Genomic DNA, 83,948 nt, shown 5'->3' with positions numbered 1-83,948 from the left:
TCCCAGCAGTACAGAAATAAGGCTGGTTAAGATAAACGCCCAAAAAATGAAATACTGAGGGGCGATCGATTTAATTCCCCAATATACCAGAACCGGAACTGTCCCCGCCGCCATCCAGACAGCCATTACAGCCCCAATTAAAAGTAAAATAGCGATTACTGAAAAAGACTTTTGACTGCCAGCAACAGCCATTTTGATTAAGCTGTTTAGTTGAAATCCCCTGTTTAACAAAATAACAATCAGAATAGCCATCGAAGCCAGAAGTGGCGCAACTATAAAATAACCTTTGATGGCACTGGTTAAAAGTAGAACAAATGAGATAATTACAAAAAATAGCAAATCCATTATTGATGGGCTTTTCAGGCGTAATTTCAGGGCAATCAAAGAAATCAATATCTTCATCAGTCATGGCATCTAGGCGTTGCCAGTCAGTTTGAGATTTGCTCGAAGTAAATTCGTTGTTCATTGATTGTTACTAAATATTAGACTTCTGGCATAATTATTGTGGAACAGGCATCCTGCCTGTTCTTGACTGTCTTTTTGCCAGATGTCTATGGTAACTACAATTTGTCGTTACAGCCACCGACTTTAACAGATTTTTGAAGGGTTTAGGTAGAACCGATCGCCCCCTTCACCTCTCCCCATCCCAGAAGCCACCGCACCCCTGTCAGCCCTACACCGCAGTCCATTAAAACAAAACGCTAAAATAATAGATCCTACAAGTTGGGAGTTAATATTTGACACTTGCACTCGATCGCGAAAAAGTCCTAGCTTGGCTCACACAGCGCGTTCCTGCCGCCCGCATCACACACATCCTCGGAGTCGAACAGACAGCAGGAGACTTGGCTCGCCATTACGGCCTCGACGAAGCAAAAGCCCGATCGGCAGGACTGCTGCACGACTTGGCAAAATACTTCAAACCCCAAATGCTGCTGCAAATGGCTCAGAAGGAAGGTTTAGAGTTAGACTCAGTGTTGGAAGCACACCCGCATTTGCTGCACGCAGACGCGAGCGCGATCGTCGCTAGAGACGAATTCGGGGTGGTCGATCGAGAAATTTTGGACGCAATCGCCAATCATACCCTCGGCCGACCAAACATGAGCCAGCTCAGTTGTACCGTATTTATAGCAGACACTATAGAACCCAGCCGCGGCAACACAGCCGAACTAGAAGCACTGCGCGAGACAAGCGTCCAAAATCTTTATGCAGCCGTGTGGCAAACTAGCGATCATTCTCTCAAATATTTGCTAGAAACTCGCTGCTACATCCACCCGCGCACCGTACTTACGCGGAATTGGGCGCTGCAAATGGCCCGCGCCCAATCGCCCGAAATAGGAAATTCGACATCCAAGTCGATCGAACAAATCACAAGTTAAACGTAAAATTTACCAGCAATCCTGTACTTACTTTTGGCTTGAATTTAACTCCTATTTCCAGTCTCAAACTGCCAACAACCGAAAGCCAATAGCGCACCAATTCCCCCTTACCGTATCAATTAGGAACTTAAACACTTAATGTCAGATCTAACCCAACTCGAATACTCCCGGGCCCAGTCCACAGTAACCGACGCCACCATCCCAGACGAAGCCCGCGGCCTGATATTGACCGCTGCACAAGCTGCCGATGACCGCAAAGCAGTTGATATTGTATTGCTGGGCGTCGCAGAAGTATGCTATCTCGCTGACTACTTTGCGATCGTCACCGGATTCTCCAACGTCCAGGTACGAGCCATCTCCCAAGCCATCGCCGACCAAGTAGAAGAAGAATGGGGACGCTTGCCGCTGCGTACACAAGGGCTATCAGACGCCAGTTGGGTCGTCATGGACTACGGCGACGTGATTATCCACATCTTGAAACCTCAAGAGCGCGAATTTTACAATTTAGAAGCGTTCTGGGGACACGCCGAACGCATTGAATTTTCCACCGCGCCGAGAGGATCGCTAATGTGAAAGACACTTCTGTTTCTATTTGTCCTGTTCCCCAGGAACAACGCCCGGTTAATGAATATCAAGAACTTACAGAATCCTGGTTTTTTAGCTGGGTAACTCTCGATTTGCCCGCATATCTGGCAAAACTTGCTTGGGTATGGGGTTGGAGTTGCTTGGTATCCGGGCCCTTAGCAGCAGCCAGCTTTGCTCCGCTGAAGTATCCAGTTCAGTTTGCCCTGTGCGCTGCCGCTGGTGCCGGTTTTATTCTAGGATTAGCTTTGCTGCGGCTTTACTTGGGTTGGTTCTACGTGCGATCGCGACTTTCCAATCCCACAGTCGTCTACGAAGAGTCTGGCTGGTACGATTGTCAATCTTGGCCTAAAACTCCCGAAGTTTTAGCTCAAGACCAATTGATAGTCAACTACGAACTAGAACCAATTCTCAGGCGTCTGCGGCAGACATTTTATGGTTTGACAGTATTGCTGGTTGGCGGGGGACTAATTTGGAGTTTTGTGTAATCGGAAGTTGTAACAGGGAAGTTTTGAGTCGTAGGGGCGGTGCCCCGTGCCCGCCCCGTTGTGACAAGGGGATCAAAACTTCCACGGGCCCCAATCTAAAATCTAAAATCTAAAATCTAAAATTGATATGACAAGGGGAAAACGAACCCAAGCTCCCGAACTCGAAGTCACACTGCTGCGCGAAGGTATTCCAGAATCTAGGCATCGCGCCCAAGCCGCTGTCTGCGACAAGCGCGGCCGCGTTCTTTCCGTTGCCGGTAACTCGGAAACGGCGACATTTGTCCGTTCTTCACTCAAACCTTTTCAAGCTTTGGCTGTGACGGCGACGGGATCTTTAGAGCGCTACGAATTGACCGATCGAGATTTAGCGATTATTTGCAGTTCCCATCAAGGTACGATCGAGCAATCGCGACAGGTGTTTAACGTCCTGTGGCGCTGCGACATTGACCCCTCTAAACTTCAATGCCCCATTCCTGAAGGCAAAAAGAGCGCCCTGCAATACAACTGTTCTGGCAAACACGCCGGAATGCTGGCTGTCTGTCAGCAACTGCACTGGCCTCTAGAAACTTATTTGCGGCGCAAACATCCCGTCCAGCAGCTTATTTTGGGCAAAGTGGCTGACTTGCTGGCCATGCCTGCCGAAGAGTTTATCAGCGCTCGCGACGACTGCGGCGCTCCTACCTATCTGTTGCAGTTGGGGCAAATGGCGTCTTTGTACGCTAAATTAGCCTCCGGCGACAATGTGGATATGGAGCGGATTGTCCGCGCTATGACTCACCACCCGATGATGGTTGCTGGTGAGGGGAGATTTGACACGGAACTGATGCGCTTGACTCAAGGCGAATTGGTGAGCAAATCCGGTGCTGAAGGGGTTCAGTGTATTGGCCGGGTTGGCGAAGGTATGGGTTTGGCAATTAAGGTAACTGATGGAGGAAAGCGCGCTAAATTTGCTGTGGCGATTCACTTGCTCAAGCAGTTGGGCTGGATTACTGCGACGATCGCCGAAACTCTTTCGGACACTTACCTGACTCTCAGCGATTTTAAACGATTGGAGGTGGTCGGCGAAGTTTCGATGCTTTAGTTCGATCGACACTTCTTCGCCAATTTCAGCAACCCCTACCACAACCTCAAAAGTTTTTTTGATTGAGGGGTTGCAATTTCCAGAAAGATGTGTTTATATTAGAGAGTAGACAAAGCGACGCGGGATAGAGCAGCCTGGTAGCTCGTCGGGCTCATAACCCGAAGGTCAGTGGTTCAAATCCACTTCCCGCCACCAACTTGAAACAAGCCCTGCAATCTTTGAGGATGCAGGGTTTGATTTTTGAGAATAGATAGATATAAAGCGACGCGGGATAGAGCAGCCTGGTAGCTCGTCGGGCTCATAACCCGAAGGTCAGTGGTTCAAATCCACTTCCCGCCACCAAATTCAATCGAAATAAGCCCCGGCACACCTAAAAGTTGCTGGGGCTTGTTTTATAAAAAATAGTCGGGAAGCGAAAAACGAGCGAGTCTTTAGACCTTCCATGAAAGCGACACGGGCGGTTTTAACCGCCGTGAGTCTTTCTTAATTCTTAACATTTTTGGCAGTGTAAAAAGGGCAAAAGCTCTTACACTAAGCATGATGGGATGGATACACAGGTGCAAACCTGAGAAGCAAATGCCTACCATACATTAAAGGTACGCGGGGACTCTACGAAACCAAGGGCTAAAAACCCTTAAACGCTTGAGGAGCTTGCCCAAAGGCAAGGATAGCAGCCCACCATTCTTTGGCAAAAGGATTGCGCCCAGGAACCCTAGCAATAGGGATATTAAGAACGAAATTTCTTAAGAATCTCAGTGTCTTTAGACCTGAGAGTGTCAACGCGTCTGGAGCCATAACAATAGGGACACAGCAGTGCTGTGTCCCTATCGCATATTTAGATCTTACCCAAAGGTAAAAAATCAACCTCAACCTCAACCTCAACACTCAACCCTATACTTTTATTTAGACGCCCGTTTGTTTGACACTCCCCGGCTTGAACGCGCAGGGATTCTTGGTTCAACCAGTCGGCTTGCCCGTTGATGTCACCACCAATGGGTAGAGGTCGGTCTGTCCCCAAGCGTTAATTCCGGTGTGCCCCACCGTATTTGAACTAATTCCTGCACGGGCTTTCAATCCTTTAGCCAAAATATTCAAAGCTGCATTGGGGTCGCGGTCTAACACCGCACCGCACAGGCAAATATGAGTTCTGACCGATAGGGATTTCTGAACGCGATTGCCACAACTTGAGCAATCTTGGGAAGTGTACCCAGGTGCTACAGCAACTACTGTTTTACCGTACACTTTCCCAAAATATTGCAACCATTGGGCAAACTGTGACCACGCTGCATCGCTAATTGATTTGGCAAGCTTATGGTTCTTCACCATATTTTTCACCTGAAGGTCTTCGTAGGCTACGAAATCGTTAGATTTCACTACGCACAACGCCGTCTTGATGGCGAAGTCTTTACGCTGCCTACTGACTTTTAAGTGCTTTCTGCCTAACTTATTTATCGCTTTCTTGCGATTACTCGAACCTTTCTTTTTCCGAGAAACTCGTTTCTGCAACCGCTTTAAAGCTTTTTCACTTTTACGCAAATGCCGAGGATTTGGAACTGTTTCTCCTGTACTATCGGTGTAGAAATGGTTCAATCCCACATCTATGCCAATCGTTTTCCCCGTAGGAACTATTTCTTCTGTTCGCTCTACATTGATACAGAACTGAGCGTAGTAGCCGTCAGCACGACGAATTACTCTGACTCGTTTAATCTCAGTAGGTGCATAGAAGTGCAAGTCTCGACTACCGAGTAACCTAAAGGTACCCGCCGCAAAACCGTCCGTGAATGTTAGACATTTTTTGTCGGTGGAAATCGCCCATCCGGAAGTTTTGTATTCTACGGAGTGAGTGTTTTTTTTGAATTGTGGGTATCCTTTTTTTCCTGGTTTCTTAGCTTGGCAATTAGAAAAGAAACGTTGAATAGCAAAAATGGCACGCTCAGCCGAAGCTTGACGCGCCATTGAGTTAAGTTTTCCGGCCCATTCAAACTCTTTCGCCATGATGGCGCATTGTTTGTATAAATCCGATAGTTTAACTCTGGAATTGTCGATCCAATATCTGAGAGCTTTGTTTCGGACAAACTGAGCTGTGCGGATCATTTCGTCTACGATCCGGTATTGCTGTGGCTTGCCTTTTAACTTGAACTCTAGTACAATCATGGAATTATTCTATGACGCTTATGGGCAATTGTAGCTATAAACTTGATTGGAAAGTAATCTTTAGACTTTGAATTCAAGCCGTCCTATAATGACGGGGTTCTAGACCCAATCTTTTGGTAAGCTTTATTTCTCAAAAATCTGGAATCAGATATCCATATTTTAAAATTCGGAATTTTAAATTATTAAGCCGACTGAGTTTCCAGCCAATCAAAAATCAGGTCTAACTGTTCCAAGGTAACTAACCCGTACTGCCACAGAACCATCGGCAGTTGGCCGGCATCTTGTTCATCGTGTCTCAGAGCAACGGCGATCGCAGAATTCGATATCGCCAACTCTCCCCGCAAATAATCGATTAGTTGAGCCTTTCCCATGACCTTCACCGCCAGTTTTATGCGCTATTGTAAAGATACGTATCTAATTGGGATGCGTCTGATGTTTAATAGCCCCAATTCTAGATTGAGAATAAAGACTCTCCTGTGATACAAGCCGCACAAAACTTGTGATAAAATTCAGAGAAACGAGCGATCGCAGTCACAAGAACTCCCAGCCTCAAAAATCGGGCTGTGCGATCGCTCGTTTGCTTGACATCAATTCATTCAAAATTGCTAAAGTCCTAGCTGAAGCTGAACTCCAGCTCCTGTACCACTGTCGTTGGGTTGGAGAGGAACGGGATTTCCTTGGCGCTGGGCGTCGGAAGGAGTAGTGATAAATTCCAATTCGGGGCCGATTTTGAGGCGAAATGTATCCCCCAAGCTGCGCTGCCGAATAGCAGCATTAGCCGCCGTTTCTCGTTCACCAATCAAGTTTTGGTAGTCCGAGTCTACGGTTCTGTCCTCCACAGTTCTGAGGGAATCCCCTGATAAAGTCGTTTCTGAATTTTGGGGCGCTGGTTGCAGCCTTTGTTGGGCGATAACCGCCGGGGTCAAACCGATCAAAATTGAGCTCAGTCCGAGAGCAGTGCCAAGAGTAGCAATAACTGCGTTCATCATCCATGCCTCCGCTAGTTGCATCCTACTATACTTATTCTACCCAGCCGGAATTAAGTTGCGCTCTATCAAAAGTAGCTTGTTGTGGAGATATCAAGTGAATTTATTGTAAATATTTATAACTTGCGATCGCGCTCCGACTCTCAGAAACCTGCTTGTTTAGTGCATCTGGCGGATGCAATGAAGTAGACGCGAGAAAAAAAACAGTTTCTGATGCTGGGAGTGCGATCGCAAACTACCCAATTTCAAATGTAAAATCTCAAATAGTATCAGCGCCTACATTCATTCCAGGAGTGATAAGTAAATCCACCTAATTAAACATAAAATATGAATCAAGCTCAAGCTTGCTGTGTCTGTCTTCTTCCTTCTTCCTTCTTCCTTCTTCCTTCTTCCTTATACTTACTGCATTAATCTCGATCGCCCTGACCAAGCACGCGATCGCGCTAAGATGACGGTGGCAGTCGTTAAAAATTAAGTTACTAGCGGCAGATTCAGAGTTTTTAACAGCACTTTGCCATATAAAACGATCTCAACGTTAAAATCTGCGCTCATCAGGTTGTACTTTACCGAAACTTTGTGGGTTCGTAATATTTCTGCTTCAATATGCCAATCAGACATCTGAGCGACCATATTTTAAAAATGTCGCGCCAAGTGCCAATTCGCCTCGTCCTTGTAGTGCCTTTTGCCATCCAGACTTTCGCTGCGGTGGGGCTGACGGGGTGGCTGTCCCTGCGCCACGGGCGCATAGCTGTCAACGATGTTGCCGCGCAACTGCGGGCCGAAGTCACATCGCGCATCCAGCAACACATTTATAGTTATATCGAAAGGCCGCACCAAATCAATCAACTCAATCTCGATGCCATCCGTCTGGGTATTTTGAACGTGCAGGATGAAGCCAGTTTACTCAGCTACTTCTCCAAACAACTCGAAACCTTTAATACAATTAGCTACATTCAATTCGGCTCCGAACAAAAAATTTTTACGGGAGTTGAAAGGCTTGACGATGGCAATTTGCAAATTCGGATTTCTAATAAGTCTAGTGGCTATAATTTGCACAGCTACACGCCGTCTAAGTTCGGCGAAGCAACTAAGCTTTTAAAAACTACTCCTAACTACGACCCTCGCACCCGACCTTGGTATGTAGCTCCGGTGCGGGCTGGCAAGCCGACATGGACTAAAATTTATACTTATTTTGACACTCCCAAACTAGCAATTACTGCTGCTCAACCCGTTTACGGAAAGAATAATAAACTGATTGGAATTCTTGGTTCTGATTTGACACTCTCTGATATTCATCAATTTTTGGAAAAACTGAAGATTGGTAAATCAGGACAAACTTTTATTGTCGAAAGGTCTGGAGAATTGGTTGCAAATTCAACTCCAGAAGCGCCATTTATTGTGAGCAAAGGCGTTCCACAACGGATTGGGGCAGCGAATAGCAAAAATGTTCTAATTCGATCGACAGCCCGCTATTTGACACAACGGTTCGGGCATTTGAGCAAGATTGACAGCTCTCAGCAGTTAGATTTTACCATCGACGGTCAACGGCAATTTCTACAGGTAACGCCCTTCTCAGACAGGAGGGGCCTCGATTGGTTGATTGTAGTGGCGGTTCCCGAAGCCGATTTTATGGAAGCGATTAACGCCAATACTCGCTACACAATTTTGCTCTGTTTCGGTGCTTTGGTGCTGGCGACGGCTCTAGGATGTGTGACTTCGAGGTGGATTGTCATGCCAATTCATCGTCTGAGCAAGGCTGCGGAGGCTTTGTCGCGGGGAGAATGGGACTCAATGGCGGTAGATCCCCGCTTGATGGCGTCTGTAGAGCGGGAGGATGAGGTGGGTGTCCTGGCTCGCTCTTTTAATACGATGGCAGATCAATTGGAAGAGTCGTTTACTACTCTCGAAGAGCGGGTGGAAGCTGCGATTGCTGATAAAACTCAATTAATTCGCTCTCTGAAACTATCTCAGGAAAAACTCGCTTTTCACCTCTATCAAACTCCTTTGGGGGCGATCGAATGGAATCTCAATTTTGAAGTTGCGGACTGGAATTTGTCAGCAGAAAGAATTTTTGGATTCAATCGCTTGGAAGCAATGGGACGCCACGGAGTAGATCTCATAGTTCCTGAAAATGCTAAGGAGTATGTCAGGCAACTATCTATAACTTTGCTCACTAATCAAGGAGGAATTAGTAGCATTAACGAGAACATTAGAAAGGACGGCAAAATTATTCTTTGCGAGTGGTACAATACGACTTTGGTTGATGCTGAGGGCTGTATAATTGGGGTGGCATCGCTGGTTCAAGACGTGACAGAGTTTCACCGTGCTGTGGATCAGTTGCGCGCCAGCGAGGAACGGTTTCGCCAGTTGGCAGAAAATATTCATGAGGTATTTTGGATTAGAGAACCGAATCAAAAGCACATAATTTATGTGAGCCCTGCTTGCGAGAAAATATGGAATTTAAGCTATCGGAGTTTGCTGTCACATCCGGAGGCTTTTTGGGATGCTATTCACCGAGACGATCGCGATCGCGTTAAGGCTGCCTTTGAAAAACAGGTGCAGGGGGATTATGATGAGGAGTATCGGGTAGTGCGATCCGACGGTTCAGTTTGCTGGGTGCGCGATCGGGCTTTTCCAGTCCGCAACGAAACAGGAGAAATTTACCGTATAGTCGGCATTGCCGAAGACATTACCCAACGCAAACTAGCAGAAGAATTCCAACAAGTCGCTCAAACCGCTCAAGCAGCCAGCCAAGCCAAAAGCTCATTCTTAGCCAATATGAGCCACGAATTGCGAACTCCCCTCAACGCCATTATCGGTTACAGCGAGATGCTCAAAGAAGACGCCGAGGATTTGGGCTGCGAAGATTTTATCCCAGACTTGCACAAAATTCAAACTGCCGGCAAACACTTGCTATCTTTAATTAGCGACATTCTCGATATTTCTAAAATTGAAGCGGGGCGGATGGAACTTTATTTAGAAACTTTCAACCCGGTTAATTTAATTGACGAGGTAGTTTCTACTGCCGAACCCTTGGTAGAGAAAAAATTTAATAAATTTGAAGTTAATTGTGCTAATGACTTGGGAGTGATGTATGCTGACATTACCAAAACTCGTCAAATATTGCTCAACCTGCTGAGCAATGCAGCAAAATTTACCGAAGGCGGGACTATTACCCTGTCCATTGAAAGAGTTAAACATGACAGCTTAACAACTCAAGAAATAGCAGAACCTTCCGATTTAATAATTTTCCGCGTAGCTGATACTGGTATTGGGATTCCCCCCGAACAAATGCAGCATTTATTTCAAGCTTTTATGCAGGGTGACGCCTCAACTACGCGCAAGTACGGCGGCACGGGTTTGGGATTGACTATTAGCCGTCACTTTTGTTTGATGATGGGCGGTGATATGCAAGTTCAAAGCCAGTTAGGTGGCGGTTCGGTTTTTACTGTGTGCTTGCCGGCGCAAGTAGAATTATTAGTAAGCAGTTAGTCTTACTTTTCGGGATGCAATTGTAAGGTACGTAGTTGCGCTTCAGCGCTCTTTTCTATAGCAATGAGCGCTGAAGCGCAACAACGTACCTAAGGTCATAATACGATGCAGCATAAGTCTTATCCTAGTTGATTTGCCGTTTCTGCCGCCCCAAAAGTTGAGCTGCTAATACGCCGCCGACAAAGCCAAAGAAATGCGCTTGCCAGGAAACTCCAGGCTGCGAGGGCAAAACTCCCCAGATTAAACCGCCGTAGAAGAAACCGACAATTAAAGATACCATAATAGACGTAAAACTGCGTTCAAAAAAGCCCCGCAATAGCAAAAATCCGAAGTAACCAAAGATTAATCCGCTGGCACCAATGTGCACGGAATTGGGCGCGCCTGTCAGCCAAACTCCCAATCCGCTGATGAGTACAGTAACGGCACTGACAACAAAAAAGTCGCTAATTTCTTGCAGCATGATCAGCCAACCAAATGTCAGAAACGGGAGGGTATTGGCGGCTAAGTGAGCAAAACTGCCGTGCAGAAAAGGCATGAATAGGATGCCTTCAAGTCCGTCGATGCTGCGGGGGCGGACTCCGTAGGAATTCAGCGCGCCTCGAAATATGAATACATCGAGAATCTCAATAATCCAGAGGAGGGAGACGAAGCCGCCGAGAATGGCGACGTGGCTTTGCAATTCGCGGGTGATAGATTTGGTTTCTGGGTTGCTCATGGGTGGTGAGGGCGGTAATGCCGATTATTTATAATTGTAGGAGTTTCTGGCCGATTCACGCTCGGGATAGCTACGATTCACGCACGCAGCGACAGTGGGCGCTGGGTTTCAGGGTTTTTTGCAGCGCCGTGCTTATTTGAAACTATTATAACTTTGATTGAAAATTCCGCATTTTCACGCAGGGAATTATTGACCTCGATGCGTCATTATCGTAGAGGAAGTACAAAAGGAGAGTTAACTGAAGGTTGAAGGTTTAAGGTTTAAGGCAGAGTTTTTACCCCATAGATAAATCCTTGGGCTGGCAATGAGGACACTTTTGCGATCGCACACCGTCTCTCAAAAATAATCAGGAACTACTTTTCTCGGATCAAGTCATTAATTCAAGAAGTTTCATCCGGTAAAGCAAAACGAGCTGCTGTAGGTACTTATTGTAGACAAAATCTCGTACAAGCTCTACAAAGAGTTCTTGGCACCTCGTTGTAAAAGAGGAACAGAGAAATATGAACGTATTTGAGAATACACAGTCCGATCGAATTCTGCCAATTTGGGTATGGCATGGCAAAGAAGAAACCCCTGTTAGTGTCGCTACAAATCCTCAACCTTACGGCCACAAGCCGCGCTTTGACTTGTTGAATCCGCTGAAACAGTGGCTTGACAATAGTGCAATTAAAAGTCAAAAGTTAGCTCGGTTTCTGTGCAAGTTTATTCCCAGCCAGTGTCCGTTTGAGCGGGAAGTCAAAATTTGCGATCGCACTTTATTTTACATTCCGCCGCTGTGCAAGTTAAATCCGCTTTACGAGCAAGTGGTGGGGCTGCGCTTTCGTGCTTTGTGTTATTTGGCCGATGAGTGCGGCGAGGATGTGACTCATTATTGTTAATTCGGAAAAAACTTAAATTTCTAACTCTCTTTTTCACCCTCCCTTCTCCTTGTTGGGGAGGGTTTCTTGTTTGGTGCGGGCGAATCTGGGTTCGGAAGTGCCGCGTAGCTATCCCGATCGTGAATCGCCCTTCTTTACCTAATCTAGAGCCTTCACCTTAATATCAGTTGGTGCGTGCTGAGAATCTCCCCAAATTTCAGGTAGCGGTGTCACCCAAGAAATCGGTACAGAAATCACATCTAAAGTTTCACCATTTTTAAAGACTTCTAAAGTATATCCAGATTCGGGCTGCTTGTTCGTGGGTGGCAGATAATCTAAAACAACTCCTGTGTCCCCTTTCTTTACTGGACTATTAGGAATATCTTGCTTGAGTCTTACCCACTGAAATAATGTTGCTGTTGTCATTGTTGAGCCTCCCTATGACTTGTCAGGATAAAGGGTGATAAATTTAACCATCTCGGATGCCTCATCTTGTTGCCAGATAGTAACAACTTTAACTAATCGATTGTTAGGGCCATACCACTGAATTTTGACTTTAAAGCGAGTACCCCAACCTGTAGAGGTAACTTCTGCCACTTCAGCACCCTCTACAGCTTCCATTATATCTCTCTTGAGAATTTGCCAATTTTCTTGGTTGTAACCCGCTAGAGCTAAATACTCCGATTTATCATCTTTAGGCTGGTAAACAAGTAAGTAGTTTGCGCTCTTCTGGTCTTGAATGAGTAAGTTTGAAGGTATTCACATTAATTGCGCCCTAATCCCTAGCTCAAGCATATCATTGATGAGAAGTGCGATCGCCCTTTCGGAAGCTAATACAGCAGATTTCACATTTGTAGAGGCGGTTCTCAGAGTTCCCGCCCGCGATGATATGAAATGGGTGCATCTGGGTTTTGAAGAGGACTCTGATTTTAGAGGCGACCCCACGGATAAATTCGGGGGAAGAGAGGATTTTAGATTTTCGATTTGGGATTGATTCCACGGATAAATCACGTGGCGGGTACCATCAAGAAATTCTTGGTCATGCTTCGCCCCTACGCACATATTTGTCAAACCAAAATGCACCCCATGAAATTTGCTGCGACGATCCAACGGAGGACTAAAGTCCTTACTACGAACCTATTTGGAGTGACTATCCCTGTCTTCTTCGTCTTCTTCTCTAATATCCTGGAAAATATGCCAAACCAAGCAAACCATACCAATCCCCAATCCTGAAACTGGATCTAACCAGGAGATTAAATTGACGATGCCAAACTCGGTCAATTGTCCAACAATGCAGGTGAATTTGTGATTTTTTACAATAGGTTTGAACTTCATGTCGGTGCTAACAGCGACAGCCCTAAAAGTAAGGGGAAACGCCTTGCTGTCATCGGCGAACCGAGTGCGGGAAACACTACTTCGCTGATACGATGTGGCTGTATTTTAATATCATTTTTACATAATTTTAGTACAAAATTTGTGTTGGTTTGTTTATCTTGGATCGCATATAGCCTTTCTCAGAAAGGTGAGAACGGGGAATAGGGAATAGGGAATAGGGAATAGGGCATAGGGCATAGGGCATACCTCACTTTTTTGAGAACCGCTATAGGTGCGTCGCTATCAGATTGTCGATATGCAAGTCAGAGATTTTGGGTGGCGACGCACCCTACTAACTGCTATCCGATTTCGTAAGGAAAAATTAGATCCTGCTGATTCGTGAAGTTGTACAGGAAGCTATTGCCGCTGGCTATCTAAGTTTGGAAGCGGAAAATCAAATGCAGCATCTTTTTGCCTCAGCCAAGTGGGATTTGGAAGATTTGAATGCTTTTATGAGTTTGCAGTTAGCATCTATGGCTTGTCGCGTCAAACAAGAGTCTTTGGAATTGAGTAATTTGCGCGATTTATCGGAAAAAAATCTTACTCAAACAATAGGGGAACACTAATGCGCTTCAATTGAAAAACGCATTAGTGAATATTTTTTCTGCTTAAATTGTGGCGAGACGATCGCCCTCGGGCGGATATTTGATGTTTGTCACACTTTGAGTGTGCGAGTTGGGGGTTGCACCGCCGTAATAGTCTAAATACCACTCTACAAATTGATGGATGCCTTGTTCTATCGGGGTACTAGGCTTAAACCCTACATCCGCCATCAAATCATCTACATCTGCATAGGTAGAAGGTACATCACCAGGCTGCATTGGTAACAAATTTTTAACCGCTTTTTTGCCCATTGCCGTTTCAACTACTTCAATAAATGCCAGCAATTCCACTGGGGAATTATTGCCAATATTGTAAATTTTATAGGGAACGGTGCTTGATGTTTCTGAATTGGATTGAGGAGGCTTTTCCATGACTCGCACAACTCCTTCAATGACATCATCAATATAAGTGAAGTCGCGCTGCATTTTGCCGAAATTGTAAACATCAATGGGTTTGTTTTCCGCGATCGCCTTTACGAACTTAAAATATGCCATATCCGGTCGTCCCCAAGCCCCATACACTGTAAAAAAGCGTAATCCCGTCATTGGCAAGTTGTACAAGTGGCTGTAGGAATGAGCCATCAATTCGTTAGCTTTTTTTGTGGCGGCGTAAAGCGATATGGGATGATCCACATTATCGCTAACAGCAAAGGGAATCTTGGTATTATTGCCATAAACGGAACTGGAAGAAGCAAAGACTAAATGTTTGATTTTGCTGTGACGACAACCTTCTAAGATATTCAAAAATCCCATTAGGTTGCTGTCTGCATAAGCATGGGGATTTTCCAGGGAATAGCGCACACCAGCTTGGGCTGCGAGGTGGACAACTCGGTCAAATGTTTGATTTTGGAAGAGTTGGGATACTAAAGTGCGATCGCTCAAATCTAACTGCTGAAAAGTAAATTCTGAATGCGGCTGGAGTTGAGCCAAACGCGCTTTTTTGAGATTGACATCATAATAGTCATTTAAGTTGTCTATACCGTAAACCTGTTCACCTTGGGACAATAATCTTTGGGCTAAATGGTACCCTATAAAGCCTGCTGCGCCTGTGACTAAAATTTTCATTGTGGGTAATTGGTGATGGAAATAATTTCAAGGGATCTCTAACTAATTTGACCGGAGAGATTCATCGCTTGCAATACAGGATATTTCGCGGAAGCAGGATAGTGTAAAATGTTGATAGTTCCGGGTTGAACCTTGAGAGATTCCTGTTGAATTGGCAAGCCTAAAACTTGATTTAATGCTCCCTGAATTTCGCCAATTTCGGCAACAACTAATCCGGTACAAAGAGAGGAAGTTTCGCGCGATCGCCCAGAAATTGTCTGATGCCAAGTCTGCATGAATTTTTCGGTTGAGATGGATAACTGCACTGTGGGCTGGGAACACGATCGAATTAGTTTTTCTGCCATTTGTGCGGAATTGGCTCCCTCACTGTTAAGGCAAAAATTGAGAGGGCTTTTCTCGATAATTCTGGCAATACTGTCGATATAAACGTCTTTTTCACTGTCTGCGGGTACTAGCAACAAACGCAGTCCTTGTTTGCCTTCTTTCAGTTTAGGTAAAATTTCTCCTAAATGATTTGTCAAATTCATCGCTTCTAATTCAGCCTGATATTCTGCACCAACAAAACTCAGAATGCTAATCCCACAATTAGACTGCTGTAGGGTATGAAAGTCTTGACATTTCATCCCGATCGCGGTACTGATTAATGCTTTGATTGTCCCGCCGTGAGTGACAATTAAGATTGTTTTACCAGCATATTTTGGCAGAATATCAGCCCAAAAATTTTGAGCTTGGCGGTAGAGATTTTGGACTGGAAAATTTTGTGGTTTGACTAAAGTGGTAACTGAATTGCTACCGGAGGAATTATCCTCAGTTTCAGCAGACATCTGAAATTCGTGAGGGCGTTCTCTCCAACAGCGGTAATCTTCAGCAAGGTGTTCTCGAACGTATTTGAATGATAAACCATTCCAAGCGGGTAAGTCAATTTCTTTTAAGTTTTCATGGATGTGCAATTCTGGGTGACTGTCGGCTATAGTTGCGATCGCACTTAAAATCTCGCTAGTTGTCTCTCTAGCGCGCTGAAGTGGGCTGCTGTAAACAAAATCTATGGGAATGGTGCTTAAAGAAAGTCCTGTTTGATAGGCGGTTAAACGACCTTTTTCAGTTAGGAAAGAATCGTCGCAGCAGCCTTGATAAAGTCCTTGCTGATTATAAATACTTTGACCGTGACGGACGAGGATAACGCGAGTTGTATTGTTCATGATTGTAATGAAGGAAGAAGGAAGAAGGAATAAGGAAGTTTTTTACTTTTTTATTGGTTATTCTCAAAAACTAAAAGTTGTGCGTAAAGTACCGATGTAAATTGGATCATTATTGCTGTTATGTTCTGGATTAGTTATCGCCAACAAACCCAAAGTTACTGCTAGATTATCTGTTAATTGCCTCCGATAAAATGCTTCTAAATGCAGTGATGTGTCCGAGTCGATATATTCTCGATCGTCTTCGATAAAATCGCTGTTTATTACTTTAGGTTGTTGGCCTATAACTATGCCTCCTACACTGTCTTCTGAACCCAAATTGGGGAAGGCTAAAGTTACCGCCCAGTTAAACATACTAGCTTGAGGTCGATCGCGCAAATCAAGGGCCTGGGCGCGGGTATATCCCACCCAACCTCCGGCTGTGACTTGGCGACTGAGTTTGACAGTGGATTGAATGCCGAAGGAATTGGCTGCAATTGCATCGCTTTCGCCGTCAAAAGGATCATTTGCCCGATCGCTCCCTGTTCCCGTATCCAGGCTATTATAAGAACGGACGTAGGTTAAACCAACTCCGATATTATTAGTTGGACGGAGAGTTAATTGGGCGATCGCACCATAAGCTGCTTTCCCGAAACCAATTGCCGGATCATTTACTTTATCAGCCACAAATCCGACATCTAAACTAACATTTTTACTAACAGCATAACTCACTCCAACACCGCTACCTTCGCCGTGACGATAGATCGGATTTCGCTGTCCAAAACGGGATACCGCACCCCGACTGCTGCCGCTTAAATTAGGATTAAGAGTATCAGTATAGTCGTTGAGACTGCCGCCGACAGCTTCCACATAAACTACGGCTTGATTGTTGATGGGAAACCGATATTCTAATCGACTGAGTTCAAATTGATTTTTGCTTTCGCCTTGAAAACTCAAATTAGCCATGTCTGTTCCCGCAGCGTCGCTAACTTTAGGAATGTTGTTAGCTTGCAGTCTCGTTCTGAGTCGATCTTTCCCCGTAAAACTCGTGTCAAAATTCAATCTGACTCGATAGCCAAAAGTAAGATTACTATCAACATCACCTTCACCATCTGCCTTTTCATTTCCCTCAACTCCAATAACTCCTAACAGCGCCTCTCCTTCCAATTTGGTAGTAGTTGAAAATTGCTGCACGGCATCTAAACGTTGTGACAAAGTTTCGATTCTACCCCGCAAACTTGCCAACTCTCCCTGGAATTCTGTTTGCAGTTTACTCAGAATTTCCAAGTCTTCGCGGGTGATTAAATTAGCAGTATTAGTCCCAATTTGCTGATTTAGGCGATCGAGGGCTGCATTCAAAGCTGCGGCAAATTCGTAGCGGGTTAAAGCACGATTGCCACGAAAAGTGCGATCGGGATATCCGACAATTAACCCGTAACGTTCTACCAAAGATTGAAGGGCTTGAAATGCCCAATCCGTAGGTTTAACATCGGATAATTCGGAGACGGAGGTAATGTTTGCTAAAGATTCATCCTTTCGTGTTTCCTTCATTTCTGAGTCCACGAAGGTGGACTTTGTTTGTGTAGATGCGGTTTCAACCGCCGATTCTATTTGTGCGGTTTCAACCGCCGATTCTATTTGTGTAGATGGGTTTTCAACCGATGATTCTATTGGTGTAGATGGGTTTTCAACCGATGATTCTATTTGTGCAGTTTCAACCGATGATTCTATTTGTGCAGTTTCAACCACCGACTCCGATCTAACTTGATTGAGAGAAATTTGACTATTAGTGATAGAAGATAAATCGCCATCTATCTCAGCCAACTCGCTGGCATAAACCGGAGTAGCTGTCGTCAAAGCAATTAGAATAACTACGGAAAATTGAGAAACCATGAGTAAAATAAAAACGGCAATAATTCAAGATAGAAAATTCACATTTACCGAAAATAATTGGTTGAAAGCCTCTCCCTTTGAGGGAGACATAAAAACCAGACTATTCATTACTCCAATCCTCTTCCTTTTAGGTAGAAGTTGCTCTCAAACTGTCAACTGTCAACTGTCAACTGTCAACTGTTGAACGCATTAACGGGAAATAGCAAAGGAATCCGCTTCATCCGGCAAATTATTGCCGGCAGATTGTACAGCATACATTGCTGCGTATTTGTCGCCCAAACGTAGCAGTTCAGAATGAGCACCCTGTTCCAAAACTTTGCCACCTTCAATATACAGAATTGTGTCAGCTTGTTCGGCTGCTTTCAAATTGTGAGTAATCCAAAAAGTCGTGCAATTCTGAGTCAATCTTTCCAAGGCTTCGCTAACCTCACGTTCGTTTTCTTGGTCTAAACCAGTTGTCGGTTCGTCTAAAATGACGATCGGAGATTGACGCACAGCCGCACGAGCGATCGCAATTCGCTGCCTTTGTCCCCCCGAAAGCGTCGATCCTCGTTCTCCTAAAATAGTATCGTAGCCGAGAGGTAATGCTTCGATAAAATCGTGAGCATTAGCCAAACGGGAGGCCGCTTCAATTTCAGCATCAGTTGCATTCAAACATCCGTAAGCAATATTATCCTTGACGCTGACAGCAAACAAAACACTCTCTTGTAACACGATACTAATCTGTTGTCGCAACGAATCAACTTTGTATTCGCGCAAGTCATGTCCATCAATTAAAATGCCTCCTTCCACAGGATCGTAAAGCCGAAGTAACAGACTGACTAAACTCGATTTGCCACCGCCAGAAGGCCCGACTAAAGCAACTTGCTGACCTGCTTTTATTTGAAAACTCATGTTTTGCAAAATCACTTTTTCCGCATCATAAGCAAACATTACATTTTTAAATTCAACTCCACCTCGGAAACGTGGTGCTGTCACTGTACCCCGCAAATCGCGAATTTCGGGTACCGTATCAAGGAGGTCGATAATCCGTTCTCCCGAAGCCGTGGCTTTAGAAATTTGGGCGGTATATTTTGCCAACTGCCGCATCGGTTTAAATGCTGTTTTGAGGTAATTAATGAATACCAATAATTCCCCAGGTGAAACCATTTTATCCAGCACTAATTGCACGCCACGCCATAAAATTATAGCTGTTGCAACTGCAACCAACATCTCTACAGTTCGCTCCAATCCCGCTGCTAGTTTTTGCGATTCTGCTCCTTCATGTAAGCTTTTTTGGTTGTCTTTATTAAAGGAACTTTCTAACATTCCTTGGAGCGAAAGAGCTTGCACTACTTTAATGGCACTCATTGCTTCGGCGGCGGTGGCGGCCATCGCTCCTTCGCGCTTGCGCTGCTTGCGAGCTACTTTTTGAATCTGCTTGGAAAGGTGAGCGGAAACGAGGATAAATAGCGGAAAAACTGCGATCGCAATTATCGCCAATTCCCAATTCATCCACAGCATCACCCCCAGCATTCCCGTGAGTGTAAAAATATTGGTAAATAGTGGCAGTGCTGCGGTGACAGTAGCTTCACGAATGCGCTCTACATCGTAGGTAACGCGGGTAATTAAATCCCCACTTTTAGCTTTACTATGAAATGACAAAGAAAGCCGTTGCAAGTGACTGTAAAGAGTCCCCCGAATTTCGGTCATGATGTGAGTAGCAGCTAAAGCCATGCCGATCGTACTAATATAAGCGCAAGCGGCCCGCAAAGCTGCGATCGCCACAATTGCCACAGCGATGACTGTTAACAACTCAATGGTGCTGAGATTTCTAATAATTGGAAATGTTTGAGAAGCGGTTTCAAATCCCGACAGTAGAATGTAGTCAAAGATTATTTTCAGAGGCCAAGGTTCTAGCAAACGAAAGGCCGTTTCAGCGATTAGTGCTAAAAATGAAATTAAAAGCAAAACCTTTTGATGGCGAATCTGTGGCCAGAACTTTTGGATAATTCGTCCCAGTCCGGGTATAGTTTCTTTAACACTTTTAGTTTCCGGCATTTTAGAGTCCTTGAAATGATGAATTGTGCAATTTTATCTCCCTTTTGATAGATGCTGAAAAAACTAGATTGGTTGGGTAGTTCGCTTATCCGACAGTCCGCCAGGGAATGAATTCCCTGGCTCATAGCTAAAGTCCTCTGAAGAGGACTAATGAGTTGAAAATTATTCTTCTCAGTCCTCTTTAGAGGACTTTCGCTTTGAGGCAGGGGTTTAAACCCCTGGCGGACTACTGGAGAGCAAATTTGACTATTCTTACAAAACAGAAGATGCTGCTTCCAAAACCTGCGATCGCTCCGGTTGTAATACCTTAACTTCCACTTTACGATCGCCCGTTCGATCGAACCGAGAAGTAATATAACGGTTGATTGTGCGATCGACTGAAATAAACATTTTTTCCAACAGCGGATTGCGATTTCCGAAGGCAATTTTGCGTACAAAAGGTCGAACAATCGCCTGATGGCGGCGCTGTCCCAATCTGCTGTAGCGCTTTTTGAAATACTTGTCTTCAGTCAGATTCCATTTAGTGCGGAAATGTTCCAAACTTGCCACTTCCCAAGCATCGCTCCAGCGTAGCATGAAAAAGGAAAAATCAGACCATTGCAGCGGACCAGGAACGTAAGTAACTACCGAGTCAGTTTCGCAATAAATAGTGCCGCCCGCATTCGTCACACTCATGCAGAAATCAATGTGTTCGCGCGTGCTCAGCAACGCTTCATCTAGTTTGCCGATGCGAGTAAATATTTCGGTGCGGACTAACATACAGTGAAATTCGGCAAATTCGCACTGGCTTCTGTGGAGTTGTTCGCGCACTTCAGCCACCGGACGATTGACGAAATGATGTTTTTCATGTACCTTCCGCTTGACTTTAGTTTTGCCCGGTTTTTGTTCCAAGACAATCCGCGCTTCTCCTCCCGCTAAATGGATGGTTTCATGCAGTGGATTGCCGATGCAGGTGAGGGGACAAACGACAGAGGCTTTGGTTTCGGTGGCACATTCCAAAAGGCGATCGAGCCAGCCGGGAGTGACAACAACGTCGTTGTCAATGAACAGCACGTATTCAGTTTCAACTCGATCTAAAGCGAGATTTCTAGCTTCATTGGGCGCTAAATAAGTTTCTGTCCGCAATAGTTGAAAGCCTTTTTCTTTTGCCTGTAATTCCAAATATTGCTGTATCATTGATGGTGAGTTGCCATCAACATATATTAGGGAAAACGGCGTTTCTGTATGTTCGTACAGACTTTCTAAAGACTCGCGAGAGTAACTAAAACGTTCGCGGGGTGAGACAACGATCGTAACTTTTGGTGATATCACAGTGGTAACTCCTATTCTTCAGTCCGCGCAGGCGGACTTCGTTTGTGTAGTAGCGATTTCAATCGCCGAGTAATCAAAGCAAAAACAAACTCAGATTTGCCATTAAATGCTGTTAGTAAGAGCAAACTTTTGGCTGATACTATTAGTGGCGATAATTGGCTTGGATGACTCTAAAACTTCCTGATAAACGGTTTGCCAATTAGCTTGTTCGACAGCGGGATTTAGGTGTTCGATCGCCTTTTTTCTAGCAACTAAGCCGAGTTTTTGTCGCAGTTCGGGTTTGAGGGCAAGTTGTCGCAAAGCAACTGCTAATTCTGCTGCTGAACCTGGATTGACTAACAGTGCATCCACCTCGTTTTCCAGAATGTCGCCGATCGCATCTACCTTTGTACCCACGATCGCCTTTCCTGCTAACATTGCCTCTAACATGGCGTTGGGACAGCCATCGTGCAGGGAAGGAATGGCAAAAATATCGATAATTGGCAGGTAAGCAAGGGCCGTTTCTCGGCTGACAAGTCCAGTGATAATCAGCCGATCGCCCAATCCGCTGTTTTGCACTTCTTGCTGCCAGTAATCCCGTTCGCGATCGGCAAAATCCCCGATTAAAAGCAGCGTTAAATCAACGTCGGCGCTGATTTTGCCGCAAGCTTCCATCAAATATTCGATGCCCTTCTTGTCGCGAAAACGACCAACTGAGCCGATGACAGTGCCCCGCAATTCACCGGGCACAACAGGAGCCGACAGTTGGGTAAAGTCGATCGCACCGATCGAATTCCAAAACGCCGAAGATTTGTGCTGAATGCTGGGGGCTAAAATGCGGCCTCTCGTTTGCAAATCGCGGCTAACAAACGTTACCCAATCCGAATTTTCTAAGATCCAAACAGTTTGGCCATGCTGTTTGGCATTGAAAATATGTTTGTGCAAATCGCTACCCCGAATGCTGTTGATAACCGGCACATTTTGTTCGCGGGCTAGCAAAGTAGTAATAAAACCAGTTTCATTGATAAAAAAAGCATGAAACAGATTGTAATTGTATTTTTGATGCAAGTTTTTTAATTGAGAATAAATCTCGCTCAAAAAATCCTGCATAATCGGCTCACTCGATCGCACAGGCGGATACAAACGGTGTACCAAAACACCATCTCGATCGACAGTTTCGATCCTCGCCCGCTGGGGTTCACCGGCCACAAACTTCCGCTGTTTGGAATGAAAAACAGCAACGTGAACTTCGTATCCCGCATCCAACATCATGTGAGCAATTCGGTGTACCGACTCTCCCACTCCACCCACTTCTGGCGGATATTCCAAACTTGCAATACAAACTTTAACTGTCATTAAATTCACTCCTCAATTTGATAATTTTTGTGCTTATGCAGGGCTTCGATCCCCCCTAGCCCCCCTTAAGAAGGGGGGGGCCGGAAGCAGTCAAAGTCCCCCTTCTTAAGGGGGATTTAGGGGGATCTAGACTTAGGTAAAAGCGAGATTTCCCAAGGATTTTATGCGGCAACAGCCGGTACTTTCAGTAAAGCTTTCAAGAAAACAGCAGTTTTATCTACTCCCTGCAAGTCAAACCTCACCGGATTTGGCGTTTCCATCAAACATTTCACAATCTTGAGAGCCAACTTTTTTGGTTCTAAATCGGCTGGATGAATCACGTTTAAAATTCCCAATTTTTCCAGCTTTTGGCTTCTGATAGTTTGTTCGAGATCGCCATTTCCAACAAATGGCAACATCATGGCTCGCACCCCAGTTGTCAAAATATTCATGGTAGTGTTGTAGCCTCCCATACTAATAGACATATCCGCTTTTTCCATGTATGTCAGCAGATTTGGTGTATATCGCTGAATGTTAATGTTGGGTTGAGTGGATACCAAAAGCTGCATTTGAGCAAACTTTGCTTCAGGAAAAAACGGCCCCGTAAATATCTGGATTTGATGGGGAACAATCTGCTGCAAAATCGGAGCTGCTTCTACTAAAGACTCTAGCAGTTCGTGTCCGAATCTACCGCCGCCGATACTCGCCAAGATTAGCGGTTTGTCGGAGTCGATCGCAGCTTTGTCCTCATCATTAAGGACTGGATTTTCCGGCGAAGACTGAACCACGTATCCCGTGTAATGGACTGGACAGTTTAAGTCGCTAATTCGGGAGAAGCTTTCCTCCAAGGGTTGAAATTGCCGATCGCCGTGAATCAATAATAGATCGAAGTATTGATTCATTAGTTTACAAATCTTTTCTTCATGCCTTTCTTGGTCTTGTTTGGTGACAACAATATCCCGCAAACTGCAAACTACTTTTGTCACTCTTCCTTTGGCTTTTACTTGTTCTAAAAGTGGAATCAGCTCAAAAGAAAACCGCCTCCTACCAAAGGGAAATAACTCGATCATCAAAATATCCGGTTGAAAAAAGTTGAAAATCTCTAAAAGTCGCTCCTTCCTAAAGTCTTGAACTTCTTCAAGACTGCGATTGTCGTCAACAACCGCAAGATTTTGAAATTCTGGATCGGTTTCGATCGCAGGCAAATTCACAACTTCAACTCCAGCAGGAATTTCAAATCCGGCAATCGCTTTTCCACCGTTGACAAAACAAATCTCGAAGTCTGCAACTAAACCGCGCACAATTTCCATACTGCGGACTAGGTGTCCGATACCTAAGATGTGCTGACAGTAAAACATGAGCTTTTTCATCAGACTTTTACCTCTACTTTTGCTGTAAATTCTATTGTTGGCTGCGGGTTTTCTACTTGAGTTGAGTTCAAGAGTCCATCGAACAATTCGCGAATTTCACCCACGTTTCGTTCCAGGGAAAACTGTTGCAAAACCCGCTGTCTTCCGGCTTTGCCAAACTGCGCCATCAATTCAGGCTGAGTTAGCAATTTTGCTAAAGCCTCGGCTAAAGCTGGCGGATTTTTTTCTGGAACCAAAAAGCCATTTTCCCCGCTTTCTACCAGTTCGCTAATGCCAGAAATATCGGTAGAAACAACCGGAATTTTCATTGCCATTGCTTCTAATAAAACATTGGGAATTCCATCGCGATCGCCATTTTCCATGACTTGACAAGGTAGCACAAATATGCTTGCTCTCTGATATACTTTGACTAGCTCATCTTGAGTCATTTTCCCGGCTAGAGAGACAACATCCGCTACATCCAAATCGGCGATTAATTGTTCGAGTTCTGCTTGCAGAGGCCCGTAACCAACGATGTCGCACTGAAATTTATAACCTTGCTGTTTCAACTGCTGGCAAGCTTGGATCAAGTAAGGAAATCCTTTTTTTTCGCAATACCTACCGACGCTCAAAATCAAGGAAATTTCAGTTTTGTGTTTGGCAAATGCTGAGGTGAAGCGGGTTAAATCGATGCCATGATAGGACAAGTAAATCGGCGTGTTGCTTTGGGAAACAGAGCGCAAATAGCGGTGATTGAATCCAGTACAGGTAAGTACAAATTCTGCACTGCTAATTCTGCGATCGAGCACTTCCGGTTCTGTCAAGTAAATATCCTTAGCGTGAGCAAAGATATTGTAAGAGAAATTGCCAAAAATCTTAGCGATTTCCGTCGTTGCTGTCGGAATGTTGGCAAAGTGTGCTTGCAGGTGAGAAAGTCCCAATTCCTGCATTTTTGCTGCCAAATATCCCGCTTGCAAAAATTCATTCCAGCGCTTCTTTTCCGGCCGCTGCAAGTGAAATTGCAGCGCTTGCCAATATTGCCTCGGACTTTGAGACAAAAGTCGCCCGTGAACTTTTAGCAAACTAATTAAATCTTGAAAGCTGAAATTCGGCAGCAGTGTCGGAATGTAAGTAACGCTAGCTTTGACTTTATCCACATCGGGATGATTTTTTTCATCCGTCGGTTTGCGGAGAGAAAACAAGTGCAAGGATACTCCTTGACGTTCTAATTCCAGAATTTCATTCAAGATGAAAGTTTCCGAAAGTTTCGGGTAAGTTTTGAGCAGGTAGCCTGCGGTTTTGCGATTTTTAGACATATATAGCAGTTGACAGTTGACAGTTGACAGTTGACAGTTGACAGTTGACAGTTGACAGTTGACAGTTGACAGTTGACAGTTGACAGTTGACAGTTACATTGTTTCCTGTAGGGGCGGGTTCGCCAATATTTCCCGTACAAATCCGAGATCTAATAAACCCGCCCCGGCTGGATATTATGGTCGATTGCCTTATTGAACAGTGACAATTGGCTTTGGCTTGAGTGCTGAAAAATCGAACTCAATGGAAGTTACCGGGTTAGATAACAGGTGAGAAATATAATGAGAAATTCGCGGCAGTCCACCCAAATCTAAACCGGGAGCCACAGCGCAATAAAGAGTTTTCTCTAATTTAGTTAAAAGCAAATCCATCAAATTTTCTGGAGTCACTTCGCAGGGATGAATCATTTTCAGCAAACCGAGTTTAGACATTTTTTCAGCTCGCATCAATTGCTCGCTAGCGGGTTTTATTCTGGGAATTGCGATCGTCCTTTTTCCCAAAGAAAGCACTTCCGTAATTGTGTTGTACCCGCTCATACAAACGACGACATCCGCTGCATCTATATAACTCATCAAATCGTCGGTAAAATCCAACATTTCAACTTGAGGATTTAACGCAGCTTTTTGATAAAGTTGCTCTCGATGTTCGGCGGGCATTTCCGAACCGCAAATAATTACGCTGCGAATTTTTTTTGTTGTTTGTTGCGCCACTCCTGTTAAGTAAGTGTCAACGACATGATAGCCATCTTCGCCGCCGCCCGGTGTCACCAAAACTAACTGTTCGTACTCTTGTACTTGCAATTCTTGCCGTCTGGCTTCTCGACTTTTCAACCCCGGTTCTTTGCGGATATAGCCGCAATAGCGCACCTTTTGAGCAACTGCCGGCGGAAATTGATACTCGCGACAAATATCAAATACTTCCGGCATACCGACTACCAAAATCTGGTCGTAAAACTTCTCGACTGCTTGGTAAAAACCGTGTTCTTGCCACTCACTAATTGTCTTTTCTGGTGCATCCAAAATGTCGCGCAGCAGCAGTAAAAGTTTGGTTTGCGGCAACTGTTTTTTCAAGAATTTAAGTGTTGTCACCAACTCATTTTTGATGCCGTAAGGCTTTTTATCGACTAAAATAGCATCGGGTTTAAAGTTGATTGCTGCCATCAAAATCAAGTCCGATCGCATTTTGATAGTTTCAGAAATGTCAGTCTTCAAATATTTGACTGATATTTCCCCACTTTCGCCCCGATTCAAACAGGAAATTTTGATGTAGTCAAGTCTCGGCGGCAGTCTAAAACTTTGCAGCATCGGCGAACCGGATACTACCAAAATGGAAAGTTCGGGAATAGAACTTAGTAAATGTTCGCAAATGGTCAGCATTCTACGGATGTTGCCGAGACCAAATGCGTCGTGGGAGTAAACCATCAGTCTCATAGTCAATGTGCCTCAATTTAGTCAGCAGTCATTGGTCATCAGTCATTAGTTGAAAAAGAGCGCAACTAACAGTCAACTGTTTGCTAAGCTCAAGCAAGAACAGTGCAAGAATTTTCTGAGACTGAATAATTAATTTTGGCATTAATTTTTTCTTTGGCAATTGGCACGCTGCCCGTACCAGAACGACCGATGCCAAGGTAATAAAAACCAGCTTTTTCTAGAAGGTCTGGGTCGAGAAAATTGCGACCGTCGATGACGATCGGATTGGCCATGTGGCGGGCAATTTTGCTGTAGTTTAACTTGCGAAACTCTTGCCAATCTGTCACCAATACTAAGGCATCGCAACCATCGGCAAGTTGTTCGGCATCAGCAGTTAGGGTAACTTGCGACAGGTTGGAATGCGTGCTGTCGGGGGAAATAATCGGGTCGTAGGCTTTGACTTTGGCACCCAAACGATTGAGTTGCAAAATCAAATCTAAAGCTGGTGCATCGCGCATATCGTCGGTGTCTGGTTTGAATGTTAAACCTAATAATCCGATGGTTTTGCCTTTGAGGATTTTCAGAACTTGCTGGAGTTTTTCGATCGCAATTAATCTCTGATATTCGTTAGTTCTGACGGCAGCATTGAGTAATTGAGCTTCGTAACCGTAGTCTCTGGCGGTGTGAATTAAAGCAGAAACATCTTTGGGAAAACAGGAACCTCCCCAACCGATGCCGGCTTGCAGAAATTTGTTGCCGATGCGGGAGTCGAGTCCGATTCCTTTCGCTACTTGAGTAACATCTGCACCAACTCGATCGCAAATATTTGCTACTTCATTAATGAAACTAATTTTAGTTGCCAAAAACGCATTAGCCGCGTATTTGATCGTTTCTGCCGAACTCAAATCGGTAACGACGACGGGAACGGGAGGCAAAGAAGGAGCGGCAGCAAATTTGCGTTCTATAATTGGAGTGTAGAGTTGTTGCATCAACTCGATCGCCCGTTCGCTGTTGCTACCTAAAACAATGCGATCGGGATTGAAAGTATCGGCAACTGCTGAACCTTCCCGTAAAAATTCCGGGTTGCTGACGACATCAAAACCTGCAATTGTCTGCTGGCTTTCGGCAACACCATCGAGCACGATCCCGCGCACCCAATCTCCCGAACCAATGGGAACAGTGGATTTATTTACTATTACTTTGTAGCCGCCGTTGAGATGAGTTCCGATGCCGCGGGCCACTGCTTCAACATAGCGAGTATCGCTTTCACCGGTTGGCAAAGCCGGAGTACCCACAGCAATGAACAAAATGTCGCCGTGTTCCACGCCAGCAGCTAAGTCTGTCGTGAATTCCAGCAGTCCGCTTTCCATCGCAGAGTGCATGATTTCTGTCAATCCGGGTTCAAAAATTGGAGATTTTCCCGACTGCATCAGGGCTACTTTTTCAGCATTATTGTCTATACAGATTACGTGATGTCCTATTTCTGCCAAGCAAGCTCCTGTTACCAGACCAACATATCCTGTACCGATGACACAAACGCGCATGAGGGCAATTCTCCTATGGGGTTAAGTTGAGGACAGCCTCTCGGGTAAGTTGCGATCGCCCTTGGGTGTCTTTAAGTTTTATGACGACTTTCTAAATATAATTTCCCAATTCTTTATGAAGTCTTCATGAAGCTTTGATGAGAAAACTCTCACGAAACTCCGGTGATTTACTGACAAATTGGGAATTTGGGCAGCTAATTTGGTAGCATATGTAACATAGGTACGGCCGATCGACAATGAGAAACCGCCCGATGCTTGCGAAAAAAATATTCGCACATTCGAGAAAGACAAAAAGATTAGTTCGCAGTAAGGACTCTAGTTCTTTTTTTGAGGACTGAAGTCCTCACTACAAACCCGATCGCGGGCGCGTTCGGGAATCGATCGGACATGACACAACAAAAATCTCACAAAAATCCCCCTCAGTGAGGGGGATTATGTCAAAGTTGTCTCAGTAATTACACTGAGAATTGCCTAACAAAAATTACATTGGTTAGGTTGAAAAAATTTATGAACTTTACCGAAATTTATTAATTAGGTCAGGGACAGACAAGAATTTGTTTCTTTTAAGTGCGATCGCACCCGCAAGAGCAAGTCATTGAAACTAAAAGGCTTAGTAACGCATTCGCTAGCGCCAGATTCCAATGCCGAAACCAATTCTTGTCGGTCAGTACGGGCTGTTACCACAATAATCGGCCGCTGTTCTCCTCGGTTGCGCAGTTCCCGGAGTACCGTCATACCGTCGATCGCAGGCAACCCCAAATCCAGCAATAATAGGTCAAATTCGCTCTCTGTTGCCATTGACAGAGCTTGCGGGCCATTTTCCGCTACCGCAGTAGCAAATCCTTGTTTTTTGAAGCCTTTCTCCATAAAAGCAGCGATTTTAACTTCATCTTCCGCAATCAAAATTCGGTACATAATTTTTGTATTAAATGACAAGCCACCTATAACCTTTAAATTATGACAAATTCCCATGAATAAATTGTGAAATTATTATGAGATTTTTTTCACGATCGCAGCCGATACCCCATGCCGCGAACAGTTTCAATTAGACTAGAGCCTAATTTCTTCCGCAAATAACCAACATAAACATCGACAATATTGGAACCGGGATCGTAATCGTAACCCCAAACTCGATCCAACAACTGTTCCCGACTCATCACCTGTCCGGGATGGCGAAAGAAGGTTTCTGCGAGGGTAAATTCTCGGGCGGGCAAGTCAATAGTGCGATCGTCCACTTTCACTTTTCGAGTTCGCAAATCGAGTGTTATGTTGCCAATTTTAAGTAGCATTTCCTCTGAAATGCTGCGATCTTCCCGACCGCGCAAGCGCGCGCGCAACCGCACCAACAACTCTTCAAAACGGAAAGGTTTAGTTAAATAATCGTCAGCACCGCCCTCAAATCCGGCTACTTTAGTTTGAATATCATCGCGCCCGCTCAAGATAATAATCGGCAATTCTTCTCCCTGTCCGCGCAATTCCTCAAGAATTTGCAATCCATCCTTGCCGGGGAGTCCTAAATCGAGAATCATTAAATCGAATTCGCCTTCTATAACCATTATTAAGGCATCGCGAGCATCAGCAGCAACGGCAGTCATAAAACCGTGCGATCGCAGACCTTTTTCGATAAAAGTAGCGATTCTGGGTTCGTCTTCAGCAATTAGAATTCTACTCATGAGTTGAGAGTTAAGAGTTGAGAGTTAAGAGTTGAGAGTTAAGAGTTGAGAGTTGATAGCAGTATAATTAGATGCTACTTTCTAGATTCAGATGGTTCATCGATCGGCAAAACGACAGCGAAAGTCGAGCCAGTACCTAATTGACTGTTAACATATACTTTGCCACCGTGAGCTTCTGCGATCGCCCTGACAATAGACAAACCCAAGCCAGCCCCTTCAGAACGGCGGCGGCTGTTTGCAGCCCTCGCAAACCTATCAAAAATTCGCTGTTGGTCGATCGGGGCAATACCTTCTCCAGTATCGCGCACCCAAAATCGCACGTTACTGCCGCTAACAACAGATCCGATCGCGATCGAATCCTCCGATTGAGTGTGTTGCGCCGCATTTTGAGCCAAATTCATTATAGCTTGAGTAATGCGCTGGCGATCGGCAACAATCCGACATAAGGCTATACCATCTAATTCCCAATTCCGATTTCCTAGAACCGTTGATTTAGCAAAAAGTTCCTCAGTTAGCGTGCCGATATCCACAGTTTCTAGCTGTAAAAAATCTGGATGTTCCGCCTTAGCCAGCAGCACTAAATCCTCCACAAATCGACTCATGCGATCGAGTTCGTCCATCACCAACGCTATCGTTTCTTGCTGTTCCTGGGGATCGTCGCCCATCAATTCCAAATGCCCCCGAATTATCGTAATCGGAGTGCGCAGTTCGTGTCCCGCATCGTTAATAAAATTGCGCTGGGTAGCAAAAGATTCCTCAATCCGATCCATCATTTGATTAAAAGTAGTTGCCAGTTCCGCAATTTCCCCTTTTCCTTCCACTGCAATCCGCTGAGTCAAATCCGACTCTTCGATCGTGCGAGCAGTTGCTGTTAGCACGCGCAGAGGAGCCAGCAGTTTTCCAGCAGCTATCCAAGCGAGCAAAGCAACTAAGATCATGGCAACCAAAATTACCTCAATCATAACTTGGAAAGCTTCCAGTGCTTCTTGGCGTTCCCCCGCAGTCAGGTGAGCCACAACGAATACTCCCACAGTTTTGCCTTGAATATTAATAGGTTTGGCAACGTAGAGAATGCTCCCAACCCTACTGTCTGAGACCTTGTATTCGCCGCGAATTGACTGGCTAAATTTTCCCCAACTTTTTACCAATTCCGAATCCGGCTGAAGCAGTTTTGGCAGTGCCTTGGAACTGGCTCTATAAAATTTTCCTTCTATGATAGCGATGAGAAATGTATCATCTTCAGTGATTTGCCGGGAAAGGTGAATATCCAAGAGTGCCGACAATTTTTGAGAATTCGAGTAAGTTTTAAGAGATCTGTATTTTTCTTTTAATTGTTTTTCTACGTCTCCGTTTTTAGAGTCAAATTCAGCAGCCAGCACTTCATCAAATATGATAATTTCTTCAACTAACTCCGCATTGACGCGCCCATCTACCAGCAAAAACAAGCGATGGCGAATTGCAGGAATAGAAAGGGACAGGAAGAATGCCATTAACAAAACGTACCAGAGCAGAATCCGGGTACGCGCTTCGCCAAAAAATCTGTGCCAATTGAGGTGCAAGTAGTTTTCCTGTTTCTGTGAATTGCGTTCGTTATTCATATCGGATCCGATCGATTGCCGATCGCGAACAAAGCTAACTTTTTTCAGCAGTTTTGTGATAAGTAAGCTGTTGCACATTTAAATTGTGTGTCAAGAATCAATCAAATTCTTGTGGCGTCGGCTTTGAGCAGCGCGCCGAATATGCAATTTAAAAGCAGAAAAGCTTATAGTATGGTTTCCCTCACATAGGTAAGCGCTCGGCGAATGCTCGCCAATTACCAAGGGTAGCTCATATCAAACAGAACTGCTATGTTAAGTTATCACTTCTTGCAGACCGAGTTTTCGCATTTTTTTGTCAGATCCGCAGCGCTAACCTCACAGATGGCAGCGCAAATTAGTCATACCATGTCCGGGTTGTTTACCCATTTGAGGAATCCTCAATTATTGCCAAAGTCTTTGCGATTGCTTTCACGTAGCGCTCAGAACAATAAACTGGAGTTGAGACTAAGCAAGCTTTTAAGGTCGAGCAATATGCTAAAACCGAGCACAAAAGATGGTTGTATTCCGAGTATGATGAGGAAGATACCGGATTAGTGTTTAATTCGTTTCAGCTAGAAGTTCCTCTATCTGCTATTTATAAGAAAGTGAATTTTGAGGAAGTTGAAAAAGACAATAATCAGAATGAGGTGTGAGGGCGATTACCTACGGGATAGCTTCGCTTCACGCTCCTAGTTCGTGTTAAACTGAATCTGGCGGTCGTGTTAAGCAAGGAAAAAATAGCCGTGATACCTATCCAAGCAAAAATTGTTGAAAAACTGAAAAATTTCTCGGAAATCGAACTGCAAGAAATCCTCAACTTTGCAGATTTCCTGTTATGGCAGCGGAGAAACCAGGAAGTAGTTTCGCCGCCCGATGAAACTGGCAACAGCGAACCGGCTAATATGGATGAAGAGTGCGAGGTTTATTATGTTGGTGGAGTCTTAGTCGTCAAAGCATCATCAATAAAAAATCAAGAACTGATTAATTGGGATACAATTATTCCCCATATGCGCGAAGAAAGAATCGGGAAATTTATCTAAAATGAACGTTTTATTTGATACATCCGTTCTGATAGCAGCGTTGATAGAATGTCATCCCAGTCACTCTCAAAGCTTATCTTGGATTGAAAAGACATGACTCAAAATAATTTACTGTCTCGGATCTCAATCGACTCGAATATCTGCTTTGGCAAACCCTGCATTCGCGGCCATCGCATCTGGGTTTCTCTGATTCTTGATTTTCTCGCTAGTGGCATGACTGTGGAAGAATTGCTTGAGGAATATCCGGGAATTGAACGAGAAGACGTTTTGGCTTGCATTGCTTATGGGGCTGAGTTGGCAAGAGATTGTTATGTCGAAATTCCTGTGGGTAAAAAAAAGGTAGTTTTAAAGTGAAGTTAAAACTTGATGAAAATTTGGGTAGCATCCGCGTTGTTTCGATGTTACGTTTGGCTGGCCACGATGTTGCGACTGTACGAGAACAAAATTTGAGTTCAACACCGGATGAATTATTAATTGATATCTGTCGAAGGGAAGATAGATGTTTGGTGACTTTGGATAGGGGGTTTGGCAATCGCCTCCGCTACAATCCTTCTGATTATTGTGGGATTGTGTTACTGCGTCTGCCTTCTCAAGCGAAACCGCAAGATTTGCAAGCGGCAGTAGAAATATTAATTAGCGGATTGGATGCCGCAGAAGTTGCGGGTAAATTGTGGATTATCCGAGGGGAACAGCTTTTGGAGTATCAAGCAATGTGAGGACTTGAGTCCTATCTTTGGCGTTTCCAATCCCGATACAGAATTGCTAACAGCACTACATCTTCAAACACTTCCCACTTTCGGACTCGCTGACACAGCACGCCTTCTTGAATAAACCCGTTTTTTTTCAATACATTACTTGATGCTGGGTTCCTCAACATATGGTAGGCATAAAGCCGATTGAGGTGCAGGTTTTCAAACCCGAAACAAAGTATCGAAGGGAGGATTTCGCTCATGTATCCCTGTCCCCATGACTCAACACCCAACCAAAAACTCAATTCAGCGATTGAATGTTCCCGATCGATATCTCGGATTTCGATCGCGCCCCTCACCAACTTTTCCTGCTTGCACTCGATCGCAAACGCCACAGAATGGTCATCTCGAAACTCAGCAATTTTATTAGAGATATGGTTCTCAGCTTCGCCTTCTGGATAAGGATGAGGAATCGAAATCATCGTATCAGCAACTGCGCGATCGCTGGCAAGTTTTTGAATGGCTGGCGCATCAGTTAAAGCGAGCGGGCGTAAAACCAACCGGGCGGTTTCAAGCGATATCTGAGGGAGCATCAGGGCTGTTTACCTTATCATCATCAAGAGTCATTTATAGTGCGAGCGTCCCCGCTCGCGATCGCATCATCGAGAGTGCCAGCGTCTCCACTATAGGGTGCGTGGTGACGCTCGACAGTCTCGCAATACCGAATTTTATCTGAAATTTCATAAATAAGCAAGGGCATCTACAACAGATGCCCTTATCACAATCGAAACTACGCGCCGACAGATTCCTTAGCCGCGTACAGCACCTCAACGGTAATCTTCTCAATTCCCCGATCGCGCGCAAACTTCTCAGTATTTCGCTTCACTTTACCCCGCACAAAACCAGGGATTTTATTCAATTCTGCCTGTCCATCCTTCGTCCAACCCATGTCAGAATCAGCCGAAATTCCCTTAGTAATCACTTCCTTCGTATCGTGGCCGCCGAAGATTTCCAGCAAGTGGTCTTCCATGCCCAAAGTAAAGGAATTGTAGACCAAATCTACGCATTGATTCGTGCCTTCATAACCCAAAAATGGCTTGTAGCCGATCGGGAAATTTTGCACGTGAATCGGCGCAGCAATCACACCGCACGGAATATCAAGCCTTTTACCCACGTGGCGTTCCATCTGCGTGCCGAAAATCGCCGAAGGTTCTGCTTTGGCGATCGCATCCCCGATCGCACCATGATCCTCCGTCACCAGCACTTCATCACAATACCCTTTTACCTCTTCCCGGAACCAATCAGCATCGTGTTTGCAGTAGGTTCCTGCCCACACAACGTGGATTCCCATCTCGCGAGACAAAATCTTCGTCATCGCCGCTGCGTGGGTATTATCGCCAAATACGACCGCTTTTTTGCCGGTTAAGTTTTGGCAGTCGATCGACCTTGAGAACCAAGCAGCCTGAGACACAAACCGCGTTTGTTGGTCAATAAACTCTTCATAATTAACATCCGCACCTTGAGCATTCAGAACTTCCTGAATCTTCCGAATGCAGCGCGCAGTTTCCACCACACCCATCGGCGTAATATCCACCATCGGCGTGCCGAATTCTTTTTGCAAATACTCCCCGGCTGCCATCCCCAATTCCCGATAAGGAACAAGGTTAAACCAAGCGCGCGGCAGTCTTTTTAAGTTGTGAACCGAAGCACCTTCGGGAATAACTTCGTTGACTTCGATTCCCAAATCTGCCATCAAACGCTTCAACTCGGTGCAGTCGTGCTGGTTGTGGAAACCCAGCGTAGACATACCGATAATATTCACCGATGGTTTTTCGCTTTTACCTTCCAAATCGCCTTTTTTGCGAGCTTTGTTAATGTAAAGTTGGACGATTTGATCCAAAGTCCGATCGGCAGCTTGGAGTTCGTTAAACCGATAATGGTTAACATCCGCCAGCATCACATCGCCTTTGGCATCCAATTGAGCTCGGTTAACAAAGTTTTCCAAGTCTTCTTGCAGAATGCTGGAGGTGCAAGTCGGGGTAAGTACAATTAAATCGGGGTGCTCTTCTCTGTCTTTGCGGGTGATATTGTCCACCACCCGTTCCTGCGAGCCCCGCGCCAGTACGTGTCTGTCAACCACGCTGGTAGTTACCGGAGTGAAGTCCCGTTCCCTCTCCAGCATCGATCGCATCACGTTAAAATAGTCGTCTCCAATCGGTGCGTGCATGATCGCGTGGACGTTTTTGAAGGAAGTCGCAACGCGCAGAGTGCCGATGTGGGCTGGGCCTGCGTACATCCAATAAGCCAATTTCATAGGTATTTTCCCTTATGCTGGTTGAGATTTGCCCGATCGGGCGATTACTGCTAAATTTTAAGGTTGTTTGAGATTTTCTCACCAGATGAATCCTTTAGAAATAGTAACTTTCTGAAGATTTACAGATGGGAAAAATCCTCAAACGCTTTTGCTGGTTGGGCTTTGACTCGCCATTGCCACAACTTTACCTTTGTTTTATGGCAATAATTCTTAATTTATTGTCAAGTTTCGTTAAGAAGCTGACACATCTTATCAAACTCGGGTGCTTATGGCGAACCTTGCTCAATACAGCTCTTGCATAAGTCTGCGATCGACACACAAACCGCAGATTTCAGGCAGATAAATACATATAAACGCAGATAATTTTAGGGTAGGAAAGCTTAGGAGTGGAAGAGGTCTAATTTCCTTAAGCAACAGACAAATCATACCAAATTAGGATGCTAAATGCACACTTTACACATAAAAGATACGTTAATTGACTTTTTAGGCAATACAGGCTAAACTATTAATTAATCCACTATTTCCTCGACACAGAAACTTGCAAAGATCGGGAAATATTGACGTAAAACAAATCCTTGTTGACAAAACCCATGAAACTATCCAAAATAGACTTGAGCAATGTCTTAGCAGTCGGTCACTCTAACGGCCAGCTAGGACTGTTGATCGATCGCGGGGAATGCCTCGAATTTATCGAAATTGCCGCACCCGAAGCTGCAATGCACGGCCTGCACATGGTTGATTTCATAGCCAATACAGATTCTACCGAACTCAGTGGCGGTATTGAATTAACAGAAATTGCCCCAGCCGACGAACCCATTGCTATGATGCCGGTTGATTCGGCAATGGCTAGCGCGATCGGATACAATGAAGAGGATCAAGTTTTGCAAATAGAATTTAGCAGCGGGTCAGTCTATCAATACAGCGACGTAGAATCGGAAATTTGGGAATCTCTGCAAGAAGCTGATTCTACAGGCCGATTTTTTAACTCCGAGATTAAAGGTTATTATTCCAGCCGGTGCGTAGATGACTCGCTCTAAAACGGATACAAGCCCTCGACTCCTATCCTGGAGAGATTAAAATTTTACACTTAAGTTCGGAATCGGGTGATTCACAGCGCTGCAATTAAATCTCAAATCGAAAAATGGAAAATCGACTGACGGGCGTGTAGTTAGCAGTCGCACAGTGAAGCGGTTTGATTGAAGTGTGAATACTTGCGTAATTTGACCGAAAACATAGATGCGAGGCTAAATTCAAGCAATCTCCTAAAAGCTGAGATTGTTTTTTTGTCAGCCGTGCGATCGATCGCCACACCAAATCATTGCACAAATCCTGTATCTGTGCTTTTGTTTACCTAACTGCTGAGGTGAAAAAGCCCCAGGCCCATGCAAGTCAGCAACAGCTCTTTGCTGGATACGGCGTGTCTTCCCACACATCCCAAAACATAGCTCTTGAGTGATAATGAAGAATAACATAGGATTTACGGAAAAAACCCGGTTCATAGGAAAAAATCTTGAGATTGTCAGCAACTACCAACAAAGAAACCGGGTTTCTAGCCCGCCGCGCGTAAGTCCTGTAATATTGACCAACAAGCACACCTAATTTGAGAGAACCAACTATGATGGCAATTCCCGGCGTTGCAGTTCTCGCTCTCATTTATGAAAGCAGCACTTCCCTGGTTTACCGCGGCCGCAACGAGCAAGACAACCAACCTGTTATTATCAAAATTCTCAAAGAAGACTATCCGACTCCCGAAGAACTGAATAGATACAAACGGGAATATGACATCACTGCCAACTTAAACCAGCTCGACGGAGTTGTTAAAATGCACAGGTTGCAGCAGGTTAGAAATAGTCTGGCAATGATTTTAGAAGATTTTGGTGGCGAATCTTTAAAAATATTTATGGCTACCCAAAAATTTACCTCTTTGGGATTTTTGACCACAGCCATCAAAGTTGCTGAAACTTTGGGAGAGATTCACGCAAAAAATGTAATTCATAAAGATATAAACCCCTCTAATATAGTTTTTAATCCCGCGACTGGACAAGTTAAAGTCATAGATTTTAGCATCTCAAGTGACTCAAATCAGGAAAACGTTGCCAATAAAAATCCCAACTTTTTAGAAGGGACTTTAGCCTATATGTCGCCGGAACAAACCGGCAGAATGAACCGGGTAATCGATTACCGCACGGACTTTTATTCCCTTGGCGTCACCTTCTATGAAGTCCTGGCAGGACAGCTCCCTTTTACCACTACCGATCCCATGGAGTTAGTTCACTGTCACATCGCCAAACAGCCAGTACCTCTCGCTGAACTTTCACCAGAAATTCCTCAAGCTATTTCAGACATTGTGATGAAATTGCTAGCAAAAGCGGCTGAGGATCGCTATCAAAGTGCTTGGGGACTGAAAGCGGATTTGGAATCCTGTCTGTTTCAGTTGCAAACATCTGGGGTTATTTCCGAGTTTGCTCTCGGCAGCCAAGATATTTCTGACAAATTTCAAATTCCTCAAAAACTTTACGGCAGACAGCGAGAAGTTGAAACTCTTTTAGCGGCATTTGAACGGGTAGCAGCAACAAATAATCGAGCCTACCGCATCGAACAGTCCCAAATTTCTGTCATCAAGAAAGAGAGCAAATCGCGCAAAGAAAGTTCCCTGTCAGTGCTCGCGAGAGGACAGCATAAATCCCGCAGCGAGATGATGCTGATTGCTGGTTATTCCGGCATTGGCAAATCTGCAATGGTGAAGATTTTAGACAAACCTATTACCCGCAGGCGCGGCTATTTTATTTGGGGAAAATTTGACCAGTACAAGCGGACTATTCCTTACTCAGCAGTTGTTAGCGCCTTTTCGGAATTGGTGCGACAACTCTTAACTGAAAGCGAAGCTCAATTGGCAGTTTGGCGCGAAAAACTCCGTACTGCTTTCGGGCAAAACGGGCAAATTATTATTGATGTAATTCCCGAAGTAGAACTAATTGTCGGAGCTCAGTCTCCTGTAGCTGAATTGGGGCCGACGGAATCTCTCAACCGCTTTAATTTAGTCTTTCAAAATTTCATTCGCGTATTTTGCCAGCCCGAACATCCGCTGGTAATTTTTCTCGACGATTTGCAGTGGGCTGATTCTGCCACACTCAAATTGATTGAGTTGATGATGACAGATGAAGCTACTCAATATCTGTTTTTAATTGGCGCTTATCGGGATAATGAAGTCAGTCCCACTCATCCTTTAATGATGACTGTGGAGACGCTGCGAAATCAGGAAGCCATCATTAATGAGATTGCTCTGTCGCCGCTGGGGGTGGACAACATCACTCATTTGATTGCCGAGACTTTGCACAGCGATCGCAAATCGGTCAAACCCTTAGCTGAACTGGTTGTCAGTAAAACAGACGGCAATCCTTTTTTTGTTAATCAATTCCTACAAACATTGTATCAAGAAAATCTGCTAGTTTTTCATCCGCCACAGTTGGGGAGCAAGGGCGGCTGGCATTGGGATATGACTCAAATTGAGCAGTGCGCTATCACTGACAATGTAGTAGATTTGATGGTGCAGAAGTTGAGAAAACTGCCAAGTTCAACGCAGCAGGTTTTGCGTTTAGTGGCTTGTTTGGGCAACGAATTTGACTTAAATACTCTTTCTTTAATTAATGAGAAAGAAGCGTCGGAAACTTTTTCTCACCTGTTGCCGGCGATTAAGTCGGGGCTGATTCTGCCGACTTCGGAATTGGAAAGCAAGTCATTAGATTACGTGCTGTTTCCGCTGTTAATTCTCAATTATAAATTTTTGCACGATCGCGTACAACAAGCAGCTTATGCTTTAATTGATGATTCGCAAAAAAAAGACGTTCACCTGAAAATCGGCAGGCAGATCCTCGAAAATACTCCTGCTGAATATCGCGCTGACAGAATCTTTGAGTTAGTCGATCACTTGAATGTAGCGCGATCGCTAATTCGAGACGAGCGAGAACTAATTGAACTGGCAACCCTGAATTTAGACGCCGCCCGCAGAGCCAAAGATGCCACTGCTTATGTTGCTGCGTTGCAGTATTTAACCGCAGGTATGGACGGTTTAACCGCCGATATCTGGGATTCCCACTACGATTTAGCCTTTGCTCTGCACATGGAGCGCGCTAACGTTGAGTATCTGAACGGCTATTTCGAGCATTCAGAAGAATTTATCAACATAACTTTGCAAAAAGCGCGATCGCCTTTAGAAAAAGTAGAAATTTACAACCTCCTGATCGTGCAGTACACCCTGCGAGCCAAATACGAGGAAGCAGTTAAAGCTGGAATCAAAGCCTTGAACTTGCTGGGCATTGACTTGCCGCTAGACGGGCTGCAAAAAGTCATAGCCGAAGAATTTGCAGCAGCCACAAACTTTTTAGCAGGTAGAGAAATAGCTTCCCTGATTGACGCTCCCGAAATGACAGTACCCGACAAAAAAGTCGCAGTCAAATTAATCACCAACTTCTTAACATCAGCTTACCTCAGCAATCCCGACTTGTGGAAAGTCAGCGTTTTAAAAGGAGTCAATCTTTCTCTCACCTACGGTTTAGTACCCGAAGCATCTCTCTGCTACGCAGGCTACGGTATGTTCTTAAACGCTGTTTCGGGAGATTACAAAGCCGCGTATCAATTTGCCATGCTATCGCTGAATTTGAGTGAAAAATCTGGCAATATCGGCTTGAAGTGCAGAGCTTGTTCTTCGCTGGTTAGTATTTTTCATTACTGGTTCAACCATATTAAAGAGGCACACGCAATCAGTAATGAAGGATATCAAGCAGCTTTAGAATCAGGAGATTTAGAATATGCCGGTTATATCCTATCCAACCGCATAGCCAATTACTTTTTTCAAGGCAAAGAAATATCGCAAATTCTGGCAGACACGAGCAGGTATTTGCAGTTCAGCCAAAAAACCAAAAATCAGCTTGTTACCGATACATTATTAGGAGTGGAGCTGATACTGCGTAACTTGAGCCAACTCACTGTTGACAAGTTTGTCTTTGAAAGCGACGATATGAGCGAAGCTGAATACGTACAAAACTGTCAAGCTCATCAAAATTTGTACTCGCTTTGCCTTTACCAGATTCGCAAATGCCAGGTAATGTACTGGTATGGCAACTTCAATGAAGCACTACAACTAGCATTGGAAGTAGAAAAGCAACTATCTTTTATTACCGGAGCGATACCCGCTACCGAGTGGAATTTTTTCTTTTCTCTAGTTTTAGCTGCCGTTTTTCCCAATGTTTCAAAAAGCAAGCAAAAACAATATCTGGAAAAGTTAGAAGCCAATCAAAAACAGATGAAAATCTGGGCTGATAACTGTCGTGAAAACTTTCTGCACAAGTATCTTTTAGTACAAGCAGAAATAGCCAGAATTACTAAGAAAGATTCAGAAGCTGTAGAGCTTTACGATTTCTCGATCAATTTAGCTCAAGACAATGAGTTTGTCCAAAATGAAGCCCTCGCTAACGAACTAGCCGCCAAGTTTTGGTTGAGTAAAGGCAAATATCAATATGCCAAAATCCACTTGCGCGAAGCTCACTCGTGCTACTTGCGCTGGGGTGCAGTCCGCAAAGTTGAAGATTTAGAACAGAAGTATCCCCAGTTGCGGGAAATGACGCCGCTCAACGGCAGTTTTCACAACAATCAAACTACCACAACTATTCATACTTCTACTGGAAGCGATGCGAGAGTGCTGGATTTAGCAACTGTAATGAAAGCATCTCTGGCAATTTCCAGCGAAATTGTCCTAGACAAATTGCTGGCTTCTTTGATGAGGATATCCCTCGAAAACGCAGGCGCACAATCCGGGTTTTTAATTTTGGTGAGAGATGAAAAACTGTTGATTTCTGCCAAAGCGTCAGTAATTGCTGAAGATGTAGCAGTGCTGCAATTTACGCCTGTGGAAGAATGTCAGGATTTGCCTGTTACGGTGATTAATTATGTGGAAAGGACTCGCTCGGACTTGGTGTTGAGCAATGCTGTGGCTGAGGGGCGATTTACTGCCGATCCTTACATCGCCAAACACCAGCTCAAATCTCTTTTGTGTACGCCGATTGTCAATCAAGGCAAACTAATTGGGATTCTTTATTTAGAAAACAATTTAACACTCGGGGCTTTTACGGCGCATAGATTGGAAGTTTTAAGGCTGCTTTCTTCGCAAGTTGCTATTTCTTTGGAAAATGCTCTGCTTTACAATTCTGTGGAGCAGAAAGTGCAAGAGCGGACGTATGAGTTAAATGACAAGAATGAGCGTTTAGAACAAACTTTGCTGGAGCTGAAACTAACTCAAGCTCAATTAATTCAAACTGAAAAAATGTCGAGTTTGGGGCAAATGGTGGCTGGTGTTGCTCACGAAATTAATAACCCTGTAAGTTTTATCTACGGCAATCTCAATCCAGCTAGCGACTACGTGAAAGACTTGCTGAAGTTGATTGAGCTTTACCAGCACCACTATCCCGAACCTGCTGATGAAATCATCGAGGAAATAGAAACAATTGAACTGGAATTTTTGAGCGAAGATTTGCAAAAGCTGCTGGATTCTATGAAAGTCGGAGCGGAAAGAATCCGGGATATTGTGTTGAGTTTGCGGAATTTCTCGCGCCTGGATGAAGCGCAAATGAAGTCGGTTAATATCGATGAAGGCATAGACAGTACAGTGATGTTGCTGCAACCCCGCCTGAGAAAAGAAGGTGGCCGTTTGGGAATTGAGGTGATTAAAAATTACAGCAAGCTACCGTTAATTACTTGTTATGCGTCGCAGTTGAATCAGGTATTTATGAATATTTTGACAAATGCGATCGATGCGCTGCTGTTGGCAAGAGATTGCCCGGAAAGCTCTCATAAACAGCCTACTATTACAATTTCTACGGAGGTGACCGATCGCAATTCTGCTATTATTAGAATGGCTGATAGTGGGCCAGGGATGAGCAGTGAGGTGCTGCACAAGATATTCGATCCGTTTTTTACAACTAAGCCGGTGGGTTCGGGAACTGGTTTGGGATTATCGATTTCGCACTCGATTGTTGTGAGTTCTCATGGCGGAAAGTTGAGTTGTGTTTCTGCACCTGGAGAGGGGACTGAGTTTATTATTGAAATTCCGATCGCCCCCAAGCAAGTTTTGTAAGGAAGAAAGGGGGAATATCTGGTGAATATTGGGTGAATATTGGGTGAATATTGGGTGAATTTCCGTTGGATACCCGGCGAATGGAATTCGCGGCTACACAAACAATGTCCGCCTCCGCGGACTAAGAAAGAAAGAAAGAAAGAAAGAGAGAAAGGACGAATGGAATTCGTGGCTACACAAACAATGTCCGCGCAACGCGAGACTAAGAAAATTGTATTTGGCGGTACAATTGGTCGATCGCAATTTCGACATCCACTGATTCCAGTCGCAAAGTATCGCCCAAACCATACTCCGACAGCACCCATAGCCCTTGTTCGTTGCGCCGAAACATTTCTACTCTGGGCTGTTCGACTTGCACCAAGACGTACTCTTGCAGCGTTGAAAATTGGCGATATTTAGCAAATTTTGCGCCGCGATCCAAAGCTTCTGTTGAAGGTGACAAAACTTCGACAATCAAGGAAGGAAATTGCACCAATTGCGGATCGTTATCGCGATCGTCGCAAGTTACCACAACATCAGGATAAAAATACTTTTGTCCTGGTTCCACTTGGACTTTGACATCGGCCATGTACATCTCGCAAGGGCGATCGACAAGGGCATCATCTAGAACCTTGGAGAAGTTGAAGGTAATCCGATTGTGATTGCGGGTTCCGCCACTCATAGCGACGACTTCGCCATCCCAATACTCGTAGCGCTCTTCTTGGGTGGGTTCCCAAGTCAGGTATTCTTCTGCGCTCATCAATAGGCGATCGGGTAAAGCAACCATAATGCGATGCCAACTAGATACCAGTTTTTTTCTGATGCCATTGTATCACCTCAGCGCACAATTAATTGACCGAATAAACCGCTTTTTCCCGATCGTTCTTTTTCCAGCAGACACGCTTCTAATTCAAACAAGCGGCGGTAGGTGAGGGAATCATTTGTGACTGGATGCTTCCTGGTTTCTTGTTTGCGGGATTCGTACAAAGCGATCGATTTGCCACAACCGGAGGAGATCGATCGCACTCGATCGCCCCGAAGGTCGAAATCTGCTTGCACTTCGCACTGCTTGCGGTTGATGGAGGCGATCGCACTCATGTAAACGATCGCCACTCGGAAGATTTCGATCGAATCTAGGGTTGTCTTTCATTCAAGGTAATCGTGGTAATCTCACTCCGCGGTAACGGCCAAACCAGAAACCACAGGCGCGATCGCATTTAACCTCAAAACAGGATGCTCACCTTCCACCTGACGGCAATTCCAGTCATTCCTAAATAACAAAACCGGCCTTCCCCAACAATCCTTCACCGTCACAGTATTAAACAGCCGTCCCACCTTGGCCAGCGCATCCCAACCGCCATCTACCCAACGAGCTACACTGTAAGGCAACATATCGATCGTAGTTTCGACATTATATTCCGACTGCATTCGGAACTGCACCACTTCAAATTGCAACTGTCCCACAGCCGCCAAAATCGGTTCGCGTTTCGACTCATCAACCGAATACATAATTTGCACAGCGCCCTCTTCCTGCAACTCCGAAACACCTTTGCGGAACTGCTTAAACTTAGAAGGATTCGGATTTCTCAAAAAGGCAAAAAGTTCCGGCGAAAAACAGGGAATCCCTTCATATTCGACTTTTTGACCGGTGAAAATAGTATCGCCGATCGCAAAAACCCCCGGATTGTTCAAACCGATAACATCGCCCGGATACGCAACCTCGATCGACTCCCGATCCTGAGCAAATAACTTTTGAGGTCTTGACAAACGCACCGTTTTACCAGTCCGAGCGTGAGTGACGTTCATGTCCTTTTCAAACTTGCCGGTACAAACGCGAATAAACGCCACGCGATCGCGATGTCTCGGATCCATATTGGCTTGCAACTTAAACACAAACCCGGTAAAATCTTCATAAGTTGGGGGCAGTTCGCCGGCGCTGCTGTTGCGGGCGATCGGCTTCATGGCGTAATCTAAAAACGCATCCAAAAACAGCTCGACCCCAAAATTGCTCATCGCACTACCAAAGAAAACCGGAGTCATTTTCCCAGCCCGAACGGAGTCTAAATCGAGTTCAGTTCCCAACTCATCCAGCAGTTCCAACTCTTCTTTGAGCTGATAGTAAAGGTCTTGTTCCAACAAATCCTCAATGCGCGGATCGCCCAATTCGATCACCGTATCAACAGCAGCGCGAGAACCGTGTTTAGTCCGCTCGAACAAGTGAATTTTGCGCCCTCTGCGATCGAAAACACCTTTAAAGCGATCGCCCGTACCGATCGGCCAATTCACCGGATAAGTCTGCAACCCCAATTCCTTCTCAATTTCGTCCAACAAATCCAAAGGATCTCTGCTAGGGCGATCGAGCTTATTAAAGAAAGTAAAAATAGGCAAACGTCGCAACTTACAAACTTCAAATAACTTGCGAGTTTGCGGTTCCAAACCCTTAGCAGCATCCTCAAGCATCACCGCATTATCAGCAGCCGCCAGAGTACGATAAGTATCTTCACTAAAATCTTGGTGTCCGGGAGTATCGAGCAGATTAATGTGATAATTTTGATATTCAAACTGCAAAACAGTAGAAGTAATCGAAATTCCCCGCTGCTGTTCCATCGCCATCCAGTCAGAAGTAGCGTGTCGCTGAGCCCGCCGTGCTTTCACAGAACCTGCTTCGTGAATTGCACCTCCGTAAAGCAGCAGCTTTTCTGTCAAAGTAGTTTTTCCCGCGTCAGGGTGGGAGATAATAGCAAAGTTGCGCCGGCGCCGGGCAGCAGTTAGCAGTTCAGTTTCGAGTTCTGTTGTCATCACAAAATAGGTAGGGGAATCATCACCCGATCGCCATTATAGCCTGTGCTAGAGTTGCTATTAAAGGTAAAATTATCACTAAAGTCAAGGAATCAAAGTAATATGTACGACTCCGACAAGCGAAAGCTGCTATCACTGGTGTGTCACGGGGCGATTTTTTTCAGCACGTTAGTTTTATCGATCGGAGCGCCGATCGCTGTATTGTTAGTATCTGATGACCCCGTTGTCAAAGAAAACGCCACAGAAGCCATCAATTTTCATTTGAATGTATGGGTGTACAGCGCTGTGATTGTGGCCTTAACGGTGGTGACTTTTGGGCTTGCCGGGTTTATCCTAGTGCCACTAGGTTATCTCCTACATTGGGGACTGACAGTCATGGCTATTATCCACGTGTTGCAAACTCCTAACGAAGCTTACCGCTACCCTTTTATTTTCCGAATAGTTTAGACAGCAAATTGCGCTTCACCATCGAAAATTTTGGGACGGGCTAGAAGCCCATCCCACAAGAAAAAAGATTTTTGTGGGATGGGCTTCTAGCCCGTCCTAACTATTTTTGCAAGAGGTCTAATAAGAAACCGGGTTTTTAATTGTTTGATAGCAGAAGGAAGAAGGAAGAAGGAAGAAGGAAGAAGGAAGAGGAAAGAAGGAAGAAGGAATAAACTATCCGCAATTCCCAATTCCCAATTCCCAATTCCCAATTCCCAATTCCCGATTCCCAATATTCATCGCATTTCAGGAACTCTCACAGGATCTGTCGGTGGCATAACCGCCTCTTTAGCATTCAACTTGATATTCAACTCGCGAATCCGGCGCGACAGCAAGCGAATAATATTAACAGCAATTCCCGGCGTTTCATCGATCGCATCATAAAGCTGCATTTGAGTCAGCATCAAACACTCCGATTGTTCCAGAGTCGAAATAGAAGCCGATCGAGGTTCCGCATCAAATAGCGACATTTCCCCGAAACAAGCCCCCGCCTTCAACTGTGCCAAATCCCGATCGCCTATATGCACCCGCACCGTACCCGATACCAAGATATAGAGCGATCGACCTTCTTGTCCTTCCGTAAAAATCCTGTGCTTAGAAGGAAACGAAAGTTCGTCCATTACCGATGCTAGACGGACAAGAAAATCATCCCGCAGTTCCTTAAAAATCGGAACTTCCCTGACAAACAATAGGCGTTCGACGCTAGTTAACATAATGCGATGCAGTGATTAATTTAAACTTTAACAAAGGAAGGGGAATTGGGCATTGGGCATTGGGCATTGGGCATTGGGCATTAGGTATTGGGAATTAGGTATTGAAGATAGTTTCTTTTTGTTCCTTCTTCCTTCTTCCTTCTTCCTTCTTCCTTCTTCCTTCTTCCTTCTTCCTTCTTCCCTCTTCCTTCTTTACCTTTTCCCCCCAGCACCCAACTCTGCCATCATCTCTTCAACTTGAGCTGATACCAAATTATCGGGGTCATTTTGCAGCCTCGGCAACAATTCGAGCAAAGCCCGCGGTGAAGCTATTTTCAAATAGGCTAACACTGCTTCGCGGACAAAACCCGTCGGGTGTTGCAGACAGACAAGAGTTTGTTGGGCGGTAAGGCTCCAACGCGCTTCCCTCGCCAAGTGAAAACAGCAAGCTAAAGTCCAATCCGAAAGGAAATGGCGCAATTCCAGTAAGCGGCGCAAACGATCGCTCGGGGATAGAGGTTTGTACACCATTAATTCCGAGAGATTGCTCAATTTCTCTCTTTCCGAGTGCTGATCCAACAAATTGATCAGCGATCGCTTCTTAGCGATATCCACAGTATTGTCGAGAATTTCCAATCCCCTAGCCACCAAAGAAGGTTGGCCAGAAGCAATGTTGAAAGCAGCAGCTTGTACGGTGTCCAACGGATAAAGAAACTTCATCAGCAAAAAACATCGTTCCTTAGCATCAGCTTCCAACCCCGCCAGAGCGCGCTGCAACAATTGAGCCGTATCGTTCTCGGGTGCACCCCTGCTGGCATCTCGATCGGCAAAATTGCCATAGGTTGTTACACCAGACAAATCCACCATAGCTGCATAAATTTGACCGATAAACATCAACTCCTGTTCGATAAGAGTTTCCAATCCGCTGCGGCCGATGCGGTCTAGAATCCCTTCTATACCCGCTTCCGATGGCATTTTCAACAGGATGCGGAGGATGTTGCGCCTGGTAGTTCCCCAAGCCGTCATCAAATTGCTGACCAAAATGTCGATCGCCTCCACAGTCCCTATTTGACCGAGAGCCGTCCAAGCTTGCAATCTGACCAAATCCGACTTATGGATGTCCTCAGCCAAATAGACGAGCAAAGGAATCGCATCATTGTGAAGTTTGACGATCGCCTGCAAAGCCGCTTCCCTAGTCGATTTGTAACCGAGTCCGCGCAGCAGCGAAGGATAATATTCTTCAGAATGAGTAGAAGAAATCACGTCTAACAGAGCGCAGCGAACTCGCAGAGATTCATCTTGCAACAGATTCGGGATATAAAGCCGCAGTCCTTGCAAATAATCAGCCTCTCCCAGAGCCCGCGTTCCCATCACCCGTTCTCGTTCCATCTTGTGGGTAAGCATTTGGCGCAGCGTATTAGTAGCCTCTGCCTTTTGCTGGCGATCGCCCCTTCTCATAATTAAAGCAGCCGCCGTACCCCGTACTACCGGATCGACATTCGGCTGCAAATAAGGCCGCAAGTTGTCAATATTCGGTTCAGCCTCCGTCAGCCAGATGTAGCGCAAAGCCAAGGCCAGCACCTCCGGCGGCAAGGATTGCTGCGATAGAGCCCGTACAGCTTCTAAATATTCCGGGTTTGGGTGTTGCAGCATTGTTTCCAAGCTCTGGCGCTGCAAAGCCGAAGGTAACACTTCCAGGATCGGCGCCAAAACTTCTCCGACATTTTTCGGGTCAATTTGCGTCAGCAGTTCTATACAAGAGCGCTTTTCATCTTCGCCCCCCGGCTTTTCCAGAGTTTCCACCACTGCGCGTTTGAGAGCTTTCAGGTCAACGTCAGTGACGCCCAAGCGCCCCCGTTCAGCACTTTTGACCAACAAACCCACGTATTGAGAGCGGATCAGCCAGACTACAAACAGCCACACCAGGGCCAAAAGTACGATCGCGCCGATGAATACCAAGCTTTGGTTGTCATGAAATAGTGTGTCTTTTTCGTCTTGGTGGGGAAGTACCTTGTCTGTCACCCACAGCATAATTAGGATGCCAACTCCTGTCACTCCGCAGGAAATAGGTTCGCCCACACCGTTGACTAGAGTTTGAATTCCCGATCGAATATTGTCAGGGATGGGTTGGAACAAAACCGGGCTAATAGTTTCCAACAGCGTGTAGTGCAGCAGTTCGTCCAGAAATCTCAGCAAAATCAGTCCGATGAACACAGACACTAGCTGGCCCAGGGATGCTCCTATCGTCAGCACGCCCAGAATAGCGATTCCCGCCGGCAAAATCATCGCCGTCACAAACACACCAATTCGTTCTACCAAGCGGCTCGATGCGAACCACTGAGTCGCCACTTGAAACAAGCCTTGTATGCCCTCGTAAATCCCCAGAAAGCTCGCTATCCAGCTAGCTCCACTAGCGCCGTCCGAAGGGTTTTGGTATTCTAGCTGGCTGTAGAATTGAAAATCTACCAACACATAGAGGACTTCTGCAAGGACGAAAAAACTAACTAGAGGTATGGCGTATTTTTGGAGAGGGCCTGTTATTTTTCGGGCGGTAAATTCTTGTTGGTCGTCTTCGTCCTCGTCATCTGTCCAGTGAGCCGTTTCCGGGAAAGCTTGACGGTATTTTTCCGTCAGATAGTACAGCAACAGCGAGCCTGTCGCCACCATTAACCCCGATACCAGAGTAACGTTTTTGAGTCCGACTACGTAGAGCAAAACCGGCAGAGAAAACCCGCTGACTACTCCAGCCACTAGATAACCACTACTAACTAGCGGATAGGTGCGCTTGATTTCTCTAATATTAAACAGTTGGTTGGAAGTGATGGAAGTATTGAGGTCATTGAGGACATAGCAAGCTTCCACCCACAGCCACATCAAAAAAATAGTAATAAAAGCGATGCTGATGCCAGCTATCTTAGTATTTTCGTAGCCGATGCCGAATCTAAACAAAAATAGCGGTACCGACATCATTCCCAGAACCGCTACAACGGTGCGTCTCAGCGGCAGGATTTTTTGCATCCACGAGTAGACAAATCCCAAACCAGAACCAATAAAGGCGCTGGCTATATAGATAAAGGGCATTTTGTCCGCACCGAATTCGTCTAAAAACAGACCTACCGTGCTGAGTTCCAGCCAGATCAGCCCGACGGAGGTTAGAGTGTAGACGAGGAACATCAGTATGGTTCGCTCTACTTCTTCCGATCGCAGGTTGAGCGATCGCAGCACTCCTTTTCCTGCTCCCGCCCAAGCGCTGATTTGAAAATTTTCCATGCTTAAGAGTGCGTAGATATCCCGATTTTAGATTTTAGATTTTAGATTTTAGACTTCGGCTAGCGCGAGCATCGAACGATTTTAGATTTGCTCCACAGATGGAATCTAGGAGCTGGAACTTTGGTCTAAAATTTTTGTTTTGACCCTCGACGACTAGAGTCGGAAACCTATATCTTTTTTGGGGCGTGGCAATTAGTCTACCGTCACCAGTCTATTACTATTGACTGATGACTGATGACTGATGACTAATCGCTCATAACTATTTTTTCGGCGACAGCAGCATCATCATACTGCGGCCTTCTTTTTTCGGCGCTTGCTGCACCTCTGCGATTTCCTGCAAATCTGTGGCCATGCGCTTGAGCAAGTCCTCTGCTAGGTTACTGTGTTGGATTTCCCGACCTCTGAACATGATCGTGGCTTTTACTTTGTCCCCAGATTTGATAAAGCGGTCTGCTAGTTTGAGGCGCACTTGGTAGTCGTGTTCTTCAATTTTATAGCGCATCTTCACTTCCTTCACGTCAGCAGTGTGTTGCTTCCGTTTAGCTTCTCGCGCTTTCTTTTCCTGCTCGAATTTGTACTTCCCGTAGTCCATGACGCGACATACAGGCGGGTCAGCTTTGTCGCTGACAAGTACGAGGTCGAGTTCTTTTTCTTCTGCCAGACGCAGCGCTTCTGCGGGTGTCAATATCCCTAGTTGCGCGCCGTCGGTATCGATCACCCGGATTTTGGGGTATCGAATATTTTCGTTAATCTGGGGTAGGTTGCGATTTTGTCTTCTTTCAATCACAGGCATGAATGGTTTTACAATCAGTAGTTTAATATTGAAGCTTCTTGATAATTACAGGTTCGATCGACCAATCTTTCATTTTGTCCGATCGAGCTATTTTGTAAGGTGTTACCCTTACCGGACGTACTACCGCGCCCTCTCTCCCCTCAGCTAAAGCCTTAGGGAATATTTGGACTATCGTAAATGAATTCTTACAATACCTGTTATTCTACTCAGTCTGGCTAAGTTTCTGCTTAGTTTTATTTTAACTTCACACACGATCGCCCGCCCCCGTGCCAGATTGATGGTAAAAAGGTCGCAAATTCCCGGTAAATCGTTAAAAATCAGCTAAAACGGCTTTTATTAGCTAATCTAGCCAGTCCGCTCCGTTCCCCAAGTCCCCTGATTTGCCTTGTAGAATGGGTATAAGCAAATGTAAATTTATGTTGCGAGCTGAGGCAAAATTGACAAATTATCTGCACTGGCACCAACGGGTAGGAACTCAACGAGACTGGGTGTGGCGCGGTTGGCAAACTCGCTACAGCTATTTGCGGCCGGCTTTGGGGAACAATCAAGGCGCGATCGATCTTCCAGATGCTGCTACCAAACCAATAGCCTCCGCCACATCAAGCACCCCAATTATTTTACTGCACGGGTTTGGAGCTTCGATCGGTCATTGGCGTCAAAATCTCGGCCCCCTCGCTGAAAAACATACAGTTTACGCCTTGGATTTGTTGGGTTTTGGCGCTTCCCAAAAAGCTCCCGTTAACTACTCTGTGTCTTTGTGGGTCGATCAAGTGTATGATTTTTGGCTGACTTTTATCAGAGAGCCGGTAGTATTGGCAGGAAATTCGATCGGTTCCCTGATTTGTCTGGCCGCCGCCGCCGCTCACCCGGAGATGGTAGCCGGCACGGTGATGATTAGCCTCCCAGACCCGTCTGTGCGAGCCGAGGCGGTACCCGGATGGCTGTTACCGGCGATCGAAGCTGTGGAAAGCTGGTTTGTTTCTCCGCTCATCCTCAGACCTCTGTTTGCTTTCGTCCGCAAACCTTCAGTTGTCCGCCGCTGGGTCGGCTTTGCCTACGCCAACCCGGAATCTGTTACCGACGAATTAGTGGACATTCTATCAGGGCCTGCGGGCGATCGGGGAGCCGCCCGTACCTTCTGCGCTGTATTTAAAGCTGTAGGCAGTTCACAATTCAGCCCCGGTGTCAAGACTGTACTGCGAAATTCCACAATCCCGATGCTGTTAATTTGGGGCAAACAAGACCGGATGATTCCCCCTCGGTTCGCCCGGCCCCACCAATTTGTCGAATGCAATCCCCAGTATGTAGAGCTAGTTGAATTAGACAATGCCGGCCACTGTCCCCAGGATGAATGCCCGGAACAAGTAAATGAAGCAATTTTGAACTGGATCGATCGAAATTTTGCAGCTAAGGTGAGTTGATTTATTTAATTTTATGGTCGCTTTTTTCAGCAATTTAGAGATTGACAGAATCGCCAAGATACTGTATCTTCTCTAACTGGTAGTATACGTGGGAGTTATGCAGTTAGTCGAAAGGCAGGTCATCAAACCAAATCACAGGTTTTTGCCAGAAGCCGATCGATTGTTTCTGGTGTCGCAAAAACTTGACAACTGCGATAACAATATCTCCGGTCAAAACTTTTCCCCCGTCAAGCAACCAATCCTTTGGCTGTCGATCGTATACGCTCAAAGACTGTTGGTGACAAAGCATTAGGCACCAAACAAAGTGAGACAAAACATTCTCCATTTACAGTTAACAGCATTGACTGGCTATCATCGTTTAAGATTAGCGATGCCGGAAACCTAACTAACAACTAAGTTTCCATTACTACCCAAAATGTCCGACTGTAACAATGCCATAAAAAAAGACGGAAGAGGCGCTATGTAGTTGTATGTCAATGTCAAGCTGTGAGAGACAATGATTTTATAAAAGGATATGCCAGTTGGTCTGGAACTAATATTTAGCTGCATTCAAAAGTCATTTCAATCTGGGAAATCCTGATCATGCTGAAAGTAGGTTGTTAAGTTATCAAGGTAGCCTATGAAAAGTTAGAAGACAATGCAACTGTCAAACGGATTATTACCCTTACTGTAACTATCTCTATCCATTAAAGACCCGTCGTACAGATTCCTTGAAGAGCGTTCAACAGTTGACAGTTGACAGTTGACAGTTGACAGTTGACCGAAGGAGAGCGACCTCTACCTAGAAGGATGAGGATTGGAGTAATGAATAGTCTGATTTTAAATTCTCCCGATCGGGGTTCCGGCTTTCAACCAATTCTTTCTGGTAAAATTTCAACTTCTAACTTCAAGAAATAAGGGTTAATTGCTCCTATAAATAGTAGCAGCACCAGATCGTCCGGATATTATGAATTGCTGAAACCATTGACTTTATTGCTTCTGAGTTCTCTGGCGACGATAGATAATTAAAGTTTTCTAACCGATCGCATTTTAAAAATCCCGATCGCGTGCTCGTTGCCGAACTTCCTTCTTCCTTTTGCTATAAATACCTTCCCTTGTGCCAACAATTTCTCAGTCAGCTTATAACCGATCGCCCCCAAGTATGCAGGAAAGTTCCAAAATGTCATAATTGGGGATTTGGCGGCCAGTTAACGCATAAAAAAGTCATTTAGCCAACAACTGACGGCCCCTGGCCCCCGGTCTGCTGGCGGCGAACTGCTGAAAGCCACTCGGGCAAGCAGCACCCTTCCAGCTTTTAGCAGTAACGCAAACGAGGAAAAAACTGTCGTGAAATTCCACTGGCTACTACCAAGTTTCTTAAGTGTATTTTTGCTCGCCGGAGCCGCCGAAGCAGCTAGACTGCAATCTTGGCGGTTTGATGCTTCAGAGAACCGGCTCTACATTAGAACAGAGGGGGGAGTCCAACCCAAGGCTCAACTGATTTTCAACCCCACGCGATTGGTAATCGACTTACCGGGGACGAGTCTGGGCAGTCCCTCGGTCAACAAACCGCTGTCAGGGGCGATCGAATCTGTGCGAGTAGGACAGTTTGACGACGATACCACCAGAATAGTCGTCGAACTCAAAGACGGGTTTACTCTAGACCCCCAGCAAGTAAAATTTCGGGGCATTTCTGCCAGCGAGTGGACAGTAGATTTGCCCGCACCAGTACGCGGAGGAACTCAAAATTCGATCTCAGAACCTGGGGGAGAAAGATTATCGGTTGAACCTTCAGCAAGGGAAACCCAATCTGCTGAAGCGACTGTAGTTCAGAACGTTCAGGTGACGGCGGACGGTTTTTTGATCCGTACTGCCGGTGGCAACCCCCAAATTAATTTTCAACAAAGTCGAGCCGGGGACATCGCCACCCTCGATATTGAAGGAGCTACTTTAGCTGCGGGCGCGGGCGGCCAACAGCCTCAAACTAACGGCAAGCACGGAGTTGACAAGATTGAAGTCCGGCAATTGCCAACAGATCCGCCCGTTACCCGCGTAACTTTGCGGATGAAGAGTTCTAATACTCAGTGGCGCGCTTCTGTCGGCAATTCTGGCTCGGTTGTGCTATCGCCAGGAGGCACGAGTCCGCCAATCCTGACGCGCTCCCAACCCCTAACTGTTGGGAGACCAGCTCAAGGAAGTTTAGCGAGAGTTCAGTCCATTGATTTAGCGAGTAACGGCACGCAATTCGTGGTGAGAACTGACCGCCAAGTCTCCTATACCAGCGGGTGGGATCAATCATCGAAAGCTTACTGGATTCGGCTTGCTTCTAGTTCTCTGGCGGGGCAAATTCCTCAGCTCGATGGCAACAGTCCTGTATCGTTTACCGCCAGCCAGGAAGACGCGGAGACTGTGGTGATTTGGGTGCAACCGCGATCGGGGGTACAGGTAGGCAGGGTGACGAGACCTAACCCGCAGATGCTGTCTTTGCAGTTGCGATCGAGTGCTAGCGCGCAGTCACCTTTGACTCGCGATCCAAATCCGCAGCCGTTGCCGCCGAGAAGCAGTATAGGAGCGGGTGATTTGCCCCAAGGTTCTAACCGTCGTTTCGTAGTGGCGATCGATCCTGGCCACGGCGGCCGCGATCCGGGTGCCGTCGGGATTGGGGGCATTCAGGAGAAGGAAATTGTTTTAGATATCTCATATCAGGTGGCAAGGCTGCTAGAACAGCAGGGCGTGCAAGCCGTAATGACTCGGACTGACGACAGCGAAATTGACCTAGAACCGAGAGTTTCTTTAGCATCACGGGTGAATGCTACTTTGTTTGTCAGCATTCACGCCAACGCGATTAATATGAGTCGCCCGGATATTAGCGGGATTGAGACTTATTATTTCGATAGCGGGGAAGATTTAGCTCGGGTGATTCACGCCAGTATTTTGGATGGGACGGGGGCGAAAGACCGCCGGGTGCGGCAGGCGAGATTTTATGTTTTGAGGAAGAGTGCTATGCCTTCTGTGTTGCTGGAAGTCGGTTTTGTCACAGGTGCTGAGGATGCTGCTAAACTTTCCGATCCAGCTTACCGGAGTCAAATGGACAGTTGACAGTTGACAGTTGACAGTTGACAGTTGACAGTTGACAGTTGACAGTTGACAGTTGACAGTTGACAGTTGACAGTTGACAGTTGATTAATGTTATTGGTTATTTGTTATTAGCCAGAGAAAACGATTAACAAATGACAACAGACAACTGCTTTCCTGTCAACTGCTTTCCTGCCAACAGTTAACAGTTAACAGTCAACAGTCAACAGACAACAGACAACTAACAACTAACAATTAACAATTAACAAATGACAACAGACTCCAGACAACAAAGAATCGGTATATTTGACAGTGGCGTGGGCGGTTTGACTGTTTTGACGCAGTTATACAAACAATTGCCCAACGAATCAATACTTTATTTTGGAGATACGGCAAGGCTGCCTTACGGCACTCGGGCTGCGTCGGAAATTGTGCATTTTGTCCGCGAAATTATGGCCTGGCTGGTGGAACAGGATGTGAAAATGGTCATTATGGCCTGCAACACCAGTTCTGCTTTGGCGATGGAGATGGTGCAGGCTGAGTTTGATATTCCGGTGCTGGGAGTAATTCTGCCGGGGGCCCAGGCTGCGGTGCAGCAAGGCAAGCGGATCGGGGTGATCGCAACTCCTGCTACGGCTGCTAGCAATGCCTATCGAAATGCGATTTTGGAAATGGATGATTCTTGTCGGGTATGGCAGGTTAGCTGTCCGGCTTTTGTGCCTCTGGTGGAGCAAAACCGGATTCACGATCCTTATACTTCTGAGGTGGCTCGGGAATATTTGGCTCCTTTGATTCAGCAGCGAATTGATACGCTGATTTACGGTTGCACTCATTATCCGCTGTTGGCTCCCGTGTTGCGATCGCTCTTGCCTGCTGGGGTGAATTTAATCGATCCTGCGGTGCGCGTGGTGGCTGCTGCTGCCCGAGAATTGGAGGTTTTAGGGCTGCGAAATTCGGGTGCTGCGCTGCCGACTCGTTTTTGCGTGAGTGGCGCCCCGCAGCAGTTTGCGGACTTGTCGGTGCAGTGGCTGGGCTGTACTCCTGCGGTGGAGAAAATATCTCTGCCGACGGTTGTCCGTAGCGAAGCGGGGCGTAAGCCATCGCCCGTATCCGTGGAATCTGTCGAGTAAGCGGAAAAATTTATCGATCGCGCGCTAGCAAAGCTTGCAGAAGACGATCGCACAAATCCCACACCAATTTCCCACAGGAATGCAACTGTAAGCAAACTCCAAACCCTTATGTGACAAGTCATTCCCGATTCTTTAATCAAAAATCGAAAATCAAAAATCGAAAATCGTATCACCCCCCACATCCCAAGCTTTTCGGGATTTGGGGGGTTTAATTATTGCGATCGGAGGTAGCAATCAATCATCAATCTGTAATAAGATTTAACAAAAGCTTTGATGAACAATGCAAATAACGTCCTCTATCTGCTGGAGCTCTTCAGCCTTGAACCATGTCACCCTATATATCGCAAGCAGTGTTACTTGTAGACGGCTATAACATGATTGGACTTTGGCCTCGACTCCGAGAGAAGCGCGATCGCGACGAACTCGAAACAGCCCGCCGCGAGTTGATTGAGGTTTTAGTTAACTACAGCGCCGTTCAAGATTTTGAGGCCAGACTCGTGTTTGACGCTCACTATCGAGATACTCCGAGCGTTAAAGAAATTATTACTAAAAATTTATCAGTGCACTACACTGACTTCGGTCAGACGGCAGATACTTATATTGAAAAGTCTTGTGCTAGTTTGCGCTACGAGTTGCGATCGGTCAAAGGCAAAGGGCGGATGATTGTCGCCACCTCAGACCGAGCGCAGCAATTGACCGTAGTCGGCTACGGTGCCGAATGGATGTCCGCCGAACAACTAGCCGCTGACGTAGAATCCACCGCCCGCCGCAGCGAGCGCCAGCACAAATCCCGCAAACACAACTCCAGTCGTTTTCTGTCGAATTCCCTCGATCCTGAATCGCAGCAGCGTCTCGCCAGAATGAGAATGGGGCTGCATTAGCTGCTGGAACCCGCTTTCTGTACGATCGAAAAAAAGTTTGTCAAAGGCCTTGCCAAATCCTCTAAGTTCAGCTACTATTAGTAAATGTGGGTGACAAAAACCACGCAATCCTCGGTAGCTCAGTGGCAGAGCGATCGGCTGTTAACCGATTGGTCGTAGGTTCAAATCCTACCCGGGGAGTTAGTAAAAGTCTGAAGTTGGAAGTTTCCAGCTTCAGATTTTTTTGTTTTTATTTTCCGATATATTTTTCTATAATGTAGATGCAAACACTTTACCTGTATCGTCAGGAACCCAACTCTAAAGAGATTGGGCTTGCAAGAGAAATCAAGTAAGCCATTCTGACCAGCCTAAGACCTCACGCAGGTCTACGTTATTTGGGTCACGACACCCTGTGGATGCGACGCTAGTCCCCTGCCCTGTCGCTAGTAGTTAAACTGTTTCAAGGTCACTGAAACAGAACATTACCCGAAAGGGATTCGGAGACAACCATATCTCCACAGAGGGGCAACCATACCCCTCTAACCCCGAAAGGGGATTCAAGGCGGTTGAAACCGCCGAGTCGTTTTCCTCTCAGGTCTAAAGACTCGCTCGTTTCCCACTTACCAAATATTTTTTATGAGCTATCGCGATATCATCACCATAGAGCCAGATAAGCGTGGTGGCAAGCCCTGCATTCGTCGGATGCGAATTACGGTTTACGATGTTCTTGGCTGGCTGGCTTCTGGAATGTCTATTACTGAGATTATTGACGACTTCCCAGAACTGACAGAAACAGATATTAGAGCCTGTTTAGAGTTTGTCGCCGATCGCGATCGTCGTTTAGTTGCTTCGGTGAGTGTCGCTTGAAACTACTATTCGATCAAAATCTGAGCCGAAAATTAGTTACTCGCTTGGCTGATATTTTCCCTAACGCTAGCCATGTTGAATTTCACGGGCTAGCAGAGAAAACAGATACAGAAATCTGGGATTTCGCTAAGTTGAACGATTTCTGTATTGTGACAAGTATGATTGCAACGAAGTAAAAAGACTTTGTGCATCCGCTGCAATGATTTTTTACTGTCACCGCTACTCCTCAAATGAAATTAAAAGCTTCCGCAGCAGTTGAGCTAGAACTTTACGTTCGGCTTCGTCTAAAGCGCTAAGGAGTCGATGCTCATTGGCAACATGAGCCTCAACAGCTTTCTCGATCGCGTTGAAACCTTTATCGGTTAACTGAATTAGCGTCCCTCGGCGATCGCTCGGATCGTCCATGCGCTTCACAAGATCGGCCCGTTCTAAGCGATCTATACGATGCGTCATCGTACCCGATGAAACCATCAATGTATTGAATAGCTCGGTCGGCGTAAGCTGGTACGGTTGGCCAGAACGGCGCAATGTCGCCAACACATCAAATTCTCCAACGTTCAAGCCAAAGTTGGAAAATGTCTGTTGAAGCGATCGTTCTAAGTATTTGGTCAGTCGCCCCATCCTACCAATAATGCCCATTGGCGACACATCTAAGTCAGGGCGCTCTCTTTGCCATTGAGCCAAAATCGCATCGACTGGATCGGCATTCATTGAAATGCTACTCACCTAAAAATTTTGATGCCAACCATCTTAACATCAAGATAAATGCTAGAATCTTGGCATCAAGTATCTTGACGTTAAGATAAAATTGTGAAGACAGCTACTGTTCGCCTCTCTGATATTCTGCTGACTGCTCTGGCGCCGATGATCTGGGGAACAACTTATGTTGTAGCGACTGAACTCCTGCCCCCTAACCATCCGCTATTAGTGGCTGCTTTGCGATCGCTCCCCATCGGTATTCTGCTAGCAGCCTGGTTTAGACAACTGCCCAAAGGTATTTGGTGGTGGCGTATTCTGCTCTTGGGTAGCCTCAATATCGGAATTTTTCAAGCACTATTATTTGTCGCTGCTTATCGCCTTCCGGGTGGCGTTGCTGCAACGGCAGGCGCAATCCAACCTTTATTAGTCGTATTATTTTCTTCGTTAATATTGAATGAAAAACCGTCTAAGCTGTCTATTGTGGTGGCGATCGCAGGCTTTATTGGTGTCGGGTTGCTGGTTCTGGGCCCTAATGCGCGTCTTGATAGCATTGGCATTGTTGCTGCGATCGCTGGAGCTGCAACAATGGGTCTGGGAACGGTGCTAGTCAAACGTTGGAAACGCCCAGTTTCTCTACTTGTTTTTACAGCATGGCAGTTAACAGTTGGTGGAATCGTTCTGCTGCCGATCGCCCTAGCGATCGAAGGGCCAATAACTCATATCTCAACAACTAACCTATTGGGCTTCGTTTACCTGGGCTTAGTCGGCACTGGAGTTGCTTATGCACTTTGGTTTCGGGGGATTGATAAACTCAAAACATCGGCTGTGGCATCGCTAGGGTTGATGAGTCCTGTAGTAGCAACACTACTGGGATTCGTCTTACTACACCAAACACTTACGCCAATTCAACTGATTGGGATGGGAATTGTTTTGATGAGTGTTTTGATAGGGCAACAAACGGATCGGCTACGTCAACGCTTATCTAATACTTTCAAATCTCGGATCAAAAAATAACTTACAGTCGTCATCCTAAGGTGCGTCAGGAACAAGAGTTTCGAGTTGCATCAACTATTTGGCTGACGCACCCTACGGAATATTACCGAATACTAAACATCGCGTTCCGTGCGTACCCATTTGGTTTGCCGCTTCAGGATAAAACCCAGATATAAAGGGATTTTCCACAGGATGTAAAAAGGAACAGATAATAGAGTTGCGCCGGAAATGTCGGCACGCCCAAATTTTGCCCAAGCGCTGACAATTGAAACTAAAATTAGCAGTCCTTGTACTCCTAATAATATGGCGGGAATCGCGGATGCTCCGATAATTGCTGCTAGTATTGAGGCGACAAAAGCGGCTAGCCAGATAGCAACTAAAAGGGATAGGGGAGGGACGGCTAAGTCGAGGGCGATCGCCATTAAGTCAAAACGCTGTTGCTCGATCGAAGCTGTCGCCAGCCTGGGAGTTTGAGTTAGCAAGGTTTGTAAGTGTCCGTGTTCCCATCTGGTTCTTTGAGTTTTAGCTACTTGTTCCTGCTGCGGCAAACATCCGGTGACTCGGGCTTCGGGGCAGAATACCGTTGGATGTCCGGCGATCGCCAAATCCAAGCTCATTTGCATATCTTCGACGATATTGCTGCTGGCTAAGGGAACATCTCGAATGATTAACCACGGAAAAGCCATGCCCGTACCTGTTAGCAATGACGGGAATCCTAACTGTTTTAATCCGCTCGGCCGGACTAGGTTTTTCACTAGAAATGCTAAGGCAGAAATCGAATCTTTTGGGGTAGGATTGGGCGGCTGTTCCATTAAATATGTTGCTTGGACTGGCCTTTGTTCTGCCATTGCCACCCGGGCTAATTTGTCGATCGCGTCCGGCTGACAAATGCAGTCGGCGTCAACCATGATGATCACTTCTGGGGGGTCTGAGGCGATCGCAGTCAAGCCGAAATCTAGGGCGTATCCCTTCCCCTTGCGTTCTGTGTCGTGGCGCTCGATCGCACTTGCACCGCTGTTGCGGGCGATTTCTGCTGTGGCGTCGGTGCAGTTGTCAGCAATCACTAACAGCCGGTCTTGAGGTGTTAGCTGTGGCAATATAGTGGAGATGGTGGCGGCTATTCCTGCTGCTTCGTTGTAGGCGGGAATTAAAACTGCTACTTTGGGGCGGGGTTCTTCAGTTTCCGCTGTAGTGCCAAAGCTGGACAGGAAAGCTGCACAGCATTCTAGGAATAGAACTGCAACCGGAATTAGAACGATCAGGGCGATCGCCGAGAGTACAACATCAACAAATAGGAACCCTAGCTGATTTATTTGCACAATTCTAGTACCTTAATTTAATTTAATTTGCTGCGGTCATTGAGTTGATTTAATCAATTTGCACCCTAGTCTACTCAGCGAGCAAACCTATTATCTAAGCTATCATAATATCATGTCCTGAAAAATCACCATTATTAGGTGCGAGCCTTCGAGAAGACGGGATATTATGCAGCGATTCATCTGCGTTCATCTGCGTTCATCTGCGGTTAAAATTCTAGAATTAATTCAAATGTCGATCGATCGTCACAATCGAAATTGGATTCAACGCATCAAAACGAGTCAAACTGCCCCCAGACACAGAACGCGATAACTGCACCTGCACGATGCGGTAACTCCAGTGCGGTTCCCGGCGCACCCGATCGCCAATCCAGCTTAAAACAGTAGCAATATCCTCAAAAACATCCAAAGCTAGGACGATCGACCCTCCAGCGAGCAGCCGCAGAGCGCAAACGCCCAAAATTTTAGTCAACCCTCCACCGCTACCACCGATAAAAATCCGGTGCGGCGGACGCAAGCGGTGCAAGATTTCCGGGGCGGTTCCGTGAATCGAAAACACATTTTGCAACTCAAAACGGCGACAATTGAGTTCGATCGCAGAAGTGCCAGAAACCGTTTGTTCGATCGCGTATACTTCGGACTGCGGGAATAAACGAGCAATCTCGATCGAGACAGAACCGTTACCAGCACCCACATCCCAGACAACTTGTTCGGGTTGCAAAGCCAATTGTGCCAGTACCAACACCCGCACTTCCCGTTCAACCGTCAAACCAGGCCTGTCGCCACAACCGATAAAAGCTGCATCGGGAATGCCCAACAAAGGCAACTTTCCCAAATCCAAAGCTTCTGTCGGCGGGGAGTACCGCAGCATCACCACCACGCTCAGAAGTGCAAAATCCTCTCCCAGCAAAGCTTCCAGAGACTTGTAACCCACGCGCTCTTCGGCGGAACCCAAATTTTCGCCAACCCAAAACTGGTAGCGTGTGGGCAAATCCAGAGCTTTCACCAAACTTGCGATCGCCGCCGGAGTGCGAGTTTCGTCTGCGAGTACCGCAATTTTCTCAACACCCAGCTTGAGTTTTGCCGTCAGTTCCTCAAAAAAACGTCCCTGGGAACCCACAAAATGAGCATCCTGCCAAGGGATGTGCAAGCGGTTAAAGGCCAACTGCACGCAGCTTGCATGGGGGTGAAAAGTCAATTTATCCGGCGGCAGTTGGGAAATGAGCAACTTTCCCCAGCCGTGGAACAGCGGGTCTCCGGCTACTAAAATTACAATCAGTTGATGCGAGGGGGTGGAGGGGGGCGAAAAAGTCCCTGCATCTGGCTCTAAATTCGCATCTGCGGCCAACCAACGCCTAATTTCCAGAATTGCTTCGGTTAAATCTTCCAACGCCCAGCGCTCGCAGGATTGCTGGGGAAAATAGCTCAAATGCCGATCGCTCCCGATGAGCAGAGCGGCCATTTCTACAACCTGCCGCGCCGATTCGCTCAGCCCAGCAGCTCCATCTAAACCAATACCAACAACGTGTACAGTCACTTTTGCATTAAAAATTAAAAAACCAGAATTACTGATTTTTCCTGGTTTCTCATGAATTTTTTGCTTGATTTTGTTGTCAAGTCAGAATAATTAAAGCATTTTATAAGCAGTATTTTGAAGGTTGGGACAGAGGAGAGGGGGAGAGGGGGAGAGGGGGGAGAGGAGGAGAGGGGGAGAGGGGGAAGAATTGGGAGAGGGGGAGAGGGAAGAGGGGGAAGAATTGGGAAAATCTTCCTTGATTCCTCATAATTCTGGCTTGTATCGGTTAAATTCCGTACTTTGCTCGTTGCCGAACTTCGCTCGAACCTCTTTCTTCCTTCTTCCCTCTTCCTTCCTTCTTCCCTCTTCCTTCCTTCTTCCCTCTTCCCTCTTCCTTCTTCCTTCTTCCTTCGTGGTCAAAACTCAAAAACAGGCCAATCCGGTTGCCGCACGTAGCTAGTCATATCGTCAAACTTCCGCAGTTCGGCTTTGTGCACCCACAGATCCTGGGGCGTGTCGAGCCATTGGTCGTTTAACTCAGCCATCAGGGCAGAAAAATGAGCGCGGTCTAGGTTCGGCCCGGTATCCCCAAAATAAGCCAGAGTAATGTGTGCCGTAAAATGATATTGCTGTTCAATTCCCAAGGCAATTAAATCGGGATTTTGATAGATCGATCGACGAAACTCCAGAATTTGCTTGTAAGAGTTTTCGTCCGTCGGTGCCAAACAGACACCTACAGCCCTAGTCATCACCATCAACCCCAGCACCGTCCAGCGTATGGGAGAGCCGCCCGCCAAGGGTTTGCAGGCCGCAAAACCATCTTTCATGCGCCCGCGCAGTTGACCCTCAAATTCTGGATTTTTCTCAGAGGCATCTCGAAAAGCGCTGCTCCAAATCAGATCGGCGACGGTTAAATGGAAGCTATCAGGAGGCAGTGCTACGATCGCACCGTCCGCGATTTCCTGCAATAGCCGTTGTTGGACTGAGTGTAAATTAGTATAAAGTGCAGTATTGTCTGCATCTTCCCCCGCAGGTGGCGTAATCACCGAATAACCCGGAAAAGGTACAGGAGTTCTGTGACCGGCTTCATCAGGCTTAAATTTTGGAGATTCCTGAATGTGTTCCACCTGGGACTTGTAGGAGTCCAGCAGCGTCATTCGCGCCACCCGATTTACGTAAGCTTGATAAGTATCATCCAATCTTGATTTCCTCGCGGTGAAATACTGCCACACCAAATTTTATATTATGGTGCGGGCTTTCAACAGATACATTTAACCCGGCAAATCCAGGACTAAGCCTGATACTACCGTGTATGGCAATACAGAAAAAGCTGCCAGCTCTCCTGTCAAGGAGGTATCTCTCAAAGCTTTCAACAGGATATTGAAAGCGCCATTTGAATTTATGTCCACACTTTGAACAGGTTTTTGATGTGTATTCTTCCGTTATGCCTACTACAAAACTGCCATTTAACAGCAGCTTGATGCTTCAACATTTGCTGGAAATGATAATGACTCAAAGTGACCATGGTCTTAGCTGTTTTAGTCGCTAAAGCATTTTTTTCTCAATCTACACTACCAGCTTTTACCTAATTATTCAAGAAGTTTCTAGAAAATCATTTACTTTGTATCAACAGTCTGATTCAGGATATGTTGGACTTCGGGATCGTGCAAATCTGATTTTTTGGGCTGCTGAACTTGAAATATGCCAATTTACCTGTTTTGGGGGGAAGACGACTTTGCGATCGCGCAAGCAGTCACAAGTTTGCGCTCCTCAGTCCTCGACCCCAACTGGGCTAGTTTTAACTATGACAAGATTGTTGCCGATCGACCCGACGCTGTGGTTGAAGGACTCGATCGAGCTTTAACGCCACCCTTCGGCACCGGCAGCCGTTTTGTCTGGCTGGCAAATACGACTGTAACGCAGCAGTGCTCTGCGGAACTTTTAGCCCAATTGGAACGGACGCTGCCAGTAATTTCCCCTAGTACCGTATTGCTGCTGACATCTGTCAAAAAACCCGACAGCCGGCTCAAATCTACCAAGTTAATCGCCAAGTCCGCCGAATTCCGAGAATTTTCACCGATTCCGCCTTGGAATGAAAAAGAGTTAGCCCAGCGGGTGCGCCAAGTCGCCGGCGAAATGAATGTCAAATTGACCGCCACGGCGATCGAACTTTTAGCCGAATCCATCGGTAGCGATACGCGCGGGCTATACAGCGAACTCGAAAAATTGCTGCTGTTTGCCGGCAATCGCAGTCAACCTCTCAACCCCGAGGAAGTCGCCGCACTGGTGCACTGTAACGCCCAGAATACCTTCCAGCTAGCCGATGCGATTCGCGAGGGCAAGACTTCCGCTGCTTTAGAGTTATTGGCGGGCTTAACGGCTCAGAGCGAACCTGGTTTGAGGATTGTGGCGGGCTTGACTGGTAAGTTTCGGATTTGGCTGTGGGTGAAGGCAATGATCCAAGCGGGCGATCGCGATGATAAAATTGCTCAAGCTCTAGACCTCGGCAATCCGAAACGAGTATACTATTTTCGCCAAGAAGTCAAGAACGCCAGCTTAGAAAAACTACAAAAAAGTTTGCCTTTGCTGCTAGAGTTAGAAGCTTCTTTAAAGCGGGGCCGGGAAGAAGTCTCAACCCTGCAAACCAAAGTAATAGAACTTTCTAGCTTGTTTCGGTGAGGAGAGACAGCCCAGCAGGAGCGGGCCGTGACTTTCAGTCAGTTGACAGTTGACAGTTGACAGTTGACAGTTTGAGGGCGACCTCTACCTGGAAGGAAAAGGATTGGAGTAATGAATAGGCTTCTTTTAATTTCTCCCGATCGGGCGGGCGGGCTTTAAACCAATTCTTTCTGGTAAATTTTTACAACAAATTGCGCGATCGGATATATGCTGGATATCCGATCGCGCGCAAAAATCTCAATAGCTACGAGAAATAATCTCAGAATGCCACAGTAGAAGTTAATGTGGTAAATAAATATTGTCCGCCGCCGAACGCCGATCGATTAATATTATTTGCCGGCTCTCCACCCCCCCCAAAAAAAAGAGCGCTACCCATGACACAACAGAACCTGCGGGAACTTCTGAAGCAGGGCGATCCAAAAGCGATCGCATCTAGCATCAACCGTACACTCAAACCCAAAGGCATCAACGCCGATGTGACGCGGGACAACGGCTGCCTCCACATAACTCTGGAGTCAGGCAAAGTACCGAGTCAAATGGCATTGGTGGATTTCATCCGCAGCGGGATGACGAATTTGGGAGTCGAATCAATTCACACTGTCAAAGTTTACGGGCGTCGCACAGGTGACGGCTCCCCTGCGTGGGAAGATGAAATAGATCTGATGCCAGCAGATCCAATGCTTTATGCCTCGGATACTGGAATGCCTGACGACTCTGTAGGTTTAGATGATGTCGAACCCGATGGCGAAGACTATTATCAAGAGGGACAATTCGATCCAGATGACGACGAGGAAGACGACGAGGAAGACGAAGACGAAGATGTAGCCCCCCCTCCGAAAAAACAATTCCCAAAATGGGCAATACCTGTGGGTATCTTAGTGCCTTTGGGGGCGATCGCAGCGCTTTACTTGACTGGAAATTTCCCCTTCGGTGGCGGCTCGAACCCTGAACCGAGCGCCCCCGAAGCAGCTTCGCCCTCCCCCAAAAAAGCCACATCTCCTGCGTCTAAAGCCACATCTCCATCTCCCAGCGCATCTGGCGAGGCCCCACAGGCAGCATCTCCTACTGCACCAAAAGCCGCTCCCACTAATGCTGCTACGCCCGCGAGCCCTGTTCCCAAACCTCCTGCGCCCAAGGCAGCATCTCCTGCGCCAAAAGCAGCATCTCCTGCACCAAAAGCCGCCGCGCCTAAGCCTGACTCTTGGAGGGAAGGCGTTAACAACGCTCAGAAGGCGGCAGTTTTGGCACAGACGGCTCAATCTCAAGCAGAGTGGATTGCGGTAGCAAGCGAATGGCAGAAAGCGGTTCAGCTTATGAGAGCCGTGCCGTCAACTAGCCCCAACCATTCAAAGGCTCAGCAAAAAGCGGCAGAGTACCAGGCAAATCTGATTGTTGCCAACCGCAGGGCGGCGGCAGCACCTTAAGAGTTTTGAGTTTTGAGTTTGATACTCGATGTGCTAAAAAGTCAAAAGTCAAAAGTCAAAAGTAAAAAATCTTGTTTTTACTGAAAGCTTTATTACTTTTGACTTTTTTGAATTTTACTCATATCAAGTCCGGTCGCACCGTCCTGGCTATAATGGCGGTGTGGTGAAGAGCGTGCGATCGTACAATTATGGTCAAGCGTCTGGTTGTTGAACCACATCTTTCAGTAGAAGAAGTTGAAGGCAACTACGGTTAGGAATCCGACCCGATCGATCTCACTTGGTACCATACTATCTGGCTGGAACGCTATAAGATTGGTAGCCAAAAAGGTACTATTTCATCGCTGTCAAGACTTAATTCCTGGTTTAACTTTCTTTAATTGGTGGCATTGTTCTATTGCTAATTGCGATCGAAGCCTACCATACAAGTTTGGTAGCAGCGGACTTGATATTAAACTTTAATCTATACTGGGAGCATTCTCGGTCAAACAAGTGATAAAGTCAGTAAAATTGTCAGAAAAAACTGATTGTATTTGAGACTTTTTCTTGCCAAAGCTGGTTCCAAAATGCTAGAATAAAAATGTCTCCGGTGTTGAAGTTATAGCGGTAAAAAAAAGAATGTAACTGTAGGCAAGCTCGAAAGCCTGATAGTGATAAGTCATTCTAAAATATTTAATTTAAAATATTTAATCTAAAATATTTAATGGTATTAGTGCCGGATTCGGGTCAGTGTCTATTCCGAATTCACAAATATTGGCAGAAGTCAAGCGCTTGTGGGTGAGGGGAAATTAGTATTGGGTAGGGAAAAGTCAACCGGGCGCACGGGAGGGGCTGTGCCGTTGGTTTTGGCTGTGGGAGGGTCTGGTTGGTAAACTTGGATGCGATCGCGCCCGAGATCTTTGGCTTGGTACAGCGCTGCGTCGGCTGCGTCAATCAATATCGAGGCTAGGGATTTAGATGCAGGAACCGTACTCGCTGCTGCGTCGGCTGCGTCAATCACCATAGAGGCTTCGGATTCAGAGATAGGAACCATAGTCGCTATCCCCAGACTGACAGTGACGTAGTTGCTCACCTGAGAACCAGCGTGAGGAATCTGTAAAGCTGCGATTTTGAGCTGTATGTGTTCGGCTACCAGCTCGGCCCCTTCACTCGCCGTATTCGGCAAAATAACGGCAAATTCTTCGCCTCCGTAGCGAGCTACTAAATCGGCAGGGCGATTAATTGCTTTGCCGATCGCCTGGGCGACTTGCCGCAAACACTCGTCTCCCTTTGGATGTCCGTAGGTATCGTTATAAGTTTTAAAAGAATCAATATCGCACAAAATTAGGGACAGAGGTGTTTGTTCCCGCGCTTGTCGGCGCCACTCCCTGTCTAAATACTGATCGAACCGACGGCGGTTTGCTAGCTGCGTGAGTTCGTCTAAAGTTGCTAAACGCTCTAACTTGAGGTTGGCTGCTTGCAACTGCTGGTAGAGTTCTGCTTGTTTGATCGCGATCGCCAACTGAGTGGCCAGAGAAGACAATAACTCGACTTCCAACTGCATCCACTGTCGGGGACTGCACTGGTGAGCCATCAGCAGTCCCCACAATTCCTCCCCTTGCACTAGCGGTACTACCAAATAAGCTCTGACTTCAAATTGTGCGAGCAAGTCAATTTGAGCGTGCGGCAAATCGGCGGCGGAGACATCCGCGATCGGTCGGATCGCCCGATGTTGGTAGGCTTCAAGATAGAACTCGTCAAAACAGAAATTTTCCAGGGTTTCTCCCAGCATCGGCCGACAGTTGAGTGCTACAGATTCCACTGTCACCGCCCCCGTCGGGGGTGTGGCGCAGTGACTGCCCGTACAGGGGTTAAAGCGGACGATCATCACTCGATCGGCCTGAAGGAACTGGCGCACTTCTGTCACTGTCGTGCTGAGCACTTCGCCCAAATCTAGAGACTGGCGGATGTGCTGAGTAATCGTCGCCATCAGCAGTTCCCGTTCGTTTTGTTGTCGCAGCGCCTCTTCTGCCTGCTTGTACTCGGTAATATCTTGAGCAGTGCCGAAAATTTGTTTGGGCTTCCCCTCTGCTGTGCGGGCGAACACTTGATCGCGGCAGCGAAAGTGGCGCCATTCGCCCGATCGGTGTTGGAGCCGATAGTCCAACTCCAAAATATGCCCGTCTGCGACTGAGGGAAATTTTTGCAGGTGGGCGGATAGCCTCGGCAAATCTTCTGGGTACACCAAACTGGAATACAAAGCTGTTTGCATCTGTAAAATTTCTTGGGGAGTGTAGCCTAGCAGCTTAGAAGCTTGACCGTTGACATAGACGTTGCGCTGTTCGGTCAAGTCGTAAATGTAGAGTAAGTAAGGCGCCACATCGGCAATCTGCTGGATGAAATGCTGGCTCTCGCGCAATTCTGCTTCCACCCGCTGGCGCACTTCCACTTCTTCCAAAGCTTGATCTCGCATCGTGCGGTAAGCTTGGATGCGGTGGGTGAGGTCGGTTACGTCTTGTATTACCAACAGGGCGTAAAACGATTGGCAGTTTGGTGGGATAAAGCCGTAAGGCGAAATTGAATCCCGAAAGTTTGACGGCAATGCGACACCAACAGAATCTCCTTGTCGCACCATACTATCTGGTTCCAACTCCACAGTCGATCGAATCAAGTTGGGAATATTCAGTTCTGCAACGCCCGGTGAAAGTGCAGGGACAGCCGTCACAGTAGTTTGCTGGATGCGCTGCTGGCCCTCTTGCCAAGTTGCCGGAATCAGGTGCTTGTGAATTTGAGAAGAAAAAATTGTTGGCGGGCCTCCTGCAAAGATTTGCTGGAAGCGATTTGCGTACTTGAGCTGGCTCAGGTGAGGAAAATGAGTTGTGATCTTGGTTCCCAACATTTGCTCGCGCCCAATTTTCGTCCAGTCTTCCAGACAGGCATTCCAAAACAGCACCACAAAATCATCTCGCAGCAGGCAGGCGCCGACTGGTACACTGTCGAGAACTCCAAACTTTTCCTCAATAGTTTTGCTCTCCTCGATCATAGACCCCCGGCAAGTTGATTGATCGCAGCCAACAAGGCGTCAAAGGAACTGACATTGAAAATGAGGATGATATCTCCTTCAATGTGAAGCCTTTCAATAATGAAACGGGTTTGGGCTAATAAAACCACTGTATCAGCAGCCAAACCGCCAGATGTGAGCAAAGTCGCGATCGTCCCTTCCGTGTAATTGGGAATTGAGTAGTTCAGGCGCTGCTGAAGTACGTTGCTGATTGCACCCATGACCCCGTTGATTACAATATTTCCTACTTCACTCAGCGTACCAATTTTGACCGAATCCAGGTCGTGAGTTCCAGCTTCTTCCCCAGTCAGCATGGTCACGAGCGTGGCCGCACTGTTGGTGGGAAAGACTAGCTGGGCAATGCCTCCAAAGGAACCAGTAAATTTGAGCTGGACGGCGGAAATTTGTTCGCCGTTGAGGTGCTGCTCTAATTCTGTTTGCACGTCGGCTGGAGACAGGATTTGGAGGTAGGGAATTTGCAAGCGAATGGGAGATTCGATCATGTCGTTCAAAATCCCTGCTGCTTGACCGATCCCGATGTTGACGAGTTCCTGCAAAGCATCGAGCTGTCGAGCGCTTAATTTCATGGGGCGCTCTCCTCGCTGGCACTGAGAGCTTTTTTGATCCACCCGATTAGTTCGTCTGAGTTGGGCATTTTGTGAATTACTGCCAGGGCTCCGAGTTCCATGCATTCGGATTTGGTGGTTGCTTGAATATCTGCGGTAATGACGATGACTGGAATGTTATATCCTCGATCGCGCATGGCTTGCAGGACTTCGCGACCTTCCATTTCTGGCATCAGCAAATCTAAGAGCATACAGTTTGGGGTCTTAGCGGCCAGAAGTTCCAGAGCTTCCGGGCCGCTCGATGCTTCCCAAGTCTCGTATCCTTCTGCTCGCAGGATTTTGCAGATCACCCTGCGAGTCAACCACGAATCTTCGACAACGAGAATTGATGTCACTACGTTCTCCTCCTTCAATTGTTTAGGACTGACCGATGTTGCAGGCACTGCTTCGATCTTGACAGTAGTTTAAACTGTTGGGATCGCCTGCGATCGCTCGCATTAGGTGAATTCCTGTTCTTAAAAACTAACGCATTAAGGTGTTCGATAGTCTAGTCTCTTTGATTATGGGAAGAAAAAACCCGGTTTCTGAATGAAACCAGGTTTGCGGGATCTGTATTGCTCGTAACACCGGCCCTCAATTATAGATTACCAAACGCTTCCTGAGGGACTCTACTCGCTTTTTAGCAGTGGCATTTTCTGGATCGCAGGTGAGAGCTTGTTCGTACATTTCCAAGGCTTGAGCTGTTAATTTCTTGCGCTCATAGGCGTGACCGAGATTGTTGAGAGATGTAACGTAGTCGGGCTGCAACTTCAGGGCTTCTTTGTACTGACGGATCGCGATGTCGTACTGTTCTTGGCCGAAGTGGGCAAAACCTAGGGCGTTGTAAAGAAATGCTAGATCTTCTTCGCCTGCTAATTCTTGGCTTTTCAGAGCTTTTTGAAATAGTACGATCGCCTGGGAGTAAAGTTTCTTATCTACATAGATACTGCCTAACTCGTAGTATTCCTGTGCTGTTCCTTTTTCTATGGTCAGCTTATTTTCTAAGCGTTCCAAGGACATTTCCAGCTTCCGAGTTTTGAAAATCTGGCGCACAACAAACCAGGAAGTGCTACCGAGTATAGCCAGCAAAACTGACAGGTAAACAATCAGCAAATTACTATCCATGTTTTTTTATGTTAGTTGGTTTGTGGAAGGTTTTATTTATTTTAATCCGCTAGCAATCTGTGAGATTTGCCTTGGCAACTATATAAAAACACGAAAATGGCGATCGACTAGCCCGATCGCGATTTCTGAAAAATCAAGAATCCAGAAGTAAGAACAAAGAAGGAAAATGAGTCTCAACCTCCTAGATTTATCAGGAGTTTTCCTTCTCTGGCAGATAGCTAAATCTTTCCTACTTCTGCTTTCTTCTGTCTGAAAACTATTCAAGCTTTCACGATCCGGCTCGATTTGCCATTTCCACGACTTTACCGAATGTTGCGGGGTCAATGATTGCCATTTGTGCCAGCATTTTGCGGTTGATTTCGATATTGGCTTTCTTCATGTTGCCGATCAGTCTGCTGTAGCTCGTGCCGTGTTGGCGCGATGCAGCATTGATCCGAGCAATCCACAGGCGGCGGAAATCGCGTTTGCGTTTTTTGCGATCGCGATAACCATTTCGCAGGGCTTGCATCACCCGTTGGTTAGCTGTGCGGAACTGTTTGGACTGTGCCCCGCGGAAACCCTTGGCTAATTTGAGAATTTTTTTGCGGCGCGCTCTGGCGACATTACCGCGTTTTACCCGTGTCATCTTTGAATTTCCGTTAAACTTTACAAGTATGGAAGCATTAACCGCACGTTACCATCATTGGTCTCATCGATGACGACCAGCTTAGAGAGACGGCTTTTGCGAGCTGAACTTTTGTGTGAAAGCAAGTGGCTTTTGTAAGCTTTGCGGCGCACAATTTTTCCGCTGCCGGTCGCTCTAAAGCGCTTTGCGGCTGCTTTGCGAGTTTTGAGTTTTGGCATGGAGTGGTGTTATTTGGACACAAGCTTCAACTGTATCACGTTTCTGCTACTTTCTGCAAGCTGGATTTGCGACGATCGGGATGGGATGACTGAACTCGGCGCTGATCGCGATACAAGCGGAGGGCGTAAACTCCGGCGGCAGTTGACTGCAATTCTTTAATTACTGCTGCCATTTCGATCGGCAATTCTTCAATTTTCGCTACCGAAACCGGATGTTCCGACGGCAGCAAAACCGGAGCCGCCAGCGCTGCAAAAGTTATGTCGGCTGCGGATATTGTATCGCCTACTAAATAGGTTTTGCCACCTGCTAATCTTCGATCGACAATCTCAAAAATTTCTTTGATTCCTTGCAGCGAACTGGCGGCGGAATCTGCTGTTATGTTGTAGACTTGCCGCACTTTGGCGCTAATCAACGGAAAGGCTATTTCAAACCCTATTCGCTCAAGTACGGGGGTACTGTTGCACCAAGCTCTTCGCATTGTTTTGCGATCGCCCGATCGATAAAAATATCCCCAATTTCGAGTATCTGCTCCCAGTTTAGCATCAAATAACTCTTCAAGTTCTTCGACTTCTTGGCGCATTTCTACATTTGTCGGATACAAATACTGACCTGATGAACTGATTGTATCGAGGTAATGCAAAATATCTGTTGAATCTGTAAAATTGCCAGATTTGGTAACTAAAACAGGAACGCTGCTACCTCCGTTTTTGCTGGTGGCCGATCGGTGAAAAGGTGGTACGTGTCTTTCTTCAATGTAGGGAATTTTTAGCAAGTCAAGGGTCCACCGCACTTTTTCGCAGTAGTGACTGATGGGGATGGTGATGAGGCGGATAACTTCGGTATTGGCAATTGTTGAATGATTCATAAAGTAATTGAGATTTGTAAATATTTGCAGTTTGGTATTGGTATTATTTCGGACGATCGGCGTAAAATTTAAGGACTAAACTCCTGACTACAAAAAGTATTTTGTGTGAAAATTTATCGATTTACTGTTGAGCCAAATATGCTTGAGAAAACTCAGATGGAATCGGCACTGGTTTGCGAGTTGATAGTTCAATAAAACAACCAGATTGTTGGGCGATAGCAGCGACTTTCCCAGCTACAATTATTTCAGCATCCATCATCCACTTCAGCGATTTCATTTTACTCATCCAAATTTTCCCAGTTGGTTTATCGAAAATATTAATCGGCTGCTTGTATTCAATTGCTGTTTTCACCAGCATTGGAGCCACACCGTTTTCCAGCATTTTCTGTACTGGAAAATAAGCATCAGCAAGTGCGATCCGCAAGTCTTCCAACCAGCGGATATAAACAATATTGCTAACGATTCCCGCAAAGTCGATATCGTAAGTTTGTACGGGAAAGCTTAATTCTATTTCCAAAGGTCTTTTCTGTTCGCTGGATGCTTGCATTTTGGGTACTCTCAGTCTATTTTTAATAATTGAAAAACTGCCTCGATTGGGGAGGAAAATTGGAGGCAGAGCCTAGTAACGAGGAGAAATTGCTCTCTTGAGACCGAAAGGTCTGTTTGATAACAAAAAAATTATTCGGTTCTAAAGTTGACTGTCGAGATATCCGTGCAAATGCTCAATTGCTCTTTTGACATGAATTGCATCCCCATAAAGTTTACTCATCATCACGGCTCCTTCCAGGGTTGAAATCACAATAGTTGCGACTACATCGGCTTCGACATTTTCTCGAACTTCGCCTTTAGCAATTCCTTTGTTAATAATTTTGCAAATCAAAGCCCGCCAACCATCCATTGCTATTTGCACCCGCTGACGCAAAGCTGGATGAGCATCATCGCTTTCAACTGCTGTATTTAACAGGGGACAGCCGCCTGGAATTGGAGGATTTTCGGCAAACGTCCTAAATAAAGATATAACAGCTTTTAGCCGATCGACCGCATGACGTTTTCCTTTCAAAGCCCCGAGATATTGTCGGCGCATACATTCAGCCGCAAAGTCAAAAGCTTGCAGGGCTAACTCATCTTTGCTCTTGAAATGGTTGTAAATTCCTCCTTTTTGCAAGCCTGTAACGCGCATGATGTCAGACATAGAAGAACCTGAGTAGCCGTACTGATTGAACAGTGCTGCGGCTTCCCTGAGAATTTTTTCTCTGGTTTCTTGAGCTTTTGACATTTTGAGCGGTGCTGACAGACCTATCGGTCTTTTTTAGAGAATAGCAGAGCGAGCTGTGAATGGCAAGGGGCGATCGCAATTAATTTAAAATTCAACTTAAAGCCGATCGCCCTAACCATCGCGAACCATCCAAACCAACATCCCCAGCAACGGTTCCACAGGCGGCACAGGATAGTCATTGAGGTCAATTGTCAGAGTTTTTGCCTCCAACTTCAAAAATCTCCAAGCAGTGCCGCTGCTGACACTTCCGTAAATTGTGCCGATCGCAATATTGTTGATTTCATTAAACTTTTGAGCTGCTACCATCTCGGCCGCGCACTGTCCCAATCCCATTTTTAAATCGGCTTTTTTCGCTTCAACAATCACAATTGCTGGTGCTTCGATTAATATTTGTTCGGGAGAACGACTAATTAAAAAATCGCAGATACCACTCAATCCCAACTCCGGCTCTACAGTAAAATCTTCTCCCGAAAATAGACTCACTTGCCGCTGTAAAATCTTGCGGACTTCGACTAAAATAGGACTAATAATCAGTTCTGATCGCGCTTTTTCAGAACCCGTCGCTGTAGCAAGCGGCAATCCTTCAATGAGGGATTCAGTTAAATATACACTAGGCTCGATGGGTTCGGTTGGTGGCAAAAATCTGCCTGCTTCTACGGTAGTTAAGCCGAAATCGCGTTTAGCTTTTCTGAGTGTGAATTCACTGTAGGGCATTGAAAGCACCATTTTTATTGATGTTAATATAGCATCTGATTAAATTTGAAATCAAAATCATGGCATACAGCGATTTTACACTGCGAAAGGTTAAGCAAAGCTTCGGATTGACCGCAGTTGAAGGCGGGCGTTTTTTGCCGGAAGTTGAGCCGATCGCACCCAGTGCTATTTTAGCAGGTTTGTTGGCAGATACAGTGCCTTGGGCGATCGCAGTAGGAACCGAAAAAGCTAAATCAGAACTAATTATCGCCCCCGCACTTTTGGAAGTCAAACGGTTGCTGAACCGCCAAATCAGCGTATTTTCCGGCACCGATTTCACCGTGGATACCGCAGCGGGATTAAACGGAGTTTGCGATTTTTTAATCAGTCGCTCTCCTGAGCAATTTGAGATAGAAGCACCTGCTGTTATGCTAGTAGAAGCGAAGCGAGATAACATTAACAGCGGTTTGGGGCAGTGCATTGCTGAAATGGTGGCGGCTCAAAGATTTAATGAAATTAACAATAACCCAATTCCGATTATTTACGGTTCAGTAACTAGCGGTACTGCTTGGAGATTTATGAAGCTCGAAGGGCAAGTTGTGACTATTGATGTCAGTGATTATCCGTTTCCTCCTGTCGAGACAATTTTGTCGATGCTTGTCTGGATGGTACGGGAAGGTTGAAAAGTAGTTATTTGTTGTTAGTTATTTGTTATTAGTTATTTGTTATTGGTTATTGGTTATTTGTTATTTGCGATCGAAATTAATAATCAATTTCCTATGCCCGATGCCCGATGCCCGATGCCCTATGCCCGATGCCAAATTAAAAAAAATAGGCTAGCCATATTAGCGCCTATCTCAATCAATATTTTAAGGGTTCACCGCAACGCCGTCTTACCTCAGCTTTTGACCTGGTATTTTACCAGGTGGGCACCGTTGGCTCGGACTTAAAGTTTCTGGGTACAAGCCCAGTTTACTGCTGTCCAAACATCTTGATTCCCGAGAGTTAAGAGTTATAGATCAAAAAAACATTATTGGCAGTCACCAACGTCGCAGTAGAACCTTTATGTGAACAAACCTGACTGTCAACTGAGTACAGTTAGACCGCAGGCTTCTTTTTCCTTTTTTTCAAAGGCTTTTTATAGTGAGGTAGTTCCACCCCCACTTGTTAATATAGTATCAGAGTATTTCCAGATCATCAAGGGGTATAAAAGAATAATTGTCGGTTTCGGTATCTACACCCGACGAGCCTTTCATCCCAAGGAGTAATTCCCAACGGGGTACTTCGCGCAGCAATTGAGATTAATCCCCTCTAAATATACCCTTAGACTTCCCGGCTGGTAGTTAACATACAGCAACTAACTCGATTTTGGCAACTCTTCGAGCAATTTAACTTCCATACCAGATAGATTCAATGGTTTGAGCGATCGCACTAGCCGACTTTCCTTCATTCTCCCCCAAGTCCCCGTCGAAGAGGACAGTAACGTGACCCAGTTTCCTGCCAGGGCGGGATACTTTCTTACCATACCAATGTACAAAAGCGCCGCTAATTTGTGCCAGTTGTTTTCGTTTCTCTAAATAATCTGACTCCGCAGACTCGTAGCCCAGCAAATTTACCATCACAGCACCTGCACATTTTAGATCGCAATTACCTAAAGGCAGTTGACAAACTGCGCGCAAATGCTGTTCAAATTGTGAAGTTTTGCAAGCATCGATTGTAAAGTGTCCCGAGTTGTGGGTGCGGGGAGCAATTTCATTGACTAACAGCTTATTGTCGGCGGTTAAAAATAATTCAATGCCGAATACGCCGACGGCTTCTAAGCTATTGAGGAGAGTACGGGCGATCGCACAAGCTTCGGTTTGCACCTCTAAACTAATATCGGCGGGGGCAATCACTACACGACAAACCTGATTTTGCTGTTGAGTTTCCACGATCGGGTAAATCGCTATTTCACCAGTTGCCGATCGAGCTGCGATCGCAGCCAACTCGCGATCGAACGGCACAAACTCTTCTACCAGCAAAGACTGACCTTTAAGTGTAGCGCTAATTGACTCAAAACTCTCGCGATCCTTAACAATAAAAGTACCTTGGCCGTCGTAACCGTGGCGGCGAACTTTGACGACAAAGGGAAAATCTCTAGGCCCAGATTCCGAGTTTTGTTCTATCTGTGTGCTGTCGGAAACAGAAATTGCTAAATTGTCGATCGCAACTTCCCCGCACATAGGTTCATGCCCCACAGCCCCTGCTCCAATCTGCCTTCCCTGGGGTTCCTGCAACAAATCTAAATCCAAATCCGCCATACTATCTGGCGCCCAAAACCTGGGAGTTGGCAAACCCAACCTTTGTAAATAACAGCGCTGCACGTACTTATCCAACAAAGGAGAAAGCGACGACAAACTCGGCTGAAATAACACACCTTGCTGTTCTAGCGTTCGCAAACCATCCAAATCCACAAACTCATTTTCAAAAGTAATAACATCGCAGCCATCCGCCAAATAAGCCGTAGCCAAAACATCATCAACAGCCCCCAAAACAGCACCCACAGCAGCAGAAACTGCCGGGTCATCACCATTAGGAGTTTGGACTACCAATTCAATACCCAGCGCGCTAGCAGCTTCTCCCATCATCCAAGCTAGCTGACCGCCGCCGACAACGCCCACCCGCTTCAATTTGGCAGGCGAACTCGCAGCGGTTTGATTAGATTTCATGTGAGTAAAATTCCTGGTATCAACTTGTTTATTTTATCGCTATTTGTAGCCGAATGTATGAGAAATATTGAATATTTAAAAGCAATTTTTTTTAGCTAATTGCACGATTTAATCGAGGCAGAACCTAGAAAAAATCGACGGCGAAAGTCTTGAATTATTGCACGATCCCAGGATGCCGGCAAATAGCGATCGCTCCCCACTCCTCCAGAAAAGTGCCACATCTAGCAATTCACGATTCGCCAAGCATGGCATAATTGACAGCACTGCAAAAAGCAGATAGACAGGTGCAAACACTGAAAATGCGACATTCAGGGAACAAAATTTATAGGTGAGGATACTGTGAAAGTTTTGGTTGTGGGGAACGGAGGTCGCGAACACGCGATCGCAAAAAAACTGCTAGAATCTACGCGGATTAAACAAGTATTCTGCGTTCCGGGCAACGGCGGCACAGCTACCACAAAAGGCTGTCAAAATCTGTCGCTCAACATCGACGACTTCCAAGGCATAGAACGCTTTGTGATGGTGAACAACATCGGACTCGTCATCGTCGGCCCGGAATTGCCCCTATCGCTAGGCATCGTTGACTACTTCCAACAGCGAAAACTGATGATTTTCGGCCCCAACAAAGCCGGCGCCCAAATTGAATCCAGCAAATCCTGGGCCAAAGAATTGATGCTGGAAGCACAAATCCCAACACCCAAAGCTGCCGTATTTACAGGCGCAGAAGCAGCCAAAGCATATGTTGTGGAACAAGGAGTACCCATAGTCATCAAAGCAGACGGACTCGCCTCAGGCAAAGGAGTCACCGTTGCTACCACCGTCAAAATGGCTCACAGCGCCATCAACACCATTTTTAGAGGCGAATTCGGCACCGACAACCTCCGAGTCGTCGTCGAAGAATATGTAACCGGTCAAGAAGTCTCTATTCTCGCCCTCACCGACGGTATCACAGTAGAACCGCTGCTGGCAGCTCAAGACCACAAAGCCATTGGCGAAGGCGACAAGGGAGCCAATACCGGCGGTATGGGAGCCTACGCCCCAGCGCCAATTGTCTCGCCCAAACTAATGGACAGGATTCAAGCAGAAATTCTTGAACCTACCCTCGCTGCGCTACAAAAGCGCAACATCGATTACCGGGGCGTCCTCTACGCAGGTTTAATGATTACACCGAAAAGAGAACTTCAAGTCTTAGAATTCAACTGTCGTTTTGGAGATCCCGAAACTCAAGCGGTTTTGTCCCTCTTGGAAACTCCCCTGGAAGATTTGGTGTTTGCTTGTTGTCAGCAGCGTCTGGGTGAATATTCCAACATTCGCTGGAAGTCTGGGGCTTCTGTTTGCGTGGTTTTAGCTTCTGGGGGCTATCCCGGAAATTATCAAAAAGGCAAAGTTATTACAGGTATCGAGGAAGCTGAAGCCAAAGGTGCAGAAGTGTTTCACGCCGGCACTCAGTTGAAGCAGCAGCAGTTAGTGACCGAGGGCGGCCGCGTTTTGGGCGTCACGGCGGTTGCAGAAACTTTGGAACAAGCTATCTCTAAAGCTTATGCAGCAGTTGATTGCATCCAATTTGAAGGGGCGAGCCCAGTGTCGAGCCCAGTGTCGAGCCCAGTGTCGAGCCCAGTGTCGAGCCCAGTGTCGAGCCCAGTGTCGAGCCCAGTGTCGAGCCCAGTGTCGATCGAAATTAGGAATTGCGGCCTGCTGTGGCCGCTGCTATCCGAAAGCTCGACACGCTGGGGATACTAGAACTCCCCCAAGCAGAAGATAGAATTAAAACCCCGGAGGATAGAGGTTTTGGCCGCCCAAAAGCAGAGCAATTTCAAGGTAGAAGTGCCACAATAAAGTTTGGCACATCTGCGGTGGCAGTAGCGGACAAGTCGCGACAGAAAAATCGATCGACCACAAACTCAATTAATCTTCCTTTTAATATTCAACTGGTGAACTGCTCAAATGCTGGCCATACTAAACAAAATCGGAGAAATTATTGCCCGCTGGTGGTCGGATTTTACCCTCCAGACTCGCCTGATGGCCGGTGCTACCCTCGTAGTTTCGTTAATTATGAGCGGCCTGACTTTTTGGGCCGTGAATACTATCCAACTAGACGCCAGACTTAACGATACTCGCTACGGCCGCGACCTCGGTCTGCTCTTGGCGGCAAATGTGGCGCCGTTGATTGCAAAAAACGATCGCTCCGAAGTAGCCCGTTTTTCCCGCCAATTTTATAGCAGCACCTCCAGCGTCCGCTATATGCTGTATGGCGACGAAGCAGGAGATATTTTTCTGGGGATACCTTTCTCGGAATCTGAGGTGCAAACTTCCCTGACACTGCGCCGCCAAATTAAACTCCCGGATAATTTTATCGCCGACATTGAGGCGAGAAATTTAACTTCTTTGCCTTTGGTGCGGCAGCACTTGACGCCAGACGGAGAAGTTACTGACGTATTTGTGCCGCTAATTCACGAGGACAAGTATTTAGGCGTTTTGGCGATCGGCATTAACCCCAATCCCGCAGCAGTTATCTCTTCAAATCTAACCAGGGATGTTACTTTAGCAGTATTTGTCACGATTTGGGTGATGGTGATTTTGGGCGCTGTATTTAATGCGCTGACAATTACTCACCCGATCAAACAATTAGTATTTGGGGTCAAAAATATCGCGGGCGGGAATTTTAAGCAGCGAGTTGACCTGCCTTTGGGGGGAGAATTGGGCGAGTTGATCGGCAGTTTTAACGAGATGGCCGAGAAATTAGAGAGTTATGAAGAACAAAATATTGAAGAGTTGACAGCGGAAAAAGCGAAACTAGAAACTTTGGTTTCAACTATTGCTGATGGGGCGCTGTTGCTGGATGCAAATTTGCAGGTGATTTTAGTCAACCCGACGGGGAGGCGGATTTTTGGATGGGAAGGTAAAAATGCGATCGGCATTAACGTCGTCAATATTTTACCTGCGGAAGTGCAGCGCGAGTTAGCAAGACCCCTGCACGAAATCGCTGCGGGCGATCGCGAAGGCGGCGAATTTCGGATTACTCTGAGCGAACCAGTCAACCGCACAATTCGGATTCTGCTAACCACCGTAATTCTCCACAAAGCCCCTGGCACCGAACCGCTGTGCAAAAGCTGCGTGCGCGACGAGGAAAATACCTGTACCGAGTCAAAACGCCCGAACGCGATCGAGTGTACATTCTACGAGCAAACCTCGAAGCATCAAGGTTCCGGACAGTACCGAGACAGTCTCAAAGGCATTGCCATGACAGTGCAGGACATCACTCGCGAAGTCGAACTAAATGAGGCTAAAAGCAATTTTATCAGCAATGTTTCTCACGAATTGAGAACCCCTTTATTTAATATCAAATCTTTTATCGAAACTCTCCACGAGTACGGAGAAGACCTTCTAGAAAGCGAACGCCGGGAATTTCTGGAAATTGCCAATCGAGAAACCGATCGCCTCACTCGTTTAGTCAACGACGTGTTAGACTTATCGCGCCTAGAATCCTGCCGAATTTATCAATTGGACGCGGTTGACCTCCCCCAAGCTGTCGAACAAACTCTGCGAACTTATCAGTTAAATGCCAGGGATAAAGGCATCGAATTAGAGCAAGAAGTTGACCCCTGTTTGCCGCCAGCTTTAGGTCATTACGATTTGCTGCTGCAAGTATTTGCAAATTTAGTAGGAAATGCCTTAAAATTTACCGAGTCCGGTGGTAAGGTGGCAATTCGAGCCTATTTCCTAGAGTCGGATGCTCATCCACGCGAAGACGGCGCATCCGGAACCCACAAATTTCCACCAAATACCAGCCATTTTCCGGTGGTGCGGATCGAAATTTCTGATACCGGGATTGGCATAGATCCCGAAGATCAGCAGGCAATTTTCGATCGCTTTTTCCGGGTAGAAAACCGAGTCCACACTCTAGAAGGCACGGGATTAGGTCTTTCGATTGTCAGAAACATTATTGACAAACACCACACTAAAATTAATTTAGTTAGCGAAGTTAATGTGGGCACGACTTTCTGGTTTGACTTACCAGTTTATCAGGCGAAACAAGCGCTAGATATGGAAAATGCTTGGACGGTGCAAGCACAGGCTGAGACTGAAACAAGTTCGACTGCGGCTAAAACTGTTTAATGGAAAGTTGCGATGAAAGCGCTCCAAAAAGGCAGGTAGTTGCGCTTGGACGCTCTTAGGTACGTAGTTGCGCTTCAGCGCTCCGGAAAGGCAGTTAGTTCCGCCTAAGCGCTCCGGAAAGGCACGTAGTTGCGATCGATCGCTCCGAAAAAGCACGTAGTTGCGATCGATCGCTCTTGATAAATTTAATATACCAAGAGCGCTGAAGCGCAACTACATACCTTAGACATTTACAATTGTTAAGACCTAAGAAACAGTTTTTCTAGCACGTTCCGATCGCTCTTCTGCGGTATCCATGACATCCGCCATTTTATCCACCATTTCCCCTGGATAATTTTCGAGTACCCGAGTAGAAAGCGAAATTCGACCGCGACTTTGATCGAGGTCAACTACCACGGCTTTCAGGGGTTGGCCGGGGGTGAAAACTTGTCCGAGGTTCTCAATATATTTTTGGCTGACTTGCTTGATGTGCAGCAAACCGCTAACTCCTTCCAAATCCACAAACACGCCAAAAGGCTTGATGCTGCTGACTGTTCCTTCCACTAATTGACCGATTTGCAACTGATTTAAGGCAGAAGATTGAGTGGCCATCCGCTGGGAAAGTACGAGTTTTTCTCGTTCGCGATCGACTTCCAAGAAATTCACGGTCAAAGATTGACCAATCAGCGATTCTATGTTATCGCGTTGGGCTAAGTGCGATCGGGGAATAAAACCGCGCATTCCCTCAACATCCACCGTCACGCCGCCCTTATTCGCCCCAGAAACCCGCACCTGAAGCACTTTACCAGTTTCCTGCAATGCAACTAAATCTTCCCAAGCTTGCTGAATTTGTAACTGTTTCAGAGACAGAGTAACTTGGCCGTCTGCATCTTGTTCGCGGATAATTAAAAATTCCCGTTCCTCGTCTAGCGGAACGACTTCCGACAAATCCGTTACCGTTCTCAAAGCAGCCTCTTCGATCGGCAAAAAAGCCGAAGACTTGCCGCCGATATCAACATACGCGCCATTTGAGTCATACTCGAACACTTTGCCGCGCACTACTTGTCCCTTCTGGAACTCATAATTGTGCTGTTCGAGGGCTTTAGCAAAATCATCCATTGAAAAAGATGCTTTTGCGCTTTGAGAACCTGTAGATTTGGAATTCATGTCAGTTTAGTTGTCAGTTATCAGTAAATTAGTTGTCAGTTGACAGTTGTCAGTTGTCAGTTGACAGTTGTCAGTTGTTGAAGCAAGAAGCAAGATGTTCCCCCACTCTCCCACTATCCCCCTCTCCCCTCTCTCTCATCTTCCACTCTCTAAGCTGGTTGAAGTTCGTGTTGAAATAGCTGCTTCACTTGCACCCACGATTCGGCTGCTGCGGTAGCGTTGAAACTGCCGCGATGGTCGCAGAAGAAGCCATGATCGGCATTGTAGCTGAAAATTCGGTGAGGAATTCTGTGTTTTTGCAATTCTGCGACAATTTGGTCAACTTGTTCTTTGGGAATGCTGGCGTCTTGAGTGCCGTAAAAGGCGTAGAGAGTACCTTTAATGTCCGCTGTGCGATCGATCGTGGGAGATCCGCCCCCGGGGGTGAGAGTGGCGATACCAGCGCCGTAGAACGACGCTGTAGCCTTGATTTCGGGCAAAGTCGCCGCGAGGTAGGCGACGTGTCCGCCAAAGCAGAAACCGATACAGCCAAAACCTTGCTGTTTGACGGATGGTAAGGTTTTGAGGTAATCGATGGCGGCTTGGATGTCGCTCAGCAGTTGGGATGCGGTAGTTTGTTCTTTGTATTGTCTGCCGATTTTGATATCTTCGGGCGTGTAGCCGGTTTCAAAGCCGGGGGCTTGGCGCTGGTAGATGGCTGGGGCGATCGCCACATATCCTTCCTTTGCTATTCTTTCTGTAACTTCGCGGATGTGTGCGTTGACGCCAAAGATTTCTTGAATCACCATCACAGCGGGAAATTGCCCTGCGGCGGCGGGTTGGGCTAGGTAAGCCGCGATTTGCAAATCTCTATTGGGAATTGTGACGTTAGCTGTGCGAATTTCTGGGTTAGGCATAGGGAGTTTTAGTCCAATTTTATTTGATTTGTGAATGAGATTTTTTTTAACCGCAGAGGGCGCAGAGAACGCAGAGGAAGAAAAGAGAAGTTTTTGAGAGAAATTGTTGGCATTGT

General features: G+C 46.1%; 73 protein-coding genes, 3 tRNA genes, 1 other RNA gene and 3 pseudogenes. 31 read left to right on the top strand and 49 right to left on the bottom strand.

Annotation, left to right across the window (positions count from 1 at the left end; translation table 11 throughout):
• Positions 1 to 402: pseudogene (locus tag JGK20_RS10365) on the bottom strand (hypothetical protein); the annotation flags it as partial.
• A gap of 335 nt (positions 403 to 737) precedes the next feature.
• Here JGK20_RS10365 and yqeK point away from each other — a divergent pair.
• From yqeK to JGK20_RS10335, 6 genes are all read left to right on the top strand, one after another.
• Positions 738 to 1,376 carry a bis(5'-nucleosyl)-tetraphosphatase (symmetrical) YqeK gene (yqeK, locus tag JGK20_RS10360; protein WP_293183261.1) on the top strand — a complete coding sequence of 213 codons (639 nt, stop codon included), beginning with the start codon at positions 738 to 740 and terminating at the stop codon, positions 1,374 to 1,376.
• Positions 1,377 to 1,514: 138 nt separating this feature from the next.
• Positions 1,515 to 1,949: a ribosome silencing factor gene (rsfS, locus tag JGK20_RS10355; RefSeq protein WP_293183263.1), complete on the top strand. Its 435-nt coding sequence runs from the start codon at positions 1,515 to 1,517 to the stop codon at positions 1,947 to 1,949.
• Positions 1,946 to 2,446, top strand: a complete 501-nt coding sequence (locus JGK20_RS10350) for a CGLD27 family protein (protein ID WP_293183265.1) — start codon at positions 1,946 to 1,948, stop codon at positions 2,444 to 2,446. The genes rsfS and JGK20_RS10350 overlap by 4 nt, the downstream gene beginning before the upstream one ends.
• Positions 2,447 to 2,573: 127 nt before the next feature.
• A complete protein-coding gene (locus JGK20_RS10345) occupies positions 2,574 to 3,527 on the top strand; it encodes an asparaginase (protein ID WP_293183267.1) in 954 nt (317 codons plus the stop codon).
• Between the two features lie 118 nt (positions 3,528 to 3,645).
• Positions 3,646 to 3,722: transfer RNA gene (locus JGK20_RS10340), tRNA-Met, on the top strand.
• A gap of 70 nt (positions 3,723 to 3,792) precedes the next feature.
• A tRNA-Met gene (locus JGK20_RS10335) sits at positions 3,793 to 3,869 on the top strand.
• Between the two features lie 615 nt (positions 3,870 to 4,484).
• Here JGK20_RS10335 and JGK20_RS10330 read toward each other — a convergent pair.
• The 3 genes from JGK20_RS10330 to JGK20_RS10320 form a co-directional block, all read right to left on the bottom strand.
• Entirely contained in the window at positions 4,485 to 5,681 is a 1,197-nt protein-coding gene (locus JGK20_RS10330; RefSeq protein ID WP_293230318.1) for a transposase, read from the bottom strand.
• Between the two features lie 182 nt (positions 5,682 to 5,863).
• Entirely contained in the window at positions 5,864 to 6,052 is a 189-nt protein-coding gene (locus JGK20_RS10325) for a DUF2949 domain-containing protein (RefSeq protein ID WP_293183271.1), read from the bottom strand.
• Between the two features lie 234 nt (positions 6,053 to 6,286).
• The gene (locus JGK20_RS10320; RefSeq protein ID WP_293183273.1) at positions 6,287 to 6,670 is read right to left on the bottom strand and encodes a hypothetical protein; all 384 of its coding nucleotides are present in this window, start codon (positions 6,668 to 6,670) and stop codon (positions 6,287 to 6,289) included.
• A gap of 600 nt (positions 6,671 to 7,270) precedes the next feature.
• Here JGK20_RS10320 and JGK20_RS10315 point away from each other — a divergent pair.
• Positions 7,271 to 10,159, top strand: a complete 2,889-nt coding sequence (locus JGK20_RS10315; protein WP_293230315.1) for a PAS domain S-box protein — start codon at positions 7,271 to 7,273, stop codon at positions 10,157 to 10,159.
• 124 nt (positions 10,160 to 10,283) lie between these two features.
• On the opposite strand, the gene JGK20_RS10310 is transcribed toward JGK20_RS10315, so the two are convergent.
• Positions 10,284 to 10,874, bottom strand: coding sequence for a rhomboid family intramembrane serine protease (locus JGK20_RS10310; protein WP_293230312.1), 591 nt, complete (start codon positions 10,872 to 10,874; stop codon positions 10,284 to 10,286).
• Between the two features lie 500 nt (positions 10,875 to 11,374).
• On the opposite strand from JGK20_RS10310, the gene JGK20_RS10305 reads away from it, so the two are divergent.
• A complete protein-coding gene (locus JGK20_RS10305) occupies positions 11,375 to 11,752 on the top strand; it encodes a Mo-dependent nitrogenase C-terminal domain-containing protein (protein ID WP_293183279.1) in 378 nt (125 codons plus the stop codon).
• Between the two features lie 138 nt (positions 11,753 to 11,890).
• Here the strand turns inward: JGK20_RS10305 and JGK20_RS10300 are convergent, their stop codons facing one another.
• Positions 11,891 to 12,157 (bottom strand): DUF4926 domain-containing protein, encoded by a 267-nt coding sequence (locus JGK20_RS10300; protein ID WP_293207080.1) that lies wholly within the window; start codon positions 12,155 to 12,157, stop codon positions 11,891 to 11,893.
• A 12-nt stretch (positions 12,158 to 12,169) separates the two neighbouring features.
• Positions 12,170 to 12,472, bottom strand: coding sequence for a DUF6883 domain-containing protein (locus tag JGK20_RS34495; RefSeq protein ID WP_363319185.1), 303 nt, complete (start codon positions 12,470 to 12,472; stop codon positions 12,170 to 12,172).
• Here JGK20_RS34495 and JGK20_RS10290 point away from each other — a divergent pair.
• Positions 12,471 to 12,725 (top strand): hypothetical protein, encoded by a 255-nt coding sequence (locus tag JGK20_RS10290; protein ID WP_293230309.1) that lies wholly within the window; start codon positions 12,471 to 12,473, stop codon positions 12,723 to 12,725. The two genes, JGK20_RS34495 and JGK20_RS10290, sit on opposite strands and share 2 nt — an antisense overlap.
• 706 nt (positions 12,726 to 13,431) lie before the next feature.
• Positions 13,432 to 13,671: a hypothetical protein gene (locus JGK20_RS10285; protein WP_293207104.1), complete on the top strand. Its 240-nt coding sequence runs from the start codon at positions 13,432 to 13,434 to the stop codon at positions 13,669 to 13,671.
• A gap of 42 nt (positions 13,672 to 13,713) precedes the next feature.
• Here the strand turns inward: JGK20_RS10285 and JGK20_RS10280 are convergent, their stop codons facing one another.
• From JGK20_RS10280 to JGK20_RS10220, 13 genes are all read right to left on the bottom strand, one after another.
• Entirely contained in the window at positions 13,714 to 14,772 is a 1,059-nt protein-coding gene (locus JGK20_RS10280) for an NAD-dependent epimerase (RefSeq protein ID WP_293207071.1), read from the bottom strand.
• Positions 14,773 to 14,810: 38 nt separating this feature from the next.
• Complete coding sequence (locus tag JGK20_RS10275) at positions 14,811 to 15,971, bottom strand: histidine phosphatase family protein (protein ID WP_293207069.1); 1,161 nt, start codon at positions 15,969 to 15,971, stop codon at positions 14,811 to 14,813.
• Between the two features lie 63 nt (positions 15,972 to 16,034).
• Entirely contained in the window at positions 16,035 to 17,840 is a 1,806-nt protein-coding gene (locus JGK20_RS10270) for an iron uptake porin (RefSeq protein WP_293207067.1), read from the bottom strand.
• 189 nt (positions 17,841 to 18,029) lie between these two features.
• Positions 18,030 to 19,880, bottom strand: coding sequence for an ABC transporter ATP-binding protein (locus JGK20_RS10265; RefSeq protein ID WP_293207065.1), 1,851 nt, complete (start codon positions 19,878 to 19,880; stop codon positions 18,030 to 18,032).
• Between the two features lie 252 nt (positions 19,881 to 20,132).
• Positions 20,133 to 21,191 carry a glycosyltransferase gene (locus JGK20_RS10260; RefSeq protein ID WP_293207063.1) on the bottom strand — a complete coding sequence of 353 codons (1,059 nt, stop codon included), beginning with the start codon at positions 21,189 to 21,191 and terminating at the stop codon, positions 20,133 to 20,135.
• Between the two features lie 102 nt (positions 21,192 to 21,293).
• Positions 21,294 to 22,526, bottom strand: coding sequence for a glycosyltransferase (locus JGK20_RS10255; protein ID WP_293230306.1), 1,233 nt, complete (start codon positions 22,524 to 22,526; stop codon positions 21,294 to 21,296).
• A gap of 161 nt (positions 22,527 to 22,687) precedes the next feature.
• Positions 22,688 to 23,875 (bottom strand): glycosyltransferase, encoded by a 1,188-nt coding sequence (locus tag JGK20_RS10250; RefSeq protein ID WP_293230304.1) that lies wholly within the window; start codon positions 23,873 to 23,875, stop codon positions 22,688 to 22,690.
• On the bottom strand, positions 23,875 to 25,170 hold the full coding sequence (locus JGK20_RS10245) for a glycosyltransferase (protein ID WP_293207056.1): 1,296 nt from the start codon (positions 25,168 to 25,170) through the stop codon (positions 23,875 to 23,877). Before JGK20_RS10245 ends, JGK20_RS10250 begins: the two co-directional genes overlap by 1 nt.
• A gap of 189 nt (positions 25,171 to 25,359) precedes the next feature.
• Complete coding sequence (locus JGK20_RS10240; RefSeq protein WP_293230301.1) at positions 25,360 to 26,544, bottom strand: glycosyltransferase; 1,185 nt, start codon at positions 26,542 to 26,544, stop codon at positions 25,360 to 25,362.
• Between the two features lie 143 nt (positions 26,545 to 26,687).
• Positions 26,688 to 28,121 carry a UDP-glucose/GDP-mannose dehydrogenase family protein gene (locus JGK20_RS10235; RefSeq protein ID WP_293207051.1) on the bottom strand — a complete coding sequence of 478 codons (1,434 nt, stop codon included), beginning with the start codon at positions 28,119 to 28,121 and terminating at the stop codon, positions 26,688 to 26,690.
• A 531-nt stretch (positions 28,122 to 28,652) separates the two neighbouring features.
• Positions 28,653 to 29,036: a response regulator transcription factor gene (locus tag JGK20_RS10230; protein ID WP_293207048.1), complete on the bottom strand. Its 384-nt coding sequence runs from the start codon at positions 29,034 to 29,036 to the stop codon at positions 28,653 to 28,655.
• Positions 29,037 to 29,125: 89 nt separating this feature from the next.
• On the bottom strand, positions 29,126 to 29,794 hold the full coding sequence (locus JGK20_RS10225; protein ID WP_293207045.1) for a response regulator transcription factor: 669 nt from the start codon (positions 29,792 to 29,794) through the stop codon (positions 29,126 to 29,128).
• A 74-nt stretch (positions 29,795 to 29,868) separates the two neighbouring features.
• Positions 29,869 to 31,392: an ATP-binding protein gene (locus JGK20_RS10220; protein ID WP_293207042.1), complete on the bottom strand. Its 1,524-nt coding sequence runs from the start codon at positions 31,390 to 31,392 to the stop codon at positions 29,869 to 29,871.
• Between the two features lie 722 nt (positions 31,393 to 32,114).
• On the opposite strand from JGK20_RS10220, the gene JGK20_RS10215 reads away from it, so the two are divergent.
• From JGK20_RS10215 to JGK20_RS10205, 3 genes are all read left to right on the top strand, one after another.
• Complete coding sequence (locus tag JGK20_RS10215; protein ID WP_293207039.1) at positions 32,115 to 32,411, top strand: hypothetical protein; 297 nt, start codon at positions 32,115 to 32,117, stop codon at positions 32,409 to 32,411.
• A gap of 93 nt (positions 32,412 to 32,504) precedes the next feature.
• Positions 32,505 to 32,765: a DUF433 domain-containing protein gene (locus JGK20_RS10210; protein WP_293207036.1), complete on the top strand. Its 261-nt coding sequence runs from the start codon at positions 32,505 to 32,507 to the stop codon at positions 32,763 to 32,765.
• Positions 32,762 to 33,127, top strand: a complete 366-nt coding sequence (locus tag JGK20_RS10205; RefSeq protein ID WP_293207033.1) for a DUF5615 family PIN-like protein — start codon at positions 32,762 to 32,764, stop codon at positions 33,125 to 33,127. Before JGK20_RS10210 ends, JGK20_RS10205 begins: the two co-directional genes overlap by 4 nt.
• A gap of 11 nt (positions 33,128 to 33,138) precedes the next feature.
• On the opposite strand, the gene JGK20_RS10200 is transcribed toward JGK20_RS10205, so the two are convergent.
• Positions 33,139 to 33,660, bottom strand: a complete 522-nt coding sequence (locus tag JGK20_RS10200) for a GNAT family N-acetyltransferase (RefSeq protein WP_293207031.1) — start codon at positions 33,658 to 33,660, stop codon at positions 33,139 to 33,141.
• 230 nt (positions 33,661 to 33,890) lie between these two features.
• The gene (gene bchB / locus JGK20_RS10195; RefSeq protein WP_293218928.1) at positions 33,891 to 35,414 is read right to left on the bottom strand and encodes a ferredoxin:protochlorophyllide reductase (ATP-dependent) subunit B; all 1,524 of its coding nucleotides are present in this window, start codon (positions 35,412 to 35,414) and stop codon (positions 33,891 to 33,893) included.
• A 590-nt stretch (positions 35,415 to 36,004) separates the two neighbouring features.
• Here bchB and JGK20_RS10190 point away from each other — a divergent pair.
• Positions 36,005 to 36,451 (top strand): KTSC domain-containing protein, encoded by a 447-nt coding sequence (locus JGK20_RS10190; protein WP_293190539.1) that lies wholly within the window; start codon positions 36,005 to 36,007, stop codon positions 36,449 to 36,451.
• 578 nt (positions 36,452 to 37,029) lie between these two features.
• Positions 37,030 to 42,543, top strand: a complete 5,514-nt coding sequence (locus JGK20_RS10185; protein ID WP_293212405.1) for an ATP-binding sensor histidine kinase — start codon at positions 37,030 to 37,032, stop codon at positions 42,541 to 42,543.
• 202 nt (positions 42,544 to 42,745) lie between these two features.
• On the opposite strand, the gene JGK20_RS10180 is transcribed toward JGK20_RS10185, so the two are convergent.
• The 3 genes from JGK20_RS10180 to prfC are packed head-to-tail and all read right to left on the bottom strand — an operon-like array spanning position 42,746 to position 45,321.
• Complete coding sequence (locus JGK20_RS10180; RefSeq protein WP_293183299.1) at positions 42,746 to 43,309, bottom strand: Uma2 family endonuclease; 564 nt, start codon at positions 43,307 to 43,309, stop codon at positions 42,746 to 42,748.
• Between the two features lie 50 nt (positions 43,310 to 43,359).
• Positions 43,360 to 43,635, bottom strand: coding sequence for a hypothetical protein (locus JGK20_RS10175; protein ID WP_293230298.1), 276 nt, complete (start codon positions 43,633 to 43,635; stop codon positions 43,360 to 43,362).
• Between the two features lie 57 nt (positions 43,636 to 43,692).
• Positions 43,693 to 45,321, bottom strand: coding sequence for a peptide chain release factor 3 (gene prfC / locus JGK20_RS10170; RefSeq protein WP_293218938.1), 1,629 nt, complete (start codon positions 45,319 to 45,321; stop codon positions 43,693 to 43,695).
• Positions 45,322 to 45,423: 102 nt separating this feature from the next.
• Between prfC and JGK20_RS10165 the strand changes: the two genes are divergently transcribed.
• On the top strand, positions 45,424 to 45,768 hold the full coding sequence (locus JGK20_RS10165; RefSeq protein ID WP_293230295.1) for a DUF4870 domain-containing protein: 345 nt from the start codon (positions 45,424 to 45,426) through the stop codon (positions 45,766 to 45,768).
• A 275-nt stretch (positions 45,769 to 46,043) separates the two neighbouring features.
• Here JGK20_RS10165 and JGK20_RS10160 read toward each other — a convergent pair whose 3' ends face one another.
• The 4 genes from JGK20_RS10160 to infC form a co-directional block, all read right to left on the bottom strand.
• Positions 46,044 to 46,520 (bottom strand): cyclic nucleotide-binding domain-containing protein, encoded by a 477-nt coding sequence (locus JGK20_RS10160; protein WP_293184648.1) that lies wholly within the window; start codon positions 46,518 to 46,520, stop codon positions 46,044 to 46,046.
• A gap of 80 nt (positions 46,521 to 46,600) precedes the next feature.
• Complete coding sequence (locus JGK20_RS10155) at positions 46,601 to 46,732, bottom strand: hypothetical protein (RefSeq protein WP_293184651.1); 132 nt, start codon at positions 46,730 to 46,732, stop codon at positions 46,601 to 46,603.
• Positions 46,713 to 49,769 (bottom strand): HEAT repeat domain-containing protein, encoded by a 3,057-nt coding sequence (locus JGK20_RS10150; protein WP_293230292.1) that lies wholly within the window; start codon positions 49,767 to 49,769, stop codon positions 46,713 to 46,715. Before JGK20_RS10150 ends, JGK20_RS10155 begins: the two co-directional genes overlap by 20 nt.
• Positions 49,770 to 50,028: 259 nt before the next feature.
• Positions 50,029 to 50,562 (bottom strand): translation initiation factor IF-3, encoded by a 534-nt coding sequence (gene infC / locus JGK20_RS10145; protein ID WP_265239585.1) that lies wholly within the window; start codon positions 50,560 to 50,562, stop codon positions 50,029 to 50,031.
• A 416-nt stretch (positions 50,563 to 50,978) separates the two neighbouring features.
• Here infC and JGK20_RS10140 point away from each other — a divergent pair, with 416 nt between their 5' ends.
• Positions 50,979 to 51,983 carry an alpha/beta fold hydrolase gene (locus JGK20_RS10140; RefSeq protein ID WP_293184656.1) on the top strand — a complete coding sequence of 335 codons (1,005 nt, stop codon included), beginning with the start codon at positions 50,979 to 50,981 and terminating at the stop codon, positions 51,981 to 51,983.
• A gap of 97 nt (positions 51,984 to 52,080) precedes the next feature.
• Positions 52,081 to 52,275: a hypothetical protein gene (locus tag JGK20_RS10135; protein WP_293184659.1), complete on the top strand. Its 195-nt coding sequence runs from the start codon at positions 52,081 to 52,083 to the stop codon at positions 52,273 to 52,275.
• 712 nt (positions 52,276 to 52,987) lie between these two features.
• Here JGK20_RS10135 and JGK20_RS10130 read toward each other — a convergent pair.
• Entirely contained in the window at positions 52,988 to 53,149 is a 162-nt protein-coding gene (locus JGK20_RS10130) for a hypothetical protein (protein WP_293184661.1), read from the bottom strand.
• 160 nt (positions 53,150 to 53,309) lie between these two features.
• Between JGK20_RS10130 and JGK20_RS10125 the strand changes: the two genes are divergently transcribed.
• The 6 genes from JGK20_RS10125 (at position 53,310) to JGK20_RS10100 (ending at position 58,070) form a co-directional block, all read left to right on the top strand.
• Complete coding sequence (locus tag JGK20_RS10125; protein WP_293230290.1) at positions 53,310 to 55,061, top strand: N-acetylmuramoyl-L-alanine amidase; 1,752 nt, start codon at positions 53,310 to 53,312, stop codon at positions 55,059 to 55,061.
• Positions 55,062 to 55,306: 245 nt separating this feature from the next.
• Positions 55,307 to 56,167, top strand: coding sequence for a glutamate racemase (gene murI / locus JGK20_RS10120; protein ID WP_293184665.1), 861 nt, complete (start codon positions 55,307 to 55,309; stop codon positions 56,165 to 56,167).
• A gap of 326 nt (positions 56,168 to 56,493) precedes the next feature.
• A complete protein-coding gene (locus tag JGK20_RS10115; protein ID WP_293184667.1) occupies positions 56,494 to 57,048 on the top strand; it encodes an NYN domain-containing protein in 555 nt (184 codons plus the stop codon).
• Between the two features lie 108 nt (positions 57,049 to 57,156).
• Positions 57,157 to 57,228, top strand: a tRNA-Asn gene (locus tag JGK20_RS10110).
• A gap of 435 nt (positions 57,229 to 57,663) precedes the next feature.
• A complete protein-coding gene (locus JGK20_RS10105; RefSeq protein WP_293156139.1) occupies positions 57,664 to 57,894 on the top strand; it encodes a DUF433 domain-containing protein in 231 nt (76 codons plus the stop codon).
• Positions 57,891 to 58,070 (top strand): DUF5615 family PIN-like protein, encoded by a 180-nt coding sequence (locus tag JGK20_RS10100; RefSeq protein ID WP_293184669.1) that lies wholly within the window; start codon positions 57,891 to 57,893, stop codon positions 58,068 to 58,070. The genes JGK20_RS10105 and JGK20_RS10100 overlap by 4 nt, the downstream gene beginning before the upstream one ends.
• A gap of 43 nt (positions 58,071 to 58,113) precedes the next feature.
• Here JGK20_RS10100 and JGK20_RS10095 read toward each other — a convergent pair whose 3' ends face one another.
• The gene (locus JGK20_RS10095) at positions 58,114 to 58,620 is read right to left on the bottom strand and encodes a MarR family transcriptional regulator (RefSeq protein ID WP_293184672.1); all 507 of its coding nucleotides are present in this window, start codon (positions 58,618 to 58,620) and stop codon (positions 58,114 to 58,116) included.
• 84 nt (positions 58,621 to 58,704) lie between these two features.
• Between JGK20_RS10095 and JGK20_RS10090 the strand changes: the two genes are divergently transcribed.
• Positions 58,705 to 59,607 (top strand): EamA family transporter, encoded by a 903-nt coding sequence (locus JGK20_RS10090; RefSeq protein WP_293184674.1) that lies wholly within the window; start codon positions 58,705 to 58,707, stop codon positions 59,605 to 59,607.
• Between the two features lie 92 nt (positions 59,608 to 59,699).
• Here the strand turns inward: JGK20_RS10090 and JGK20_RS10085 are convergent, their stop codons facing one another.
• The 4 genes from JGK20_RS10085 to JGK20_RS10070 all read right to left on the bottom strand — a co-directional run bounded on the left by JGK20_RS10085 (position 59,700) and on the right by JGK20_RS10070 (position 63,575).
• Positions 59,700 to 60,905 carry a glycosyltransferase family 2 protein gene (locus JGK20_RS10085; protein WP_293230287.1) on the bottom strand — a complete coding sequence of 402 codons (1,206 nt, stop codon included), beginning with the start codon at positions 60,903 to 60,905 and terminating at the stop codon, positions 59,700 to 59,702.
• 220 nt (positions 60,906 to 61,125) lie between these two features.
• A complete protein-coding gene (cbiE, locus tag JGK20_RS10080) occupies positions 61,126 to 62,439 on the bottom strand; it encodes a precorrin-6y C5,15-methyltransferase (decarboxylating) subunit CbiE (RefSeq protein ID WP_293230284.1) in 1,314 nt (437 codons plus the stop codon).
• A 243-nt stretch (positions 62,440 to 62,682) separates the two neighbouring features.
• Positions 62,683 to 62,838, bottom strand: a complete 156-nt coding sequence (locus JGK20_RS10075; protein WP_293184683.1) for a hypothetical protein — start codon at positions 62,836 to 62,838, stop codon at positions 62,683 to 62,685.
• Positions 62,835 to 63,575, bottom strand: coding sequence for a DUF1868 domain-containing protein (locus JGK20_RS10070; RefSeq protein WP_293184776.1), 741 nt, complete (start codon positions 63,573 to 63,575; stop codon positions 62,835 to 62,837). Before JGK20_RS10070 ends, JGK20_RS10075 begins: the two co-directional genes overlap by 4 nt.
• Positions 63,576 to 64,119: 544 nt before the next feature.
• Between JGK20_RS10070 and holA the strand changes: the two genes are divergently transcribed.
• Positions 64,120 to 65,097 (top strand): DNA polymerase III subunit delta, encoded by a 978-nt coding sequence (gene holA / locus JGK20_RS10065; RefSeq protein ID WP_293212411.1) that lies wholly within the window; start codon positions 64,120 to 64,122, stop codon positions 65,095 to 65,097.
• 374 nt (positions 65,098 to 65,471) lie between these two features.
• Entirely contained in the window at positions 65,472 to 66,521 is a 1,050-nt protein-coding gene (locus JGK20_RS10060; protein ID WP_293207012.1) for a hypothetical protein, read from the top strand.
• A gap of 760 nt (positions 66,522 to 67,281) precedes the next feature.
• On the opposite strand, the gene JGK20_RS10055 is transcribed toward JGK20_RS10060, so the two are convergent.
• The 10 genes from JGK20_RS10055 to JGK20_RS10010 all read right to left on the bottom strand — a co-directional run bounded on the left by JGK20_RS10055 (position 67,282) and on the right by JGK20_RS10010 (position 74,987).
• Positions 67,282 to 69,540, bottom strand: a complete 2,259-nt coding sequence (locus tag JGK20_RS10055; protein WP_293184692.1) for a diguanylate cyclase — start codon at positions 69,538 to 69,540, stop codon at positions 67,282 to 67,284.
• Positions 69,537 to 70,145, bottom strand: coding sequence for a chemotaxis protein CheC (locus tag JGK20_RS10050; RefSeq protein ID WP_293148579.1), 609 nt, complete (start codon positions 70,143 to 70,145; stop codon positions 69,537 to 69,539). Before JGK20_RS10050 ends, JGK20_RS10055 begins: the two co-directional genes overlap by 4 nt.
• Positions 70,142 to 70,519 (bottom strand): response regulator, encoded by a 378-nt coding sequence (locus tag JGK20_RS10045; protein ID WP_293184695.1) that lies wholly within the window; start codon positions 70,517 to 70,519, stop codon positions 70,142 to 70,144. Before JGK20_RS10045 ends, JGK20_RS10050 begins: the two co-directional genes overlap by 4 nt.
• 238 nt (positions 70,520 to 70,757) lie before the next feature.
• The gene (locus JGK20_RS10040; protein ID WP_293184697.1) at positions 70,758 to 71,288 is read right to left on the bottom strand and encodes a tetratricopeptide repeat protein; all 531 of its coding nucleotides are present in this window, start codon (positions 71,286 to 71,288) and stop codon (positions 70,758 to 70,760) included.
• 268 nt (positions 71,289 to 71,556) lie between these two features.
• Entirely contained in the window at positions 71,557 to 71,913 is a 357-nt protein-coding gene (gene rplT / locus JGK20_RS10035; protein WP_293148587.1) for a 50S ribosomal protein L20, read from the bottom strand.
• Between the two features lie 20 nt (positions 71,914 to 71,933).
• A complete protein-coding gene (gene rpmI / locus JGK20_RS10030) occupies positions 71,934 to 72,131 on the bottom strand; it encodes a 50S ribosomal protein L35 (protein WP_293126590.1) in 198 nt (65 codons plus the stop codon).
• 35 nt (positions 72,132 to 72,166) lie between these two features.
• Positions 72,167 to 72,997, bottom strand: coding sequence for a glutathione S-transferase family protein (locus tag JGK20_RS10025; protein WP_293230281.1), 831 nt, complete (start codon positions 72,995 to 72,997; stop codon positions 72,167 to 72,169).
• Positions 72,998 to 73,118: 121 nt separating this feature from the next.
• Positions 73,119 to 73,544: a thioesterase family protein gene (locus JGK20_RS10020; RefSeq protein ID WP_293184703.1), complete on the bottom strand. Its 426-nt coding sequence runs from the start codon at positions 73,542 to 73,544 to the stop codon at positions 73,119 to 73,121.
• A gap of 141 nt (positions 73,545 to 73,685) precedes the next feature.
• On the bottom strand, positions 73,686 to 74,273 hold the full coding sequence (locus JGK20_RS10015; protein WP_293196902.1) for a TetR/AcrR family transcriptional regulator: 588 nt from the start codon (positions 74,271 to 74,273) through the stop codon (positions 73,686 to 73,688).
• A 111-nt stretch (positions 74,274 to 74,384) separates the two neighbouring features.
• Positions 74,385 to 74,987, bottom strand: a complete 603-nt coding sequence (locus JGK20_RS10010) for a hypothetical protein (RefSeq protein WP_293184708.1) — start codon at positions 74,985 to 74,987, stop codon at positions 74,385 to 74,387.
• A 59-nt stretch (positions 74,988 to 75,046) separates the two neighbouring features.
• Here JGK20_RS10010 and JGK20_RS10005 point away from each other — a divergent pair, with 59 nt between their 5' ends.
• On the top strand, positions 75,047 to 75,649 hold the full coding sequence (locus JGK20_RS10005; RefSeq protein ID WP_293190545.1) for a hypothetical protein: 603 nt from the start codon (positions 75,047 to 75,049) through the stop codon (positions 75,647 to 75,649).
• 190 nt (positions 75,650 to 75,839) lie between these two features.
• Here JGK20_RS10005 and ssrS read toward each other — a convergent pair.
• Together ssrS and JGK20_RS09995 are read right to left on the bottom strand one after the other, a co-directional pair.
• Positions 75,840 to 76,027, bottom strand: a non-coding RNA gene (ssrS, locus tag JGK20_RS10000) — 6S RNA.
• 327 nt (positions 76,028 to 76,354) lie between these two features.
• Positions 76,355 to 77,674, bottom strand: a complete 1,320-nt coding sequence (locus JGK20_RS09995; RefSeq protein WP_293184715.1) for a 5-(carboxyamino)imidazole ribonucleotide synthase — start codon at positions 77,672 to 77,674, stop codon at positions 76,355 to 76,357.
• 339 nt (positions 77,675 to 78,013) lie between these two features.
• Here JGK20_RS09995 and purD point away from each other — a divergent pair.
• The 3 genes and pseudogenes from purD to JGK20_RS09985 all read left to right on the top strand — a co-directional run.
• Positions 78,014 to 79,246 (top strand): annotated as a pseudogene (gene purD / locus JGK20_RS09990) (phosphoribosylamine--glycine ligase); the annotation flags it as partial.
• Positions 79,247 to 79,290: 44 nt separating this feature from the next.
• Positions 79,291 to 79,356 (top strand): annotated as a pseudogene (locus JGK20_RS34490) (hypothetical protein); the annotation flags it as partial.
• 262 nt (positions 79,357 to 79,618) lie between these two features.
• Positions 79,619 to 81,790 carry a HAMP domain-containing sensor histidine kinase gene (locus tag JGK20_RS09985; protein WP_293184720.1) on the top strand — a complete coding sequence of 724 codons (2,172 nt, stop codon included), beginning with the start codon at positions 79,619 to 79,621 and terminating at the stop codon, positions 81,788 to 81,790.
• Between the two features lie 246 nt (positions 81,791 to 82,036).
• On the opposite strand, the gene JGK20_RS09980 is transcribed toward JGK20_RS09985, so the two are convergent.
• Together JGK20_RS09980 and JGK20_RS09975 are read right to left on the bottom strand one after the other, a co-directional pair.
• Positions 82,037 to 82,936, bottom strand: coding sequence for a S1 RNA-binding domain-containing protein (locus JGK20_RS09980; protein WP_293230277.1), 900 nt, complete (start codon positions 82,934 to 82,936; stop codon positions 82,037 to 82,039).
• A gap of 149 nt (positions 82,937 to 83,085) precedes the next feature.
• Positions 83,086 to 83,832 (bottom strand): dienelactone hydrolase family protein, encoded by a 747-nt coding sequence (locus tag JGK20_RS09975; RefSeq protein ID WP_293230275.1) that lies wholly within the window; start codon positions 83,830 to 83,832, stop codon positions 83,086 to 83,088.
• Positions 83,833 to 83,948 lie beyond the last annotated feature (116 nt).

It is taken from the genome of Microcoleus sp. PH2017_05_CCC_O_A (genome assembly GCF_020738785.1).
Classification (GTDB): domain Bacteria; phylum Cyanobacteriota; class Cyanobacteriia; order Cyanobacteriales; family Microcoleaceae; genus Microcoleus.
This window is presented reverse-complemented; position numbering and strand designations above follow the sequence as displayed.

Excerpts from the sequence above, each read along its gene's own strand:
- prfC (WP_293218938.1), bottom strand. The coding sequence starts at position 45,321 with ATGACAACAGAACTCGAAACTGAACTGCTAACTGCTGCCCGGCGCCGG.
- JGK20_RS09975 (WP_293230275.1), bottom strand. The coding sequence starts at position 83,832 with ATGCCTAACCCAGAAATTCGCACAGCTAACGTCACAATTCCCAATAGA.
- JGK20_RS10150 (WP_293230292.1), bottom strand. The coding sequence starts at position 49,769 with ATGGAAAATTTTCAAATCAGCGCTTGGGCGGGAGCAGGAAAAGGAGTG.
- bchB (WP_293218928.1), bottom strand. The coding sequence starts at position 35,414 with ATGAAATTGGCTTATTGGATGTACGCAGGCCCAGCCCACATCGGCACT.
- holA (WP_293212411.1), top strand. The coding sequence starts at position 64,120 with ATGCCAATTTACCTGTTTTGGGGGGAAGACGACTTTGCGATCGCGCAA.
- JGK20_RS10280 (WP_293207071.1), bottom strand. The coding sequence starts at position 14,772 with ATGAAAATTTTAGTCACAGGCGCAGCAGGCTTTATAGGGTACCATTTA.
- JGK20_RS09995 (WP_293184715.1), bottom strand. The coding sequence starts at position 77,674 with ATGAAATCTAATCAAACCGCTGCGAGTTCGCCTGCCAAATTGAAGCGG.
- JGK20_RS10060 (WP_293207012.1), top strand. The coding sequence starts at position 65,472 with ATGACACAACAGAACCTGCGGGAACTTCTGAAGCAGGGCGATCCAAAA.
- JGK20_RS10240 (WP_293230301.1), bottom strand. The coding sequence starts at position 26,544 with ATGCTGACCATTTGCGAACATTTACTAAGTTCTATTCCCGAACTTTCC.
- JGK20_RS10005 (WP_293190545.1), top strand. The coding sequence starts at position 75,047 with ATGGCATACAGCGATTTTACACTGCGAAAGGTTAAGCAAAGCTTCGGA.
- JGK20_RS10250 (WP_293230304.1), bottom strand. The coding sequence starts at position 23,875 with ATGAAAAAGCTCATGTTTTACTGTCAGCACATCTTAGGTATCGGACAC.
- JGK20_RS10070 (WP_293184776.1), bottom strand. The coding sequence starts at position 63,575 with ATGACGCTGCTGGACTCCTACAAGTCCCAGGTGGAACACATTCAGGAA.
- JGK20_RS10140 (WP_293184656.1), top strand. The coding sequence starts at position 50,979 with ATGTTGCGAGCTGAGGCAAAATTGACAAATTATCTGCACTGGCACCAA.
- JGK20_RS10115 (WP_293184667.1), top strand. The coding sequence starts at position 56,494 with ATGTCACCCTATATATCGCAAGCAGTGTTACTTGTAGACGGCTATAAC.
- rplT (WP_293148587.1), bottom strand. The coding sequence starts at position 71,913 with ATGACACGGGTAAAACGCGGTAATGTCGCCAGAGCGCGCCGCAAAAAA.
- JGK20_RS10325 (WP_293183271.1), bottom strand. The coding sequence starts at position 6,052 with ATGGGAAAGGCTCAACTAATCGATTATTTGCGGGGAGAGTTGGCGATA.
- JGK20_RS10275 (WP_293207069.1), bottom strand. The coding sequence starts at position 15,971 with ATGAACAATACAACTCGCGTTATCCTCGTCCGTCACGGTCAAAGTATT.
- JGK20_RS10055 (WP_293184692.1), bottom strand. The coding sequence starts at position 69,540 with ATGATCGAGGAGAGCAAAACTATTGAGGAAAAGTTTGGAGTTCTCGAC.
- JGK20_RS10220 (WP_293207042.1), bottom strand. The coding sequence starts at position 31,392 with ATGAATAACGAACGCAATTCACAGAAACAGGAAAACTACTTGCACCTC.
- JGK20_RS10290 (WP_293230309.1), top strand. The coding sequence starts at position 12,471 with ATGAGTAAGTTTGAAGGTATTCACATTAATTGCGCCCTAATCCCTAGC.
- JGK20_RS10135 (WP_293184659.1), top strand. The coding sequence starts at position 52,081 with ATGCAGTTAGTCGAAAGGCAGGTCATCAAACCAAATCACAGGTTTTTG.
- JGK20_RS10210 (WP_293207036.1), top strand. The coding sequence starts at position 32,505 with ATGACTCAAAATAATTTACTGTCTCGGATCTCAATCGACTCGAATATC.
- JGK20_RS09985 (WP_293184720.1), top strand. The coding sequence starts at position 79,619 with ATGCTGGCCATACTAAACAAAATCGGAGAAATTATTGCCCGCTGGTGG.
- rsfS (WP_293183263.1), top strand. The coding sequence starts at position 1,515 with ATGTCAGATCTAACCCAACTCGAATACTCCCGGGCCCAGTCCACAGTA.
- JGK20_RS10330 (WP_293230318.1), bottom strand. The coding sequence starts at position 5,681 with ATGATTGTACTAGAGTTCAAGTTAAAAGGCAAGCCACAGCAATACCGG.
- JGK20_RS10310 (WP_293230312.1), bottom strand. The coding sequence starts at position 10,874 with ATGAGCAACCCAGAAACCAAATCTATCACCCGCGAATTGCAAAGCCAC.
- infC (WP_265239585.1), bottom strand. The coding sequence starts at position 50,562 with ATGCCTGTGATTGAAAGAAGACAAAATCGCAACCTACCCCAGATTAAC.
- JGK20_RS10165 (WP_293230295.1), top strand. The coding sequence starts at position 45,424 with ATGTACGACTCCGACAAGCGAAAGCTGCTATCACTGGTGTGTCACGGG.
- JGK20_RS10105 (WP_293156139.1), top strand. The coding sequence starts at position 57,664 with ATGAGCTATCGCGATATCATCACCATAGAGCCAGATAAGCGTGGTGGC.
- JGK20_RS10185 (WP_293212405.1), top strand. The coding sequence starts at position 37,030 with ATGATGGCAATTCCCGGCGTTGCAGTTCTCGCTCTCATTTATGAAAGC.
- JGK20_RS10015 (WP_293196902.1), bottom strand. The coding sequence starts at position 74,273 with ATGTCAAAAGCTCAAGAAACCAGAGAAAAAATTCTCAGGGAAGCCGCA.
- JGK20_RS10245 (WP_293207056.1), bottom strand. The coding sequence starts at position 25,170 with ATGTCTAAAAATCGCAAAACCGCAGGCTACCTGCTCAAAACTTACCCG.
- JGK20_RS10270 (WP_293207067.1), bottom strand. The coding sequence starts at position 17,840 with ATGGTTTCTCAATTTTCCGTAGTTATTCTAATTGCTTTGACGACAGCT.
- rpmI (WP_293126590.1), bottom strand. The coding sequence starts at position 72,131 with ATGCCAAAACTCAAAACTCGCAAAGCAGCCGCAAAGCGCTTTAGAGCG.
- JGK20_RS10010 (WP_293184708.1), bottom strand. The coding sequence starts at position 74,987 with ATGCCCTACAGTGAATTCACACTCAGAAAAGCTAAACGCGATTTCGGC.
- JGK20_RS10300 (WP_293207080.1), bottom strand. The coding sequence starts at position 12,157 with ATGACAACAGCAACATTATTTCAGTGGGTAAGACTCAAGCAAGATATT.
- JGK20_RS10320 (WP_293183273.1), bottom strand. The coding sequence starts at position 6,670 with ATGATGAACGCAGTTATTGCTACTCTTGGCACTGCTCTCGGACTGAGC.
- JGK20_RS10225 (WP_293207045.1), bottom strand. The coding sequence starts at position 29,794 with ATGAGTAGAATTCTAATTGCTGAAGACGAACCCAGAATCGCTACTTTT.
- JGK20_RS09980 (WP_293230277.1), bottom strand. The coding sequence starts at position 82,936 with ATGAATTCCAAATCTACAGGTTCTCAAAGCGCAAAAGCATCTTTTTCA.
- murI (WP_293184665.1), top strand. The coding sequence starts at position 55,307 with ATGACAACAGACTCCAGACAACAAAGAATCGGTATATTTGACAGTGGC.
- JGK20_RS10255 (WP_293230306.1), bottom strand. The coding sequence starts at position 22,526 with ATGACAGTTAAAGTTTGTATTGCAAGTTTGGAATATCCGCCAGAAGTG.
- JGK20_RS10265 (WP_293207065.1), bottom strand. The coding sequence starts at position 19,880 with ATGCCGGAAACTAAAAGTGTTAAAGAAACTATACCCGGACTGGGACGA.
- JGK20_RS10130 (WP_293184661.1), bottom strand. The coding sequence starts at position 53,149 with ATGACATTTTGGAACTTTCCTGCATACTTGGGGGCGATCGGTTATAAG.
- JGK20_RS10305 (WP_293183279.1), top strand. The coding sequence starts at position 11,375 with ATGAACGTATTTGAGAATACACAGTCCGATCGAATTCTGCCAATTTGG.
- JGK20_RS10235 (WP_293207051.1), bottom strand. The coding sequence starts at position 28,121 with ATGCGCGTTTGTGTCATCGGTACAGGATATGTTGGTCTGGTAACAGGA.
- JGK20_RS10190 (WP_293190539.1), top strand. The coding sequence starts at position 36,005 with ATGAAACTATCCAAAATAGACTTGAGCAATGTCTTAGCAGTCGGTCAC.
- JGK20_RS10160 (WP_293184648.1), bottom strand. The coding sequence starts at position 46,520 with ATGTTAACTAGCGTCGAACGCCTATTGTTTGTCAGGGAAGTTCCGATT.
- JGK20_RS10345 (WP_293183267.1), top strand. The coding sequence starts at position 2,574 with ATGACAAGGGGAAAACGAACCCAAGCTCCCGAACTCGAAGTCACACTG.
- JGK20_RS10040 (WP_293184697.1), bottom strand. The coding sequence starts at position 71,288 with ATGGATAGTAATTTGCTGATTGTTTACCTGTCAGTTTTGCTGGCTATA.
- JGK20_RS10180 (WP_293183299.1), bottom strand. The coding sequence starts at position 43,309 with ATGGTTGCTTTACCCGATCGCCTATTGATGAGCGCAGAAGAATACCTG.
- JGK20_RS10230 (WP_293207048.1), bottom strand. The coding sequence starts at position 29,036 with ATGTACCGAATTTTGATTGCGGAAGATGAAGTTAAAATCGCTGCTTTT.
- JGK20_RS10020 (WP_293184703.1), bottom strand. The coding sequence starts at position 73,544 with ATGCAAGCATCCAGCGAACAGAAAAGACCTTTGGAAATAGAATTAAGC.
- JGK20_RS10315 (WP_293230315.1), top strand. The coding sequence starts at position 7,271 with ATGCCAATCAGACATCTGAGCGACCATATTTTAAAAATGTCGCGCCAA.
- JGK20_RS10025 (WP_293230281.1), bottom strand. The coding sequence starts at position 72,997 with ATGAATCATTCAACAATTGCCAATACCGAAGTTATCCGCCTCATCACC.
- JGK20_RS10050 (WP_293148579.1), bottom strand. The coding sequence starts at position 70,145 with ATGAAATTAAGCGCTCGACAGCTCGATGCTTTGCAGGAACTCGTCAAC.